This window comes from Streptomyces sp. NPDC029466, assembly GCF_055574515.1.
Map to the genome: position 1 here is coordinate 1 of NZ_JBVHZH010000031.1, position 108,801 is coordinate 108,801.

Genomic DNA, 108,801 nt, shown 5'->3' on the forward strand with positions numbered 1-108,801 from the left:
GGCCGGACGAACTCCCACTCGGCATCCGACAGTTCATGGCGACGTATCACCCGACCATGATCCACCACCCGAGATCATTTGAAGACACTGCCTAGGGGAGGGGTGGCGGTCCTGGCCACCCCTTCACCTCTCAGCAAATTCGCAGCAAACGTGCATTTCTCACGGGTTCTTCGTGACAGTCATGACTGTTTCCCGGCCCCCGCGGCATGACAGCGTCAGCCCTGTCACCAGCCGAGGGAGTGCGATGAACAAGGGTTACGCCGTCTTTTGCGACGCCGACCGACAGTTCTACGACGCTCCCCACCGGCTGCCCGCGAGCAGCACGGGCCGCGGTGCCCAGTACGCGACGCTGAGCCGGGAGCTGCCCGAGGGCTGGCAGCGCCACCGCTCCGGCGACTGGCTGGCGTTCCGCCCGCTGGACCGCGAACTGCCCAGCCAGGGCTGGAAGATCCATGTCTCGGCCTGTCTGGACAACGCCGAACGTGTCCTGGCCAAGGTCTGGGACTACTGCGTCCCGCGCTCGATCGCCTTCAAGTGCATGCCGACCCGGTACCTGCTCCACATCCGCAACGCCAAATACGCCGACCGCGGCGCCAGTGGAAAGTTCCTCACGGTCTACCCCGCCGACGAGGAGCAGTGCGGCCGCATCGCCAAGGAGCTGAACGAGCTGCTCGCCGGCGAGCCGGGCCCGTACATCCTCAGCGATCTGCGCTGGGGCGCCGGTCCGGTGTATGTGCGCTACGGCAGCTTCACCGAACGGCACTGCTACGACGACAAGGGCGAACTCCGCCCCGCGATCGAGGACGGCCAGGGGCAGTTGGTCCCCGACCGCCGCGAGCCCGCGTTCCGCGTCCCCGAGTGGGTCACCCTCCCGGAGTTCCTCCAGCCGCATCTGACCGCCCGCTCCGCCACCACCGTCACCGACCTGCCGTACAAGATCGAGCAGGCACTGCACTTCTCCAACGGCGGCGGCGTCTACGTCGGCCGGGACCTGCGGACCGACCAGCGGGTGGTGCTGAAGGAGGCACGGCCGTACGCCGGACTGGCCGCCGATGAAGCGGACGCCGTGGCCCGGCTGGAGCGGGAGCGGGACGCGCTGAAGAGACTCTCCGGACTCGGCTGCGCCCCCGAGGTGCACGACTGGTTCACCCTCGGCGAGCACACCTTCCTGGTGCTGGAGTTCATCGAAGGCCGGCCGCTGAACAGCTTCTTCGCGCACCGTCACCCGCTGATCGAGGCCGATCCGAGCCCCGAGCGGCTCGCGGAGTACACCGAGTGGGCCATCCGCGTCCACGGCCTGGTGGCCGACGCGGTCAAGGCGATCCACTCCCGCGGCGTGGTCTTCAACGATCTGCACCTCTTCAACATCATGATGTCCGAGGACGAATCCTCCGTGGTGCTGCTGGACTTCGAGGCCGCATCCGTCGACGACGAGTCCAGCCGCCAGGTGATCGCCAACCCGGGCTTCGTCGCTCCCGCGGACCGCCGGGGCTTCGATGTCGACCGCTACGCCCTGGCCTGTCTGCGACTTGCGCTGTTCCTCCCGCTCACCAGCCTCTTCGCGGTGGACCGCAACAAGGCGGCACATCTCGCGGAGATCGCCGCCGCACAGTTCCCGGTGCCCCGCGACTACCTCGACGAAGCCGTGGCGGAGATCCTGCGGGGGTACCAGCCCGCGCACGCCCCCGTCCGCACGGGCCGGACCGGGGGAGCGGACTACCTCCCCGTGGCCCTCGGCGACTGGCCGCACAGCCGCGACTCCATGGTCCGGGCCGTGCTCGCCTCGGCCACCCCGGACCGGGAGGACCGCTACTTCCCCGGCGACATCGCCCAGTTCTCCACCACGGGCGGGGGCACCTGCTTCGCCTACGGGGCGGCCGGAGTGCTGTACGCCCTGGCGGAAACCGGCGCGGACCGCTGCCCGGAGGCGGAGGAGTGGCTGCTGCGGAGGACGAAGACCCCCGCGTCCGGCAGCCCGCTCGGCTTCTATGACGGGCTCTCCGGCGTCGCCTGGGTCCTGGACCGGCTCGGACACCGGGACCGGGCCCTGGACCTCATCGACACCGTCGCCACCCAGCGTTGGCAGGACATCGCACCCGATCTGCACAGTGGCCTGGCGGGCCTCGGCCTGGCCCTCGACTCCCTGGCCGGCACCACCGGCGAAACCGCCCTCGGCGAGCAGGCCCTGCACTGCGCCCAGCTCGTGGCCGACAAGCTCCGGACCGCCGCGCCAACCACCGAGGGCGGCGCGACGCCCCGCGCCGGGCTGCTGCACGGAGACAGCGGAGCGGCCCTGCTCTTCCTGCGTCTGTACGAGCGCACCGACGACCCCGCGCTGCTCGATCTGGCCGCTGACGCCCTGCGCCGGGACCTGTCCCGCTGCGTCCGCGGCGCCGGGGGCGCCCTCCAGGTCAACGAGGGCTGGCGGACCATGCCCTACCTCGGCGCCGGCAGCGTCGGCATCGGCATGGTGCTCGACGACTTCCTCGCCCATCGCCCGGACGAGGAGTTCGCACGGGCGCGGAGCGAGATCGTGCAGGCCGCCCAGGCCAAGTTCTATGCCCAGCCCGGCCTGTTCCGCGGCGCGGCGGGCATGGTGCTGCACCTCGCCCGCACCACGGCCGGCGGCCCCGGCACCCATGCCGCCGACCTCCGCCGCCAGATCGACTCCCTTGCCTGGGGCGCCGTGCCCTACCAAGGCCATCTTGCCTTCGCCGGGGAGCAGATGATGCGGCTCTCCATGGACCTGAGCACCGGCACCGCCGGATGTCTGCTCGCGCTGGGCAGCGCACTGCACGACACACCCGTGCACCTGCCCTTCCTCCCGCCGCCCAGGCGGCCCTGAAGCCGGCCCCGTCCGGGGCCGATCGAGAAAACCCGTCCCCATCAGAGAGGAACCACCATGTCCCTTCTTGACCTGCAGACGCTGGAGACCCCCAAGGCCGAGGCCACGGAGGAGCTGCACACCGGCAGCCGCGCGAGCCTGCTGCTCTGCGGTGACAGCAGCCTGAGCGTCACCACCTGTAACTGACTTCTCGCCGCTACGGGACCTCGGTCCCCATAGCGCGTAAGTCACGGCGAGCCCCGGGTGGCCACACCGCCCGGGGCCTGCCGCTGCCGCCCGTACCCGTCCCTTGGAGGCGAGGTCCGCACCCGCATGCCCCGCACCCCCGGGCCCTCCTCGCCGCCGCCCCCGCCGGCCGCCCGGCGCGGACCGGACCCCGGCGCCCGCTCCGTCCTGACCGGTGCCTTCCGGCACAGCCCCGTACGCACCCTCGCCGTCTGCCTCTTCAGCGTGGCGTCCGCGGGTGCCGCCATCGCGCTGCCCGCCGTACTCGGCCACACCCTCGACCTCGTGCTCGGCGCCCGTCCGGGCTTCCACGGGGCCCTGGTGCTCTGCGCCGTGCTGCTGAGCGCCGAAGTGCTGCTGGACGCGCTGGTGGCGCTGACCGGCGGCGTCACCACCGCCCGCAGCACCGCCTGGCTCCGGCGGACCGGTATCGACCATCTGCTCTCCCTCGCCCCGCACCGGGTCGCCGACCGCTTCACCCCTGGTGACCTGGTGACCCGTCTCACCGGGAACGCCGCGGACGCCGGGACCGCGCCCACCGCCGCGGCCACCGGTCTCGCCGCCGTCCTCACCCCGGTCGGTGCCCTGATCGCCCTGGCGCTCACCGACATCTGGCTGGCCGCCGTGTTCCTCGCCGGGCTGCCGCTGCTGACCCGGCTGCTGCGCCGCTTCGCCCGTGGCTCCTCCGACAGCGTCCGCCGCTATCAGCGCGTCCAGGCGGATCTCGCGACCCGGCTCGTCGAGGCGCTCGGCGGCGCCCGGACCATCGCCGCGGCGGGAACGGCGGGGCGCGAACGGGCCCGGGTCCTCGCACCGCTTCCCGAACTGGGCGCGCAGGGACGGCACATGTGGCAGGTCTACGGCCGCGCCGTGGTCAGCAGCAGCATCCTGGTACCCCTGCTGACCACCGCCGTCCTCGCCGTCGGCGGCCTCCGGCTGGCGTACGGCAGCCTCTCCGTCGGTGAGCTGCTGGCGGCCTCCCGGTACGCCGCGCTCACCGCCGGGCTGGGTGGCGTCGTCGGGCAGCTCAACGCCCTGGTGCGCAGCCGTGCCGCGGCCCACCGCACCGGCGAACTCCTCACCCTGCCCACACCGCCGCAGGGGTCCCGGCCGCTGCCCGCCGACGGCCCCGGCCGGCTCGAACTGCGCGCGGTCACCGTCCTCCGCGGTGGCACCCCCGCGCTGCGCGAGGTCGACCTGGTGGTGCCCGGCGGCACCACCATGGCGGTCGTCGGGCACTCGGGGGCCGGCAAGTCGCTGCTCGCCGCCGTCGCGGGCCGGCTCACCGATCCCGACAGCGGGCAGGTGCTGCTGGACGGGATACCCCTCGACGAGGCCGACCCCGCGCAGCTGCGCCGCGAGATCGGCTACGCCTTCGAACGGCCCGCCCTGTTCGGCGCCACCGTAGGAGCCGCCATCGGCTTCGGCCCCTACGAGCCCCCGGAGCGGACGATCGAGGCCGCCTCCCGCGCGGCCGGTGCGGACTCGTTCGTCCGCCTCCTCCCCGGGGGATACGCCGCGCCGCTCACCGACGCCCCGCTGTCCGGCGGCGAGGTCCAACGCCTCGGCCTGGCACGGGCGTTCGCCCATGCCGGCCGACTGCTCGTGCTCGACGACGCCACCTCCAGCCTGGACAGCGTCACCGAACTCCATGTCCGCCGCGCCCTGGTCCATGACGTACGGACCGGCAGCAGACTGCTGATCGCCCATCGCGTCTCCTCCGCCGCCCGCGCCGATCTGGTCGCATGGCTGGAGAACGGACGGCTCCGTGCCGTCGCCCCGCACGACCGGCTCTGGACGGACGCCGACTACCGCGCGGTGTTCGCCCACACCGAGGACGAGGACACCCGGACCGCCTCATGACGACCGCGACCGCACGACTGCTGCCCCGGGCGAGGCGCTTTCTCCGCCGCCGGACCCGCGTACTGCTGCTGCTGGCCGGCTGGTCACTGCTGGAGTCCGCCCACACCTTCCTCGGCGGCTACGGCCTGGCAAAGGCCCTGGACCAGGGCTTTCTGGCCGGCCGGACCGGAGTCGGGCTGGTCTGGCTGGGCGTCACCGCACTGGCCGTCATCGTCGGCGGGCTGGCCGGCCGGGGAGTCTTCCGCGGGCTGGCCGACCTCGTCGAGCCGCTGCGCGACGGCCTGGTCCGTCAGGTGGTGTCGCGTTCGCTGACCCAGGCGGTGGCGCAGCCGGCCCGGGCGGCGGGCAGTGCCGTGGTCTCCCGGCTGACCAACCAGACCGAGATCGCTCGGGACAGCTTCGCCGGACTGGTCCTGGTCGCCCGCTCCTTCGTGTTCACCGCGGCCGGAGCGGTGCTCGGACTCCTCTCCCTGGCGCCCCAGTTGCTGCTGATCGTGGTGCCTCCGCTCGCGGCCGGGCTGCTGCTCTTCCTGGCCACCCTCCGGCCGATGGCGGCCCGCCAGCGCGCCTTCCTCCAGGCGGACGAGGACCTGGCCACACAGTTCGGCGCCGTCGCCGAGGGGCTGCGTGACGTGGTGGCCTGCGGTGCGCAGCAGCGGACCGCGGACCGGGCGTACGGCGTCATCGAGGACGAGGCCCGCGCGGCACGGCAGTTGGCGCGCTGGGCCGCCGTCCGCTGTCTCGCGCTCGGCCTGGCCGGCCAACTGCCCGTCCTGTTGCTGCTGGTCACCGCGCCCTGGCTGCTGCGGCAAGGGCTCACCCCCGGCGCCGTGCTGGGCGCGCTGGCCTATCTGACCCAGTCCCTGCTGCCCGCCCTGCACACCCTGATGAACGCGCTGGGCTCGGCCGGCACCCGACTGCTCGTGGTCCTCGACCGCCTCACCACCGGCCCCGCTCCGGAGCCCTCCAGCGCTCCGGAGCCCCCCACCGCGCCGCCGCCCACCACCACGCTGGAGCCCGCGCCCCACGTCCCCGCCCCGCCCGACGGCCCCCGCGTCGAACTGCGCGCGGTGACCTTCGCCTACGGGCCCGCCGCCCAGCCCGTGCTGCACGACCTCGACCTGACCGTCGAACCGGGCGAACACCTCGTCGTGGTGGGACCGAGCGGCATCGGAAAGTCGACCCTGACCGCGCTCGTCGCCGGACTGCTCGCCCCCGGCCGGGGCAAGATACGGGTGGCCGGCCGGCCGGTCCGCGCCCCCTTGGGAACCGATCCGTTGGGCACCGATCCGTCCCTGCTGCGCGTGCTCATCCCGCAACAGGCCTACGTCTTCTCGGGCACCCTGCGCGAGAACCTGCTCTACCTCCGCCCGGACGGCGCCTCCACCGCCGCCCTGGAGGCGGCGTCGGATGCCGTGGGCCTGGACACGCTGGTGCGCCGGCTGGGCGGATTCGACGCACCGCTCGACCCGGGCGCCCTGTCCCAGGGGGAACGCCAGCTGATCGCACTGGGCCGGGCCCATCTGTCACCCGCCCCCCTCGTCCTCCTCGACGAGGCGACCTGCCATCTCGACCCGGCGGCGGAAATGCGGGCCGAGCGCGCCTTCGCGGAGCGCCCCGGAACGCTGATCGTCGTGGCCCACCGGATCACCTCGGCCCGCCGGGCCGACCGCATCCTGGTACTCGACGGCCACCGGGCCACCTGCGGTACCCATGAGGAGCTGCTCGAACGCTCGCCCCTCTACCGGGACCTGGCGGGAAGCTGGCAGCCGGACGCACCGGAGCGCGCGGAGAATTTCGCCGTGAAGTCCCGCTTTCTCGGCTGATCACGGGACTTCGCGGACTCTCCGGACAGGTGTCAGGGGTTGTCCGCCCTAGACCCAGCCCGCCCCCTGCGATATCCGTATCGCGTCCACCCGGTTCCGTGCGCCGGTTTTGCGATTGATGGCCGCCATGTAATTGCGTACCGTGCCGCTGCTCAGATGCAGTTCACGGGCGATCTCGGGGACCGAAGCGCCGCCCGCGGCGAGTGACAGCACGCTTAACTCACGCGGGGTCAGCGGCATGTCGGCGGCCTCCAGGAAATCCGGGCTCAGTGAATGGTCGACATAGCGCTTCCCGGCGGCGACCAGGTTTATCGCGTGCAACAGCCGGGCCGGTGGCGCGTCCTTGTCCACGAACCCCCGCGCTCGGGCGGCGATCGCCCGGCGCAGCGTGCCGGGCCGGCAGGCGCTGGCCAGGACCAGCAGGGCACATCCCGGGCCGCCGGGGTGGTCCGCCGAGGCCACCGAACCCGCACAGTCGCCATCGACGACGCACACCTGCGGCCGGAAGGAACGGGCTCGCCCGGGGGCACTTCTCCAGCAGGCGGCGACCGCGTCGATACCCTCCTCGTCGCGCAACAGCGCGGTGAGCGCCGAGCGCAGCAGCCGCGTTTCGTGCACCACCAAGACCCGGATCACGTTCGTCCCTTCGTTTCTGCTTCTGCGGTCTGCCCCCGTCGTCGGACAGCCACCCGGGGAACAACCGGCGATGTGGCGACAGTTACCCCACGAGTCTCTGCCGCAGCACACACTTTCAGCCCCGCACGCTGCCTTGCAGAATTGTTACGGCTGTCATTCCCGCCAGATGCATTTTCGCTGGAGATGACTGGAAACCGCGTCATCGAGCCCGGGTGCGGCCTCGTTCATTACCGCTCGGGATGGCAGGACTCCACAATGCGCGGGGCGGTCGGTGGGTGCTGGTGTCCCCGCAGGCCGGTGCGCGGGCGGAGCTGCCGCGGCGGAGCGGCGGGCGCCCGGTGGCCGCCGGTGTTCGTAGGAACTTCACACACCAAGGGGGCGGATTCCGGAAAGCGTCCAGGGCGTCAGGCGCAAAATTCCCGCCAACCTCGTGATGACCGCTTAGCGGGTTGTTTCCTGCACTTGTTACGGGTGTGACGGACGTGCCGGGTGATTTCGATTGGGGGGCGCGCGGAAATTCCGCGCGCCCCCCATAGGGGGTGTCTCAGGGCAGCAGGGTGTCGAGGAACGCATTGGAGAACACCCGTGCCGGGTCATAGGAGTTGAGGATGTCCCGGGCGGTGCGCCACTCGTCGAACGCGGCCGGCACGGTGCCGCCCAGCGTGCCGGAATCGCGCCAGGGCCCGCTGTCCGTATAGGCCCAGCCCTTGGACCACTCGGGACGTACGGTCGCATACGACCCGGTGTAGGTCTGCCAGATCCACTGCTCCAGCTCACGGAAGAAGGGGGCGGCGCCCGGCGTACCGGGATAGGTGGCGAAGTCGAGCCACACCACGGTGTCCCACTCGGGACGGTCCCGACGGGCCCGGGCCGGGGAGAGCAGGGGACCGTCGAGCGGGTCCGTCCCGGTGATCCGCAGTTCGATCGGCCCGTTGACGGGATAGGAGCCGCGGCCCTGATGAGCCGTGAGCACCTGCTGATAGCGGGAGTAGAAGTCACTCACCACCCGCTGCACATTCGCCCGGGAGGTGAGCACCGCCCACCCCGCCTCGACGATCCGCAGGGTGGTCGGTTCGACGTACAGCAGGCTGTTCTTCGACCAGCCCCAGACATCCCAGGTGCCGGTGACGATCAGCCCGGAGCCGACGATGGACATCGCCAGCTTGGTGAAGACGGGCGTCTTGTCGCCCCCGCCCGCGGCGATCTCCCCGAGCAGCCGCGACATCTCCTCGGTGACCCGGTTGGCGAAGGTGTAGGCGTACGGGGTGTCGATCTGCCGGGAGAGCAGCGGCTTGTTGGGCGCCACGCTCCACACCTTCAGCCACGGCACATCGGTGAACGGGAACCAGATCGCCTCGATGCGCCCGGTGCGGTCCAGGTAGGAGCCGATCGTGCGGCCGCCCGTACCGGGCGGGCCGAAGACGGTGCCCACGTTCACGTCGTACCAATTCTGGCAGCGCAGCCGGGTGTTGGCCGCGGCCGTCAGCGTCACCTCGGTGACGAAGGCACGGCCCAGGTGGACGAGGAAGGCCCGGATGTCCGGGTCGGAGCGGGAGAACGTCTTGAGCACATAACGACCCTCCGCGGCGCTCCAGACCACGGCGGTGAGCGAGGTGACCAGCGAGCTCAGGGTGCCGAAGCCGGAGCCCGCCGGCGGGTTCTCGGTGGCGGTGGGCACCCCGGTGCCGTGACCGCCGATGGCCAGCACCCCGCCGATGGTCAGATCACCGGGCGCCGTAGTGGTGGCGAGACCGAGCCCCGACTCCTCCAGGCGGGCGAGGATCCGGTCCAGGGTCGCCCCCGCCTGCGCGGTGACGCTCCCCGGATTGCCGCCCCGCACACTGACCGCGGTGAGGTGGGAGGTGGTGTCGACGATGACCGTACGGTTGGTGTCGGCCCCGGCGGGCACCACCAGCGGCGACCAGGTGTGGCCCTTGCCCCGCGCCCGGAGCCGGTAGCCGTGCTGATGAGCCCAGTTGGCGAGGGTGACCACATCGTCGGGCGTACGGGCCGAAGCCGTCCAGACCCCCTCGACGACGATCTCCAGCGACCAGTTCCGGAAGGCCTGTTGGGACAGGGGGATGCCCGCGGGGAAGTCGGGCGGAGGGGTGAGAGTGGCCGCTGCACTGCCCGCGGGGATGCGATGCGCGGGCTGTAGCCCGGCCGCCGCGGCAAGCCCCGCGGCGGCGGCCCCGCTCAGTAACGTACGGCGGGTGAGGGAGGGTCTGCGAGCGCTGTCGTCGGACATGGCTGTCCTTCCGGCACGCGGCGCGCCGGCCCCGTTGCACCGCGCACGGATCGTAGGGGTGAGACCGTACGAGCGCCCCGGTGCGGTGGGGGTGTGCCGGAAGGGTAGGGTGACGGGCCGTCAGTTGCAATGCCCGTGCGGCGTACGGCGGAAGCGGCCGGCCGGGGACCGCGGATCAGATGGCGTCGTCACGCGGCAGCAGAGACCCCAGGGGACCGAGATCGAGATTGAGGTCCCGCATCGTGAGGCCGTAGCGCTCACAGAGTTCCGCCATCCGGTCCTGGAGAATCATCAGCGTCAGCCCGACCCGCTCTTCCTGCTCCTCGCTCAGGTCTCCCTGGTCGACACGGTGCAAGGCGGTCCGCTCCATCAGCTGCCGCAGGAGCTCCACGATGGTCAGCACCAGCTTGATGAGATCGCGCTCCACCGTCTCCGGATCGGTCCGCAGCCGCTGGGCGAGAGCGCTGTCCCGCCCCGGCGGCGGCCCGTCGGACGGGGCCGGCACCAGCTCGAAGGCCCGGGCCGCGGCCTGCGCCACCTCCGCGAAGGCGGGCTCCACGGGGGCGGCCGGTTCATTCGTCATGGATCTCCCTCGTCATGGGCGCTGCTCGTCGGGAAGGCGGGCGCACGCTCTCTCACCACGGCGCCGGACCGTCGGGCGTGATCGAGCGAATGACCGCCCGCAGATTGATGTGCACCAGGTCCACATCGGCGATCGACAGCACCACATCTCCGGTGAGCACCGCGCCGCCGTTCAGCAGACGGTCCAGGAGATCGATGAGCGCGATCTGCCGGCCGGCCAGAGACTCTTCCGGGGTGAGGTCCGCCGGGGCCGAGACCTCGGCGGACGAGACCTCGGCGCCCGCGGCCTCGGGAAGATCACCCGCCATCACGCACTCCGGGTGTCCGCGGGCGGGGTCGCGAAGGAGTACGGGGCCCATGGCCCGGTGACCTCGATACGTACACCGGGGACACCGTCGGCCAGGCCCGCCACCGCCTGGTGGAACTCCCGGAGCCGGTCCGTGGGCACCAGATAGGCCTCATTCGCGATGTTCTCCCCCGCACCGGCGGCCAGTTCACCCTGCTGGGGGCGGTGGGCGACCCGGTCCCGGGCAAAGGCGGCCGCCCGGCCCCGGACCTCTTCGGCCACGGCGCCCGCCGCCCGGAAGGCATCACGCTGCGTCCGGCGCTGGGCCCGGCGCTGTTGCAAGTAGGCCCGGCCGGGGCTGACCGGGGGAACAGCGGACTCCGGGCCGTCGGAAGCGGGAGCCGGGTCGGCGGCCGCGGCGCGGGGATCCGCGTACACCTTCACCCCCAGCTCGGCATGGCCTTCGAGCCGGGAGAGCAGCGCGTCGAACTCCGCGCCGCGCTCCCGCAGCATCGACCGCACCCGGGCGTCATCCAGATATACGGTGGCCAGCCGCATGGGGAGCACCATCGTGCCGGTGTGGGCGGCCTCGACGACGCCGTGGTGGGTACGGGCGATCTCCTCCAGCTCCGTCAGATTCTCCAGCTGCGCCTTCATGCCCTCCTCGCTGAAGGCGTCGGCCGGGACGGAGGAGACGAGCGCCGTGAGGCCGTCGGCGGACGCCGTCCGCACCCGCCCGTCCCGCAGCCCGGTGAGCCGGGGAGCCGTCGTGTCGAGACCGGCGCCCGCCCGGCCGATGGCGTAGACGTACGAGCTGGACGGGGGAGCGGACTCCCGCTGCTCGGGGGCGAGACCGAGCGGCTGCCGCGGGGCTGCGGCCGACGCCTCGTTTCCTTGCGGGTGGCTGGTCACTGCTCCTCCTCGTGGTGCGTCCGGTGCCCGTCGGAGCCCTGGGACGGGCCGATGGCCGCCCGCAGCTCGGCGAGCTCGGCGCGCAGCTGCCGGTTCTCCTCGGCCAGCGGATCGCGGCCGGTCTCCGGCGGTTGCCCGGCGGACACCTGCTGCGGCGGGCGGGCACGGGACGAGAGTGAGGGATCGTGCTCCCACCAGTCGATGCCCATCTCCTTGGCCTTGTCGACGGAGGCGACGAGCAGCCGGAGCTTGATGGTCAGCAGCTCGATGTCGAGCAGATTGATCTGGATGTCGCCCGCGATCACGACGCCCTTGTCGAGCACGCGTTCCAGGATGTCGGCCAGGTTGGCGGAGGACCCCTGCCGGCCGTACGGGGACGGACCGGAGCCCGGCCCCATACGGCCGGCCAGTGAATCGGACATGATCAGCCTCGTCTGTGCGGTCGGGACGGGTCAGCGGGCGGCGGCGGTACGGCGGCCCCGGGAGGGCGGCGCCGGCTCGTCCTCGTACGCGTCCCGCTCGTCCTCGTAGGCATCCGGCTCGTCCGGAGGGACGTCGTCGCCCTCGTCGAGGGGCTCGTCGAGGTCGTCGTCCGCATCACGCGGCTCGTCGAGGTCCTCGTCCTCGTCGACCGGATCGTCGAGGTCGCCGTCCTCCGCCGCGGTCCCGTCCTCGTCGGCCAGGTCCTCGTCGGCCAGGTCCTCGTCGGCCGGGTCCTCGTCGGCCGGGTCCTCGGGCTCGATGTCCGGGTCGTCGGCTTCCGCGTCCTCCCCGGCCTTGTCTGCCGCCTCCGCGTCGGGGCGTCCGTCGTCGTCGGAGCCGGGCCCGGCGTTCTCCTCCTCCTGCTCCGCCTCGACGGCGTCGGCGTGCTCGACCACCACCTCGCCGTCCTGGATCTCGCCCCGCCAGCCGTCGGTGGCTTCACCGCGCAGCATGATGAATTTGCGGTAGAGCTTGAGGTCCAGCCGGGCCCGGCGGCCCTGGGCGCGCCAGATGTTGCCGGTCTTCTCGAACAGCCCCTTGGGGAAGTACTCCAGAACCAGCAGCACCCGCGTCAGGTTGTCGGTGAGGCGATGAAAGGTCACCACGCCCTTGACCGTGCCCTTCGCGCCCTCGGTGGTCCAGGTGATGCGCTCGTCGGGGACCTGCTCGGTGACGTTCGCGCGCCAGCTGCGGGTGGACTTGGCGACCTTCACCTTCCAGTTGCTGGTGGTGTCGTCGGATTTCTCGACACTGACGACCCCCTTGGCGAAGGTGCTGAACTCCTGGAACTGCGTCCACTGGTCGTACGCCTCGCGCACGGGCACGCCCACATCGATGTCCTCGACGATGGTCACGCTCTTGGACTTGCCGCCGCCGCCCTTGCGGCCCTTGCCGAACAGCCCCTTGACCTTGTCCTTGACGGTGTCCTTGAGGTGCGAGGCGCCGGCGGTCAGGGCCGCCTGCTGCGGCGACTTGCCCTTGCCGAGCGCCGCACCGCCCTTCGCCAGGCTGTTCACCAGGCCCCCGGCGCCCCGGCCGGGTTCGGCGAGCTTGCTGACGCTCTCGCCCAGCTTGTGGCCGAGGCTGGTGACGGCGTGCTCCGCCCGTGCCTGGAGGTAGTGCTGCAACTCCTCCTTGAGCTGGTCGGCCGCCGGGCTCTTGGTCACCTCGTGCTTCACCTTGCGGAAAGTGGACTCAGCCATTGCGGCCTCCACGGTCGGCGGCCGTGCGGGCCGCACCGGACGCCTTCTTACGGGCCCCCGCGGCGGACTTCCGCGCCGAGGAGTTGGCGGGGCGCCCGCGGGACGCACCACCGGCGTTCTTGCCCGATGACTTCGAGGTCCCCGAGGCGCTTGACGACGAGCGGCGCGCGGTGGACCGGGCGGCGCCGCCCGACTTCTTCGCCGAGGCGGCGGCGGACTTCGTGGCCGTCTTCGCGGACGCGGCGGCAGGCGCCTTGCGGCTCGGCGCACCCTTCTCCGCGGCTTCCGCCGCGCCCCCGGCGTCCTCGGCGTCGCCCCGTGTGCCGTCCTCGGGCGGCTGCTCCTCGTCGTCCGCCGCGGCAGGCTCGCCGTCCGCGGTCCGCTCGGTCCCGCCGCTCACGTCCCGGCCTTCTTCGAGGGCCAGGGTCCGCTCGTGCAGGGAGTCGGCGAGGCCGGACATCCGCTGGGTGAGCGCGGTGCCGGCCGCCGCCTTCGTGGCGTCCACCAGTTCCTTGCGCACCTGGTCGTTGAGGGGGCCCAGCACCGGCGAGTTGGCGACCAGCGTGCCCAGCTGCTTCGGATCCAGATTCAGCTTCTTGCCGGCCAGGAACAGGCCCAGGCCGAGGGCCATCTTGGCTTTCTTCGTGCGCCCCAGGAGGTAGCCCCCGACGAGGGCCACTCCTATCTTGGCGTTGGTCATCATCTGTCGTACACCTCAATCTCCCCTGATCAGGAGTCGGTACGGAGTCGTTGTCGGTGGGCCTCCAGCCACTCCAGCCGGTCCAGGAGCTCGTCCTCGCGGGAGTCGAACTCGTCGGGCCCGATGCTGCCGTCCAGCAACTGCTGTTCCAGCGCGGCCAGTTCCTCACGGACCGGCGCCGGGTCGTAGTACTCGCGCTCGGCGGTGAGCAGCACCTGGTCCAGGACCCAGACCGTGCCCCGCACCGGGGCCAGCGGCAGGGTCAGAAGCTGTGTGAGCAGGCCCATGGCCGATCTCCTCTCGGAGGTCAGACGAAGCTGTACGGCGGCAGCGGGCCGTGCAGGCTGAAGGTGTAGCTGTCACCGCGCTGCCCGGCCTCCTCATGGACCGCCTCCGAGAAGGCCGCGGCCTTCTCCCGCTCGACGAGGAAGGACACATTGAGGAAGTGCTGCTTGGTCGGTTCGACGTCCGCGGTGCGCACGGCCGCCGGAGCGAGCCGGGCCACGATGTCCGCGCGGGCCCGCTCCTGACGGGCCTGCACCTCCTGCGAGATCAGCTCGCCGAGCGCCACCTTGTCGTCGTACGCGCCGGGGTTCTGGCGGGTCCGCTCGTTGAGCCGCTGTACCTCGGCGGAGTCCCGCATGATCTCCCGCAGCAGGTCGTCCTCGTCGCGCTCCACCTTGAGGTGGTACTCACGGCGGCCGTCGACCTCCGAGAGCCGCTGGAGGTAACTGTCGCGATCCTGCTCCAGCACGGCGGCCACCTGGGCGTCGTCGGTGCCGACCAGCCCGAAGCGCATCGGCAGCGCGGCGCCGTCGGCCAGCAGTCGTTCCTGAACTCCCTGATGGGCCGCCACGTCGCGGCGCTTGGCCCGGAGTTCCTGCGGTGCGTCGCTGACCACCGCGCACAGATCCTTCGTGGTGACGGTGCGCAGCTCGGCCGCGGGGTCGCCGACCCCGTTGAGGCCGGACAGCCGCAAGGGGTGGCCGGCCGCGGTGATGGCGTAGAGGTACGTTCCCATGGCTCACTCCTCCCGGCGGCGTGCGGTGCGACGGTTGCTTGCCGCGGAAGATTTGCGGGCCGGGCGCTCATCCTCTTCCGCGGAGTCCTCCTGGCCCTTTTGCAGGGATTCGCTGAAGGCCTCGACCGCGCCGGTCAGCGCGCCTTTTGACTTTCCTTTGGCGCCGCTCTCGGTCGCCTCACCGACCAGATCGGTGAGCTGGCTCGGCGCCTTGCGGCCGGATTCCAGATCGAGTCGGTTGCATGCCTCGGCGAAGCGCAGATAGGTGTCCACACTCGCGACGACGACACGCACATCAATCTTGAGGATTTCGATGCCGACGAGGGAGACCCGCACAAAGGCATCGATTACCAGCCCGCGGTCGAGGATCAGCTCAAGAACATCGTAGAGATTTCCCGAACCGCTCCCACTGGTGGGCGCGTTGGATTGCTGAATGGCAGTCATGATGGATCGTCCCTTCCAGTTGACTGGAGCGGGTCATGCGGCCGTGTGAGGCCGTGGTGGGTGCCGGGCGACGGCCGGACTACCTGTCGATCTGGCCCCGCCCGTAGCGGCGGGTCCGCTCATATCCCACGAGTTGGCCCTGTTCATCGAGGTGGACGCGGTAGGAAGCCATGACGCTCGCGGTGTCCGGCACCCTTTCGATCTCCACCACTTCCACATTCGCCAGCCAACCGTCATCGGTGGGCTTGAGTGCCGACACCGAAGCGGGCTCGCATTGCAGCATTTGGGCAAGTTGCCCGGCGGCGTGGCGCATAGCCGTGGGAGCGGAGATCCGCTCCGGTCGCTTGTCGTGTGCTTTCCCGCGTTCCGTGTTTTCCTCGGTTGCCATGATCCCGCCCGTCGTGCGTCGTAGGGCTTTCTGTCGAAGTACGGAGGCCGTTGCTGGCGGTAGAGGATCGGGTGCCCCTGGGAGTCGAACGTATGCGTAATCGCGTACAGGGGGCGGCAATTCCATTGCGCCGAGGACCGCCGTCGCCCGGCAGTGCGGGGCGTGATGTGCAGGTACACGCGCAGGTCGGCGCGCGGGTCGACGTACAGGTCACCGCACGAAGCGGAAGGCGGTCACCGGGCCGACGGGTGGATCGACGCAGGCATGCGCTCACCGTCGTTCATCGCGAGCAGTGTATGACGACAGGCGCAGCAGGAGCAGGCAGCTCAACTCCGAGCCGTTGAAAGGTAGTTCAGGGGCAGGGTGTTACGCGTCGGCCGGTGGTTCGCCCGCGACGGCCACCTGGGCGGGGCGCAGCAGCTGGTCGCCGACCCGGTAGCCCAGGCGGAGCACCTCGGTGCAGGTGGCCTGTTCCAGCCGGTCGGTGGGGGTGAAGGTGATGGCCTCGTGGATCAGCGGGTCGAACGGGTCACCCACCGCGCCGAGGGCCTGGAGGCCCAGCGCCCCGAGCTCGGTGTGCAGTTCCTCGGCGATGCGCGCGAAACCACCGGTCACCTCGCCCCGCGCGGTGGCCTCGGCGAGCGAGTCGAGCACGGGCAGCAGCCGGCTCAGTACATTCGCCACCGCGATCTCGCCGACCGCCAGCCGGTCGCGGTGGACCCGCTTCCGGTAGTTGTCGTACTCGGCCTTCAGCCGCTGGAGATCGGCCGTCCGCTCCCGGAGTTCGGCGTGCAGCACCGCCTCCGGGGGCGCGGGCCGCCCGGCGGACTCGTCCTGGCCGGACGGCCGGCCGGTCCGCTGCCCGGTCCGGTCCTCCGGGGGGCCGGTGGCGTCGGGCGGGCCCGGTTCGGGGCTCTTCGGCGGCCCGTGTCCCACGAGGGCCGGCGGCGGGTGGGGCAGGCCGTGGACATCGGTCGGGCGGTTCATCGTCCGCTGCCCTCCTGCTTGTCGTCGTCGACGATCTCCGCGTCGACGACATCGTCCTGCTCGCCGGCGGCGGCATCCGCGCCGCCCTCACCGGCAGCCGCGCCCTGGGCACCCGAGGCGGCCTGCGCGCCCTGGGTGTCGGCGTACATGGCCTGGCCCATCTTCTGGGAGACGGCCGCGAGCTTCTCGGAGGCGGTACGGATCTCCGCGGTGTTGTCGCCCTCGGCGGACCCGCCCTTGAGCTTCTCCTTCAGCTCGGTGACGGCTTCCTGGACCTCGGTCCTGACCTCACCGGGGACCTTCTCCTCGTTGTCCTTGAGGAACTTCTCGGTCTGGTAGACGAGCTGCTCGGCCTGGTTGCGGGTCTCCGCGGTCTCCCGCTTGCGGCGGTCCTCCTCGGCGTGGTGCTCGGCGTCGCGGACCATCCGGTCGATGTCGTCCTTGGGCAGTGAGGAGCCGCCGGTGACGGTCATCTTCTGCTCCTTGCCGGTGCCCAGGTCCTTGGCCGTGACGTGCATGATGCCGTTGGCGTCGATGTCGAAGGAGACCTCGATCTGCGGGACGCCGCGCGGGGCCGGCGGCAGACCGGTCAGCTGGAACATCCCGAGCTTCTTGTTGTACGCCGCGATCTCGCGCTCGCCCTGGTAGACCTGGATCTGCACGGACGGCTGGTTGTCCTCGGCCGTCGTGAAGATCTCGGAGCGCTTGGTCGGGATCGTGGTGTTGCGTTCCAGGAGCTTGGTCATGATGCCGCCCTTGGTCTCGATACCGAGGGACAGCGGGGTGACGTCCAGCAGGAGGACGTCCTTGACCTCACCCTTGAGCACACCGGCCTGGAGCGCGGCACCCACGGCGACGACCTCGTCCGGGTTGACGCCCTTGTGCGGGTCCTTGCCGGTCAGCTCCTTGACCAGCTCGGTCACCGCGGGCATCCGGGTCGAACCGCCGACCATGATCACATGGTTGATGTCGGCGACCTTGATCCCGGCGTCGTCCACCGCGTTGTGGAACGGGGTCTTGCAGCGCTCCAGCAGGTCGGCGGTCAGCTGCTCGAACTGGGAGCGGGTGAGCTTCTCGTCCATGTGCAGCGGCCCGTCGGCGGACGCGCTCAGATAGGGCAGATTGATCGTGGTCTCGGTCGCCGCCGACAGTTCGATCTTCGCCTTCTCGGCGGCCTCCCGCAGCCGCTGGGTGGCCATCTTGTCCTGGGACAGATCGATGCCGTACGCGTTCTTGAACTGCTTGGTCAGATGATCGACGATCCGCTGGTCCCAGTCGTCGCCGCCCAGGTGGGTGTCGCCATTGGTGGCCTTCACCTCGACGACGCCGTCACCGATCTCCAGCAGCGAGACATCGAAGGTGCCGCCGCCCAGGTCGAAGACCAGGATGGTCTGGTCGTTCTCCTTGTCGAGGCCGTAGGCCAGCGCCGCCGCGGTCGGCTCGTTGACGATCCGCAGCACCTTCAGGCCCGCGATCTCGCCGGCCTCCTTGGTCGCGGTGCGCTGGGCGTCATTGAAGTACGCCGGAACGGTGACCACGGCATCCGTGACGTCCTCGCCCAGGTATTCCTCGGCGTCACGCTTGAGCTTCTGGAGCACCCGCGCGGAGATCTCCTGAGCGGTGTACTGCTTACCGTCGATGTCGCCGCTTTCCGGGAAGCGCCACTGCGCCTCGCCCATGTGGCGCTTGACCGACCGCGCGGTGCGGTCGACGTTGGTCACGGCCTGCCGCTTGGCGACCTCGCCCACCAGCACATCTCCGCCCTTGGCGAAGCCGACCACCGACGGGGTGGTCCGGGCGCCCTCGGCATTGGTGATCACCGTGGGCTCGCCGCCCTCCAGCACACTGACCACCGAGTTCGTCGTACCAAGGTCAATACCCACTGCACGCGCCATGGTCTTCTCCTCACCTTGCGGCCCGTCCGTGGAACGGCCCGCGTGGGCCTCCTCACCTGCTGATATGGGGAGCAAGCCGCCTACTCATCTGCATAAAACGCACTGTCCCGCATGTCAAGATATTCCTATTCAAGGCAAAAGTTCGGTATGCGCCAACCGCTGCCCGGCGCCTTCCGACGGCCGCTCCCAGGTGATCCTCCCCCCGGCATCCGGCCGCACCGCGGCTCTTCCCGGGGCAGCACGGTCCCGGCGCCTCCCGCGCGGCCGCACCGACGCGAGCCCGATCGCTACCCCAGGGGAGTGAGCCGTCGCGGTAGCGCGCCGCACGCGCACATGCGCGGTGCGCCCGGCGGATCACCGTCCGGGCGCACCGCGCATGTGCGCTCATGCCGCGGCAGGGGTCGAGGCCCAGGTGCCCAGGGCCATCTCGGCGGTGATGCCGGGACCGAATCCCGCCAGCAGGCCGCGCTGGCCGTCGACGGCCGACGCCTCGTCGAACATCCTCGCCAGCGCGTCGAGCACCACACCGCTGGCGATATTGCCGTACTCGGTCAGCGTCGCGCGGCTGAAGCGGAACGCCTCGGGCGGCACCTCCAGGAAGTGGCACAGGTCGTCCAGAATGCGCGGACCGCCCGCGTGGACGATGTAGAAGTCCAGTTCGCCCGCGTCCCATTGGTGCTCCTGCGCGATGGCGCGCAGGGCCGGGGCGAGCGGCTCCATGGTGCCGGGCACGCGCTTGTCCAACTGGAAGTGGAAGCCGGTGGACCGCACCGCGTAAGAGATCCAGTCCTCGGTGTGCGGGATCAGATAGGAGCTGTTGCGCTCCAGCCGGACGCCGGTGCCGCCCGTCCCCCGGACCACCGCCGCGGCGACCGCGTCGCCGAACAGACCGTTGGACAGCAGCGATCCCACGCCCAGATCGGTGGGCTGGTAGCACAGCGAGCAGAACTCACACGCCACGATGAGGACGTTGGAGTCGGGGTACGCCGTGCAGAAGTCGTGGGCCCGGTTGATCGCCGCGCCGCCCGCGGCACAGCCGAGCTGGGCGATCGGCATCTGCCGGGTCTCCGAGCGGAAGCCCAGGGTGTTGATGAGCCATGCCGTCAGGGACGGCATCATGAAGCCGGTACAGGAGACGTAGACGATCAAGTCGATCTGCGCCGGCTCCAGTTCGGCCCGGTCGAGCGCCTCGCGCACCACGGCGGGGACCCGGGCCTTGGACTCCTCCTCGTAGACCGCGCTGCGGGCGTCGAGCCCGGGATGCTTGAGTACCTTGTCGATCGGCTGGATCAAATGCCGTTTGCGTACACCGGTGTGCTCGATCAGGCGGAGCACCAGCCGCAGCTGCGAATGATCCTTGTGCATCCGCCGCGCGAGTTCGAGGGTGTCTTCTTGGGTGAGGATGTATTCAGGGACCGCGATTGCAGGTTTGCACAGAACCGCCATGGGATGGGCTCCTTGCAGACTTGTGGGCCGCTCAGGGAATTCCCGGTATCCATTTCGGTCGCAGTCGCCGGTGGGCCCGCCACGGCAACCTGCCCGAGCTGACGGGCAAGTTGACATGGGCGGAATCGGCGGACTGAAGTGGCACGACCTGGAGAGAACTATGGGCGGACCATCCGTCGAAGAATGAACTCTCCCCGTGCTGGTGGATCTTCTTTCCGACTAGTAACCGTACGCCAGCGAGGTGAGTTCTGCATTCGCGGCACCGGGGCCCCTTACCAGGCGACCGGCAGCTCCAGCGGATAGCGCCAGATCGAGTTCGTGTTCCAGCGCACGTCCTCGGCCGGCTGGGCCAGCCTGAGCTCGGGGAAGCGCTCCAGAAGGGCACCGAGGGCGACTTCCAGCTCCGTGAAGGCGAGCGGGGCACCCAGGCAGTGGTGGCCGCCCCAGCCGAAGGTCATGTGGGACGGGCGGTCCTCCCGCTCAAGGTCCAGCTCGTCGGGCCGGTCGAACTTGCGGCCGTCCCGGTTTGCGGTCAGGTAGGAGACGTGCACGATGTCCCCGGCCCGGATCGTCACCCCGCTCAGCTCCACGTCCTCAGTGGCGACCCGGGGAATGCCGACGCCCTTACGGAACGGGATGAACCGCAGCAGTTCCTCCATCGCCTGCGGGAGCATCTCGGGGCGGGCCCGCACCATGGCGAGCTCCTTGGGCCGGGTGAGCAGGGTGTAGGCGAGATTGCCGATCTCGTAGGTGGTGGTGTCCTGGCCGGTGATGAGCAGCACCATGGCCAGCACCGTCAGCTCCTGGTCGTTGAGCAGCTCATCGCCGTCACGAGCCGTCGCCAGCGCGCTGATCAGGTCGTCTCCCGGGTGCTGGCGCCGCTTCGCGGTGAGCGTCTTGAAGTACGCCCGCATATCGGCCTTGGCGCGGACGGCGCGGTCCCGGTTCTCGACGGTGACGTTCATCATCGTCCGTGCGTGCCCGCGCAGTTGGGCGCGGTCTGCCTCGGGGATGTCGAGGACCTCACAGATCGTGGTCAGCGGCAGCGGGGACGCCAGGCTCTCCATCAGGTCCGCCGGCGAGCCCTGCGCGGTCATCCGGTCCAGCAGGTCGTCCACGACCCGCTGGGTACGGGCCCGCATACGTTCGACCTGACGCGGGGCGAACGCCTTGGAGACCAGGCTCCGCAGCCGGCTGCTGGCGGGCGGGTCCATCACGTTGATCGCCTCGTCCTGCACGATCGGCTCAGGAGTCATCCGCGGGAAGTCCCGGCCGATGATGGCACTACGGCTGAAGCGCCGGTCGGTCGTCACCGTGCGCACATCCTCGTACCGGGTCACCAGCCAGGCTTCGCCCTCCCCGTAGGGCAGCTTGATACGGGCAACCGGTTCCTCGGTCAGCAGACGCTTCAGCGTCGGATCGAATTCCAGTGCCTCGGCATAGTCGAACGGGCAGTTCCACACGGTAGCGCCGGATTCCATCATGAGCTCCCGAAGTCAGAGGTGACGAGCGGATTCACCGCCTGTGCAGGCAGGAAAGAAGGCGCACGTACGTGTACGTACCAGGCCGTCAGCCAGAAACGCGCCAATTCATCCCGGATATCGTAAACACCGGGCTGCGGGGGCGGCTCAACTGACCGATCACGCAGGGGAATGACGGATGCCGTGGTCCGCCATTCCCCGGTGAATTACGCCGGAGTGCGGGTGTCCGGGGCGTTGCGCCATAAGGGTGATATCCCCGGGATCCCCGAGATCCTGTACCGGCCGCGGCAAATTGACAAACGTGATTGCCGGTACGGCAAAGAGTGGGGCTCGCCGGCCTCCGCACGGTGCCTGGGTGTGCGGCACCCAGGCAGCAGCCGTCCTGGTCGCGGTGCGCTCGGCCGTGGAGGCTCGCCGGTGAAACAACTGGCAAAAGGAGCAGCCCATGACGGAGCACGAGAAGGTCGTCCTGATCACCGGCGCGAGCAGCGGCATCGGCGAGGCGACCGCCCGCCGCCTGGCCGCCGATGGGCACCGCGTCTTCCTCGGTGCCCGCCGCACCGAACGACTGGAAACGCTGTGCCAGGACATCAACGGGGCCGGCGGCACCGCGGCCTTCCGGCGGCTGGACGTCACCTCCGCCGAGAACATGCGGTCCTTCGTCGCGGCCGCGCACGAGACATTCGGCCGGGTCGACGTTCTGGTCAACAACGCGGGGGTGATGCCGCTGTCGCCGCTGGAGGCGCTGCGGGTGGCGGAATGGGACCGGATGCTCGACGTGAATGTGCGCGGCGTCCTTTACGGGATCGCCGCCGCGCTGCCCGTGATGCGGGCCCAGGGCGCCGGACACCTCATCAATATCGCGTCCGTCGGGGCGTATGAGGTGGTGCCCACCGCCGCGGTCTACTGCGCCACCAAATTCGCCGTACGCGCCCTCTCCGAAGGGCTGCGCCAGGAGGCGGCGGCCGGTATCCGGGTCACCTTGGTCTCACCGGGCGTCACGGAATCCGAACTCCCGGACAGCATCACCGATCCGACGGCCCGGGAGGCGATGGCGGCCTACCGCGCGGTGGCCCTGCCGGCCGCCGCGGTCGCGGACACCATCGCCTTCGCCGTCAGCCGGCCACCGGAGGTCGAGGTGAACGAACTGGTCGTGCGCCCCGCGGCCCGTACCTGAGAGCAGGGCGCCCCTCGCGGCACCGGGAGCGCCACCGGCACCGGTGGCACTCCCGGCCGCTGCACCCGCCGGGCTCGGCTCAGTTCGCCTGTCCCAGGGCGTGGCCCTCGCTCGCGGCGAGCACGAAGGGGTGGCCCGCGGGATCCGCATAGCGACGGGCGTCATAAGGCCCGCGGTTCTCCCGGGTCTGCAACGGCCGCGCGCCCAGGCTGACCGCCTCGCGCTCCACCTCGTCCATGTTGTCCTGCGGGACGAGGAAGTGCAGATGCGCCTGTTGTGAGTCGTCCGGGCGGGGCCAACTCGGCGGCGCCGCACCCCGGTCCCGTCGAATCGCGAGGTGTACCTTGTCGCTCTCGACGACCTCGATGTAGTCCGGGCTGGACCCGATCCGCACTTCTCCGCCGAGGAATTGTGCGTAGAAGTCCGCCAGTGCCGCGGGCTCCGCGCAATCCAGTACCAGGACGCTGGTCTTGGCGATGGCCATCCCGCCCCCTTCCTGTCGACGGGCCCCCGCCCGCCTCTTCCGACCGCTACCCCGAGACGGCCCCGGCACTCCGCGGACCGGAAAGCCGGCGCACCCGACGCGGCGTACCGGCCGTTGGGAAGGGGGCGCGCGCTGCGGGTGTGGTGCCGAGGGGCGGTCGCGGCAGTAGAGTCTGCTCCCATGTCGAAGCCCGACGAGCTGCTTGTCGACATCGCCGCCATGGTGGAGTCGGAGCAGAGCAATCAGATGTCTCTCACAGTGGTTGTCCAGGGCGCTGTGATCACCGGACGGTTGGCGCCCGAGAGCGTGTGGCGGCAACGCGTGGCCGAGGTCCTGGAACAGTCGGAGCGGCTGGGACCGTTCTCCGCCCTCTTCTCCTCAGCCGGCGCGGACACCCGCCCGCCGCAACGGAAAGGGCCGCCCACCCACCTGTATTTCCATGTGGCGAGGATTCTCCAGGGCAGCATCGGCCTGCCCGAGACCGGCGGGATGTACCGGGTCGAGATCAAGGACGTGAGCGCCTGGACGGTGGGCGACTTCAGCTACTCCGACCACTGAGTCCGCGGTACCGCCCCGCCAAGGAATCGCCCCCCGTACAAAGCTGGGCTCCGACCGGTGCGGTCGGAGCCCACTTCGTTGTCCGGTGGTGTCCGGTCTCAGCTCGCCGGGTCACCATCGGGCGTCGACGGAGCCTGGAGCAGGGCCGAAGCCTCCTCAAGAGGGGTGCGGACGGCGGGAGCCGAGGAGCTACAGGTGAAGCCGAGGCGGGTCAGCGCCCGGCTCACCTCGCCGGCGGTGAAGTCGCGGCGGTCCTGCCGGGTGATGACCTCGCCGACCTGCTTGACGGGGTAGTGGCGGCCATTGATGAGTACCGAGTCACCCGTGATGGGTTCGGGCTCGACACCCTTCATCGAGTCCTGCACCTCGGTCTTGATCAGGTCGAAGGGGAAGCGGGCGATGACGCAGCGCATAGTGCCTCTACAGGGTCGAAGCGAACCGGAATCGGACTGACGGCGGAGCGGGAAAAGCGCGGTGTACGAACCGTACGGCTTCCGTGCTACGAGGTCTTGCCGGCCGAGCGCCGACGCTGCGGCGTCCCGGACGTGGTCCGGGGCGTTCCCGTACCGGAGGACCGACGGGCCTGGGCGGAGCGGCTGCGCCGGCCGCGGGTCGAGGACCCGCTGCGCTTCGGGCGTTCGACGACCGGCGCCGCGATGGTGACGGGAATACCGGAGGGAGCCTGCGCACCCGTGATACGGCTCAGCTCGGCCTCGCCGGAGCGCACCTGGGTGGACTGCGGTGTGATCCCCGCGTCGGCCATCAGCCGGTCCATCTCGCGGCGCTGGTTGGGCAGGACGAGGGTGACCACGCTGCCGGACTCCCCGGCGCGGGCGGTGCGGCCGCCGCGGTGCAGGTAGTCCTTGTGGTCGGTGGGCGGGTCGACATTGACGACGAGGTCGAGATTGTCGACGTGGATGCCACGGGCCGCGACGTTGGTGGCCACCAGCACGGTGACCTGGCCGGTCTTGAACTGGGCCAGGGTCCGGGTGCGCTGGGGCTGGGACTTGCCACCGTGCAGGGCCGCGGCCCGCACCCCGCTGTTCAGCAGGTGTTTGGTGAGCTTGTCCACCGCGCGCTTGGTGTCCAGGAACATGATCGACCGGCCTTCGCGGGCGGCGATCTCGGTCGTGGTGGCGTGCTTGTCGGCGTCGCGGACGTGCAGCAGGTGGTGTTCCATCGTGGTGACGGCGCCCGCCGACGGGTCGACGGAGTGGACCACCGGATCCGTCAGATAGCGCCGGACCAGCAGGTCGACATTGCGGTCCAAGGTGGCCGAGAAGAGCATCCGCTGCCCCTCGGGACGCACCTGGTCGAGCAGCGCGGTCACCTGCGGCATGAAGCCCATGTCGGCCATCTGGTCGGCCTCGTCCAGCACCGTGATGCCGACCTGGTCCAGACGGCAGTCACCGCGGCCGATGAGGTCCTTGAGCCGTCCGGGAGTCGCGACGACGACCTCGGCGCCACCGCGAAGGGCGCTCGCCTGGCGGCCGATCGACATTCCGCCGACGACGGTGGCCAGCCGCAGCGACAGCGCCCGGGCGTAGGGGGTGAGCGCATCGGTGACCTGCTGGGCCAGCTCCCGGGTGGGGACCAGGACCAGGGCCAGCGGCTTGGTCGGCTCGGCGCGCTGCCCGGCGGTACGGGCCAGCAGGGCCAGCCCGAAGGCGAGGGTCTTGCCCGAGCCGGTGCGGCCACGGCCCAGTACGTCCCGCCCGGCCAGCGAATTCGGCAGCGTGGCGGCCTGGATCGGGAAGGGGTTCGTCACCCCTTCCGCGGTCAGCGACGTCAATAGCGCGGCCGGCATGTCGAGTTCGGCGAACGACTCGGCCGGCGGCAGCGCGGGCGTATGGGTGACGGGCAGGGCGAACTCCCCCTGCGGCGCGGGCCGGCGCCGCTTGCCACCGCCACCGGAGCGGTGGGACGCCTGCGAGCGGTAGCCGCCCCGGCCGGAGCCGGCGGAGCGGGTACGGGAGGAACGGTCGTTCGGACGAGATGCGCGGTTCATGGAGAACCTTCCTCGATGCGGTACGTCGAGGAATTCCCGGCAGCTGTCAGCCGCACACAGGAGAATCGCAAAACGGACCGGAGAAAACAGATGGAGCGCGGCGGGGCGGAATCGACCGCCGGCGCGGGAAATGACTTCGCCGGAAAGCGGCGAATGTGTTGCCGGATCGGGGAGCCGGGCGGGGCGGCGTGCTGTCGCAGCGGGCCGCGTGGTCCGGTACCGGGCGGGTTGCTCCGTGTGGTCGACGCGGCCGTGACGGCACCCGCGGCGTCTTCCGGGCAACGAGCTGGGGCCCGCACCCAAGGTGCGGGCCCCAGCTGCGATGTGCGCGTCGGCGTCAGGCAGGGAGAATGTTCTCGGCCTGCGGGCCCTTCTGGCCCTGGGTGACGTCGAAGGTGACCTTCTGGCCTTCCTGGAGCTCACGGAAGCCCTGGGTGGCGATGTTCGAGTAGTGGGCGAAGACGTCAGCGCCGCCGCCGTCCTGCTCGATGAAGCCGAAACCCTTTTCCGAGTTGAACCACTTCACGGTACCGGTAGCCATTTTTATCTCCTTCGGGGGCAGAGCCGGGGCCGCACTGTGCGGACCCCGCGTCGCCGCGATGATTGCCCCGTCCGGAAAACCGGAAATACAAAAGCGCTCCCGCCGGCCTGGAATGGCGGCGGGGGTGCGAGAAGTCTTTGGGAACCACAACCACAACTGCAACTGAGATCGACAGTAGCACGGCACGAGCAGCCGTGCGCAGCTGTTGCTCCGCCATTTCCGGGCGCGGAAACCCTGCTGACCTGGCGAATTTCCGGTGGTTCGGCCAGCCCGGGTCGCGGGACGGCAATACGGGGAGCGGCCGGCGCCCGATGGCCGTCCGGCGTCGGACAGGGACCGTACGGCCCCTGTGCGGCAGGCGCGGCACCTTCCAGGCTGGAGGTGTCACGGGCCGGGGGACATCGGTCCGGTACCGAGGAGGCATCATGCAGAACACTCCGCACCTCGTCAGCGATGTGATGACACGGACCGTGGCCGCGGTCGACCGGGAGGCGCGGTTCAAGGAGATCGTCGAGACCATGGAGAAGTGGCAGGTCAGTGCGCTGCCGGTGCTGGCGGGGGAGGGCCGGGTGGTCGGTGTGGTCTCGGAGGCCGATCTGCTGCCCAAGGAAGAGTTCCGGGAGTCCGACCCCGACCGCCTGGAGCAGCTGCGGCGGCTCGACGATGTGCGCCGGGCGGGCGCGCTGACCGCGGGGGAGCTGATGACCGGTCCCGCGCTCACCGTGCGGGCCAATGCCACGCTGTCCCAGGCGGCCCGGACCATGGCGCGCGGCTCCGTCAAACGGCTGCCGGTGGTGGACGCGCACGGGGTGCTCCAGGGCATCGTCAGCCGGGCCGACCTGCTGAAGGTCTTCCTGCGTTCGGACGACGAGCTCGCGGAGGAAGTCCGCTACGTCGTGGGGGAGCTGTTCACGACGCCCGTCAGGGATCTGCGGGTCACGGTCGTCGACGGGGTGGTCACGCTCAGCGGCCGGGTCCGGGACACCTCGCTCATCCCGGTGGCCGCACGCCTGGTGCGCGCGGTGGAGGGGGTCGTGGACGTGCAATTCGATGTCAACGCCCCGGCCGCCGCCCGGGCCCGGACGCCGATGGCGGGCCCGCAGCGCTGACGGGACCGTTCGCCGGTTCGCACGGGCGGGCGCCGCGAGCACCGGAGGGCCGGGAGCGGGCGCGAGAGCGCGCCGTACCGAGGAGGCGTCATGGCGCACAGCCCCTACACCGTCAGCGATGTGATGACCCGGGCCGTGGTGGCGATCGGCCAGGAGGCGCGGTTCAAGGAGATCGTCGAGACCATGGAGAAGTGGCAGGTCAGTGCGCTGCCGGTGTTGGCCGGGGAGGGCCGGGTGGTCGGTGTGGTTTCCGAGGCCGATCTGCTGCCCAAGGAAGAGTTCCGGGCGGCGCAGCCGAGCCGGCTGGAGCAGGTGCAGCGGCTGGACGACGTACGCAAGGCCGGCGGGCTGACGGCGGGGGATCTGATGACCGCGCCCGCGCTGACGGTGCACGCCGGTGACACCCTGGCGCAGGCGGCGCGGACGATGGCGTTCAAGTCGGTGAAGCGGCTGCCCGTGGTCGACGGCCAGGGACTGCTCCAGGGCATCGTCAGCCGGGCCGACCTGCTGAAGGTCTTCCTGCGACCGGACGAGGACCTGGCTGCGGAAGTACGTACGGAGATCATCGGCCGGCTGTGCCCCGCGGCCCCCGACCAGCTGTCGGTCAGCGTCACCGACGGGGTGGTCACCCTCAGCGGCACGCTCCGCGACCCGTCGCTGCTTCCCGTCACCGCCCGTCTGGTGCAGGCGGTCGAGGGCGTCGTGGACGTGCGGTTCGATGTCACGGGACCGGTGCCCGCCGGGCAGGGGCGCCGGGCGGGACCCGGTTGACGCGTACTTCCGGCCGTGCCCGCCGCGGGACCGTTTCGGCCTGGCAGGCCCCTGCGAGAGGGGTCACGATGGGGACAGTGAGACGGACGTCGTGGCAGCCGGAGGGCGTCATGAGCGAAGCGGAGGCATTCTCACCGCACCGGCCGATCCGGGTGTTCCTGCTCGACGACCACGAGGTCGTCCGGCGCGGGGTGGCGGATCTGCTCGATGCCGAGCCCGATATGGAGGTGGTCGGCGATGCCGGGACGGCCGCCCAGGCGCTCGCGCGCGGACCGGCGCTCCGGCCCGATGTCGCGGTGCTGGATGTGCGGCTGCCGGACGGCGACGGGGTCTCCGTGTGCCGGGAGCTGCGCTCGCGGATGCCGGGCCTGGCCTGTCTGATGCTCACCTCGTTCGACGATGACGAGGCGCTGCTCGACGCGATCATGGCCGGCGCGGCCGGCTATGTGCTCAAGGAGATCAAGGGGGCGGAGCTCGTCGCCGCGGTGCGCACGGTCGCCTCCGGCAGCTCGATGCTCGATCCCGCGACGACGGCACGGCTGATGAGCAGTCTGCGCGGCGGCGACTCCGAAGCGCCGCCCGAGGAGGCGGCGCTCTCCGGGCTGTCCCCGCGGGAGCGGGAGATCCTCGGCCTGATCGGGGCCGGCTTGACGAATCGTCAGATAGGTAAGCGGCTCTACCTCTCCGAGAAGACCATCAAGAACCACATCTCCCGCCTGCTGGCCAAACTCGGTGTGGAGCGGCGCATCCAGGCGGCCGTCCTCGCCACCCAGGCCGCCTCGGCCCCCGGCGCGGGACCGGGCCCGCACGGGACCTGAAGCGGGAGCAACGGTGCTTCCCCCCTCGTACGGCCCCGGAGCCCAGCGCCCCTCCGGCCCGTTCCTCCGATCCCGAAAGGAGCACCGTCATGGAGCCGGACATCATCACCGTGGGGCTCGACGGTTCGCCGGAGAGCCTGGCCGCCGCGCAGTGGGCCGCTGACGAGGCGGACCGGCGCCAGGCGGTGCTGCGACTGCTCCACGCCTGGATACTGCTGGCCGCCGAGGCGGCGGACACGGCGGCTGAACGCGACCAGAACGCCGCCGCCCGGCAGATCATGCGCCAGGCCCTGGAGGAGGTCCGGGAACGCCGGCCGCATCTCCAGATCATCGAGGACCTGGTGGGGTCCGAGGCGGAACCGGCGCTGGTGCGTGCGGCCGGAGAATCCCTGATGGTCGTGCTCGGGTCGCGGGCTCTGGGGACCTGGGAAAGCTATGTGCTCGGCGACGTGAGCCTGAATGTCGTGGGCGGGGCCAAGGGGCCGGTCGTCCTGGTCCGGGCGCCCGGGCGGGCGAAGACACCGCGCCACCCCTCCGGGCACGGCACGCCACCCGCGCCTCAGCCCCGGGTCGTCGTCGGTGTCAGCCTCAACGGCCCCAGCGACCGGATGCTGACGTTCGCCTTCGACGCGGCGGCGAGCCGCGGCCTTCCGCTCCAGGCCGTCCACGGGCGCCCGCTGCCCGTGCAGGCGTACACCCCGTGGGGCATCGACCCCGATGCCGCGAAGGAACTCACCAAAGAGGCGGACATCGAGCTGCGGGACGCCCTGCGCCCCTGGTGCGAGCGCTTCCCCGGAGTGCTGGTCCAGGAGACCGTGCTGCCGGAGAGCCCGACCCGGGCCCTGGTACAGACCGTCTTCGGGGCCGAACTCCTGGTGGTCGGCCGCCGGCTGCACCGTCCCCTGCTCGCGCCCCGGGTCGGCCCGGTCGCCCACGCCGCCATCCACCATGTGACCTGCCCGGTCGCCGTGATCCCGCACGACTGAGCACCTGCCGAGCGCACTCCCCGCCCCATGGGGCCGACGACATCCGGCCCGGCACACCCGGAGGGACTGGCCAGAGATGAGGCACCGCACCGTGGCAGACCTGATGACGCCCGAGGCCGTCGTCGTCCAACGGGGCACCCCGTTCAAGGAGATCGCGCGGCTGCTCGACGAGTACGACATCACCGCCGTACCCGTGCTCGACGAGGACGACCAGCCGGTGGGGGTGGTCTCCGAGGCCGATCTGCTGCGCCGGCAGATCGCGAAGCTCGGGGCGACCACCGCCGAGGCGCTCATGACCAGCCCCGCCGTGGTGGCACACCCCGGGTGGAGTGTCGTCGAAGCCGCCAAGACGATGGAGAAGAAGAAGGTCAAGCGGCTGCCCGTGGTCGACGACTCCGGACGGCTCATCGGGGTGATCAGCCGCAGCGACCTCGTGCAGCTGTTCCTGCGCCGGGACCGGGCCATCCAGGAGGAGGTGCTGGAGGAGGTACTGACGCGCACGCTCGGGGTGGCACCGTCCGCGGTCACGGTCGAGGTCGCCGACGGCCATGTGACCCTCACCGGCTCCCTGGAGCGCAAAAGCCTGGTCCCCATTGCCGTGCGGCTGTGTGAAAGCGTCGACGGGGTGGTCGAGGTGGTCGACCGGCTCAGCTATCTGCGGGACGACACCGCCACGCACGGGCAGGACGCACCGGAGTAGCGCGCACGGGACGTGGCCCGGCGTCCGGGAGATGCTCGCGGCACCCGGAACTCAGCCCTGCGGCACGACCGAGACGGGACAGTTGGCATGGTGCAGGGCCGCATGAACCACGGGCCCGAGCAGCATCGGTGACCGCCGGCTGCGGCGCCCGACGACCAGCAGGCCCGCATCACAGCAGGCCGCCAGCAGCACGGCGGCGGCCCGGCCGTTCGCCACCTGCGGGACCACCTCGACGGCGGGGAACTTCGCCCGCCAGGGCAGCAACGCCTCGGCGAGCGACTCCTGCTCCGCGGCATCGGCCGCCGTCCCGTTCAGCGGGTGGCCCGGGCCGGCGCGCACCGGGTCCACGGTCGCCGCCGGGCCCCACGCCCGTACGGCGCGCATCCGCGTGTGATGGGCGTCGGCGGCCGTGAAGGCGAATTCCAGCAGGGCTTCGTCCTCCGGCCCCGCATGCTGCACGCCCACCACGATCTCGCGCTGCGGAAACGCCGCGTCCTCGCGCACCGTGACGACCGGACACACCGCCTGTCCCAGCACCTGGAGACTGACCGAGCCGAGCAGGAAACCAGCGATCGCGCCGTGCCCGCGCGACCCCAGAATCAGCATCGTGGCCTGTGCGCCCCGCTCCAGCAAGGCGTCCGCGGGCCGCTCCGCGACCTGCTCGGTGGTCACCGGAATCCCCGGGTGCCCGGTGTACGCCAGGTCCACCGCGCCACGGAGCAGCTCGGCCCCACGGCGCTCCCGGCCGGCCACCTCAAGAGCAGCCGGCGGGACGCTCGCCGACGGGGGTCCCCAGGAATGCAGCAGATGGAGCGGCAGACCCCGGGCCGCGGCCTCCTCGGCGCCCCAGAGCACGGCCGGCACGCTGTTCCCCGTGCCGTCCAGTCCTACGACCACCGGGCCGGCCATGACACACCTCCGCGCACTCGGAACCCGCACGGGCGCCGGCGCCTCGCCCCTGCCTCTCCAGCGTGGCCGCAGCGGCACCGCCCCCGGCATGAGCCACTCGGCCCCATCGGCCGGCCGGCAGGCCCGGAGGGACTCGCTTCCGGTCCCCGGCCGGAGCACCCTGGAAACAAGACCGTGTAGCCGTGACCGAGCTGTGAGGTGCCTGATGAGCACTCTCGAAGAACACATCGACGTGGACGCTCCCCTCGATACCGCGTGGGACTGCCTGCACCGGGCGGAGGCCTATCCGCGCTTCCTGGACGGGGTACGCGAGGCCCGGCAGGAGGGCGAACACCGGACGCATCTGGACATCGACGCGGGCGGCCGGCCACAGGAGTGCGTGGTCGAGATCACCGACCGCAGCGTGGAAAACGTCATGAGGTGGCAGACCACCAGCGGCCCCGAGCTGGCGGGCACCTTCTCGCTGCTGCCCCTCGACGAGCAGCACACCCGGGTCCAGGCCCGGTTCGAGTACGACCCGGGAACCATCAAGGAGACGTTCGGCGGCCCCCAGGGCTTCGCCCAGGCCACCGCGATCGAACGCGGCCTCCGCAGCGACCTGGAGCAACTGAAGCAACTGGTGGAACGGGAGCGCTGAGCCCGGGGACGCCGGCAGTTCCGGCCACCTGCCCGAACTACAGCCGGATGACGACGAGGGCGATGTCGTCGCGGGCGCCGGCGCTGACGCCGAGGCGGGTCAGCAGGGCGTCGGCGAGGCGTTCGGGGCTGAATGTGCTGTAGCGGGTGAGGGCGTCGGTGAGCCGGGTGAGGCCGGTGTCGATGTCCTCGTCGCGGCGTTCGATGAGGCCGTCGGTGTAGAGGACGAGGGTGTCGCCCGGCACGTACGGAAGGTGGGCCTGGGGGCGCGGCACCTGTTCGGGGTGGGCGCCCAGGGGCGGGTCGGTGGCGCGGTCCAGGAGTTCGTGGGTGCCGTCGGCGTGCAGCAGGACGGGCGGGGGATGGCCGGCGCTGCTGTAGGTGACCTGGTGGCCGGCGGTGTCGATCAGTACCTGGACGGCGGTGGTGGCCAGCGCCTGGTCGACGGAGCGGGCGTACAGGCCGAGGACTTTCAGTGCCTGGGCGGGACCCTCGACGGAGCGGGCGGCGGCGCTGAGGGCGCTGCGGAGCATGCCCATGACGGCGGCGGCATCCAGCCCGTGGCCGACGACATCGCCGACCGCGACGGCGAAACCGTCCCCGGGCAGGTCGACGATGTCGTACCAGTCGCCGCAGACGTTCAGGGAGCCGATGGCGGGCAGGTAGCGCACCGCGATGTCACGGTGCCCGGCGAGGTCGGGGGAGTGGAGCATGGCCTCCTGGAGGGTGAGGGCGACCTGGCGTTCGCGGGCGTGGGCCCGGCGCAGTTCCTCGTTGAGGTGCTGGAGCGCGCGGGCCCGGACGTACAGCTCGGCCTCCATCGCCTCCTCGCGTTCGCTCAGCCGCCCGCCGGGCATCGGGCGGGCCCGGCGGGAGTGGACAAAGGCCGTCACGTCCTCGACCCGGTGGATGATCCACGCCACCCTGCCGTCCGGCCCGGGGACGGGGGTGTTGATCGTCGACCACCAGCGCTCCTCGAACTCCCCGGGCCGCTCCGTCACGGGGATGTCGTACCGCTGCACCGCCATCGTGTCCGGCTCCCCGGTGGACAGCACGCGGCGCAGTGAGGGGTGCAGGTTCTGCACCCCTTCGGCGTCGGGGTCCGCGGGGTTGTCGGGGAAGGCGTCGAAGACGTACTGGCCGAGCAGCTCGTCGCGGGTACGCAGGGTCGCCTGGAGGTACGCCTGGTTGACGTCCACGATGACCAGCTCCGGATCGAGGACCAGGCATGCGCTCGGGGTCGCGGCGAACAGCGCCGCATGATCGAGCTCCGGTCTCCTCACGCTCCCTGCCCATCCTCCCGCGGCCCGGTGCCGCCGGCCCTCGTCCGGCCCGCCGTCCACAGCCGCCGCGTGGCCCGCGTCCGCCGTCGGCCTCGCGCACCGCGCCGCGGGTCCGTCCGTCCCGGGCAGCGGCGGATCACGCCCCCGGCGGGCGGAAGCTGACCGACTTCTTGGTGGCCTCGTCGATCTCCTCGACGGTCAGCAGCGGAATCGTCTTGGAGTGCAGGGCTCCGCTGGCGCGGACGGTCATGGCGATGGCGGCCATCGACACATGGTCGGGGAAGTCGAGGACGCAGTAGAAGTCGGCGTCCCCGTAGGCGAAGTAGAGCGTCTCCAGCGTGCCGCCGCACGAGCTGACCACCTGCTCGACGGCCGCCTTGCGTCCGGTGCCGCCCTCGGCGAGCAGACCCTTCATGCCCTCGGCGGTATAGCTGGCCTGCACCAGGTACTTCGGCATCCGGCTCTCCCATGCTTCGGCCCATGCGACAGCGGACCGCGATACGGCGGTCACACGGCCACCCTCGCCCGTGGGGCGCGGACCGGCCAGCGGGCGGACGCCGGATGGATGAGCCGTCGGACGCGGTCGGACTCCGGTGGCGGGCCGCCGGGTCCCGAGGCCGCCCGGTGAAGTCCGGGCGTGGCACCGAAGGGGCGCGGCGAGTTCTCTCGCCCGCAGGCTGCCGGGAACCAGGCGCCGGGACCGTACGACTGACTGGAACGGGGCCCGGAGGAGGGCCGGAGCTGTGGGGAGGGCGCGTGCTGGTGAAACGTGGCAGGGAACCGGAGGCCGCCGGGCCGGACGGTGGCGTCGCACGGGCGCCGGGCGGCCGGTCGCTGACCGTGCTGCTCACGGCGGCGATGGCGTTCTCCATGCTCCAGCTGTTCGTGATCGGGGCGCTCGGGCCGCGGCTGGTCGGGGAGTTGGGGATCTCGCGCACGGTGCTGGGCCTGACCACCACGGCGGGCTTCGGCGCTGCGGCCGTGCTGTCGCCGTTGGCGGGCCGGCTGGTGGACCGGGTGGGCCCGCGCCGCTGTCTGATCGCCCTGCTGCTGCTCACCGCCGCCTCGCTCACGCTCATCGGTGCCGTGCCGGGGGCCGGCGTGCTGCTGCTGGCCGTCGCTCTCGGCGGCGTGCCGCAGGCGCTGGCCAATCCCGCCACCAACAAGGTGATTCTCGCGGCCGTTCCGGCCGAACGCCGGGCCGCCGTCACCGGCTGGAAGCAGTCCGGGGTGCAGTGCGGGGCGTTCGTGGCGGGGCTGCCGCTGTCGCTGCTGGCGGCGGGGGTGGGCTGGCGCGGCGCGGTCTGGGCGGCGGCGGCCGCGGCGGCACTGGCCGCGCTCTGGGCGGCCCGGGCGCTGCCGGCCGACCGGCCTCCGGCCGCCGCGGGCCCGCCTGCCGCGGCCTCGTCCCCCCGCGACACCTGGCGGCTGGCCGCCTTCTCCCTGCTGCTCGGCTGTGGCATCGCCTCGGTCAACACCTACCTGGCGCTGTTCGGCTCGCAACGCCTCGGGCTGACCCCGACCACGGCGGCGGCACTGGTGGCCGTCCTGGGAGTGGCCGGTATCGGCGGACGGGTCGGCTGGGCACGGGCGGCGGGGCGGCCGGGCTGGGCCGAGGCGCTGCCGGCGCTGCTGGCGGCCGGTGCGGTGGGTGCCGCACTGCTGCTTGTCGCCGCGCTCCGGGTGCATCCGCTGGTGTGGCCGGCCGCCGTCGCGGTGGGTTCCTTCGCGGTGTCGGCGAATGCCGTCTCCATGGTGCTGGTGCTGCGGAAGGCGGCGCCCGGCCGGGCCGGGAAGGACTCCGCGCTGGTGTCGGCGGGGTTCTTCGCGGGGTTCGCGGTGGGGCCGCCGCTGTTCGGCGCACTGGTCTCCGCGACCGGGTACGGGCCGGGCTGGCTCCTGGCGGCGGCCGAGTTCGCGGCGGCGTCGGCGATCGCCGTTCCCCTGATGCTGCGTCGTGCCGGAGGATCCGATGCATGAGAGGGCGCAGGAGAGCGCGCACGGGACCGCCCGTGGGACCACTCGTGGGACCGCCCGTGAGAAGGGCCCTGAGCAGCGTCAGGAGACGACCGGCCACGTGCCATGGGCCGACCGGGCCTGGACGGCGGTGCTGGAGCGGACCGGGCGGACGGCGGCCGAAGTGGGGCCGCGCTTCCCGCTGTACGCCGACCCGGAGAGCGGCACCTGGAAGACCACCTCCCGGGGTTCCTGGACGGGCGGCTTCTGGGCCGGACTGCTCTGGCTGCGCGCCCTCACGTCGGGCGCTCCCCAGGACCGGGCGGCCGCGTCCGAGTGCACCCGGAGACTGGCCCACTGGACCGACCAGGACACCGCCACCCGCGGGCTGATCTTCTGGTACGGCACCGCGCTCGCCGCGGGGCCCGGGGGTGACGGCCTGGCGGCCGGGCTGCGGGAGAGCGCGGCCCGGTCCTGTCTGGCGGCGTACGACCCGGAGCGGGAACTGGTGCCCTGGGGCGCGGCGTTCGGCGGCCCCCGGATGCTGGCACGGGTGGACGCGGTGCCGGGGCTGGTGCCGCTGCTCGCGGGCCTGGGCACGGCGGGAGAGCGTGCGGCGTACGGCCACTTGACCCGGCATCTGACGCTGAGCCGCAGCGAGCACCCACCGCGCCCGGCATGGCAGGCCGGACCCGAGGACGGCTGGACGCCCTGCGCCGAACCCGCACCCGGATGGAGCCGCACCACGCCCTGGCTGCTGCTCGGCCTCGCGGACGGACTCCACTGCCTCACCGACGGGCTCAACTCCCGTGCGGCCGGGGCCCTGTGGGAGGCGGCGGACCGGCTCACGGCGCCGCGGCTCGCCCCGACCGCACCGCTCACCGCATCGCGCCTCGCCCCGGCCGCCCCGCTCGTCCCGCCGGCACAGGAGGGGCAACCGTCCGGCCCGCTCGACACCTCCGCGGCCGCCATCGAGTCGGTGGCCCTGCTGAAGCTGGCCGCACTGGCGCGGGCGGCGGACCGCGGCGAGGAGGCCGACCGGTTGACCACGCGGGCCCGGCAGATCCTGCACCGCCTGTGCACCGGCCATCTCTCGGCCCGTGGGGCGCTGACGGACGGGTGCTACGACGCCGCCCGCGCCCTCGCCCCGCGCCATGAGCTGATCTGGGGCGACTTCTTCCTGGCGACGGGACTGGCGCTGCTCACCGGCCGGATGGCGCCGTTCACGACGTGACGGGGTAACCGCGCAGCACCCGGCGGGCCACGGCCGTGATGTGCAGCTCGTCGGGGCCGTCCAGCAGCCTGGCCGTGCGGCCGGTGCGGAACAGTCCCGGCAGCGCGGTGTCCGGGCCGAGCCCGGCCGCGCCGTGCACCTGGATCGCGGCGTCGGCCACCTGCTGAAGCATGCGGGCCGCCGCCACCTTGGCCAGACCGGTCTCCAGCCGGGCATCAGCGCCCGCGGCCAGCCGGGCCGCCGCCTCATGGACCAGGGGCCGGGTGGAACGGATGGCCAGCAGCGAATCGAAGACCATCTGCTGGACGAGCTGACGGTCCGCCAGCGGTCCGGCCGACTGGCTCCGCGACCGGGCCCGCGAACACATCAGATCGAAGGCCCGCTCGGCCTGGCCGAGCCAGCGCAGACACCGCAGCACCCGGCCGAGCACCAGCCGCTCCCCGGCGATCCGCAGCGCCTGGCCGGGTGCGCCCACCACCTGCTCGGGCGGCACCGCGACACCGTCGAGCTCGATCTCCCACTGGCCGCCGGCGCCCAGTACCGGCAGCTCCCGCACCACCGTGAACCCCGGGGCCGACACGGGCACCAGAAACAGCGACAGGCCGTCCGTACCGGGCCCTTCGTCATCCACCCGCGCCAGCACGGTGACCAGATCGGCGTCGCCCGCGCCCGAGGTGAACCACTTGCGGCCGTGCAGGACCCAACCGCCCGTGGCGTCCGAGACGGCCCGGGTCGCGGTCAGCCCCGGGTCGGTACCGGGGGTTTCGGGCTCGGTCATCGCATAGCAGGTCCGCACCTCGCCGTCGGCGATGCGCCGCAGATACCGGTCCCGCACGGTGTCGTCGGCATGCCGGGCGAGCATCAGCACATCGAGGAGGGGCGCCGAACCGAGTGCGGCGGGGCCGTGGTCGCTGGCCCCTTCGGCCTCCGCGACATGGAAGTAGAGCGGCAGGCCGAGCCCCTGGCCGCCGTACTCCTCCGGCAGCGGCAGGGCCCACAGGCCCGCCCGCTTCGCCTCCGACTGGAGTCCGCGCAACGCGGTGCGCGCCGTGTCGCCACCCGCGTCCAGCACCGGCTCGCACGGCATCACCCGCTCCCGTACGAAGGCCCTGACCCGCTCGCGCAGGGCCTCGGCCTCGGGCGGGCAGCCGGGCTGCCCGAGTCCGGCGGCCCCGAGGGGCGGGTCCGTCGCCGATAGGTGCTGCTCAGGGTTCATGGCGTGCACGGCCTCCTCCACATTCACCGGGAACTCGGTGAACCGACAGTCCGACTTACTGGCCGTGGAGTTGGTCGGCGCGGGAGGCCGTCCGGTTCCCGTGTCTGTGTGTGAACCAGGCGGCGGTCCGCCGCCGGAGAGGAGTGCCGTGGGACACCCTGCCGTCATCCGCGCGTCCCGACCGCTGGAAGAGGTGACCGTCCGGGTCGCGGGCCCGTCGGCGCTCACCGCGCCGGCGGCCGGCCATCTGCGGGCGCTCGGCGCGACCCTGACACCGCAGACGCCCGGGGCGCCCACCGGGCCGGCGACCTTCGAGGTCACGGGCGCGCCGGGCGCGGCCACCGCGTACACCTCCTGGGCCGATGTCCTGCCGGCCGCGGACGCCGTCGACGAGGCCACCGTCCAGGCGGCCACCGGCATGATGCAGGTGCACGGCAGACGCGACGGCCGGCCGCGTGGTCTCGCCGTCGACTACGCCGCCACCTGTGCCTCCGTGCTCACCGTGCAGGGCCTGCTGGCCGCCCTGCTCGGCCGGGCGCGCGGCGGCGCGCACCCCGCGCAGGTCACCACCGGCGCCGACCGGGCCGCGCTGCTCACCCTCGGCCAGTACCTCGCGGCGGCGAACGCCCCGGAGGCCGAGGCCGTACCGCTGGCGCCGGGAGGGCCGCCGTTCACCGCCCGATGCGGCACCCGGTTCGAACTGGAGGCGCTGGACCCCGCCCCCTGGGCCCGGTTCTGGCGGGAGCTGGGCGCGCCGGAGGAGGCGATCCGCACCGGCTGGCAGCCCTTCCAGTTCCGGTACGCCACCGCCTGCGCCCCGATACCCGAGGCCCTGCACCGGGCGGCCGGTGCCGTGCCCTGGGCGCGGGTGCAGCAGGCGGCCGCCGCCTCGGGGGCAGAGGTGTGTGCCCTGCACGCCCCGGCCGCGCTGCCCGGAACGACGGCCACTACGGCGCCCTGGACCCTGACCCCCCGGACCGCGGGCCGGCCCCTGCCGGCCACCGGCACCGCCTCGCACGCCGCGCTTCCCCTCTCCGGGCTGACGGTCCTGGAAGCGGGCCGCCGCATCCAGGCCCCGCTCGCCGCCCATCTGCTCCGTCAGCTCGGGGCGGAGGTCCTGCGGATCGAGCCCCCCGGCGGTGACCCGCTGCGCGGTATGCCGCCCTGCTGCGAGGACGTGTCGGCCCGCTGGCTCGCGCTCAACCGGGGCAAGGACGCCGTAGAGATCGACATCAAGTCCCCCGTCGGCCAGGCCGAGTTGCGGGAGCTGGCCTCCGGCGCCGATGTCTTCCTGCACAACTGGGCGCCGGGCAAGGCCGAACAGCTCGGCCTGGACGCCGACCGGCTGGCGGCCGTCAACCCGGGGCTGGTGTACGCCTACACCAGCGGCTGGGCCGGGCGGCTGCCCGAGGCCCCGATGGGCACCGACTTCATGGTCCAGGCACGCATGGGCATCGGCGCGCTGGCCCGCCCCGCCGATGAACCGCCCGCGCCGTCCCTGATGACCCTCATCGACGTGCTCGGCGGACTGCTCGGCGCGGAAGCCGTGATCGCCGGGCTGCTGCTGCGCGAACGCGGCGGCAGCGGCGTACGGGTGGAGTCCTCGCTGCTGGGCGCCGCGGAAGCGCTCACCGCACCGGCGCTGCACCGGGCGGCGGCCGGCGGGGAACTCCGCCGTCCCGCGGGTTTCCGCCGTCCGCTGCCGACCGCCGACGGCTGGATCGCCCCCGCCGACGACTCCGCTCCCGCCGCCCGGGCCCGCGCGGCCCGTTGGACGGAGCTGACCTCCGAGCAGGCGCTGGCCGAGCTGCGGGCCGACGGGCCGGCCGCGACCGCCGTGACCACCGACCTCAGTGCGCTCCCGCAGGACCGGCGCCTCAGCGGTGCCTTCGCCCGTGACCCGCACGGCTCCCTCGTCGTCCCCACGCCCTGGAGATTCGTATGACCCCGCGGATACCCGACCTGGTCCCCGGCCCGCTCCGCCGCGCCTGGGCGGCGGAGGGACACTGCCCCGATCTCGACCTGTACGCGCTGTTCCGGGCACACCGGATGCGTCACCCGCGCCGGACCGCCGTGATCGACGCACAGGGCGAGACCACCTACGCCGAGCTGGACACCGAGGTCCGATGTCTGGCCGCCGGTCTCGCCGAGGCCGGTATCCGTCCGGGCGATGTGGTGGGCGTCCAACTGCCCAACAGCAGAGCGGCGGTGGCCGCCGACCTCGCGCTGGCCGCCATGGGCGCGATCGCCCTGCCCTTCCCCGTCGGGCGCGGCGGCCGCGAAGCCGTGTCGCTGCTCGGCCGCTCCGGGGCACGCGCGGTGGTCGCGGCCACCACCTACCGGGGGAGCGAGCACGCCAGGGAACTGGCGGAACGGGCCGACGCCCTGCCCGCCCTGCACACCGTGATCGCCACCGGTCCGGGCCCGGTCCCCGCCGGCTGCCGGTCGTTGGCCGAACTGACCGGCGATGAGCGGGCCTTCACCCCCGAACGGCCCGCCCCCGACTCCGCGGCCCGCATCCTGGTCTCCTCCGGCTCCGAGGCGGAGCCGAAGATGGTGGCCTATTCGCACAACGCGCTCGCCGGCGGCCGGGGCAATTTCCTCGCCTCGCTGCTGACGGACGGCACACCGCCCCGGTGTCTCTTCCTCGTCCCGCTCGCCTCGGCGTTCGGCAGCAGCGGCACCGCGGTGACCCTCGCCCGGCACGGCGGCACCCTGGTACTGCTCGACCGCTTCACGCCGGAGGCCGCGCTGGCGGCCCTGCGCGCCCATCGGCCCACCCATGTGCTGGGCGTGCCCACGATGGTGCGCATGATGGTGGAACGCTGCGCCACGCAGGGCCGTACGGCGGACGGGCCGACGGCGCTGGTCCTGGGCGGCTCCGCGCTCGATGCGGCCACCCACGACGAGGCGGCCCGGGTCTTCGGCTGCCCGGTGGTCAACCTCTACGGATCGGCCGACGGGGTCAACTGCCATACCGGCTTGACGCAGCGGCGCCCGCTCCCGGACGACGGCCCGGGGATCGTGGTGGGCCGGCCCGACCCCGCCGTCTGCGAGATCCGGATCGCGCCGCCGCCCGGCGCGGCCTCGGACGGGACCGGGGAGATCCTCGCGCGCGGCCCGATGACCCCCCTCTGCTATGTCGGCGCCCCCGAGCTGAACATGCGCTACCGCACGGCGGACGGCTGGGTACGCACCGGTGACCTGGGGACGCTCGCCGCCGACGGCACCCTGCGGGTCGTCGGCCGCCTCAAGGACATCGTGATCCGCGGTGGCGCGAACATCAGCCCCGCGGAGGTCGAGGGCGAGCTCTCCTCGCACCCGGACGTACGGGACGTGATCTGCGTGGGCGTGCCCGACCCGCTGATGGGGGAGCGGCTCGCGGCCTGTGTGGTGCCGCGGGCCGGCCGGGAGCTCACCCTCCAGAGCCTGTGCGCCCACCTCGATACGCGGGGTGTGGAGCGCCGCAAACACCCCGAGCATCTGTTGCCGGTGACCGGCGCGCTGCCGCTCACCCCCGCGGGCAAGCCCGACCGCACCGCCCTGCGGAACCGGATCGCCGCCGGGCTCCCGGCCGAGCCCGCCCGGACGGGGTGACCGGTCGGCGGTGGTGGGCGTGCGCGCCAACGGCCCACCACCGCCCGCCGATTCACCGAGCGGTCAGGACCCGGCGAACGCCTTCTCCATCTGCTGCGCGGCCTTGCGGTACACCGCCAGCAGATCGAGGTCCTGCCCCGGGTAGTTGGCGATGTTCAGCTGCTTGGCGCCCGAGCCGGGCAGCACCGTTCCGGTCGACATGTTCTCGTTGTCGAGCACGAACTCCGGCTTCTTCGCGGACAGCTCGGACAGCTGCGCCGGCGTCACCGCCTCGGGTCCGTAGGTGCCCACCAGCTGCGCCCCGGCGAGCTTGGCCGCCCAGCTGGTGAACATCTGCGCCGTCACCGCCGGGGCCTTCCCGCCGGGCCAGGCGCCCCGCACCTTCTTGTTCAGCGACTCCCACTCCTTGCCGAACGTGGCGTTCCACCGCGCGGCCGCCTTCTGCGTACCGAAAGCCTTGCCCAGACGGGTCACATTGGCCGTCGTCTTCGACGGGGTGTTGTCCAGGTTCAGCTCGATCATCTTGGCGTCGGAGCCCGCCGCCTCCTTGATCCGGCCGGCGAAGGGCTCGAAGGAGGAGTAGAGGACGTAGTCGGCTTCCGCCACCTTGGCCAGATCGGACGGCTTGACGTCGTAATCGGGCGCATGCCGGATCGAGGCGGGGACGATGGAGGTCACCTGCTTCGCCCCGGCGGCCTTCGCCAGTGCCGCCTCCCAGACCGTGGTGGCGACCACCACGGGTCCGGAGGAAGCCTTGTCCGAGCCGGCCGCGGTCTTCTCCGGAGCGGAGCCGCAGCCGGAGATCAGCAGCAGGCCCGCGCTCAGTGCGGTGAGGGGACGGACGAGGCCGCGGGTTCGCGCCATGAGGGAGTTCTCCGTTCAGGGATGAGATGAGCTGCGAGGGCGACCGCACCCGCAGCGAGGACGAGGACCGGCCCGGGCGGCAGGTCCCAGGCCAACGAGGCAAGAAATCCGACGACGTTCACCACCAGCCCGATGCCGATCGCCCAGAGCGTGATCGAGACCAGCGAGCGGCCGAGCCGTCGGGCGGCGAGGGCGGGCAGCAGGGTGAGCGCGTCCACCAGCAGGGCCCCGGTCAGCCGGATGGCACCGGCCACCGCGACCGCCACCAGGACCAGGAGCAGCACGGTCAGCCGCTGCACCGCCACCCCGGAACACAGCGCCAGCTCCCGGTCGTGCAGCAGCAACGACAGCTCCCGGCGCCGCCAGACGAAGAGCGCGGGAAGGGCCACCGCCAGCGCGCCCAGCACCGCGAGATCGGCGGGCCGCACCGCCAGGATCGATCCCCACAGCAGCGCGAAGGCGCCGTTCGCGTTCACCCCGGACAGCGCCAGCATCAGCAGCGCGGCGGCGATGGCCAGGCTCATCAGCAGCCCCATCGCCCCCGACAGCCCGTCCGCCGTACGCGCCAGCGGCGCCACCCCGGCACCGGCCAGCGCACACGCGACGAGCGCACACAACACCGGGTCCAGGCCCAGCAGTTGCCCCGCCGCGATCCCCAGCAGCGCCACATGCATCATCGCGAAGCGCACCGGCATGATGTCCAGCCCGACGATCACCACGCCTACGATCGGCAGCCCCAGAGCGGACAGCAGCAGACCGGCCCCGGCACGCTGTACCGGTACGAGCTGGAGCAGGTCACCGACCTGCCCGAGCGCGCTCACCGGACCTCCCGCAGACGTCCGGCGGCCATCTCCAGCGTCCGGTCGCAGCGCGCGGCCATCGCCCGGTCATGGGTGACCACGAGCACCGTCACCGGCAGCGTGGTGAGCACCTCGGCGGCCTCCTCCTGCCCCGCGAAGTCCAGTGCCGCCGTCGGCTCGTCGGCGAGCAGCACGCCCGCCCCCGCGGCCACACACCCCACCGCCCGCGCCAGATGCATCCGCTGCAGCTGCCCACCGGACAGACTGCTCAACGGACGGTCCCCGAGCGCACCCACCCCGAGGCGCACGGCGGCGCTCGCCGCCTCGTCCGGGGCGCCGCTGCTCGCCAGCAACTCCTTCGCCAGCAGCGGGAAGCGCCCGGCCGCCGGGCGCTGCGGTATCCATGCGCAGGCCCGTCTGCGCCAGGCCCACTCCGCCGCGCTGCGACAGCCCCGCCGCCCGACGAGGATCTCCCCGTCGACCTGCCGGTGCAGCCCCAGCACCGCCCGCAGCAGCGTGGTCTTGCCCGAACCGTTCGTACCGGTCAGCGCGATCCGTTCACCGGCGGCCACGTCCAGATCGACCCCGCTCACGGCCTCCAGGCGGCCATGCCGGCACACCACGCCGTGCATCCGTACGCCGAGACCGGACGCCCTGCTCTCCTGCCGTGCCGCTGGGGACTCCGGCTGCTCATTGCTGCGCTCCACAGCCCACTAGTCGGCCCGGCCGGGCGTCGAGTTCCCGGCCGGGCGGGATTCTCTGTGTCCGGGGTGGCATGGGCCCGGTGCCCGTAGAACACGGCTGGCCGAGGCGCGCGGCCGCTGCTACCGGCATCAGCGCGCCCCGGCCTTCCCCTTCAGCCTCCGCATCCGGCCGCCGCTCCCGGGCCCCGGCCGCCGCGGCTACCGCCTCACGCCGAGGCCGTCGAAGCGGACACCCGCCACGCCGCGCCGAAGCCGGCCGGCGCCGCTTCCCGCTCCGCGCCGTCCGGCCGCCGCACGGTGCTGCCTTCCGCCGAGTTCACCAGCGCGATCAGCGTCTCCCGGGCCCGTGCCACCCGGGACCGGACGGTGCCCACCGGACACCTCGCTACCGAGGCGGCCTGCGCATAGGGCAGCCCGAGCAGTTGCGTGAGCACGAACGCCTCCCGCCGCGCGGGCGCGAGAGCGCACAGCAGATCGGCCAGCACGATGCCCTCGTCGAATCCCGGCAGGATCTCCGGCTGCGCCTGTTCGGCCATGGTCTGCCAGTCGTCGAGCGCGGCGATTCGGGGCCTGGCCCGGTTGGCGCGGATCCGGTCGGCGACCGTGCGCCGGGCGATCGTCAGCAGCCAGGTACGGGCGGAGGACCGGCCCTCGAAGGAGGGGAGGCCCCGGAGGGCCCGCAGATAGGTGTCCTGCACCAAGTCGTCCGCCGCCTGGAAGTCACCGCTCAAATGCGTGACATAGCGCAGCACATCGCGCCGGGTGGCCCGTACGAACCGCTCGACGGCGGCCTCGTCACCGCTACGGCCCGCCAGCGCCCACTGGGTCACCTGGGCGTCCTCAGCCGCACGCATGCGATGCCTCCTCTCCCTCACACAGGTCCATGGGCAGGGATATGTGCGATACCGGCATCTGGGCAGGCGTCATCATCGATAGTCCTTCGCTGGATCCGGCCCGGCGAACGGCGCGGGTACCGGAGAAGTCGGGGCGGGCGCGGCCGGCGCGGCACACCCGCGCTGTCCGTCCGCTGCCCGGAGGGCGCTCTGCTGTCAGTGGACAGCCGGCACCGGCGGTGGTCCCCGACGCGAGACGACATGGACCAGGAGCCGGCCCCGCAAGGCCCGATGCGGTGTCCGCTCCGGTTCCCGGGGCTCCGGGGGGAGGGTCGGCAGCGCCGTGTGCCGTACGAGGCGGAGCCGTGGCACCAGGGCGAGGGACACCGCCCGTACCAGCCGGAATACCGCGCGCTCGCCGCCCCACATCCACCACACGCTCAGCGTCGCGATCAGCAGATGCGCCGCGAGCATCACACCGACGCCCCCCGGCGCCCCCGGATGCGGAACGTGCCCCATGACGGCCATCTGGCCGGACATCGACAGACCGCCGAAGTGCCCGCCATCTGCCATCTCCTGCACCGGCGAACCGTCCACCAGGGCCGCACGCACACCACTTGGCACCCGCAGCGGATGAAACGGCACCCCACCACCACACCGCAGCGATTCCCACCACAGCCTGGCCCAGGAGAGTTTGCTGTGCCCGGCGTGGTCCAGTGCCTGCCCCAGGGCGAAGGCGGAGTGCAGCGTCGCTTGGGTACCCACCGTCAGGGCCGCCACCGTCAACGGACCGCGTTCCCGCCCGGCGAAGCACCACGCGCCTCCCGCGGCCCCTACCGCGGCCGTGAGCAGCACCCGCCACGGCAGCACCGCCCCGGACGTCAGCACATGTCCGACCGCCGTGAGCAGCACACAGACCACCGCGAACGCGATGGCCCGCAATCCTCTGAGTACGTTTCCGGCTTCCATGGCGAGAACAGCTTGCCCCTCCCGTGCTCCGTCAGACAGAAGAGACCTAAAGATGCTCACTTCCGGAGCGAAAATGACTGCCGGAACGGATGGCGGACTACGGCACATCGAGGGTCGGACGAGCCGCCCAAAGACGTACGGGACACCCGCCACCGAGCAAGAGCCGAATCCGCGGCACATCCGACGGTACGGCGATATCGGCCCCGTTCACCGCCCCTTTCCGGCCCTTCGGCAACGCCCCTGCGACAACGGCCCGTTGCCAACGAATCTTTGACAACGACCTTCGGCCTCCCGTGGCCCCCGCGGACGCGCCCGGGACGAACCCCCACCACCAGCCCCACCCCCTCACCCCAACCAGTAGCGTCGGGCGCATGCGTGCCTTCATCGTCGATGCGTTCACCGACCGGCCCTTCGCCGGGAATCCCGCCGGGGTGTGTCTGCTGGACAAGCCGGCCGACGCCGCCTGGATGCAGCGGGTGGCCGCCGAATTCAACCTCTCCGAAACCGCCTTTGTGCACCCGACCGCGGAAAACACTTACGGACTGCGGTGGTTCACACCGACCGTGGAGGTCGATCTGTGCGGCCACGCCACGCTGGCCACCGCCCACGTGCTCCACACGACCCGCTCCGCCACTCCTGACGCGCCGCTGCACTTCACCACCCTCAGCGGAGTTCTGACCGCCCATCAGCACAGCATGGGTGCGATATCCCTGGACTTCCCGACGGATGCGCCGACCGCGACCCCCGTACCGCCGCGCCTCGCCGAGGCTCTGGGTGCCGAACCGCAGTGGACCGGCCGGGCCAGGCACGATCTGCTCGTGGAACTGCCGGATGCGGCAACGGTGCGCGACCTGAACCCGGATATCGCCGCGCTGGCCGGCTTCAGCGGCCGAGCCGTCATCGTGACCGCGAGCGCCCCGGACGACGCCGACCACGACTTCGTCTCCCGCGTCTTCGCCCCCGCCGCCGGCATCCCCGAGGACCCCGTCACCGGCGCCGCCCACTGCGTCCTCGCACCCCACTGGGCCGAACGCCTCGGCCGCACCGCACTGAACGGCAGGCAACTCTCCCCACGCGGCGGCCGGGTGGGCGTCGACCTGCGCGACGACCGAGTCACCCTGCTCGGCCACGCGGTAACGGTCTTCACCGGCGAACTGACACCTTGAAGCCGACGCAGTGGCGCCGCGGCCCGCCCGCGGCCCGCTGCGCGGTCGTGGCGTGGGAGCTGGTTGGCCGGCTTGAGAACCCCAGGGAACCGGCGGCCTGGCGGTCACTGAAGGGCCTGCCGGCACCCCGAGGAAGCGCCGGCCCGGGGCACTGAATCGTTGGACCGGGTGAAGGAGACATGGGGGGGACGTTGCCGTGGTGTTCTCGGACGCTGATGCTGCCGCGCTGTATGACCTGGTGAATCCCTGGGATCCCGAGCAGTGGCCCAGCGACGGCTTCTATGACGAGCTGGTGAGGGCCGCGGGCTCGGTCCTGGACGTCGGTTGTGGCACCGGTGCCATGCTGCGCCTCGCTCGCGAACACGGCCACCGGGGCCAGCTCGTCGGACTCGACCCGGACTCAGCCGCGCTCGCCCGGGCCCGGCGGTGCGCCGATATCGAGTGGGTCGAGGGCACCGCGGCGGCCGCGCGGTGGGACGCCGCATTCGACCTCGCGACCATGACCGGCCATGCGTTCCAGTGCCTGGTCACCGACGCGGAGTTGGGTGCGTCGCTCGCGGCGGTCCACCGGGCGCTGCACCGCGGCGGCCGTTTCGCGTTCGAGACGCGGCACCCGCAGGCGCGTGCCTGGGAGGGCTGGAATCCGTCGGCGGCATCCGACCTCGTCGACGCGGCCGGGCGGGCCCTGCGCTGCTGGCACGAGACCGAGTCCGTCATCGGTGACGTGGTCACCTTCACCGGGACGACGGCCACGGCCGACGGCACCGTGCTCCGCGTCGACCGGACGCGCCTGCGCTTTCTCGACGAGGCGGTGCTCGACGCGTTCCTCGCCGACGCGGGCTTCCTCATCGAGGCCCGGTACGGGGACTGGGACGGCGGGCCGGTCACCGGTACGAGCCGGGAGATCATCACCATCGCCCGCCGCCGATAGGCCCCCGCCCCCTGTAAAGGCACTTGATGGGGTGTCAAGTGAGCGACATCACAAGGCTCTGATATTCGGTAATGCGCCGCACTGTCCAATTTTGGCCGGTGGTTTCGTGATACCTTCCTCCCGCTTCAAATATTCTGTCATTGCATCCATGGGGGGCCGCGGATGTGTTGTCACTCATCCCGGAAGGATCACCGGTCGACGTCTGACTGACCGGCGGGGTGCACACCGAAAGGCGGCTCTTCGCAGGGCGGAAAGCGCCCGCGAAGCTATCGCGATCCGGTCATTTCTTCAGGACAGCGCAGCCGGCGAATTGGGCGCCGTAAGCGGCGAAGCAGGAATCGCCCCGCTGATCCGGAAGAGATCTGCCGGAAAGCGCGCGAGAACCAATGAATTCCCGGGCCGGGAACGCGCCTTCGCGGCCCGGCTCCTTCAGCTGAACCCGGTCGCTTCGACCCTTCAACGGACAGGCTCATGAAACGAATACCTTGGGTGCGCGCCGCTGCCGTCGGTGCCTGCGCCTCGCTCGCGCTCGCCGTACCGGCCGTCGCCGCGCACCAAGCGACACCGGACACCCCGAACGTCCCCGCCGCCACGACGACTCCGGCGACGGCCGGCCCGGCGACACCGTCCCCCGGCCCCGCGACGCCGTCCCCCGGCCCGGTGAAGCGTTCCAAGGGCGTGACACAGGAAGACATGCGCAGGGCGCAGGAACTGGAGCGTTACTGGACGCCGGAGCGCATCCGGAGCGCCGTCCCGGTGGACGCGGTGCGGGCCGGGGAGACGGCGCAGCTCCCGCTGCGTGCTCCGCACGCGGCGGGCCGGAGTGCGCTGTTCGCGCCGAGCCACCCGGTCGCCTCGGGGGTCCCCACGGTCGGTGTGTTCCTGATCCGCAGCGAGGACGGCTCGGCGACGCCCAACCAGTTCTGCAGCGCCGGGGCCGTCACCTCGCCGACCAAGAGTCTGGTGCTCACCGCGGCCCACTGCCTGAAGGGCGGCAAGCCGTACCGCAACGTCGCCTTCGTGCCCGGCTACCGCGGCGGGGCCTCGCAGGCCGGCGAGCCCGGGGAGCGGCCCTATGGCCTCTTCCCGATGGAGCTGGGCAAGGTGTGGATCGACGAGCGGTATCTGTCCTCGTCACCCAGCGACGATGTGGACTTCGCCGTCCTGCGCGTCGGACCGAACTCCCAGGGGCAGCTCCTGGAAGACGCCATCGGCCGTGGCAACACCCTCACGACGGTCCCTGCCGCCGGTCTGGCCCGCCGCGAGGTGACGCTCACCGGCTACCCCGGGGGCCAGAAGACCCCGCTCCAGTGCACGAACGCGACCCGGGCGTTCCAGGGCCGGTTCATGGAGATCGGCTGCGACGGCTTCCGTACGGGGGTCAGCGGTGGTCCGTTCCTGGAAGGCTTCGACGGCAGCCGTGGCAACCTCGTCGGTGCCATCGGCGGCTACAAGACCGGCGGCCTCCAGGACAACATCTCCTACAGCTCGCAGTTCGACAACGACGTCCTCCGTCTGTACGACCAGGCGGTCGCGGACGCGGCGCCGGACACCGTCAATCCGCTCGGTGACGCCACTACTTGGCAGCACGCCACCAGCTTCCTCACCGGCCGGTTCCACTCCGACTCGGTGCGCAACGGCAGCGGCGACCTCATCGTGCGCTGGTCCGACGGTGAAGTCTCCCTCTACCCCGGCAACCGCGCCTACGGCCTGGGCAAGGACATCCGGCTCGTCAAGGACAAGGCATGGAAGCAGGCGAAGGTCCTCACCGCGGGCGAATTCACCGGCAACAGCACCGACGACCTCCTCGTCCGCTGGGCCGACGGCAAACTGATCCTCTACAAGGACGTCAACGAAACCAACAAGCTGAACAACTCGGTCCAGCTCAAGGGCCCCAACGGCACCTGGACGCATGCCGTGGGCCTCACCGCCGGCCGGTTCGGCGGCGGTAATACACGCCGCGATGACCTCGTGGTGCGCTGGTCCGACGCCGAGATGACCCTCTACACCAATGTGGACGGCCGGGGTCTGCACGCCGAGAAGCAGCTCGCCAAACGCAAGAACACGACCTGGTCACACGCCCGCGACAGCGTCGCCGGGAACTTCGCGGCGGCCGCCGGCGACCAGGATCTGTTCGTCCGCTGGTCCGACGGTGAAGTGACGGTGTACGAGAACCCCGGAGCCAAGGGCTTCAAGGGCGAACACCAGCTCCGTCCCGCGAAGTCGGCATGGCGCTACGGCAGCCTGGTCACCGCCGGTGCCTTCGGCGGCGGTACCCGACAGGACGACCTTCTCGCGCTCTGGCCCGGCGGCAAGCTCGTCATGTACGGCGACACCACGGCCAAGGCCCTGGGCCGCGAACGCCTGCTCGTTCCCGCGCGGATCAGCTGAACCCGTACGTCACGCCCAGGAACGCCGTCCGGTCCCGCCCTGGAACCGGACGGCGCGTCCTGTCGTTGACGTCCCCGTGACGCCGGCCGCAGGTCAGGCCGGTGCCGGCAGGCCGCGGATCAGATCCGCCGCCTTCTCCGCGATCATGATCGTGGGAGCGTTGGTGTTGCCCCGCACCACCGTCGGCATCACCGACGCGTCCACCACGCGCAGGCCGCTGACACCGTGCACCTGAAGCCGGGAGTCCACCACGGGGCCGATCGCGCAGGTGCTCGCGGGGTGGTAGAGGGTATGGAGCTCGCGCCGGGCGAACTCCAGCAGCCCGGCGTCGTCCGTGGAGCGGGGGACGCGGAAGTCGGCGCGCCGGTGCTTGCGCAGGCTGGGCTGCTCGGCGATGTCCAGCAGCAGCCGCAGCGCCCGTACCGCCGTGGCCCGGTCCTCCTCCGTCGCCAGGTAGTTGTGCAGGATGTGCGGTTTGGCGCTGGGGATCGCTGACCGCAGCGAGACCTTGCCCCGGCTGGTGGGGGCGAGCAGGGCCGCGCCGAACATGAAGGCATGATCCGTGACCGGGCTGATGCCCTCCTCATGGAACATCACCGGAGTGGCGTGTACCTGGACATCGGGAGCGTCCAGGCCCTCGCGGGTGCGGTGGAAGCCCCCGACCTCACCGACGTTGGAGCTCAGCGGGCCCCGGCCCTCGGTCTCCAGCATCCGCACATTGTCCGGTGTCTGCGCGGTCAGCAGGGATTCGGTGTCGGTCAGGTACAAGAGGCCGATGTGCGCGTGGTCCTGAAGGTTTTCCCCCACCGGGAGCTCCACCCGGGGCGTGATGCCGTGCGCCATCAGCTCATCGCCCACACCGATACCCGACAGCATCAGCAGCTGCGGGGAGTTGTACGCCCCGGCCGCCAGCACCACCTCCCGCTCGGCGTGCCGCTGGAGCAGTTCACCGCCCCGTTCCAGCTCGACCCCGGTCGCGCGGTCACCGTCGAACAGCACCCGGGTGCACTGGGCGCCGGTGAGCACGTCGAGGTTCGGCCGGTCCAGGGCCGGCCGCAGATAGGCGACGGCCGTGCTGCACCGCATCCCGTCGCGCTGCGTCAGGTGGTAGTGGCCGACGCCGTCCTGTTCCGGACCGTTGAAATCCGCGGTGTACGGGTGGCCGGCCTCCTGGGCGGCCGCCACGTAGGCAGTCATCAGCGGATGCTGGGAGCGGCCTTCGCTGACGGTCAGCGGGCCGCCGGTGCCGTGCCACGGCGAGGATTCCCCGCGGAAGTCCTCGGCGCGCAGGAAGTACGGGAGGACGTCGTCCCAGCCCCACTGCTCCGCGCCGGCGGCGGCCCAGGCATCGTAGTCCCGGCGGTTGCCCCGGATGTAGATCATCGCGTTCATCGACGAGGAGCCACCGAGCATCCGGCCGCGGGGCAGGAACCGGCGCCGGCCGTCCAGCCCCGGTTCGCAGTCGCTGAGGTAGCTCCAGTCGTACTTCGTCTGGAACAGCTTGCTGAAGGCGGCCGGCACATGGATTTCCTGCGCGTCATCCGCCGGCCCGGCCTCGATGAGGAGCACCCGGGTGTGCTCGTCCTCGGTGAGCCGGGCTGCCAGCACACATCCGGCCGACCCGGCCCCCACGATGATGTAGTCGTACACCCGTACCCCTCACGCAGCGCTGTCGCGGACCCCTCCAGCCAAGCCGCACCGGCAGGCCCGCTCACACCGGGAAACCAGCCAAAGTGTGCGGTCGGCGGGCGGGCCGCCGCGCTCCCGGGCGGCGCGCTCACCCCCGGAACCACGGCGGCACGGCGGCCACGGTGCCGCCCGCCCCGGGGCCGGTGCCACGCCGAGTGTCCGCACCTGAGGGACGGGCGCAGAATGAAGACAGCCGCTCTGGCGCCCGGAGGGCGGACGGGCCACCGCGCGCGGCGGGTGGAAGGACAAGCCGGTGCCATCAGATCGGCCGAGCGACCAGCAGGCTCGCGGTCCACTCTGGTCCGAGCCCGGCTCGCTGCTGGAGCATGTCGCCGTCGCCGTGTTCGGCATCGATGACGCCAACCACCTCTGCTACTGGGGCCCCGGCGCCGAGCAGCTCTTCGGCTACCGGGCCGCGGAGGCGCTGGCGAAGCCCGGCGCCCTTCTCTTCCCCGCCGCACCCGATGAGGGCCCCGACGCCTGCGCCCGCCTGGCCGATCGCGGCCGGACCGAGGGCTACTGGCGTGGGCGGCTGCTCGCCGTGCACCGGGACGGTTCGGTCTTCGACTGCGGCTTCCGGGTCTTCCCGGTGGCCGGGGAGGCCGGGCATTCGGTGGTCATGGCCCTGGCCAGCCGCGGCGACGAACTGGACCGGGTGAAGACCAATCTCGCCTTCCTCGACGCGCTCTTCGAGACCTGCCCCATCGGCCTGGTCATGCTCGACGAGCAGCTGCGCTACGCCCACCTCAACCAGGGCCTGGCCGACATCAACGGGCTGCCCATCGAGGACCACCTGGGACGGCACATCACCGAGATCATGATCACCGCGGACGGCGGGGAGTACGAGCGGATGCTGCGCGGCGTCGCCGAGGAGGGCAAGCCGATCGCGGGAGTGCGGGTCGGGATGCGCACCCGGGGCCACCCGGACCGGGACAAGGTGCTGTCGGTGAGCTTCTTCCCGCTTTCCCGGGCCGGCGGCACCCGCCCGGGAGTGGGCGGCCTGCTGGTGGATGTGACCGACCGGGAGCAGGCCATCGTGGAGGCGACCGCCACCCGTCAGCGGCTGGCGCTGCTGGACCAGGCGTCCACCCGGATCGGCACCACCCTGGACGTGAAGGTCACCGCCCAGGAGCTGGTCGATGCCGTGGTTCCGGTCTTCGCCGACGCGGCCGTCGTGGAGCTCGTGGAAGGGCTGGACGAGCGCGAGTCGTTCGACCCGGCGCTGCCGGTGATCACCCGCCGTCTCGCGCACGGCACCGTGCTGCCCCCTCCCGCGACGGAACTCGTCGGCGGGGTGGCCGGAGTGCACTACCCGCCGGGCTCCGCCATCCACCGGATGCTGCGCACCGGCCGTCCGATCGCGGTGCCGGTGAACGAGGAGTTCATGCTGCGGACCATGCTCGACGAAGCGCGCGCCCGGCTGCTGGCCGACAGCGGTCTGACCTGTCTCCTCCTCGCCCCGCTCATCGCCCGGGGCACGGTGCAGGGCATCGCCGTCTTCGGCCGGTCAGCGGCTCGTGCGACCTTCACCGAGCAGGACCTCAGCCTGGCCGCGGAGCTGGCCTCCCGGGCCGCGCTCTGCCTGGACAACGCCCGGCTCTACAGCCGCGAGCGGAACATCGCGCTCACCTTCCAACGCGCGCTGCTGCCCAGCTCCCTGGGCTCCTGCCCCTTCCTGCACCTCGCCCACCGCTATCTGCCCGGCAGCCACGTCACCGAGGTCGGCGGCGACTGGTACGACATGGTCGACCTGCCCGACCAGCGAGTCGCGCTGGTCGTCGGCGACGTCATGGGACACGGCGTCGCGGCCGCCGCGGCGATGGGCAGGCTGCGTATCACCGCCAAGGCGCTGGCCCGCCACGACCAGGAACCGGAAGAGCTGCTCGCCGAGCTCGACCAGTGCGCCCAGGAGGCGGGCATCGAACTCGCCACCTGCCTCTACATCCGCTACGACCCCGTCACCGGACGCACCCGGATCGCCAGCGCAGGCCATCCGCCGCCGCTCCTCCGCTACCCCGACGGACGGACCGAGGTCGTCGACGAGGTGCTGGGGGTGCCCCTCGGCGTCGGCGGCTGTCCCTTCGGCTCGACGGATCTCGACCTGCCCGACGACACCACCCTCGTCCTCTACACCGACGGTCTCATCGAGGCCCGGGACCACGACATCGACGAGGGGCTGACGGCGCTGCGCAGCGAACTGCACCGGCTCCCCGACTCATTGGAAGCCGCCGCGGACCACATCCTCGCCCGCCTCGTCCCGAGTTCCCCGGCCGATGACACCGTCCTGCTGCTCGCCCGGGTCCACCGCGTACGGCTGTGAGGACGCGACCGCGTCGGCCGGCACCGACGGGCCGGCTTCCCTCAGGGGCATCCCGGCGCGGCGACGCGCGCGGAGACGCACGGGTCCTCGTTGCGGTACCCGAGGCGGGTGTAGAGCCGTTCGGCGGGGGAGTTGTCGGCGAGCTGCCACAGCGTGCAGAACCCGTGCCGGCGTACGGCGTACCGGGTCAGCCACGAGGTCAGCGCCGCGCCGAGCCCCTGGCCGCGCAGCCGCGCGTCCGTCGCGACCGACGCCATCAGCGGGGCCCCGCTGTCCCGCAGGCTGCTCAGCGCGCCGCAGGCCACCAGCCGTCCGTCGGGGTCGCGGATACCGGTCCACAGGCTGACGCCGGAGGAGCCGGGGCCGGTCGAATGGGCGGGGCTGTGCTCGTTGAGGAAGGCGAGCAGCTCCTCGTGGTGCGTCTCGTCCAGCTCGATCACCCGCTCCTCGGCCCGTTGGAGGGGCGGTTCCTCCAGCGTCCACCGGAAGACCCACTCGACGACATCGGCCACCGGCAGGTGCCGGCCGACCAGCGCATCGGTTCCCCGGGGACCGGTGAACTCCCTTATGCCGTCGGGGAGTTCATGCGCGGCACGGAGGATGAGCCCGGCGGCGGGAACCGCTTCGCCGACGCTCCACAGGTGTCCGCGCGCGTCGTCGAGCCAGGCGGCGGCACCGTTGCCGGACCAGCTGATCCGGCCGGACGGGCGTCGTCGGGCAGCGCCGAAACGCAGCAGGGCGGCGCCGGCCTGGCGCTCCAGACCCTGCTGGAACAGGTCTGCGCTCCGGGGAGGAAGAGTCGTTGCCTGCATCGCTCTCTCGGGAAGGACGTAACGGGAGGGCGACGGCCCGGACACGCACAGGGCGCAGCCGGAACCGACCGTCTGGGGGGTGGGGGAGTCCCGGCAGGGGCTGCGCAGGCGGCGCGCCCGGCTGACCGGGAGGCCCACTGTTGCACACCGCCCCTGGCCCGAGGCAAATCAGGGGCCCGGGCGGCGAATGCGTACCGGAAATTGCGGCGGCGGACACCGCGGACTGTCCCCGCCGACCTGCCCCGTTCACCCATGGACCGGCCCGTGGAGCGTGCCCGCGATCGCCTGCTCCACGGGGCGCGACCAGCGCGGACGCCGCTTTCCGGGCGCACGCTCTCGACCCGCCGGGACGCCGCCGCAGGGGTGGTGTTGATCACGATGCGGGCCGGTGCGATGCCTGCCCGCGGCCTCGGCGGCCCGTGACGCGGCGGGCGCGGACCGGAGCGACTGCGCGGCCCCCCTGATCCGGGGAACATGGAAGCACTGCGAGGTGTAGTGGGCACGGGCCGCAGCCCGAAGCCGGCGGGACCGCATGCCGCGCTCACAGGCGGAGGAGGTGCCCGGGATGAGTACAGCAGGCCCCTTCGGCCCGGCGGGCGACCAGCCGCTTCCCGGGGTGCCGCAGCGGAGCGGGCTGCTGGATCTGCTCAGCGTCGCGGCGGTGCTGCTCGACGGCGAGGGCCGGATCGTGCTGTGGAGCCCGCAGGCCGAGAAGCTGTTCGGCTACACCGCGCAGGAGGCGCTGGGCCGGTTCGCGGGGCGGCTGCTGGTCCATGAGCAGCACCTGGACCTGGTGGTCAGGCTGTTCACCGAGGTGATGGCGACGGGCGAGAGCTGGGCCGGCGCTTTCCCCGTCCGGCGCAAGGACGGCAGCTCCCGGCTCGTGGAGTTCCGCAATATGCGGCTGCTGGACGACCGGGGTGACTTCTACGCCCTGGGCATCGCCACCGACGAGGAGATCCTGCGCCAGGTGGAACGCGATGTGGCGCTGTCCACGCGGCTGGTCTCGCAGTCCCCGATCGGGCTGGCCGTCCTGGACACCGAGCTGCGCTACCTCGCCGTGAACCCGGCGCTGGAGCGGATGAACGGGGTGCCCGCCGAGGAGCACATCGGCCGGTCGGTACGGGAGGTGCTGCCGTTCCTGGAGACCGACGCCATCGAGGCCGCCCTGCAGCAGGTCCTGGCGTCCGGCACGCCGCTGGTCGACGAGTACACCGTGGGCCGTACCCCCGCCGACCCCGACAACGATCACGCCTGGTCGGTCTCCTACTACCGGCTGGAGGACCCGGGCGGGCGGGTGCTCGGGGTGGCCGGGCTCTTGGTGGATGTCACCGACCGGCACCGCGCGGCCACCGAGGCGGCCCGCGCCCGCCGCCGCCTCGCCATGATCGCCGACGGTACCGCCCGGATCGGCACCACTCTGGAGGTGGAGCAGACCGCCCGCGAGCTGGCCGAGGTCGCCGTGCCCGAGCTCGCCGACGTAGCGGCGGTGGACATCCTGGATTCCGTCCTGGAAGGCCGCCCGCCCCAGACGTCCGACGCCCGCCATGCGCTCTTCCGGGCCCTCGCGGTCAAGGCCGCCTACCCCACGGAGGCGGTCCGCGCCGCCGACCCGCCCGGCCACCTCGCCAGCTACGGGCCGGACCGTATGGCCACCCGGTGTGTGCGCACCGGCCGCCCCATCCTGCTCCCGCACGTCGGCGAACGGGACCTGGCCCGTATCGCCCGTGACCCCGAGGCCGCCGCCCTGCTGGCCCGGGCCGGTATCCACACGTATCTCACGATGCCGCTGATCGCCCGCGGTGAGGTGCTCGGCGCCCTGGGCCTCACCCGCGCCCGCAACCCGCTGCCGTTCGACGAGGACGACCTCGCGCTGGCCGCCGAACTGGCCGAGCGCGCCGCGGTGTGCATCGACAATGCCCGCCTTTACCAGGGCGAGCGCAACGCCGCCATCACCCTCCAGCGGAGCCTGCTCCCCGACCGGCCGCCGCACCGCAAGGGCCTGGAGATCGTCACCCGCTACCAGCCCGCCGGCACGATCAGCGAAGTCGGCGGCGACTGGTTCGACGTGGTCCCCCTCGGGGCGGACAAGACCGCGCTCGTCGTGGGCGATGTGATGGGCAGCGGCATCGACGCCGCGACCACCATGGGACGCCTGCGGACCGCCACCTCCACCCTGGCCGACCTCGACATCCCGCCGACCGAGGTGCTGCGGCACATCGACAAGATCACCGCAGATCTGGACCAGTACGCCACCTGCGCCTACGCCGTCTACGACCCGCACCACGCGGTCTGCCACATCGCCGTCGCCGGGCATCTGCCGCCGGTACTGATGCGCACCGGCCGGCCGCCGGAGCTGCTCGACCTGCCCATCGGCGTGCCCCTGGGGGTCGGCGGAGTGCCCTTCGAGGAAGCCACCTTCCCCCTGCGCCCCGGCGACCGGCTGGTCCTCTACACCGACGGTCTGGTCGAGACCCGCCACGACCCCATCGACGAGCGCCTGGCGCTCCTGCTCCGCCTTCTCGACCGCCCGGACCGCACACTGGAGGACACCTGCGACCGCCTCCTCGACGCACTGCGCGACCCGGACGACCCGGACGACGTCGCCCTCCTCATCGCGCGGGCCGAAGGCCAGGGAGGGGGCACGCAAGGGCCGGCAGGAGAGGCGCCCTAGATGCGGCGGATGCGGCTAGCCAGCGCGTGCCCGATGCACACATAGACGACGGCGGGCAGCCCGTAATTCAGCACGGTCCGCAACCAGTCGGCATCCATGGTGAACAGATCGTGCGACCACCCGGCGAGCCAGCCGGCCGCCGCATGGACAAAGCCGACCAGGTCGTTGGCGCGGTTCGCGTCGACGAGGGCGAACAGGATCCACAGACCGAGGATCAGCGCCGTCACATCCGCGAGGACGACGACGACCTTCGCTGCTTCGTTGTTGCGGTAACGAGCGCGGGTGGACATGCACAACGCGTTGCCGCTTTCGGCCGCTTGAAACGCGGCCGTGAGACCTCCCGCCGCAAGCAGTCCTGTCGGATCAGGGCGGAGGGGCCCGCGAGTCGGTGACCGGTCCGGCCGGTCACCAGGTCACTCGGACGGCTCCTGGCCGGTGCGCGACAGGCTCGCGATATGGGCGCGGTAGGCGGCGACTTCGGCCTCGGTGAGGGCCAGGCGGCCGGGGCCGGGCTGGTCGGCCGGGAGCGCGGTCGACTGGACCGCGGCCCGGTACATGGGGCCGGGCAGGTTCAGCAACAGCTGGCCCTGCTCGGCGGTTTCGATCACCAGCCAGGAGTCGGCGTTGTCGTCGTGGACATCGGTGACTCCGATGGTGCTGATGGCGGTCACGGTCAGAACCGGAGGGATTTCGCTCATGTCACCTCCCTATCAGCCGCCGCCGGACACGGCGAATCGCCACGGGGGTGGGCTCCCCAAGAGGAGAACCCACCCCCGCAGCACAGCAGGGAGCCGGCCGCACCCGGTCACCGACCGTGGCGCCCGGCCTGGCCCGTCCTAGCGCAGGAGGTCGGCCAGGGCCCCGCCGCCGGTGTGCACACCGCCGGACGGCCGGTGGTGGTCCCGCTTGTGGTGATCGCGCTTGTGGTGGTTCTTCTTGCGGTGGTCCTTCTTGTGATGGTCCCGCTTGTGGCGTCCGTGCTTGCACCTGTCGTGGTCGTGGTCGGAGCTGCTCGACGCGACATGGTCCGTCGTGTGGCCCTCGACCGCGGACGCGGCGGACGCGGCGGGAGCGGTGATCGCGAACATCGCGGTGATGACGGCTGAGGCGAACAGAGTGCGGGCAGTGCGCATGGACATGTTCCTTTCGGCCTGCTGCGAAGGGCGACACCCTGTCGGCCTTCTGCGGCGCAGTAGTGATATGACACACAGCCAGTTGCATTGTCACGGCGCACCACTTGAGAGCACCGGATCCGGGCGAATAATTGAGCCTCCCGGGTGGCCCGGGCGCTCCGCCGTTGCCGGCGGTCTGACCAGCGAGGGCATGAGCATGACGGCCGCGCCCGCCCCGGGGCTCCCCATTCACCGGCCGCCGGTGGAGTCATCGAATCACGCCGTATCGGAATTCGGCTGCGCAATTAATCCGTCGACGCATAGGAATTCGCTCAATAAATCCGCGTATTCGGTCAATGGGGCTTTGCGGCGGGATGAATGCTCCGCGCTCCGAGAAAACCACATGCACCGCGGCACGAAACCGGGGACGCTGGTACGCCGTACTCCGAGGATCAAGGAGAAGGCATGGACCCCTGCGCAGAGTGCGGTGCGCCGATGGACCCGCGATCTTGTGACGAGCTGTTCCAGATATTGCTCGCGCTGGACCATGCGCGGCAGGCACCGTGGGGGCCGCTGCACGGCGTATCGGTCTCTTGCTACCTGCTCCAACACCCCAGTCAGCTGCCCGCTGACGACGGCGCGATGGCCCGGGCGCTCCTGCACGCCTATCTCGAAGGCGGCCTCGACGAAGTGAACCAGCTCGTCGGCCGGGCTCGTCGCGGTAATTCCCACCGCGGGAAGGGCAGGCCCGCACCCGACGTCCGGGCCACGGCCCTGCCGCACCGGAACGCGCCGCCCTCCCGCTTCTCCGTCACGATCCATGACGTCGCCGTCGACGGTTCGTTCCCCTCCGCGGAGTTCACGGAACGCGTCAGGGCGTGGGCCGCCGCGACGGTCGACGCGTGGAGCTAAGGGCTGTCCCCGTCAGGGATCACGGGAGGAGCCCTTAGGGCGGGCCCGGGCGGGTCCGGGGGACGACGGGACGGTGCGGACACGCCTAGGGCGTCCGCGGCGGGAACCGCTCGGTGCCCGCGATCAGCAGAGCGACGTCATCCGGGTCGTCGGGGCGCCGTAGTTCGCGGAGGAGGCGGTCGCAGGTTTCTTCCAGGGAGCGGTCGGGGGCGTCCAGCAGGCGGAGCAGGGTGTCGAGGCGTTCGTCGAGGGAGTGATGGCGGGTTTCCACCAAGCCGTCGGTGTAGAGGACCAGTTGGTCGCCGGGGTCGAGGGCGAAAGTGATGGTCTCGAAGGGGACGCCGCCGACCCCTAGGGGCACGCCGATGGGCAGGTCGAGGAACTCGGGGTGCTTGCCGCGGCGTACGAGGGCGGGCGGCAAATGGCCGGCGGTGGCGATATGGAACACCGCGCGGTGGGGGTCGTAGGTGGCGTAGACGCAGGTGGCGATGTAGTGCTCCAGCCCCGAGGTGATCTTGTCGAGGTGCTGGAGGACCTGGGCGGGGTCGAGGTCGAGATCGGCGAACGCGCAGGTCGCGGTGCGCAGCCGGCCCATGGTGGCGGCGGCGTCGATGCCGCTGCCCATGACATCGCCCACGACGAGACCGGTCTTGTCGCCGTCGAGCGGAAGGACGTCGTACCAGTCGCCGCCGATCTCGTAGGTGGCCTGCGCGGGCCGGTACCGGGAGGCGAGCTGTAGACCGGGACGATGCGGCGGGTGGTCGGGGAGCAGACTGCGCTGAAGGGTCTCGGCGGCGTTGCGCACGCTCTGGTGCGAGCGGGCGTTGTCGATGCACACGGCGGCACGGGAGGCCAGTTCGGAGGCGAGGGCGAGGTCGTCCTCGTCGAAGGGGGGCGAGTTGCGTGCGCGGATGAGGCCCAGGACGCCGAGGATGTGGCCGCGGGCGGTGAGCGGGGCCAGCAGATAGGAGTGCACCCCGGCACGGGCCAGCAGGGTGGCGGCGTGGTCGTCGCGGGCGATGCGCGCCAGGTCGCCGGCATCGGCGTGCGGGACGAGGATCGGGCGGCCGGTGCGCACGCACCGGGTGGCCAGGCGGTCGGTGTCGTACGCGGCGATTGCGCCGGGTGGATCCGCAGCCTGGACGGCTTCGGTGGGGTAGGCGGCCTTCACCGCGAGGGCGCGGAAGAGCGCCGTGCCGTCCTCGGGGGTGGGACGGTGCTCGTCCAGGACGGAGTCGAGGACATCGACCGTCACCACGTCGGCGAGCTCGGGCACGGTGACCTCGGCCAGCTCCCGGGCGGTCTGGCCCACCTCCAGCGTCGTGCCGATCCGGGCGGATCCGTCGGCGATCAGGGCCAGCCGCTGCCGGGCCTCGGCGGCCTCCCTGGCTGCCTGATACCGGTCGGTGACGTCCACCACCAGGTCGGCCACTCCGAGCACCCGCCCATGGGGGTCCTCCAGCCGGTACAGCGAGATCGACCAGGCGTGTTCGTGGTCCGGGTCGGAGGGGGTACGGCCGACGACCGTGGTCTGGTCGACCATGGGCGTCCCGGTCTTCAGGACCTCCCGCATCGCGGCCTCGGGCACCTCGAACTTCGCGGCGGTCATGATCTCGCGGTAGTGCCGCCCGAGGTGATCTTTCGCGGGTATGCCGTGCATCCGCTCCAGGGCCGGGTTGACGGCCACGTACCGCAGTTCGGTGTCCAGCATCGCCAGCCCGATGGGGGACTGGGAGATCAGCCGGGTGGACAGGGCGACATCCCGCTCCACCTCGCGGAGCGTCGAGGAGTCGGTGGCCAGCCCGAGGGCGTAGAAGTCGCCGCGGTCGTCCATCAGCCGCATGTTGCGCAGCTCCACCAGCCGTACGGTGCCGTCCTTGTGCCGGACGGGGAAGGTGCCGCTCCAGCTGCGGCCGGTCTCCATGACCCCGGCGAACCTATCGATCACCAGGTCCCAGTGCTCTTGGTGGACGAGCAGGGGCGCCGCGTACCGCCCGAGCGCCTCCTCGGCGGTGTAGCCGTACAGGCCCTCGGCCTGCGGGCTCCACAGGACGATCCGCCCATCGGCGTCCAGCAGGACCGCGGCCACACCGAGGAGGTCCAGCAGCCCGCTCGGCTGTGGCAGTGCTCCCTCCGGCTGCCCGGCCTCGGCCGGACGCCCGTCGGCTGCGCTCACCCGGGCACTCCTTCCACCCGACGGACCACGTGGCCGGCCCTCGTTCCGGTCCGTGGCCTGTCCACCTCGCTGGCTGTGGCCCTCCCCTTCGCTGGTGAGTGCTGTGGCTTCCATGGTCCACCAGGACCGGCCGCCCGCACACTCCGTCCCGCAGGGGCCCCGGCGCCACTTGGCCGGAAGCAACCTGACAGCACTTACATAAGCGCTGTTACGATCCGCGGATGGCCGAGGACCCCACGTTCGATCCCACCGAGCAGACCCTGTGGCAGCCGCTGCGACTGCTCCAGGCAGCGATGGACGCGGACATCGCCCGGCTCTACACCGAGGAACGGATCACCGGGCTCAAGCCGAGCTTCGTCCTGGAGCTGCTCCGGCTCCACGCCCGCGGGCCGATGACCATCACCGCACTGGCCGAGTCGGTCGGCCGGACGCACTCCGCGCTCAGCCAGAAGGTGGCCGCGATGCGCGCGGCCGGCTGGGTGGAGACCACGGCGGGCGACGACGCGCGCAGCAAGACGGTGACGCTCACGGACCGGGCCCGCGGCATCGTCGGACGGCTGGCCGCGGAGTGGCGCGCCACCGAGGCGGCCGTTGCCGAGATCGAGGCCGAGCTCCCCTATCCGCTGACCCGGGTCGTCGCCGATATCGAGCGGCTTCTCGCGCACAAGAGCTTCCACGACCGGATCGCCGAGAAGCTCGCCGAGGACCCCGCATGGGAGTGAAGCACGCGCTGCTCGATGTGACCCCGCTGCGGCAATCGGCACCGTTCCGGCGGCTGTGGCTCGGCCAGGCGCTCTCCCGGCTCGGCGGCCACATGACCCTGGTCACCGTGATGTTCCAGGTCTGGCAGACGACCCACAGCACCGTCTGGACCGGGGCCGTCGGCCTGGCCCAGGCCGTCCCGCTCATCGTGCTCGGCCTCTTCATCGGGTCGGTCGTCGACCGCGTGGACCGGCGGAAGTTCTACCTGATCATGACCACCGGCCAGGCCGGGTGCGTGCTCCTGCTCGCCCTGCAAGGGATCGTCGGGCAGTTCCCGACGCCGGTGGTGCTGTTACTGGTCGCGGTGGAGTCCTGCTTCACGGCCGGCAGCGGACCGGTGTCCCGCACCTTCATTCCGCGGCTGCTGCCGGAGCAACAGCTCACAGCCGGGCTGGCATTGAACCGGATCTCCTTCCAGGGCGCCATGCTGACGGGCCCGGCACTGGGCGGGCTGATCCTGGGCCGGCTGGGCGTCGGCGGCTGCTATCTGATCGACGCCCTCACCTTCGCCGCCGCGTTCTACGGGGCGTACGGCCTGCCGCGGATGAGCCCCGGCGACGAGCCCGCGCGGCCCGGTCTGCGCGGTGTGGCGGACGGCCTGGCCTTCCTGGTCCGCACCCCCGTCATCCGCGGCGCGCTCCTCACGGACCTGGCCACCACCGTGCTGTCGATGCCGATCAGCCTGTTCCCCCAGGTCAACGCGGAACGCTTCGGCGGCAACCCCCGCACGCTCGGCCTCTTCCTGACCGCCGTGGCCGCCGGCGGGGGCGTCGCCTCCCTCTTCGCCGGGAGCTTCACCCGCCGCTCCCGCCCCGGCCTCGTCATGCTCGCCGGCTCGGCCACCTGGGGCGCGGCCCTCGCCCTGTTCGGCCTGGCGGCCGACCCCTGGTTCGGCCTGGCCTTCCTGGCCCTGGCGGGCGCCGCCGACACCGTTTCCGTCGTCTCCCGAAGCGCCCTCGTGCAGCTGCACACCCCCGACGAACTGCTCGGCCGGGTCAGCGCCGCAGAACAAATCGTCGGCCAGGCAGGACCGGACCTCGGCAACCAGCGCGGCGGCCTCGTCGCGAACGCCACGTCCGGCACGACGGCCCTGGTCAGCGGCGGTTTGCTGTGCATCGGCGCGGTGGTCCTGGTCGGCGCGACGACACCGGGACTGCGCTGGTTCGCCGCGGCGTCCGCGCGGGGGGCGGCGGCCGGTTAGGAGGCGCCAGGCGCCACGAGCCGGGCCGGGCGGGGCGCGCCGCTCATGGGAGACGACGCGCCTTCCGGAGTCCGGTCACACCGGCGGGAGCGGGTGCGTAACGAGCACAACCAGCCCACAAGGCGTATATGTGAAGCCATCGGAATGACGCACCTGGCGGTGCGGCACACCGTCCGCCGGTCGCCGCGTCGCGGGCGCGGTCCGGCGGCAGGAGATGCGCTGTGAATGGCCTGCAACCCACGCTGGCGAAGGTGCCCTGGATACTCGCGGCGCTGGCCCTCCTGGTCGGCGTTCTGCTGAACCTTTTCGCGCCCGAGCCGTATATGGGGCTCCCGCTGCTGGCCGCCGCACCGCTCGTCGCCGGGGCCACGCTCACGTTCCGCTCCGCGCTCGCGGTCGTGTGCGTCACCTGTGTGGTCTCGGTGGCTCTGGACATCGTGCGGGAGCGTCCGGCGACGCCGCTGTTGGTCGATCTGGCGGTGGTCGGCCTGATCGGCGTGCTGGCGCTCGGGGTGAACCGGCTCATTGTGCGGCAGGGCCGCGATCTGGCGCTGGCCAGGGATGTCGCGGAGGCGGTCCAGCGGGCGGTGCTCCCGGACCCGCCGAAGGAGGCCGGGCCGCTGGCCGTGGCCGCCGGGTACACCGCGGCGCAGGCCGAGGCGCGGATCGGCGGTGACTTCTACGCGGTGCAGGAGACGCCGTTCGGGGTACGGATGATCATCGGCGATGTGCGGGGCAAAGGCATCAAGGCCGTCGCCGCGGTGTCGGTGGCGCTCGGCGCGTTCCGTCAGGAGGCCGAATACGCTCCCAGCCTGAACACGCTGGGGCAGCGGCTGGACGAGGCGCTGGCCAGGGCGGCGGCCCGGAGCGGGCCGGTGATCTCCAGTGAGGGCTTCACCACCGCCGTGCTGGCCGAGGTCTCCGCCGACGGCGAGATGCTGAGCCTGGTGAACCGCGGGCATCCACCCCCGTATCTGGTGCACGGCGGTCAGCTCGTCCGGCTCGACCCGACCATCCCTCAGCTGCCCCTCGGCGTCGGGCTGGGCGACCTCACACCGGCGGCCTCCGTACCGGTCGACGGGGTGCGACTGCCCCCGGGGGCCTCGCTGCTGCTGATCACGGACGGGGTCACCGAGGCGCGGGACAAGCGGGGCACCTTCTACGACCCGGTGTGCTCGGGGCGCCTGGGCCGGCGGTTCACCGAACCCGAGGCGCTGGTGGAGGCCGTGACCAAGGATGTCGGCCGCTGGACCGAGGGGGACCACGAGGACGACATGGCCATCCTGGCCGTCACCCGGCGCCACCTTTCCCACGACGCCTGATCAGATTGGGCCCGCTCAGGATGCGCGGGGCGGGGAGGCGATGAGACTTGGGGTATGGCAGAGCAATCCCGCACGCGGGTGCGGTCGTCCACGGCTGCCCGTAAACGGAAATCAACGCCGGAGAACACTCCGGCGGAGGTGGCGCAGCGCGCCGCCGAATTGCTGCAGAGCGTGATCAGCCACCCGACCGAAGGGGTTTCGGCGGTCCGGCGGACCGATGACGGCTGGTGTGTCGTGGTGGATGTGCTGGAACTGGCGCGGATCCCGGACACCACGAGCCTTCTCGCGACGTACGAGGTAAGGCTCGACAACGAGGGCGAACTGCGCGAGTACTACCGGACCCACCGCTATCGACGAGGTGCGGCCGATCAGTGAGCGCCGTCCCGACCAGCTGAAAGGGCACCCCAGATGAGCATGACGACCTATACCGGCCTGTCCGGCGAGGTAATTCCCTGTCCGCCCAGGGCCGGCACGTTGTACGACGTGATGGAGCTCATCCTGGACCGCGGGATGGTCATCGATGTGTTCATACGGGTGTCCCTGGTCGGGATCGAGATTCTGAAGATTGATGCCCGCATCGTGGTCGCCAGCGTGGATACCTATCTGCGTTTCGCGGAGGCGTGCAACCGGCTGGATCTGGAGCGGGATTCGGGAAGTGTCACCGTTCCCGAACTCTTCAGCGGTCAGGCCGCCAAAGGCATCGGAAAGCGCAAGGTGAAAGACGCCGCCAAATCCGTGGGCGAAACCGTCCGTTCGGCGGTGGGCCAGGGCGATGACGAGGATGACGATGCGGACGAGGAAGCGCAGCCGCAGCGGCGGCGGCGCAGTCCCGCCCGGTCCGGAGCCGCTTCCCGCCGGCGGCGCGCAGAGGAGGAATGACCCGTGACGGATGACGGTATCTACGTTTACGGCATCATCCGGACCGATCGCCCGTTGCCCTCGGACGTGGGCGGAGTCGGCGATCCCCCGGGCGTCGTGGAGAAGATCGAGGAGGGGCGGGTCGCCGCGGTCGTGAGCCAGGCGCCCCCGAAGCTGCGGGCCCGCCGTCGCGACCTGCTGGCGCATCAGGAGCTGCTGCTGGCCCTGTCCGAACGCGGGCCCGTCCTGCCGATGCGCTTCGGCATGGTGGCGCCGGACGAGACGGTGATCCGCCGTCAGCTCGCCGACGACGAGGAACGCCATCTGGCGGCGCTGGAGAGCCTCGCGGGCCGGGTCGAGATCAATGTCAAGGCGATGCCGGCCGACGACTCGCTCGCCGCGCTCGTCAAAGGGGACGCCACCATCCGCGGGCTGCGCGAAGAGGTGCACCGGCGGCCGAGCTACGAGGCCAATATGCGGCTGGGAGAAGCGGTGGCGACCGCGCTGTCCCGCCGGGCCGCCGAAGCGGGCCAGGAAATCGTGCGCGAGCTGAAGCCCTGGGCTCATGCGGTCCGCCCCGGGCCGGAGGTATCCGGCTGCCAGATCAATATGTCGTTCCTGGTGGACCGGAGTGACAGTGCCGAATTCGCCGCGGAGGCGGAGCGCCTCGCCCAGGACCGGCGCGAGCGCGTCGCCCTGCGGGTGGCGGGACCGTTGCCCTGCTACAGCTTCCTGGAACCGCAGGTGCTCGCGGGAAGGGCCGGCGGCTGACATGGGGCTGATCACCGGAGTGCTCACACTGCCGCTCGCCCCGGTGCGGGGAGTGGTCTGGGTGGCCGACCAACTCGCCCGGGCGGCCGACCGCGAGCTGCACGACCCGGTCATCATCCGCGCCCGGCTCGCCGCGCTGAACCAGGAGTACGAAGCCGGGCACCTCAGCAAGGCGGCGTTCGAGCAGGAAGAGGAGCAGCTGCTCGACCTGCTGTACGAGAGCTGACCGGCGCTCCGGAGCCACCCCCGCCCCGTACGCGACGAAGAGGAAGGAGTGACCACATGACCGATGTCGACTACCGACCGGCCGCTCCTCCTGCCAACGGTCCCAGCACCGCGAACCTCGCCGACATCCTCGAACGCGTCCTCGACAAGGGCATTGTCATCGCCGGGGACATCAAAATCGATCTGCTGGACATCGAGCTGCTCACCATCAGGCTGCGGCTGTTCGTCGCCTCGGTGGAGACGGCCAGGAAGGCCGGGATCGACTGGTGGGAGACCGATCCGGCGCTCAGCTCCAAGGCGGCGCGGAGTGAACTGCGCGAGGAGAACGCCCGGTTGCGCGAGCGGCTGGAAGCACTGGAGCCGGCCGACGACGGCGAAGCGTCCTCCTCCCGGACGAAGGACAAGGCGGGGTCATGACGAGGGAGCAGCCCGGCGCCCCGGAGACCGAGACCGCGACCGCGACCTATGTCTATGCGGTGTGCCGCCGGCTGGACCCGGCTGCCCTCAGCGGGCTCGCGGGCCTCGCCGCGGGCTTCCCCGTGCGCACCCTGCCGCTCGGTCCGCTCACCGCGGTCGTCCAGCACGTACCGGCCGACGGCTTCACCGAGGACGCCTGGCAGCAGCGGCTGGCGGACCGTGCCGAACTGGAGCGCTGCGCCCGCGCGCACCACGAGGTGGTGACCGCGGCCGCCGCCTGCGGGCCGACGGTGCCGCTGGCGCTCGCCACCCTCTACCGCGGCGACGAGCGGGCACAACAGGCCCTCGGCGCGGACCGGGACCGCTTCGCCGCGGCGCTCGCCCGTATCGAGGGCCACGCCGAATGGGGCGTGAAGGTCAGTCTCCCGGCGACCGTGTCCGAGGGTCCACGGAGCGCGCCGTCCGCAGCTTCCCGGAACGGCGGCGGGGCGGGCCGTGCCTACCTGGAGCGGAAGCGCGGGCTGCACCAGGCGCGCGAGCAGCACCACGACCGGGCGCTGCGGACCGCCGAGGACATCGATGCCGCCCTGAGCCGCCTGGCCACCGCCACCCGCCGGCTCCGCCCGCACACCCAGGAGATGACGGGGGAGCCGCACCGGCTGCAAGTGCTCAACGCCGCCTACCTGGTGACCACCGTGCGCGAGAAGGAGCTCCTCGACGCGGTGGAGCTCCTGCGGCGTCGTACCGGCGCGGAGGTCGAGGTCTCCGGCCCCTGGGCGCCGTACTCCTTCGCCGGGGAGGTGTGAGCGGTGACCGTTCACGAGCCCGTCCCCTGGGACACCCCGGGTCCACTCGCCGGGCCGATCGGGGTGCCGCTGGTCGACCTCCTGGACCGCGTCCTGTCCACCGGGGTCGTGGTCAGCGGCGACCTGGTCATCGCCATCGCCGAGGTACCGCTGGTCCGGCTCTCCCTGCACGCACTGCTGTCCTCGGTCAACGAACGCGTCCCCGCGCCGTGGTCGGACGGAGGCCCGCTGTGACCGGAGGCCCCGCGGTGACCGGAGGAACGCCGGGGACGCCGGAGAGCAGATTCGACCTCGACCGTGAGCGAATGGGCCGCGATCTGGTCTCTCTGGTACTCACCGTGGTGGAGCTGCTACGGCAGTTGATGGAGCGTCAGGCCATCCGCCGCGTGGAGCAGGGCGATCTGAGCGAGGAGCAGGTGGAACACATCGGGGAGACCCTGATGCATCTCGAAGCGCGGATGACCGAGCTGTGCGAGCAGCACGACCTGCGCCTTGAGGACCTCAACCTCGACCTGGGGCCGCTGGGGTCCCTCCTGCCCCGCAACTGAGAACGCCGGTCGTCTTCGTCCACTCCCGCCCGGTCAGCCGATGCGGCAGAGGGCCGGCGCGTGCCAGGTGCGCTCCAGGACTTCGGGCCGGGGCCAGAACATGCGCAGCATGACGTTGAAGGAGCCCTCCGGTGCCGGAAGCCAGTTGGACTCCAGGCGCTCGCCCGGCGAGGCGTGCTGGATCAGCAGCGTCAGTGACCCGTCGGAGTGGAACTCCAGCGCGTCACGGTCGCCGATGGCATAGCGGTTGATCGCGTTGTCGACGAAGAACTGCCGGTCGTTGTACATGGTCAGCGACCAGAAGGCGTTCACCGGCGGCAGGTTGCCGGCCTCGAAGGGCAGCTGGTAGCGGTTGCTGCCGTGCAGGGGCCGGTCGTCGGCGTCGGTCCGGCACATCGAGTAGACGGCGTCCTGGGGGAGGTTCGCGCCCAGACCCACCGCGGTGATCGCGGCCCGCTGAAGGTAGTCCGTGCCATAGCTGCCGAGGTCGTACGGGGTCATCCAGCCGTCACGCACCTCCGCACGCGGCGTGCGGCTCGCGGACCGCACCCGGGCCAGGCCCTCGGCGGTGCCTTCGGTGATGGCCCGCTGCGCCTGGGGGCTCAGCGCGTCCCAGTCGAACGGCCGGCCAGGGACCACGCCGAGCGGCGCCATTCGCTCGACGACCGGAGCGTCCTCCGGCTTGGCCGGGTTGTCCGCCATGAGATGGGCGGTCATCGCGAAGAAGGTGGCGGCGTCGAGCGCGGCGGCCTGGTCGACCGGAGCGGTCACCAGATCCACCGGGCCGGGGCCTGCGACCGTGGGGGCGGGGGCGTCCGTCAGCGGCGTCAGCCGGTAACCGGCCTGGACGCGGTGCACGGCCGGATAGTCCTGCACACCGTTGACCTGAGTACGGCCGACGATCGCCGTCAGGGAGGTCGGGGCGTCGATCCGCTCCATCGCCTCGGGCAGTTCGCCCTGCCAGCCGGGGCCGACCAGCGCGAACTCGCGGGCGCCGCTGCCCGTGGTCCGGGTGCCCGGGCAGGCGAAGACGTTGGTCCAGGCGTCGTAGAGCGGCAGCAGGAAGTACCGCCCCGGCGTCGCGGCCATGGACAGCTGCACCGGCCCGGCCGAGAGATCCAGCCAGGCCATCGAGTACAGGGTGTCCGCGTTCGGGCTGACCACACCCTCGAACGAGGCGTCCGGGGTGAACGGCATGTGCGCGAAACTGTTCAGCGGCGCGTGGCCGAGGACGGACGAGCCCGGAGTGGTCATCTGACGCCTGGTCAGCTCCATGGTGACCAGAGGGTAGGCGAAGACGTACGCCTCGGCGGCCGGGGCGGTCAACTCGGTGGCCTGGGTCTCGGTCGTGGTCACGCGATGCCTCCTCGATGCTCGGATACGGAACGCCCGGTCGCGCCGGAGGCGAACGAGGAAGGGTTCCTGCCACGGCGGGCACCGGACGTTCGGACGAGGACGCTATCTCGCCGCCGGGGAACGCGCTTTTCGGATCACGACACCTGGCTTAGCCTTTCACGACAGTCGGCCGGCGTTGGGGAGGTCGCTTGCTGTGCACCCGCTCGCCCGCACCACGGTTCTGGCCAACTACCCCGATCTGGTGCGCTCCTTCGGAGGGGATCCGTCGGCCCTGATGCGAGCCGTGGGGCTCGACCCGGCCGCGTTGGCGGACCCTGACCAGTGGCTCCCGGTGGCCGCGGGCATCGAGCTTCTGGAACACACCGCTGCCGCCACTGGCTGCCCCGACCTCGGCCTCCGGCTCGCGGAGCTCAGCCGGTTCTCCAACCTCGGCCCGATCGGCCTCGTCGCCCGCGAGGAGCTGACCGTACGGAGCGTCCTCGACCTGCTGATCCAACAGTTCCGCCGCTACAACGAGGCACTTCGGGCACAGATCGTCGTCAGCGACGGGCTGGCCGGCCTCTGGGTGGACCTGGCACTGGACTCGCCGGCCGACCATCGCCACCAGGGAACGGACATGCTGGTCGGCGTCTGCCACCGACTCGTCGGCAGACTCCTCGGGCCCGGCCGGCAGCCGGTCGGCGTCACCTTCACCCGGACCGCCCCGGACGATCCCTCCCCCTACCACCGTGTGCTGGGCCCCGCTGTCACCTTCCATCAGCCGCGTTCCGGTGTTCTCCTCTGCGACTCGGACCTTGAGGCACCCAACACCCTCGCCGATCCGAGACTGCGGCCCTATACCCGGCAGTTCCTCAAGAACATCCCCGCGGCGCCCGGCGGTGTCCTCGTCGACCGCGCTCGCCGCCTCGTCGAGGAACTTCTGCCCACCGGGCGATGCTCACTCGAACGACTGGCACGCGACTTCGACCTCGACCCCAGAACCCTCCAACGTCGCCTCGCCGAACGCGGGGAGGGCTACTCCTCGATGCTCGACTCGGTTCGTAGCCGCCTGGCGCGCCGGTACGTCGCAGACTCCGGGCGCCCCCTCACGGAGATCGCCGGTCTGCTCGGATTCTCCTGCCCGGGAACCTTCTCGCGCTGGTTCCGCGACCACTTCGGCATCAGTCCGAGCGCCTGGCGCACACAGCATGCGCGGCCCGGGTCCCGTGCCCGGCCAGGGCACTGACGGCCATCCCCCGAGGGAAGCGGGCAGGAGAACGCCGCATCGGCGGAGGTGTCACCACTCGACGGCGTCGTCCAACGACTGCTGCCAGTACGTGACCTTGAGGGAGTCGTCGATGTACACACCCTTGGCGGGCAGTGCGGGGTGGGCACTTGTGCCGACGCTCTCATTGCCGGAGGGGCCGTGGAAGTAGACGGCCAGGGACTTCTCCGTGCGGCCGTGGGAGCCGCTGCCGTCGGTCGCGGACAGATTCACCGAGGCGTAGCCGGACTCGCCCGGCTTGAGGGTGACGACGGCCTGCGGGCGGGAGGCCTCGATGGCCGGCGGCACCGACTGGGCCTCACCGAAGCGGACGGCTGGGTAGGTGTAGAGGTAGCAGGTGCTGCGGCCGGTGTTGGTGACCGTGAGCAGCATGTGGTTCACGGGGCGGTTCAGGGGGGTCGCGACCGTCTTGCTGTTGGAGCCCTGGCAGGTGACGGCCTTGCCGCCGGTCCCGGTCCTGCCGTTCCCCGACGCCGCGAGGGTCTTCGTCACGTGCGTGCTCGTGGCCGGCCGCGATCCGGCGAGCGCGGGCTTCGCATCGTGGCGGGAGGAGCCGGCGCCGGGTGCCGTGAAGGCGGAGGCCGACACGGTGGCGGCGGCGTCCGTGGCCGCGCCCTCGCTGCGGACGTCCGAGCCGTTGCTGCATGCCGTCACGGAAAGGACGGCGAGTGCGCCGGTCGCGGCGGCGGCCAGTAGGCGGGTGCGGGAGTTCCGGACGGTGGCCATCTGGTGAGCTCCTTCGATGCTGCGGTGGGTGTGGTGCTTGGCTGAACGGAGATTGCGGGGTGATTCGTCCCAGCCGCCACGAATATTGGGCAGTTGGGGATGCTGGAACACAGAACGGACTTCGGCCAGCGGACATCTAAGGGCCTGGAACGCGGAAATGGGACGCGCCGGGTCAGGCGGGGAAGGGGAACAACGATGTCTGGGGCGATGGGGGAGGCCGGGGACGCGGACGCGTTCGCGGAGTTCTTACGCGAGTTGAAGGAACGCTCGGGGCTGAGCTACGGGACGCTCGCCAAGCGGCTGCACATGAGCACCTCGACGCTGCACCGCTACTGCCGCGGCAGCGCGGTGCCGACCGCATACGCGCCGGCCGAGCGGCTCGCGCGGGTGTGCCGGGCCACCCCCGAGGAACTGATCGAGCTGCACCGGCGGTGGATTCTGGCGGATGCGGCGCGGGGCCGCCAGCGGCCGGGGCCGGGAGGGGCGGTGGTGCGCGGTGCCGGGGCCGACGAGCCCGAGGCCCACGAGCCCAGTGAGGCTGATGAGGCTGGCAATCCCGGTGAGGCCGGTGAGACCAGCGAGACCAGTGATCCCCGTGAGGCCGGCGGAAGTGAGGAACCGGCTGTCGGCGGTGCTGCCCGGTCCGCTCCCGTGCCGCCCCGTCGGCGCCGCTTCACGCTCCTCGCCTCCGTCGCCGCGGCAGCCGCTCTGGGAGCCGTCGTACTGGCCGTGAATCTGCCGTCCTCCGGAGGCGATGGCAGCGGGCAGAAGTCCGCCGGGACCGACCGAGCCGGCACCGGCACTCCCCGCAGCACCGGTTCCGCCCGTGCACACGACAAGGGGCGGTCCCCGTCGGCCACTCCTTCTCCGTCGCACAGCGCGAAGACCGGCAGACCCTCCGCCTCGGCGTCAGAGTCCCCCGCCCCCAAAGGCGAGAGCGGCGGCGAGCCCGCAGACGGCGTACGGGTCAACGTCGCCACCCGCCCGTATGTCTACGACACCCCGTGCAGTCAGCACTTCCTGGTCGACAGGGAGCCCGAACACGTCGGCCCGCCCGCTGCCGAGCGGGACGCGCCCCGTTGGGCCGCCGCGTACGGAGCGGCCTCCTCGGGGGAGCAGCGGGTCGCGTTCACCGTGCAGGGCACCGGGAAAGAGACCGTTGTCCTGGAAGCCCTGCATGTACGCGTCGTCGCGAAGGGCGCCCCGCTTGCCTGGAACGACTACTCGATGGGCGTCGGATGCGGCGGCAACGTCGAGACCAAGTCATTCGACATCGACCTCGACAACGGCAGCCCCTCCATCACCGTCAAGAACGGCCAGCGCGACTTCCCGTACAAGATCAGCGAGTCCGACCCGGAAGTCTTCTACGTCACCGCCCACACCAAGGCGCACGACGTCCGCTGGGACCTCGCCCTGGACTGGTCCAGCGGGAACCGCCGCGGCACCGTGCACATCGACAACCGCGGCACCCCGTTCCACACCAGTGCCGACGCCGGCCGCCCCGGCTACGACTACCCATTGGGCGGCAGCGAGTGGATCAAGCGGGAGGAGGAGTAGCCATCGACGTCATACGAAACTGCCCCTTGCTCTCGCGCCGGGGGGCCGATGCCCACCCTCGGGTGTCAAAGAGTCCAGTGAGCTGTTGACCGACACGTTGACCGACACCAGGTGCCCTTGACGGTAGTGGTGGGGAAGTCGGCCGGCCACGGGACGCCGTTGGAGCCGCTCATGCCGATGCCGGCCACGCCAGGAGGACGTGGCCGGCATCAGTGAGCCGGGTGCGGGCGGATTCACGCGGCGGAAATGCCGGCGCCCGTCCGGGAAGTGGCGATATCCAGGAATGGACACCCAGTGGCAAACGGCCATCCCGGGCCCATGCCGCCCCGTCGACTCATCGTTGACTCGTCACAGGATTTCGATGTCGTTGACCTTCGGCGGGCGGTTCGGGAAGGAGATCTCGTGCCACCGTTCGATCTTCACCGAATCGCCGTTCGCGTCGTAGTAGATTAAGTCGTTGTTCCCCGTGGAGATCTTGTCGACCCACCACCCGCCGAAGGAAATCTTCCCCGCGTTCGCGTAGCAGTCCACGCTCTGCTGCCCGTCGCTGTGCGACCAGATCTTGAGGAAGTTCTCCCCACCGCGGCAGGGGACCTTGTCGATGGCGAAGGCGTTGCCGGTCGGGACGGTCACGGTGAACGCGGCGGCTGCGGCGAAGGCCACGGCCGCGGACCGCGCTACCTTCTTCGTTTTTGAGATCACAAGTTCTCCTTGCTCGAATGTCGAACCCGGAGCGCAATCCGCGCCACCGGGGTGGCGTCGATGTGGTGCTCCGGTGATCCGAGCCTGTGGGGTGATCCGTCCCAGCCGCAACGAGAGCCGGGCGGTTCGGGACACCGGAACGCAGAAAGGGGTCACGACCAGGGGATACGCAAGCCGCCTGGGACACGGGAGCGGGACGCACCAGTGGATCAGGCCCGGGGAGGTCTTCCAGCAACTCTCTTACTTGCCCCAGATATTCAGATACGCCGCACGGTAGCCGGGCGGGTCCCAGGTGATGGCCCCACCGGTGTTGGCGGCCGTGGAGATATGCACGGGAGCGACATATCCACTGGGGGGTTCGCCGGAGAAGGCGCGGTTGAATTCGTCGAGGATCTGCCAGCCCTGCTGGGAGAGCGGCTCGGGAACGGTGGCGGCCTGGAACTGCCGGCTGTTGATGCGCTGGAAGGCGGAGGGATCGCCATCACCCGCGCCGATGTTGAAGGGGGCACCGGCACCTTTCTTACCCGCTGCCCGCAAGGCCGGGGCGGCGTCGGCGAAATACACATCGTTGATGGCGACGGAGTAGGTCCACCGGTCCCGGAAGCGGGAGAGGAGCGAGGAAACCTGCTGGGGAGTCCGGCTGCTGCTGTCCGGGATGGGGATGTTCTCCTCCGCCAGCAGCCGTACACCGTCGCAGGTGGCCAGCCCTTTCTTGATCAGCTCGGATTTGTTTCTGGCGAAGGGGATCGAGGCGTCCGTGAACACGACGGCTCCGGCGTGGCCGTGGGAATGCGCGATGACCCAGTCCGCGCTGATCTGCGCGACATTTTTTACCCTGGTGGTGATGTTGCTGAACAGCTCGGGGTCCTTGCTCGGGCCGGGGGAGTCGACGGCATGCCAGCCGACGAGCGGAATGTGCCGGGCGTTGGCCTTGGCGACCTGCTGCGATGTCAGCTTGGGGTCGAAGCCGCCGATCACGATGCCCGAGGGCCGCAGGGCGAGGGCCTGGCTGAAGGCCGCCTGGATCCCGGCGGGAGTGCCCTGGCCATCGATCACCCGGACGTTCCAGCCGAGCGCCTTCGCGGCCTCCCGTACCCCCTTGGCCGCACCGGCGACACCGGGGTTGGTCATGGTCTGGGCGACATAGACGATGCTTTTGCCGGGCACCGCCCGGGGGCCACGGGTAGGGCCGTGCCATGCGGGGTTGGTCTTCATGGCCCGTTGCACCGCCGCCTGGGCACCGGCCAGTACGGCGGGGCAGCCGGGCGTCGTCGGCCCCGGGGCGGAGGGCCCGCCACCGGTCGAGGCGCCGCGCTCACAGCCGGCGAGGGCAGCGGCCACCACCGCCACGGCGACGGTGAGGCCGAGGGCGGTCGTGTGGTTCGGGTGCACAGGCGCTCCTCGCCGAGGGACGACACGGTGATGGGCAGTCACGAGGTGACTTTGCGCGGGTCCTGGCGGGCTCGGGGCGGCTCCGCCCGTCGGTGGCGCAACTGTCGGCGCGCGGCGTAACCGGCCATACCGACGGCGAGGAGCAGCGTGGCGCCGTTGAACAGCGGCGTGACCCAGAACTGGGCGCCGAACTGGCCGATGCCGGCCAGGCCGATGGCGAGGATGACGACCGCGACCAGCGTCCCCAGCGCGTTCGGGCGACCGGGTTTGATCGCGGTCGAGCCGAGCAGCGCACCGACGAACGCGGGCAGCAGATAGTCCAGGCCGACGCTGGGATTGCCGATGCGCTGCTGCGCGGCGAGCAGGACCCCGGCGATACCGACGACCAGGCCCGATCCGGCGAACGCGTAGATGACGTAGCGCCGGGAGGGGATGCCCAGCAGGTCGGCGGCGCGGGGGTTGGAGCCGATGACGTACAGATACCGGCCGAGGGGCAGCCTTTCCAGGAGCAGCCACAGCACGGCGGTGAGGGCGAGGACGTAGAAGGCGCAGACCGGCAGGCCGAGGAACCTGGAGTCGTAGAGGTCGGTGAAGGCGGCCGGCAGTCCTTGTGGGCCGGGGATGATGCGGGCCCCGTTGGTGATCCAGCCGGTGAGGGCGTACAGGATGCTGCCGGTGCCGAGGGTGGCGATAAAAGAGTTGATCTTCGCGAATTCGACCACGATGCCGTTGAAGGTGCCGACGACCGCCCCGCCGGCCACCACCACGAGGCAGGCGAGCGGCCAGGGCCACGCCGCATGCGCGAGCAGCTGCATCGTCATCACATGCGCGAGGCCGAGCCCATAGCCGATGGACAGGTCGAAATTGCCGGTGACGATGGGGATCATCGCACCGAGCGCGAGGAGGGCGGGGATCGACTGGTTGGACAGGATCTCGGAGATGTTGTCCAGGGTGGGGAAAGTATCCGGCAGGGCGAGGGAGAAGGCCAGGAACAGCAGGGCGGTGAGCGCCAGGAGGCCGTAGGCGCCGACGAGGTGCCCCAGCCTGCGGACCGCTGGGGAATGCGGGGAGGGCGTCATGATCAGCTCGTCTCCCCGGTGAGCGCGGCCATGGCCGACGAGGCGCGGGCCAGCTCGGTCACCGTGAGGGCCTTGCCGCTCAGCTCCTCCGTCACCGCCCCGCGGACGAACACCAGGGCGCGGTGGCACACATCGGCGACCTCCTCGAAGTCGGTGGAGAGGAGCAGCACGGCGAGCCCGTCGGCCAGCGCGTCCTGGAGCAGCCGGTAGACCGCCGTTTTGGCGCCGACGTCCACCCCGGCGGTCGGCTCTTCGAGGATCAGCAGACCGCGCGGCATCCGCAGCCACCGGCCGACCATGACCTTCTGCTGGTTGCCGCCGGACAGGGTGGCGATCGGCGCCTCGCTGTCCCGGGGGTAGACCGAGAACCGCTCGGCCAGGGCGGTGGCCTCGGCCCGCTCGTGCCGGGGGCTGATCCAGTGCCAGGCCGTCAGCCCGCCGGCCCGCGGGTTGGCCAGGAAGTTCTCCCGTACGGTCAGTTCCGCGGCACAGCCCTCTTCCTGACGGTTGCTGGTCACGAAGCCGACTCCGGCGGCGACGGCGTCGGTGACCGAGCCCGGGGCGTACGGCCGGCCGTGGAGTCGGGCCCGGCCGTCGACGACCGGCCGGGCGCCGGCCAGGGCGCGGCCCAGTTCCATGTGGCCGGCGCCGGTGAGGCCCACCATGCCGAGGATCTCCCCGCCGCGCAGTTCCAGGCTGACCGGTGCGGTGTTCTCGGTCCGTACGCCGTCGAGGCTCAGGACGGCCGGCCCCGCGGCGGGGGCGAAGTCGTAGCCGAGCGGTTCCTGGCCCACGATGTCGTGCACCAGCCGGGCAGGGCTGTGGCCGGCGAGCGGACCCTGGCTGATGAGGCGGCCGTCGCGGAGGACGGCGAAGACATCCGCGGCCTTGTACACCTCGTCGAGCCGGTGGGTGACGAAGACGAGGGCGTGGCCCTGGTCGCGCAGGGTGTGCAGCACCTCGAAGAGCCGGGTGCAGTCCGCTGCCGGGAGGCTGGCGGTCGGCTCGTCGAGGACGATCAGCTCGGCCCGGGTGGCCAGTGCGCGGGCGATGGCCACCAAGGAGCGTTCGGCGCGCGGGAGGTCGGCGAGGACGGTGTCGGGATCGAGGTGCGCGGCGACGAGCTGCAGGGCCTCGGCGCACCGTGCGCGGGTCCGCCGCCAGGACAGCAGCCCGGCGCGCCGTGGGTAGCCGGTGCCCAGGGCGATGTTCTCGGCGACCGTCATCCACTCGACCAGCCCCAGGTCCTGGTGGATGAAGGACATGGTGCGGGAGGCGGCCTCGGTGCCGAGCGGGTGCCCGGCCACGGTCACCTCGCCCTCGTCCGCGTGGTGGACGCCCGCGAGCACCTTGATGAGGGTGGACTTCCCGGCACCGTTGGGGCCGAGCAGGGCGAGGATGCTGCCGGAATGGATGTCGAGGTCGACCGCGTCCAGCGCGAGGGTGCCGCCGAAGTGCTTGCACAGGCCGCGTATGCGGACGAGAGGCTCCGGGCCGTGGCGCGGGGGCGGGGTGCGGTCAGGAGCGTCGTGCACGGACTTCTCCGGGGTCGGCCTCGTGGTTCTTCCCGACGGAAAGGACACTGCTGCGGGGCGCTTCGCGGTGGTGCGGGCGCCGGGCGCGCGGTCCTGACGGTGCTTTACCGGCCCGGTCACCACATTTCGGTCATGCTACGGCCCGCTTCGGCCCGGATGCCGGATGGGCTGTCAGATGGCGGGAATGTCGTCGAAGCAGACCCCGGCGGTGGCGGGCTTCCCGCCGGGAGCCTCCAGGGCGCACTCGGCCCAGATGATTTTGCCGTCGGCCGTGTAGCGGGTGCCCCAGGACTGGGTGAGCTGCGCGACGAGGAACAGACCGCGGCCGCCCTCGTCGGTGGTGGCCGCCCGGCGCAGATGCGGGGCGGTGCTGCTGGCGTCGGAGACCTCGCAGATCAGCGTGCGGTCGTGGAGCAGGCGTACCTGGATGGGCTCGGTGCCGTAACGGATGGCGTTGGTGACCAGCTCGCTGAGCAGGAGTTCGGTGGCGAAGACGACCTCGTCCAGCCCCCATTCGGCCAGCCGGCGGGTCACGGCCGCGCGGATGCCGGAGACGCGCGCGGGGTCGGCGGGCACGTCCCAGGTGGCGATCCGCTGGGGGTCCAGGGCGCGGGTGCGGGCGACGAGCAGGGCGATGTCGTCGGTGGGGTGCGGGGGCACCACGGTCCGGAGTACGGCCTCGCAGGTGTCCTCGGGCGAGCGGTCGGGGTGCGCCACGGCTTGCCGCAGCCGGTCGAGTGCCGCGTCGATGTCACGGTGGCGGTCCTGGAGGAGTCCGTCGGTGTAGAGGACGAGCTGACTGCCCTCGGGGAGGTGGTACGCGGCGGTCTCGAACGGGAGCCCGCCCAGGCCCAGTGGCGGGCCCGCGGGCAGGTCGGGGAACGTCACCGAGCCGTCGGGGTGGACGATCGCGGGCGGGGGGTGGCCGGACCGGGCCATCACACACTGCTGGGAGGTGGGGTCATAGATGGCGTACAGACAGGTGGCGCCGATGATGCCGGGGCCGGCGGTGGCGGCCTCCGCGGTGTCCTCGTCCCGGTCGAGGCGGCCCACGAGCTTGTCGAGGTGGGTGAGGACCTCGTCCGGGCCCAGGTCCAGTTCGGCGAAGTTGCGCGCGGCGATCCGCAGTCGGCCCATGGTGGCGGCGGCGTGCATCCCATGACCGACGACATCCCCGACGATCAGGGCGGTACGGGTGCCGGACAGCGGAATGACATCGAACCAGTCTCCGCCGACCCCGGACGCGGCGGGCAGATAGCGGTGGGCGATCTCGACGGCGTTCTGTTCGGGGAAGCTGTGCGGCAGCAGGCTGCGCTGCAACGCGAGGACCATGGTGTGTTCGCGGGTGTAACGGCGGGCGTTGTCAATGCAGATGGCCGCGCGCGTGGCGAGTTCCTGGGCCAGCGAACGGTCGTCGTCGCCGAAGGGGGCCGGATCGGTCGAGCGGTAGAAGCTCGCCACGCCCAGGGCGATGCCACGGGCGAGGAGGGGGACGGCGATGAGCGAGTGGACGTGGTGGTCCAGGAGCCGCTGGGCGTGCCCGGGATCCTGCCCGATCCACCCGGTGGCGGCCCGTAGATCGGGCTCCAGGACCGGCTCCCCGGCGGCCAGACAGCGGAGCTGGGGCGTCGTCGGGCGAAGCGCTACCGGCTCGCCGGCGGGGTAGAAGGGGCAGTCGTCGCGAATTCCGTGGACGACCGTGCGGTGCAGGCCGGAGCGCGGGTCGGCCGGTTCCTCGCCGCGCAGCACCGCCTCGGGCAGGTCGATGGTGACGAAGTCGGCCAGCCGCGGTACGGCCATCTCGGCGAGCTCCCGGGCGGTCCGGCTCACGTCCAGGGTGGTGCCGATGCGGGTGCTGGCCTCCGACAGCAGCTCCAGGCGGCGCCGGGCCGCCACGGCGTACTTCCCCACCTCCGGCTCACCCAGCAGCACCAGCCCACTGGTCGCCGTGTCGGGCGCGGTGTGACCGGCGGCGCCGGGGAGGCCGGGCGCATGGGGCGTGCCGGGACTGCGGGCCCTCACCACCGCCGGGCCGGATCCGGCGTCGGGAAGCTGCTCGGGCAGCGGCATGGCGGGTGTGAGGGCCTGCTCCGCCGGGGTGGCGGAGGGTGTTCCGGCGCCGGCGGGTACGGCAAAGCGCTGGTGGGTCGACGGGAGGACCGCTTCGATGGCGATCCCCTCCACCCCGGAGGCGCTCGTCACGGGACGGCTCAGCAAGGTGACCCGCCGGCCGCCGGGCAGCGACACCTCGACGGCGGCCCGCTGGGCCGAGGTGATCAGTTCGGTGGCCTTCTCCTTCAGGATCATCTGGTCCCGCCAGTCCAGCCCGCTCTCGGCGAGCTCGCCCAGCTGCCCGTTGCCGCTGGTATCGCCGCTCGGCGCACGGCGCCTGGCTTCGAGGTACGCCTCCAGCAACGCCCGCTCCCGCGTCGAACTCTGCTCCAGCAGCCGCCGTTCGATGGCGCCGGCGGCCTTGCGGATCACGGTGTTCAGCGCGGCGTCCGCGTCGGTGAGCGGGTAGCCGAAGCAGAGCACTCCTTCAATACGGCCACTGAGCAGGTCCCGTACGGGAATTGCGGCACAGGCGTTGGACTGTGAGCGTTCGGCGAAGTGCTCGGCCCCGTAGACAGTGATCAGCTGCCGTTCCGCGAGCGCCAGCCCGATCCCGTTCGTGCCGCCGAACCGCTCGGCGAACACGAAGCCCGGGACGCTCTGGATCGCGGCCAGGTGCCGCACCAGGGAGGGTTCGCCGAAGCGGCGTTGCAGCACCGCACCGCGGCCGTCGGCGAGCGACACATTCATGTTCCGGCCCGCGAACCGACTCTGCAGCCGGTCCAGTACGGGCACCGCGGCGCGGACGAGCCGGCCGTCCAGATCGAGGTCCGCGCTGTAGGGAAGTTCGCAGCCGTCCGGGGTGAGCCCCAGTGACCGGGAGCGCTGCCACGAATCCAGGATCGGGCTCCGGACCGCTCCCTCGACCGGCCCACCACGAAGGAATTGCTCACGGGCGCGTGCGGGACCGTGGTCCTCTCCCGCCAGCCCCATCCCCATCACTTCCCATAGGGGTGCATGCCGCGATGGCCACCCGTACGTCGGAGCAGCTCATCCCCTTTGATCCAATTGTAGAGCTTTGTACATATGGCGGCGCCGATCACGGCCCGGAAGAGAGCCGTCGCCGCGGGTGCATGCCGGGACACGGTCACACGGTCCGACGTGCGGAGATCAGGGCCGGGACAGCGCGGTGATCATGGCCGTGAACCGTACTCCAGCCGGTCGCCCGGGACGTGGCCCGGCACCCGCCGGCCGTCACAGGACCGCGACCGGACTGACCGGCGAGCCGGTGCCGCCGGGGATGTTCAGGGGAGCTACCAGGAGTAGGAACTCGTAACGGCCCGTCCCGGCGCTCGCCGCGGAGAGCGCCTCCAGGTCGAGGTTGTCCAGGAGCGGCACGCCCATCGCGGCGACCGCGAGCGCATGCACCGGGGAGTGCAGACCGTCGACCGGCGAGGGGCGTACGTCGCTGTCGCCGTCGCCGCCGAGCAGCGCGATGCCGCGCTCAGCCAGCAGGGGCATCGCGTCCACATGCAGGCCCGCACTCGCCGCGCCGGTGTTCCAGGCACCCCGTTCCTGACGGCGGCGGAGGCTGCCGGACCGGAGCAGCACCGCGTCACCCTCGCCGATCGTCACCTCCAGTGCCTGCTCCGCGGCGACGAGGTCCGCCGCGTGCACCGCCCGTCCGGGCTCCAGCCAGGGGACTCCGAACACGGTGGGCAGATCGAGCAGCACGCCCCTGGTCACCAGCGGCCCCAGCGCCGACACGGCACCGAACCGCGCCCCTCCGGCATCGATGCACTCCTGCGCCGCGCGGCCCTCGTAGAGCTGCCCGCGATAGGCGACATGGGACAGCGCGTCCAGATGACTGACGGCCTTGCCGTGGTAGTCGACGGCGATGAAGTCCTTGTGTGTGGCGGGTTCCGGGGGCTCGACATCACCGAGGTCGGACATGTAGTGCAGGGCGGGCTTGTTGTTGTCCGGGCCGGGTGCCGTGTCCCAGGGGCGCGCCATCGGGACGAGGGTGCCGGACCGGACCAGCGCGGCCGCCCGTCGTACCTGCTCCGGCGTCACCCGGTTCCAGGCCCCGCGGTCGGCGGCGGCCCAGCGGCCCCAGGTGCGGACCGCCGCGAACAGCGCGTCGAACTCCTGGCGGGACACGGCGCCCTCGCCGGCGGTGGCCGGCGGGGGAGTCGGTGCGTCATCAGGGTTGCTGCTCACGCCCGGGTGACCGCTTGCGGGAAGTCGAAGACCTTGTCCGGGTCGTACTCGTACGCGACCGAGCGCAGCCGCGCCAGATTGGGGCCGTAGTAGGCCGTGCCCCAGTCGGGGAGGGCCGGGTCGATGTAGTTCACGTAACCGTCCTTGATGCCCAGGTCGGCGAGGCCCGCCACGACCTGGCCGACGCTGCTCGTCACCGCGGCTTCGGACGCCGCCGTCGCGTTGGCGTAGATCTGCGCGGTGGCGAAGGCCTTGCGATGCGGGAAGGCGGTCTGCTGGACGTCGACATCGGCCACCGCACCACCGAGTGCGTCGAGGATCAGCGCCATCCCGGGGCGGTTCTTGAGCAGGGTCTCGACGCCGCCCGGGTTGGCGGTGTGCGTGGCGAGGATCCGCGACGAGGCGACGAACGATTGCCGGTCGGGACTGCCGGAGAAGAAGCGCATGGCCTTGAAGTAGTCGCGGTCCTCGACCCTTCGCTGGGTGGGCCGCACCGTGGCGCGCGCGATCAGGTCGTTCAGCAGGGTATTGCAGGCGCTGCTGGGCCCGACGAAGCAGCCGGCCACCTTGCAGCCCGGTTTGGTCCCGCCCGACACATTGAGGTTGGCCCACATCTCGCGCGGCGCGGCCGTGATCCACGGCTGCCATCCGGCCAGCACCTTCTTCACGTTCCCCGCCCCGAAGTCCAACACGAACACCGTCAGCGCCGGAGCCGGGTCGGTCGCGAAGGTGAACTGCGTGACCACTCCGAAGTTGCCTCCGCCACCGCCGCGCAGGGCCCAGAACAGATTCGGCTCCTGGGTGGCCGAGGCGGTCAGCGTCCTGCCGTCCGCGGTGACGACCTCGGCGGACACCAGATGGTCACAGGTGAGCCCGAACTTGCGCTGCAGCACACCGATTCCGCCACCCAGGGCCACCCCGGAGATGCCGACGGTGAAACAAGAGCCGCCGGGCATACAGCGGTTGGCCTTTCCGAGTGCGGTGTAGATGGCCCCCAAGGTGGCCCCGGCGCCGATGGTGGCGGTGCCGTCCGGCCGGACCTGCACGGCCGACAGACGCCGGAGGTCAATGGTCAGACCGCCGGGCGGTGCTGAGTAGCCGACGTACGAGTGCCCCCCGCTGCGGGCCGCCAGCGGGACCCGGTGCGCGGCCGCCAGCACCGCCTCGCGGACATCGGCCACCGACGCACACTGCGCCACCGCCGCGGGCACCCGGTCGTCATTGAGCGGATTGAACAGCTTCCTGGCGCTCTCGAACCCGGCATCGCCCGGCCGCAGCAGCACTCCCTCCATCCGCCGGCGAAGGCCGTCCCAGTCCACGTTGTTTCTGACGGTGGCCGTCCGTCCACCGGTCCCTGGGGAACTCCCCGCGCTTCCATGGGCCCCGGTGCCGGTCCCGGATGCGTGGAACAGAGGATCCCGCGCCATGGTCACCATCTCCCTCTGGAGAGGCCAGGAAAGCGGGCAATAGTCCGTTTGGTACGGATATCTTCACGCTAACACGGTGCCATGGCCCCCTCCAGTTGACGGCCTGCGCCTCGGGGCCGCCGGGCAGGGCCGGTTGAAGCGTTGACGATCCCGGGGAACGGGAGGGACGCGTCAGAGCCGGCGACCGAAGAGCTCCAGCAGATTGCGCCAATGGCGCTGGTCCGCCTCGGAGTTGTACGCGGCGGTGTCGGTCTGGGTGTAGCCGTGCCGGGCGCCTTCGTACAGCTCGCTGCGGTAGGTCACGCCGTCGGCGTCCAGGGCCCGCTCCAAGCGCGCGATCTGGTCGGCCGGCATCGAGTGATCGTGGTCGGCGTGGCCGAAGTACAGCTCCGCCGTGCAGCGGCCGGCGAGCCGGTGCGGGCTGTCCTCGGCATCGGTGACCAGGTGGCCGGCGTGGAACGAGGCCGCGGCGCCGATGCGGTCGGGGTAGGCCGCGGCGGTGCGGATCCCGAGCACACCGCCCATGCAGTAGCCGGTCGTGCCCACCGGGCCGTCGGTGACCAGGGGCGAGGCGGCCAGCCAGTCGAGATAGGCACCGGCGTCCCGCATCGCCCGCTCGGGGGTGAGCTCCCGCATGATCGGGGAGAGCCGCTCGAAGACCTCCGGCGCCTCCGAGGGGCCGATGAAGTCCGGCAGGTCGACCACGGGTGCCCGCCCGGCGCGGTACATGACGTTGGGCACCAGCGCCGTGTAGCCGTGCCCGGCCAGCCGCCTGGCCAGCTCCTTCAGCGTGGGGCGCAGTCCGAAGGCGTCCATGTACAGCAGCACACCGGGATGCGGTGTGCCGTCGTCGGGGTGAGCGAGATAGCCGTCGGCGACGCCGTCCGGGGTGGGGATGTCCAGGGGGCCACCGTGCACGCTCGTCATGTCCGCACCTTTCCTCGGGCTCCGGGCGGCAGCGACGCGCCGGTCGGCCACCCGTCCGCCGGTGACACACCGGCGGATCCCCACCGTAGCCACCCGGGGGCCGACCGCACGGGAACCCGAAGCGCCCATCAGAGAGGCGGCCCCGCCCCCGCCCCGGCTGATCTGTCGAGAGCCCACCACGGGCGCCCCGCAAGTCTGTGCATGCTCGCACAAGTCCCTTGAGTTTCCGCTGTGTTGGAATCCAGTCATGGCCACTTCCGCTGCCGGACCACCCGCGTCCCCCTCCTGGAACGAGCCCTCCGGTCGGCTGCGCGCCGAGGTGGAGCGGTTATGTGCGGAAGCGCTGCGGCAGAAGGACCTCGCGCATCGCAGAGCAGATTTCTGGGCCAAGACCGATATCGCGCTCGGGTTCCCGGCGGCGCTCCTCGCCGGTGTCTCCGGAGCGGCGGGTCTGGCCTCGGTGGACGCCCGCATTCCCGCGGCATTGGTGGCGCTGACCGCCGCGGGGTGCGCGGCCGGCGCCGGCTTCCTCCGGGCGGACAACCGGCGGGTGGCCAACAAGCGTGCCCGGCAGGCATGGGCCTCGGTCGAGGCCAAGGCCCGGATGAAACTGGCGAAGGAACGGCTGGAACCCGAGGACCTCGGCGAGGTGCTGGAGAGGCGCCATATCGCGCTGGCGGCGTACGAAGGGGAGGACTTCCCGCCCGAGGGGCCACCGGCGGTGCCGGGCCGATAGCCGCATGCGATCGACTGCCGCATGCGGTCGACGGGCCTGGGCGGCGCCCGCCCGTTCGGCCGGCTTCTTGAGGGTCAGCAGGCTGCGGCCGGTCGCCGGACGTCAGTTGTGGCCGAACTTCCGCTGCGCCTTATGCGCCACATGCTTCGACATCGACTGCTCCGGCTCCTGCGGGGCCGAGGACTTCGTCTTCCCCTTCGCCTCCGAGACGGTGCTGTGTTCATGGCCGCCGGTGCGGGCGCCGCGATTCTGCCGGCTCTGTTTCTTGCCCACGATCGTGCCTCCTGGCGGATCTCGAACGATGAGCCGGTACCAGACTTGCATGCGTGCACGGGGAGTGCATGTCGGCGGATCGTGAAGGTCAGCCGACAGATCATGAAGGCCGGCACGGTCATCGGTCTGTCCCCGGAAGCTGCGCCTGACCAGGTGTCATGGGGGAGCTACGAGCGCCGTCATGGCCGCGAAGGCCGCCGGCTTCCCGCTCAGGATGCGCGCAGGCAGCACCCCGCGGACAATGGAAGAGGCGGGGATTCCGTAGCGGCGCGCACGCAGCCGCAGCCGCCACCCGCCTTGCACGCCCCACGAACACGGGGCCTTGTTTCGGGGCACCGCGGAGCCCCGTTCCGGGGGCGCGCTCTCTTTTGGAGGCGCCGAGATGCCCGTGCTGCTCTTCGATATCGGTGAAACGCTCGCGGATGCGAGCATCGGGGCCGACGAGTCCCTCACTCTCCACCCGCGACCCCGCGTCTTCGAGGTTCTCGATGCGGTGGCGGGTCTGCGGAGAGGCATTATCTCGAACCCGGGCCCCGGGGAGGCCGCACGTGCCCGCCTGGCAGCGGCCTTGCAGACGGCCTTCCCGGGACGCTTCACGGACGAGAGTCTCCTGCACTGGGGCCCGAAGACCGCTCGCGGGATCTTCGACGATGCGGTGGCGAGTGCGGGCGTCCCGGCCGATGACTGCGTATTCGTCGGCGAAGCCCCGGAGGAGCGTGCGTTCGCCCGCGAAGCCGGAATGCGGGCTGCCGCCCACCCGGTTTTCGCGCTCGCCGCCGTCGAGGGCCGCCCGGTGTTCTGGGCGAGGATCGAGGTGCCGGCCGACCGGAGCCTGGCCGACCTGGAGACGATCGCGAATGCCGCCGAAGTCGTTCCGGTCCATGTGGCCTCCCCCCACCTCGTCCTCGTCATGGCGAGTGCGCGCGGGGTGAACGCGCTGGAGCAGGGCGGCTTCCCGGCCGACCTCCGGGGACAGGTGGCGGAGACCACGGCCTTTCTGATGCGCGACGACCGCCCGGTCTCGCTCCCGGAGGCGTTCACGGAGGTCTCGGCGGACGCCAAGGCGACGGCGGAGGCCACCATGCGCGCTGCGGCGGCCTTCGACTTCCTCGCGAGCGCACTCGACGAGCCGGAACGGTCCATCGTCCCGCTCGGCCCGGCCCCGGGCGGCGTCTATATCGCCGCCGCGGCCGGCACCCCCGTCGAAGACCTGCACCCCGCAGGGGCGAAACCCGGCCACACCGAGCGGCTGCTTCCCGACCCGGCTCTGCTCTCCCGGCCGGGGGAGGTCCAAGTCCGGGGATTCGGCGAGGAGTTCACGAACGGGGTGCCCTCCCCGGAGACCATTGCCGCGGTCCGCGCGGCCATCACCCCCGCGGCCCTGAGCGGCCACGTCGCCCGTATCTCCGGTGTGGACCCGCTCGTGGAGGGCGAACCGCTGACGGTACGCAGCCGCGACGCGTCGAGTCCGGACAACCCCCTCGTCGTCAGCGCGCTCGCCCGCCGGTTCCATGACCTCGGCCTCACGGTCCGACGGCATGAGTTCTCGTGGCACGGGCGCCGGCTCTCCAACGTCGAGGCGGAGTTCCCCGTCGCGGGAGCGGACTCCGCCGTACTCGTCACCGCACATCTCGACTCGACCGCGGCCCGCGGCGAGTTCTTCGACAGCAGCGGCCGGCCGCGCCCCTATGACCCCGCCCGCGACCCGGCACCCGGAGCCGACGACGACGGGAGCGGTACGGCGGCGGTCCTGGCCGCGGCCGAGTGCCTGAGCGCGATGATCGCCGACGGCAGGGCCCCGGCGCGGACGCTGCGCTTCGTCCTCTTCAACGCCGAGGAACAGGGCATGGTCGGCAGCAAGGCCTATGCGCGCGCGGCGGCCGCGGCCGGAGACCGGATCGCCGGCGTGCTCCAGATGGACATGATCGCGGGCTTCCGCGGCGGTACCCGCACGATGGAGATCCACACCGGCTCGTCGGTCCCCGGCCCGGTCGTGGGCGCCTCCGACGCGCTCGGAGGACTCGTCGCCCAAGCCGCCCCGGCGCTCGCAGCCGACTTCTCGCTCCAGTCCCTCGCGGGCGCCGGCGATCCGGCCGCCGGGCGGAGCGATCACGCGAGCTTCCATGAACGCGGTTGGGCAGCCGCCGCCGTCTGCGAGAACTTCTTCGACGACACGGCCCCCGCGACCGGCACCCGGCAGTACCACATGCCGGGCGACACCCTCCTCGACGAGGACCACGACACGGACTACGCCGCCGGGATCGCCCGCACGGTCGCGGCGGCGGCACTCACGCTCGCGGGCCTCTGAACCCGCACAAGGAGCACGCCATGAGCGTACTGATCGACAAGCGGAACAAGACCTACGACCGCTTGGCCAATGTCGCCGAAGCCGACGCCTTCCTCGCCCACACCGAACGAGTGGCGGCGGAGGTCGACCACACCCTTGAGGCGGACCGCAGCAAGGTGAACCGCTTCACCGGCCATCTGACGGAGCTACGGGTGACCGGTGCGCCTGCTTTCACCGGCCTGGACGAGTCGGTGCCGATGCCCGACACCGGCTATATCGCCCAGGCCAAGCAGTACGTCACCTCGGTCGCCGAGGCGATCGGCTTCGCGGCCGGTGAGCCGGCGGAGTTCGAGGCCGACCCGAATGTGGTGACGACGAGCGAGGGCCTGCGCGTCGTGAGCCTCCAGCAGGTGCTCAACGGCATCGAGGTGTGGGCCATGGCGCCGAAGGTGTGGCTGCACAAGGACGGCACGGTCGACCGGGTCATCGGCGACACGGTGAGCGCACCGGCGGACCTGCCGTCCAGGCCGACCGTCCCGGCCGAGGTGGCGCTGCGGGTGGCGGCCGCGAAGGCCGCCGAGCCGACCACGCTCCGCGGAGTCTTCGGCGACGACGAACTCCCGCGGCTCGACATATCGGCCGGCTTCGAGCGCCTCTCGCACCAGGCACGGAACGACCAGCCGATGACGTTCAGCAAGGGGCCGTTCGAGGAAGCCGTCCCGGCCCGGCTCGTCTACCTGTACATGGGCGACGATGCCCGCCTCACCTGGATGTTCACCATCTCCCGGGAGAAACTGGCCGCCCAGTACCACGCCTTCGTCGAGGCCGACGACCGGACGCAGAACCCGGACGAGCCCGAGATCCTCTACTTCTACGACACGGTCCGGCACGCGGTCGCCGGACGGGTCTTCCGGCGCAACCCGGCCGAGAGCACCTTCGACACCGTCCCGTTCCCGCTGCCGACGGACGACTATCCGACCGCGGTACCCAGCGGACTGCCCGCCGGCTTCCCGCTGCCCTGGGCGAAGTCGCACCAGGGGAAGGTCTCGACCGAGGGCAACAACGTCCGCGCGCTCAACGGGACGACCCACCGCCCCGTCGAGGTCATCGTCGATGACGAGGGCAACAGCCTCTTCGACCCCGCACAGGACAGTCCCGAGCAATTCGTCACCAACATCTTCTACTTCTGCAATTTCGCCCACGACCTCTTCATGATGCTCGGCTTCACGGAGGACCAGGGCAACTTCCAGACCACGAACGTGACGGGCCTGGGGAAGGGAGCAGACCCGGTCCAGGCACTCGCACACCCCGGAGCGGTGTTCGGGACGGCCAACATGGCCACCCGGGCGGACGGCCTGGAAGCCGTGATGAACATGGGCCTGGTCACCGGCACCGGCCGCCACACGGCCGACGACTTCGACGTCGTCCTCCACGAGTTCTGCCACGGGGTGTCGAACCGTCTCGTCGGGGGCCTGTTCGACGCGAACGGACTGGAGGAGGACCAGTCGGTCGCGATGGGCGAGGGCTGGGGCGACTACTTCGCCCTCAGCACCAGGAACTTCTCGAACCCCCAAGAGCGCGCCGTACTGGGCAACTGGGTCGTCAACCGGTCGCAGGGCATCCGGCAGCGGCCCTACGACTCGCAGTACCCCGGCGCCTTCGGAGACATCGGCAAGGGGCCGGGAGAGGTCGCGGGCGCCGGCAACAGCGACCTGAGCTACCAGGAAGTCCATGACGTCGGTGAGATCTGGTGCGCGGCACTCATGGAACTGACCCGCAAGGTCACCACCGCGCTCAACGACAAGGAGCGGGGCTACCAGGTGACATGGCAGGCGGTCGTCGACGGCATGAAGCTCACGCCGAAGAACCCCTCCTTCCTCGTCGCCCGCGACGCCATCCTGCGCGCCTTCAAGGCGATGAAGGGTGGCCTGCTGACCAGCGCCGAATACACCTCGGTCCGGACGGCGGCCTGGGAAGCCTTCGCCCGCTTCGAGATGGGCTTCGACGCCTTCTGCCCGAACGCCACCTTCACCGGCTGCCGGGGCGGCACCGCGATGCCGCCGGCCGGTCATGAGGACTAGCGCGACGCACCTGGGGCGGTGAACGCACCTGCGGTGACCGCACGTCGACAGGGGTGCGGTGGGGTCAGCAGGCCGCCAGCCGGACGATCTCGCGCGGGCGTGATTCGCGCTCGTCGAAGGCGAGGTCCAGTCCTGCCGACATGACGGCGGCGAACGACGTGGCGGAGGCTTCCTCGGACTCCCACTGCACGATCGAAACGACCGCGTCGGCGGACTCCCAGCAGTCCGCCGACAGACACCCGGGAGTCCCCCGGAACACCTCGGCGACCTGACGGACGCGTGCGATGAACTCCGCACGGTGAGCAGCGTGCGGATAGTGGTGCGCGACCATGGCTACCTTCATCATTCTCTCCTTGGTGTTGATCGGTGTTGCTTGGTGGTGGGTCTGGTACCGGGGCGCCGACGGGAACCGGAGTCCAGGGCGCGGGCCCTGGCTCCACGCGGTCATCCCGCCCGCTGGTCCTCGGCCCGGTTCTGGTTCTGGTCCTGGTATTGGTTCTGGTCCTGGTTCTGGTTCTGCCAGGCACGCCCGATCATCCGCATCAGCGCCGGATCCACGATCAGATGCCGCAGTGGCCGGATCGCGGCCATGTAGGCCCTCCCGAACAGCCCGTTCGGCTTCACCAGGACAGCCATCTGACCGCGGTGGCCGCCGGATTCGTCCGGGACCCAGCCGATGTGCATCACCGCATGCACGGTCCGGTTGGCCACCTCCGCCGCCCACTCGTTGTCCGTCAGATAGACGGGGGTGAGCGGGAGCGCGCGGAAGCCGGGTCCGGGCGGGGCGGCACGGAGATCCGTCGGCAATCTGTCGCGCAGCGTCGGCACCCGTGCGCCGAGGCCGGAGCCGGGCCGGTCCCAGCCGAGCAGCGACCCCAGCTTCCAGCGCAGCGCGAAGAGTGCGCGGGTGGCGCCGGAGAATCGCCCGCTGCCGGAGGCCATTTGCCGCACCAGCCGGGTGAGGTCGTCAGGCCCACCGGGCGTCGGCAGCGCCCATACGTCCTCCAGTCGGAAGTCGGAGGTCAGGGCGTGGATCCGCCAGGGACGGGAGAGATGGGCGGAGTTCGGGATTCTCATCGGTGGACCGCTTTCCGTGGGGCCGGGGACTGCCGGCGCCGGTCCCATTCGGCCATCAGGCCGAACAGGGCGAATCTGTCGAGTACGGGCTGGTCGGCGTGGATCTCGCGGTAGCGCCGGTAGATGTTGACCACGACGCGTTCGGCGTCCAGCCAGTCGGCGTACTCGGCCAGATCGACCCCGAAGGCCGCCTCCTGGAAGTCGAGGCCCCTGGCGTAGGCGGCGTCGGCCCGTTCGACGATATGGCCGAAGTAGTCGCGGACGGCGCGGATCCCGTCGGCGTCCGTCACCGGGCCGTGCCCCGGCACCACCGTCGACGCGCCGAGGCCGAGCATCGCGTCGCAGGCGGCGATCCAGTTGGCGAGCGGGCCGCACCATACGATCGGGGTGCACCCGGTGAACAGCAGATCGCCCGCGAAGAGCACCCCCGCGTCAGGAAGGTGCACCACCGTGTCGGCCTCGGTGTGGGCGGGCCCGAGATTGAGCAGCCGTACCTCGCGACCGCCCACGTCGACGGTGAGCCGCCGTGCGAAGGTCCGGTCGGGAGTGCGCAGCCGGATGCCGCCGAAGTCGAACCGACCGAAGCGGTCGCGCAGATACGGCGTGAGCGTCGGCCCGAGATCCATGACCTGGAGGGCCGTGGTCAGTTCGGGCGCCATCTCGGTGCGCATCTCGTGTGCCGTTCCCTCGGCGGCGATGACGCACGCCGAGTCGGGAAGCAGCTGGCCGCCGTGGGTGTGGTCGCCGTTGGCATGGGTGAGCACGGCATGGCTCAGCGGGTGTTGATCCGTCACCGGCCGCATGCCCGAGAGCATCTCGGCGGTGAGCGGCAGGTCGTAGAGCGTATCGACCAGCAGGGAGGCGCCATCGCCCGCGATGAGCCCGGCGTTGCTCCAGCCGTACCCGCCGTCGGGCAGCAGCCACGCCCAGACACCGTCACCGACCTGATGCAGGCCCTTGGTGTACGGCAGGACGGAGACAGCCGGGTTGACCCGCGGCCGTCGGGGCGGCGCTGTCGGATCGGGCCGGGCGGCGAGCGGATGGGGAGGCGCGCCGGCCCGCACGGTCTGCCGCACCTCGCCCAGCCCCTCGGCGCGCAGCGACACCACATCGCCGTCCTTGAGCCAGCCGCGGAACGCCGTGAGGTCGCCGAAGTCGAGGTGTTCCAGCAGACAGCAGCCGGGAACGGTGCCGGAGCCGAAGACATCTCCCGGCTGGAGCCCGACTCCCCGGGAGGCGTAGGAGATGACTTCGCCGAAGGACCAGTCCATGGCATCGGTACGGCCCGCACCGACCGGCTCGCCGTTGACCTCGGCCCGCACCTGGAGCGCAAGTCTGCCGTCCGGACCGAAGGGCAGCTCGTCCGGCGTGACCAGCCACGGCCCGAGCGTGGTCGCACCGTCCTTGCCCTTTGCCTGGCCGATCTTGAGCTGGCCCTCCAGAGCCTGGAGGTCGCGGGCGCTCCAGTCACAGAGGAGGGTGTAGCCGGCGATATGGCCTTCGGCCTGTGCGGGCGTCAGATCGCGGCCCGCGGTGCCGATCACGGCACCGATCTCCAGCTCGAAGTCGAACCAGGCGCTGCCGGGCGAGATGGGCACCTCGTCGTACGGACCGAGGACGGTGGCGGGGTTGGCGAAGTAGAAGGCGGGGATCTGGTACCAGGCCCGTTCCAGCGCTTCCGGGGCGCCGACGGCCTTGCGGCAGGCGCGCAGGTGGTCGAGGAAGCAGAGGCAGTCCCGGAGGGACGGGGGTCTGGGGAGCGGGGCTTTGAGTGTGACGTCGGCGAGCGCGACGACCTCGGTGGGCTCGGTGAGGGCGCGCTCGCCGGTCTGCCGCAGCGTGGGGCCGAGCAGTTCGACGAGGGAGGTGCCTTCCGGTAACGCATGGATCAGGTCGCCGTTGAGGACGCCGGCCCGGTCGCCGTCCGCTGTGGCGTAGGTGACGAAACGCAACATGACCTCCCTGTGTTGGCCAGCATAGAATATTATTGCTAGCACAGAGGAGGTGTCGTGACAACGCGACGAGAGCAGACCAGTCACGAGAGCAGCGAGCTGATCCTCAGGGCGGCGGCGGAGCTGTTCGCGGCGAAGGGCTACCGGCAGACCACGTTCGCCGACGTCGCCGAGCGGTCCGGCATCAGCCGGGGATCGATCCCCTGGCACTTCGGCAGCAAAGAAGGTCTCCTGCTGGCCGTCCTCGAACGCTCGGTGGACCTGATCCGGGCAGACCTCGCCGAGGAGCCGGCGGAGGGGGCGGCGCCGGAAGAAGTGGCGGCGGACTTCGACCGTCTGATGGGCGGCGCCGGCGCCCTGTTCGCCCAGCCCACCACCAAACTCTTCGTCACACTCCTGGTGGAGGCGCTGGAACCGGGCTCCCCGATCCACGGCCGCTATGTCGAGATCCACCACACCCTGCGCGACCACTGCCGGCGCTGGCTGGAACGGCTGCCGCTGCCACCCGGGCTGTCCGCCGAGACGCTGGCCGTCACGATCATCGGCGCCGGCATCGGCATCCACCAGCAGTGGCTGCTCGCGCCCGAACGGGTCGACCCCGCACAGGCGTTGGCCGCACTGCGCACACTGGTGGCCGGGGCGGTGCTGTCGGCAGGGAAGTGAGTGGAGACGCGGGCGTGAGTTCCGGCCCGGGGGCAGCGGGCCCCGCCGCCGTCCGCGCGACTGGGCCGCCGTCCCCACAGCTGGCCGCCGCCCCCGCTCCGCGCCTCCCTGACAGGTGTTCACGAAAACTCCACGCAGATGTACAACCATTCACATCTGTCCCGGGTCTGGTCTGCGGAGTCACCGGACTCCAGACCGATTCGGGTCCCGTCGACAGCGTTTGACGCCGAGGGGCCCCTTCCCTTCCGAGGAATACATGCGCACTCGAGCCACTGTTGCCGCACTGTCCGGCGCCCTGGCCCTCTCCGCCCTCACCGTCCCGGCCGCACAGGCCGTGGACGCCCCGGGCGCCCGCGCCGCCAAGGCGCAGCTCTCGCCGTTCATCGCGCAGTCTCCCGCCAAGACCATGGCGGACGACGCGCAGGGCGACACCAAGATCACAAACGTCACCGTCAACGGCGGCAAGGACATCGTCGTCGGCACCAGCCTGAAGAAGACGTACACCGTCTCGGTGACCGCCACCGACCCGGCCGGCATCTACGACGGCTACGCGTTCCTGTGGCACGGCACCGACCTCAAGGACGGTGTCGACGGCGCCATGACCCCGGGCGTCGACCACGGCACCTGCAAGACGGTCAACGCCACGACCGCCACCTGCTCGGTCACCCTCGTCGCCGACCCGAAGTCCACCGTCTACGGCAACATACTCGCCGGCCGGTGGCATGTGTTCGCGTCCGCCGTGGGCAAGGACGGCGACTACGTCACCAAGGACACCTACAAGTCCTCCTGGGTCAAGCGGGCCTCCCGGCTGACCACCAACGCCTCGCCCGAGCCCGTGGCGAAGGGCAAGACCGTCACGGTCACCGGCGCCCTGACCCGCGCCAACTGGGACACCGACACGTACGCGGGCTACACCCAGCAGCCCGTACAGCTCCAGTTCCGCAAGACGGGTGCCAGCAGCTACAGCACGGTCAAGACGGTGACCTCGGACAGCCGTGGCAACCTGAAGACGACCGTGAAGGCGTCCGCCGACGGCACCTGGCGCTACACCTTCGCCGGCACCTCGACGACCCCGTCGGTGACCTCCACGGGTGACTTCCTCGACGTGAAGTAAGGCGCGCGAGAGGGGAGTTGGTCCCCCCCGACGCGGCTCGCAACGACCGCCCGGAACAGACGAGCAACCGGTCCGTTCCGGGCGGCCGGGACCGCGGAGGCCGGGAGCGCGGCTGATGACACCGCGGCTGATGACACCGCGGCGGAGGGGAGCGCGCCGAGGCCCGCTCTGCCTGCCCCCGGTGCGTGTCCCGTTCCATGCCGGGTACCCGCCCCGCATGGAGAATCTGCTGAGGGAAGCCACGCATCCGTACGCACATCTGGCCGCTCCGCACGGCACGAGCGGCGTCCTGTTCACGCTCGTGGGCGTCCTCGTCGTCGCCCTGCTGATCGCGGCCTTCGCATGGGGACGGCGCATCAGGTCCCGCGAACCGGGCCCACCCCACCCTGAGTCACAGCCCCGGCTGCCGGACGGCCAACCGGTCGGCGATTCCATGGAGAGCCGCGAGCCCGAGGAACTGCCCCGGACGGGCCACCGGCGCAAGCCCCACGAGCTGAAGGGCAACGGCATCGACTCGCGGCGCCGCGGCTGAGGGGCGCACCTCCGCCACGATCGCCGGGCGGGCCGCCGGCGCGGCGGCACCCGTCGCAGTTCGAGTGAAGCGTCGCTGTTCAAGTGAAGCGCCGCTGTTCAAGGTGAAGGGTCGCTGTTCAAGTGAAAAACGGCGGTGCCTTCGGCATGGCGTGGTACGCCGTTGCCGCCGCGTGAGTATCCAGGTGCCATGACCCTTCGTCACCCCGTGGAAAGGGGCGGAAGTCAACGGGGGCGGTTCGCCGAACTGGCCCGGAAATCCTCACATTTCACCAGCTCTCCCGCCTTCTTCGTGGTCTGCCTCGCTCTGATCGCGCTCTTTCTGGCCGTCCATTTCGCGGGTCTGTCGCTGGGATGGCAGCTGCTGGTGGGGGATTTGATAACGGCGGTGACGCTGCTCCTCCTCGCCTTGCTGAAGAATTCCGAGCTCCGCGCGGAACATGCGATCCAGCGGAAGCTCGACGCCTTGGCAGCCGCCCTGCTGGAGTCCCGGGAAGGCCAGGGGGGCGAGGCGGCGGAGGATCTCAAGAAGGTGATTCGCATGGAGGACGAGACATAGCGCCGGGCGAACGGACAGACGGGTTTCTACGGGCGCCTGGCCGGCTGCGCGGCCGGTGAGAGAAGCAGGGCGATGACAGCGAAGACGGAACGCGACGCCGAAACGGCCGGCCAGGATTACGACGCCACCCCGTATCTGCCCCGACGAGGTGGTCTGCCCGCGCATCGGCGTGCCGCGGCGGACTGCCAGGGGTGCCCGCTGTTTCTGGATGCCTCCGGCACCGTCTTCGGCTCGGGGAGTGCCTCAGCGCGCCTCATGCTCGTCGGCGAGCAACCCGGTGATCAGGAGGACCGGGCGGGGGAGCCGTTCGTCGGGCCGGCCGGGCATCTCCTGAGAAAGGCCATGCGAGAAGCCGGTCTCGACGAACGGCAGGCGTATTTCACCAATGCGGTCAAGCATTTCAAATTCACCCTGGCCGAGCGGGGCAAGCGCCGCATCCACAAGCCGCCGTCGCTCCGGGAACTCACCGCCTGCCGCCCCTGGCTGACCGCCGAACTGCAGCTCGTCGACCCCGAGGTTGTCGTCGCGCTCGGTGCGACGGCGGGCAAGGCGCTCCTCGGGCAGTCGTTCCGGGTGACGAAGGACCGCGGCACCCTCATCCCGCTGCCGGCGGGGGACCGGCCCGCCTCACGAAGCGCGGCCGACGGCGGCAACGGGCTGGTCGTGGCCACGCTCCATCCCGCGGCGATCCTGCGGTCCACGGAGCGCGAGGCCGCGTACGCCGGGCTCGTCTCGGACCTCGGGGTGGCGGCTGAAGCGTTGCGCTGACGCGCATGTCGCGGTCTGCCGGAGCGCCGCCACCGCCTCCAGGCAGGCCCGAGGCGGCCCCCTGGCAACGTCCGCCGCCTCGGGCCGGTACCGGCGGGTGCGGCGGACGCCGTTCTCTCGCGAGGTCTACGGATGCAGGACGACCTTGGTGTACCCCTCGATCCGCTTGTCGAACTTGTCGTACGCCGAGGGGGCCTGGTCCAGGGGCAGGTCGTGCGAGACCACGAAGCTCGGCTTCGCCCGGCCCTCGATGATCATGTCGCGCAGGAACCGGTTGTAGCGCTTCACATTGCACTGCCCCGTACCCATCCGCAGGCCCTTCTCGAAGAGCTTGCCGATCGACACCAGCAGCATGCCCCGCTTCGCCTGCTCGTCCGGGCCGCCCGGATCCGCCGGCACGTACAGGCCGGGTACGCCCAGGGCTCCGGTGGCGCGGACCGTGTCGACGAGCGAGTTCAGCACGGTTGCCGGCTCCTCGCGTGCCGCGCCGTGCGCCATCGCCTGGTAGCCGACGGCGTCCACGCCCTTGTCCGTGCCGACGCCCTCGGTCTGATCCTTGATCTGCTGCACAGGGTCACCCTCGGCGAAGTTGATCGGCACCGCGCCGATCTCCTCGGCCTTTGCCAGCCGCTCGGGCACCCGGTCCACGACGAAGACCTTGCTCGCGCCGCGCAGCAGCGCCGAGTAGGCGGCCATCAGCCCGACCGGTCCGCCGCCGTACACCGCGACGTTCTCCCCGGGGCGTACCTGGGCGAGTTCGCAGCCGTGGTAGCCGGTGGGGAAGATGTCGGCGAGCAGGATGAAGTCGGTTTCGTGCTCGTTTCCCGGTGGCAGCTTCAGGCAATTGAAGTCGGCGTAGGGCACGCGCAGGTATTCGGCCTGGCCGCCCGACCAGGGGCCCATGGCGACATAGCCGTAAGCGCCGCCCGCAAATCCGGGATTGACGGTCTGACAGAATCCCGTGAATCCCTCGACGCAATTGTCGCAGAATCCACAGGCGACATTGAAGGGCATGACCACCCGGTCTCCCTCCTTGAGGGAGGTGACGCCCTGGCCGAGCTCCTCGATGATTCCCATGTTCTCGTGCCCGAAGACGATGCCCGGCTCGGCTGCCGTACGCCCTTCGTACATATGCAGGTCCGAGCCGCAGATCGCGGTGGAGGTGACCCGTACGATCGCCTCGTTGGGATGCTGGATGCCGGGCTTGTCGACATTCTCGACCGCTACTTCGAACGGTCCTTTGTAGACGACGGCTTTCATTGCTGCCACCTCCCGCTCAGCGAAGAGTGCGCATGGATTCCCCACCCCTTTGACGTGAGCTATCACTCATGATTCTCCGGTCTGCTGGGCGGGGCAAGCCGCTAATGTAAGAGGGAATATCCACTTTCTGGCATCGCAATGTCGCACCGAGCAGTGAATGAGGAGGGTGACACGTGGCAGCACAGCGCCTCGGGACTTTGCTCGTCCCGGTGCCCGGCCTGTCCGGCACCACCTACCCGCCTGGTACCACGGTTACGGTCCGTGGTCGTGGTGCGACTGTCGATGCCTTCGTGAACGGCGACTGGCTCCCCCTTTCGTGGTGGGAGTTCTCCGACGGCCTCCGTGAGGACATCGCCGACCGCTGACCCACCCCCACCTGCGGCTTCACCATGCGCCGCCGCGCGGCCCACGGCGGGCGGCCGTCACAACCGGGTGATGATCAAGGCGATGTCGTCCCGGGCACCACCGGTGAGACCGAGGTGGGCGAGCAGCGCGTCGGCCAGGCGTTCCGGGCTCAGGGCCCGGAAGCTGCTGAGCGCCTCGGTCAGCCGGGAGAGCCCGGCGTCGATGTCCTCGTCACGGCGTTCGATCAGCCCATCGGTGTACAGCACGAGGGTGTCCCCGGGGAAGTAGGCCAGACCGGCCTGAGGGCGGGGCACGTGCTGGGGCCGGGCGCCCAAGGGCGGGTCGGTGGCCTGGTCCAGCAGGTCATAGCTGCCGTCCGCATGCACCAGGATCGGGGGCGGATGCCCCGCGTTGCTGTAGATGATCAGGCGGCTGCGGGGATCCACCAGCGCTTTGACGGCGGTGGTGTTCAGCGCGCCCTCGACCGATCGGGCATACAGCCCCAGCACCTCCAGCGCCTGGGCCGGCCGCTCCAGGGCGCGGATCGCGGCGCTCAGGGCACTGCGCAGCATGCCCATCGCCGCGGCGGCCTCCAGACCGTGCCCGACGACGTCGCCGACCGCCACCGCGAAGCGCCCGTCGGGCAGGTCGACCATGTCGTACCAGTCGCCGCACACATTCAGCGATCCGGCGGCGGGCAGATAGCGCACCGCGACCTCCCGGTGCCGGGCCAGATCCGGTGACTGGAGCATGGCCTCCTGGAGGGTGACGGCCACCTGACGCTCACGGGTGTGGGCCTGGCGCAGCTCCTCGTTCAGCCGCTGGAGCTCGCGCGCCCTGGCGTACAGCTCGGCCTCCAGGGCCTCACGCTCGGTGAGCTGCCCGGTCGGCGGCCGGTCGCCGCCGGCCCGGGCCTGGACGAACGCGGTCACATCCTCGACCCGGTGAATGATCCACGCCACCGCGCCGTCCGGCCCGAGGATCGGCGTATTCACCGGGGACCACCAGCGCTCCTCGAACGCCCCGGGCCTGCCCATGAGCGGGATGTCGTACTTCTGGAGGGCCATCGTGTCGGGCTCACGCGAGGTCAGGACCCGGTGCAGCGAGGCATTCAGGTTCTTTACGCCGTCGGCCTCGGGATCGGCGGGGTTGTCCGGGAAGGCGTCGAAAACATGCCGCCCGATCAGGTCGTCCCTGGTGCGCCGGGTCGCGTCCAGGTAGGCCTGGTTGACTTCCACGATCACCAGGTCCTGCCCCAGCACCAGGTAGGGGCTCGGCGTGGCGGCGAACAGTGCCGCGTAATTGATCCCTGACATCGCCGCCGTCTCCCTGCCCTTCTCCGCGCCGCCGGCTCCGCCCCCTCACGCTACGGTCCGACCGCCTCACCCGCCCGCCCAGCGGCCGCCGGCGCCCCGCGCAGGCCCGGCCGGAATCCGCTGGTGGCGCCCGCACCGCCGGGCAAGGGCGTCAGGCCCCTCCGCCGCATCGCTCCACCATCTGGCTGCGCGGACGCTGCCTGGTCGGCTCTCCCATGTCGCGCACCGCGCCCGTTGGCAGTGGAGTGGTAGATGCACGGCCACCGCCGGTGGACGCGCCCGGCTGTGGGTAGGCGACCTTCGGCACAGGCAAACGCCCCATTCGACAAGGAGCGGCACCATGCCGGCAGGTTCGGACAAGAAGCGTGAGCGGCAGTACGAGCACATCAAGGAGAACGCGCTGGAGCACGGCGTCTCGGAGAAGCGCGCCAAGGAGATCGCGGCACGCACCGTGAACAAGGAACGCGCCCGCTCCGGTGAGGCGCAGTCCGCCGGCAAGGTCTCCACCCGCGACCCCAAATCCGCCTCCCGGCGCGGCGGCGAACGCTCCCGCAGCGGGCCTCAGGGCCCGACGAAGGACCAGCTGTACGAGGAGGCCAAGAAGAAGCACATCGACGGCCGCTCCCACATGACCAAGGAAGAGCTCCGCAGGGCCCTCGGCCGCTAGGACTCGGCTCGCCTGCGCCGGACCCGACCCCCGCGTCGAGGCCCGAAAAGAGATGTCGTTCCCGTGGACCGTGCCCTAAAGTGCCGTCCGCGCCGAACCCTTGAAAGCGTGGTGGCTCTCGGTGTTTCCAGCGGGAAACACCGCCACCCGACGGGGCGCCGGATTCCGCCCGGCAGGTGCTGCGGACAAAGGAAGGAGGGGGTCGCGGTGACATTCCGAACCTGGCCGCCCGCCCGGAAAGTCCGGGAGCACGGGCGGCGGTTCCGGAAGGAACGAGATGTCCCGTACGGACAAGACGAAGCCGCTGTGGGTGCGCCATGCGGAACACCACCCCCGGCCGGTCCACGATCACCGTTACGGTGCCTGTGATCTGCCGCCGCACCCGACGCAGGAGGACAGCGGCACCCGCTGCCGGTGGGAAGACCCCAGCATGCTGCTGTTCGGCCACACCTGCTGTGCGGGGTGCAATGTCCGCGCCTGCATCAAGGAACGGCAGCAGATGGTGAAGGCCGACAACCGCAAGGAACGCTACGCGGGCCGGCGTACGGCACGTCGTTCCGTCGCCGGAGTGGACAGCGACTGATCCGGCTCGTGCCGGCAGCAAGTCGCTGATGAGCGGGTCGACCTGACGGTTGATGAAGGCGGTCTGCCCGTGCTCTCCGCTCGTCCACCGTTATGCCAGGGGATAACGGTGGACGGGCGGCAGATCGGGCAGCAGTCCGGGCCAGACGACATCCAGGACATGGGCGCTGGGCGTGAACAGTTCGGCGGCGAGAGTCGGGAGGTCGGCGATGTCGTGCCACTCCCAGCGGCTGATGAGATCCGGCTCCCGCACGGCCGGCTTGCCGCGGAAGTCGACGACGCGCACCGCGGCGGTCACCCGTGGCATGCCGTGTACGGAGTCCATCAGGATCGCCAACACCTGTGCATCGGCTGCCCCGGCCGTCAGCCCGGTCTCCTCTTCCAGCTCGCGTACGGCGGCCTCCGCGAACGATTCGCCGTCGTCGTTCTTGCCGCCGGGCAGCTCCCACGCTCCCTTCCGAGACCTGCCCAGCAGCACATGACCCGCTTCATCGGTCACCACGACGCCCGCGCCGGTCAACGCGTGCGGGGACGGGCGTCCCTTGCCCCGGTAGGTCAGCGGGCCCGAGGCGGGGTCGCGCAGCACGAGGAACGCCAGCCCCGCGGCGTCATGTTGTTCGGCCGTGTGCCAGTCGGCGGACAGCAGGGCGATCTCCTCCTCGTCGAGCGCGATGTCGCGGCGGTCGGCAGGCACCGCTGCTGCGACGGGGGTGATGACCACGACCGCGCCGCCGGGGCTGAGCCGTTCGCGCAGTCGGCGCATGACACGGGTGCGGTCGCCGATGAAGGCGTAGCTGAGCCGGAAGGCGATCAGGTCGTACGAGGAGTGCAGGCCGTCGAGGGAGTCCCGCTCGATGTCGCACCGTACGAACCGCACCGTGCCGGGTGCCGGTGGCGTCTGTTCGGCGATGTCGAGGGCAGCGGGGGCGTGGTCGAGGGCGTCGACGGTGTAGCCGGCGGTCGCGAGGTGCCGGGCGAGTTCGCCCAGGCCACAGCCCACGTCCAGGGCATGGCCGCCGCCGGGCGGGGCCGGGACCAGTTCACGGAGCAGGGTGACTTCGGCGTCGTCGAGCGGCCGGAAGGAACGCCCTTCTCCGTAATGGGCGTCCCATGAGTCCTGCGTGACGTATCCCATCGTGAACTGCCTTTCAGGGGGTTGGTGGAGCCGGTCATGCGGCCGGGTCCAGGGGATGCTCCCACCTCTCACCTTGCGGCACCCCCGGACCCCGGAACCAGGACCTCGTGTCCCGTGCCCCGGACCCCGGACCCTGGCCCCCCGAGCCCCGGATCTTCAGCCAATTCCGTTGTCAGTGCTCGCCCTTACAGTGTCCGCATGACCGCTGAGACACAGTCGGAGAACTCCCCGCCGCATCTCCTCCAGAGGTGGCTCGACGAACTGCCGTATCAGCTCCTGCTCCTGGAGAAAGTGCTCCTTCCCGAGGACTTCCCCTTCGACTACGGTCCCCTGTCGATGGACGCGCTGGAGGCTCAACTGCTGGCGCAGGACAACTCCGGCCAGGAGAGCGAGAAGCGGGCCGAGTTCGTGGAGAGTGCGACGGCCTACCTCGGTGAAGTCCTGCTCGGCGTCGCGGGTGGCGCGTGGGGCTGGAACACCCGGCCGGTCGAGGGCCGCCCCGGGCAGCCGGTCATCTGCCCGGACCCGGAACTGGAACTCTCGCCCGTCGCACCGATGTTGCTGATCGCCTACGCGCTCCGCGTCCGTACGGGGACCGCCTTCGCTGAGGAGATAGCGCGGCTGCGGCAGGCCGTGACGGCGCGGCAGCAGGAGATACCCGGATGGCAGCCCGTCAAGGAGCACACGCCGCTGGTGGACCCCAGGGAGGCGCGGCCGGAGGGTCCGGTGCTGTCGGCGTGGCTGGCCGAGCGGAGCGAGGCACTCTCGGCCTGGGTCAAGGACGCCTTCGACGGAGCATGGCGGTGGAATTACCACCCCGGCACCCTGGACTGGCTGGAGGCGGTCGTGAAGCAGCGGTTCGCCACGGTGGCGGAGTTCGACGCCGCGCGGGACGAGCCGTTCGTGCAGGGTGCTTGCTGGTATCTGGGCGAGGTGATCCGGCGCAACAAGGGGGCGGTGTGGCAGTACATACCCTTCGATCCTGACGCCGAGCCCGGGGCCCCGGGCTCGCGTGAGAACGTGTGGACCGAGGTGCCGTTCGTGGACCAGCCGGACAAGCGGCTCGGGGGCGCGGCGATTCCGCTGGAGTGCCTGCGTGAGCTGCTCCCGGTGGGGGACGGGGGCGCGGAGCCGAACGAGCGGCAGCGCCGGCTGACGGACGAGCTGTTCTGGTTCAGGGCGTCGTCGTACGCACACGTGGGGGCGCTCCTGGCGCGGTTGGGCATGGTGTCCCGGGAGAAGGTCGACAGCGTGCTCACGGACTACTCGCGCTTCGCACACAATGAGCTGACACCCCACGAAGTGCCCGGCGCGCTCGAATCGTTCGGTGTGGCGGTCTCGGCCCACGCGGACGATGTCGACGACCTGGAGGGGAGTTACGCGAGCCTGCTGCAAGAGGCCGCGGCACTCACCGACGGCGCGGTCACCATCACCGACGTCAGACTGCACGGCGGCGAGTACGGCGAAATCCTGGAGTTCGCCCGCAACGGTGTCCTGGTGACCCAGGACACCGAGCACCATTCGTTCGACTACCTCGACCATCTGGCCATCTCGGAGTTCATGGGCCACGTCGATCCCGACCCCGCCGACGACACCCGCCGGTTCTACCTGGCCGACTTCGTGCACCTCAGGGAAGCCACTTACGAGAGCTACTACGTCTTCGCCACTCCGGAACAGGCCACCGTGCTGGAGAAGGAACTCGGCCTGGACCTGCGCTGAGCGAGCCGGGCGACCGGCGAACCGAGCCGCCCGGACTGGCACCATGAACGCCCATGGATGATCAAGCAGCCCCGACCGCCCAAGCTCTTCGCATGATCGCGAGCCGCTACCCGCAGGCCCTGGGAGCGATACTCGGCGGCTCAGCCGCGCAAGGCCGTGCCACTCCGACCAGCGACCTGGACGTGGCCATCCTGCTTCCGGACTCGGACACCAGCCGCCGCGAAGTGATCCGCCACGACGGCCGCCTGGCCGAACTCTTCTTACACACCGTTGCGGACCTCCCCGGGTTCTTCGAATGGGACAGAGCGCGCCGCCGGGGCACCGTTCTCTTCATCTACGACCAGGGCCTCACCCTGATGGATCCGCACGGCCAAGTGGCCCGTGCACGCGCCCAGGCCCGCGCGGTGCTCGCGTCCGGCCCTCCGCCCCTCACCCCCACCGAGTGGGAACGAGGCCGCTACGTCCTCACCTGTTTCATGGACGATCTGATCGACACTCAGCCGGCCGACCGGTACGAACAGCTCTCCCTCGCGGACTTCACCCTGCGCGAGGCCGCACACCTGCTCACCGCCCACCACCGCGCCTGGACGGGCATCGGCAAATGGCTGCCCCGAAGGCTCCTCAGCGCCGACCCGGTACGAGGCAGGGCACTGCTGGACGGCCACCGGGCAGTGGCCGAACACGGCGACGCCGCCCCCTTGTCAGCCGCAGTCAGGGAACTGCTCGATCTGCTCGGCGGCCCGCTGCGAGAGGGGTACACACAACGCTGGGGCGAATGACTCGCGACGGCGTCTTGGGGAGCCCAACTCGACCACGGCCCGGCCGCGTTCCAGCGAATCTCCCCATGGCTCGCACCGCCCCTTCGCGTCGGCCAGGGCACAGACCCGCAGGCCCAGGGCCTCCACCGACCCTTTGCCGGTGCGCGTCGCCCTCCCCGCGCTTTCGAATCTGATCGAATTCGGTGTACCTGCTGTGCGACAAGTGCTTGAATCAATCCGGCTCCGACACCGGGCAGCGCCCGGGGGAGGGGGCATTCCATGACCGGGAAGGCCCCGCCCACGTCGGTAACACCGTTGATGCAAGGGGGAGATGAGCAGATGAAGCGCAACATCATGCGGACGGTGAGCGCGGCGGCGCTGAGCACGGTGGGACTGATCGGGATCGGCGCGGCCACCGCGGACGCCACCACCGCCACTCCGGCCGTGCCGCACGCAGCTGCAGCTGACTCCGCGGCCCGGGCCGAGGTGGGCATGGCCGCTGCCAAGTTCTATTTCTTCAAGGACGACGACCGGCACGGTGGCTACGCCTATGTCACGGGTTCCGACCGCGACCTGCGCAACAACCGCTGGCTGAGCGGACCGCACAAGGGCCGCACGATCGACAACGGCACCAGCTCGGTCAACAACACCACGTCTCACTTCGTGGTGCTGAGCGACCACCCCGGCAGCTGCGTCGGGCCGCACTACTACGCCAACGCACACAGCGCCGACAACGACCTGTCCAACAACGGGTTCGACAACAAGGCCAGCTGCGTGACGTTCCGGTAGCAGAGCAGTGCGGTGGGGCGTCCGGCAGCGGTCGTCCCGCCGCGCCGCAGTGCGTAGTGAGGCCACCTTGCAATTCCGTCATACCGTCGCCGTTCTGGCCCTGTTGGCGCTGGCCGCCGGATGTTCATCCGGGGTAGCGCCCTCCCCGCCGCGCCGCAGTGCGCCGCCCCCGGCCGTGCCGCCCGCTTCCAAGGAAGTACGCCGCCTGGTCCTGCCGTTCGACGCCTATGCGCTCTCCGACCCCGATGTCCACACCATCGAATCGGCCGAAGACGTGCTGATCCGCGGCTGCATGCGCGCCGAGGGGGAGGGATGGACCGCGCTTCCCCAGCCGAGCGCCCTCGACCCGGACCCGCCGCAACGCCGCCGCTACGGGGTCATCGAGCCGGACATCGCGGGCCGGTTCGGTTACCACCAGCCGCCGGCCCCGCCCGAAACCGCTCGGCGGGACGAGATCTGGCGCGCCCGGGAGAAAATGCCACGCGCCGCGCAGCTCGCCGCGTACGGGAAGGACGGCGTCAGCGGGTGCTGGAAGAAGGCGCACCTCCGCCTGCTCCGAGACGTCCCGAAGAGCAGCACGTCCCTGTTCAACCGCCGAATCCGTGCGGAGTTCACGGCCTCCCGGAAGGATCGGGCGGTGAGCGCCGTCGTCCGCTCCTGGAGCGCTTGCATGAAGCGGTACGGATATCGCTATCCGGATCCGCTGGCCGCTGCCGGCGATGACCGCTGGGCGAAATCGCCCCAACCTTCCCGTCATGAGATCGCGGTGGCGCAGACGGATGTGCGGTGCAAGCGAGAGACCCGTCTCGTATCGGTCTGGAGCGAGGCGGAGACCCGGTTGCAGCACGGTGCGGTGCGCCGTCACGCCGCGGAATTCCGGAAGCTTGCCGCCCAGAAAGCCGGCTGGCTCAAGGCCGCCCGCAAGGTCCTCCGCGACGGCGCCTGAGGTGCTGCGCAAAAGCCGAGGGTGGGCGGGCCGCGGGTCACCCGATTGCCGGGCGGTGCGGTAGCCGATTTCCGCGAGCGGGCAGAGGTCAGTCCCAGGACGGAGCTGACCGGCGACCCGAGCAGGAGCGTGGCCGTGGCACGGCTGATGGTGGACGGCGACGAGCTGGTGACGGTGCTCGCGTGGTGGGAGAAGCTTGTCGCCCGGCACGGAGACGTACGGGTGCCGCTGGCCGCCGTGGAGCAGGTGAGCATCCAGCCGGACTGGTGGCGAGCGCTGCGGGGCATCCGCGTCCGCACCCGTGCACTGGCGGTTCCGGGCGGCCTGTGCTTGGGGGTGTGGCGGCACGGTGACGGCCAGGACTTCCTCGCCTTGCGCCGCCCACGCCGGTCGCCGACGGTCGTGGTGGACCTCCGTACCGCGGCCCCATACGCGCGGGTCGCGGTGTCCTGTCCACCGGGGTCACAGATGGTGTCGACCATCAACACAGCCCTGCACCGTCAGCGACGTGCGGAGGCCGGTGAGGATGCCTGAGGGCCTTCCGATACCGCCCCTCGGACCGCTCGCTCCGCGACGGCCCGCTCCCGCGGCGGGCATCCTTTCCCCCGGCCGTCGACACTCGAACTCGGCGCGATGCCGGTTCACCCGACCGGCCCTTCCGCGATGGCCCAGGGGAGTGCCCTCGTGTTCCATGAACAACGGATGGAACCGGACCCACGGCACTGGCGGCGGCTAGTTCCCTGCCGTCCAGTCCCCCACCAGCACCAGGGAGAGGCCCATGTACGAGATGCGCGCCGGCCCCTCGACGACCGGCAGCTCAGGACAGGTGTGGCACGTCATGGCCAAGCACGACGCCCGTGCCACCTTGTGCGGCCGCAAGCTGGCATCCCATGGCCCCAGGCCATCGGACCAGGAAGACGACCCCACCGCCCGCTATTGCTCACCGTGCATGACCGCTTTCCGCGAGATTCTGGACATCAATTCCGCCCCGGCGCACGAACACCGGCCGGCCTGATCATCCTGACCGAGCCCGGGGGAGTGCTCAACGAGCCCCCCGGGCTCGACGCGGACGGGTATCAGGGGGTCCCGGCAGCCGGAGAAGTCGGCCTGCTCGGGTGGTAGCCCTCAGCGTCCGGATAGACGTCCCGGTATATGGCGCGGGAGACGGTCTCTATCGTTTCGATCCCGTAGTCCCACCCTTCGTTCGCGGGGTGTCCTTCGGGGACCCGGTTGTTCTCGGTGAGGACGACCAGCCCGGAGTCGTACCCGTTCTCCGTGAGGGCTGCCATGCTGTTCACCTTCCAGTCACCCCTGTCGAAAGCGTCGACGTCGGGGTTCTGGCTGCGCTGTAGCCAGCCGTTCTTCACATGGATGACGGAGTCGAGCGGAGCGCCGGCGGTGGCCCCCCAGCGCTGCATGCTCTGCACCTGATTCATGAGCTCACGTGCATAGGACCGGCTCTTGCTCCCGAGGACCGAGTCGTCGTCACCCGTGAAGAGGCGCAGGAGCTTGGCCTGGTCGTCCGCGGTGACCTGGGTGAGGCCCCAGGAGCCTTCCTTGTCGAGGACGGTGTTGCGCATTCCGGCCTGGTCCAGGAATTCCTGGATTCTGACAGGGTCCGGCTTCTTGGGATCCTTCAGATCGGACAGCTGCTTCCACAGCGTGGTCGCGGCGGCGTTGTCCGAATCGATGATCATCTTGCGTGCGAGAGCATCTTCCGCCTCGGTGAGGGTGCCGCCCTTCTGGTACAGCAGGGCCCCGAGAATGATCGTCTTCGCCACGCTGGCCGCGTCGTATTTCTTGGCGGCGTCGGAGGTGCAACTGGTGCCGGTGGGCCGGTCGAAGAAGGCAAGCGACGCCATGCTCTTCCGGCTCGCCAGCGCCTCGGCCATATCCGCCTCCAGCTTCTTGGCCAGCTGGTGATGGTTGGACGTGCAGTGCACCGTCGAGGTAACTGCCGTGGCCCGCTGGGGTGCTGCGACGGAAGGCGTAGCCGCCACGACGGGTCCGGCGACCGCGCCGGCTCCCATAGCGGCCGCGGTCAGGGTGGAAGCCCATCTCATATCTGGTCACTGTCCTATCTGGGGGGCGGGACAATTGGCTGGTGGGATGTGGGAATTGACGCTGCTCCGGCTCGTGGGGCAGCGCACAGCGGGGGTGTGCTGGGGGGAGGGGGGGTGGGGGGGGGGGGGGGGGGGCCCCCCCCCCCCCCCCCCCCCCCCCCCGCCAACCCCCCCCCCCCCCCCAGCAGACCAGAGAAGTGAGGCGACGTGGGGTCGTGGGTGAGGTG

105 protein-coding genes are annotated in these 108,801 nt (G+C 71.2%); 52 read left to right on the forward strand and 53 right to left on the reverse strand.

Annotation, left to right across the window (positions count from 1 at the left end; all coding sequences use genetic code 11):
- Nucleotides 1–244: 244 nt before the first annotated feature.
- The 4 genes from lanKC (at nucleotide 245) to ACZ4XD_RS22900 (ending at nucleotide 6,759) form a co-directional block, all read left to right on the forward strand.
- Nucleotides 245–2,845, forward strand: coding sequence for a class III lanthionine synthetase LanKC (gene lanKC / locus ACZ4XD_RS22885; RefSeq protein ID WP_468044794.1), 2,601 nt, complete (start codon nucleotides 245–247; stop codon nucleotides 2,843–2,845).
- Nucleotides 2,846–2,902: 57 nt separating this feature from the next.
- Complete coding sequence (locus tag ACZ4XD_RS22890) at nucleotides 2,903–3,031, forward strand: SapB/AmfS family lanthipeptide (protein WP_042152795.1); 129 nt, start codon at nucleotides 2,903–2,905, stop codon at nucleotides 3,029–3,031.
- Nucleotides 3,032–3,157: 126 nt separating this feature from the next.
- Nucleotides 3,158–4,933, forward strand: a complete 1,776-nt coding sequence (locus tag ACZ4XD_RS22895) for an ABC transporter ATP-binding protein (protein ID WP_468044797.1) — start codon at nucleotides 3,158–3,160, stop codon at nucleotides 4,931–4,933.
- Nucleotides 4,930–6,759, forward strand: coding sequence for an ATP-binding cassette domain-containing protein (locus ACZ4XD_RS22900; RefSeq protein ID WP_468044799.1), 1,830 nt, complete (start codon nucleotides 4,930–4,932; stop codon nucleotides 6,757–6,759). The genes ACZ4XD_RS22895 and ACZ4XD_RS22900 overlap by 4 nt, the downstream gene beginning before the upstream one ends.
- Before the next feature lie 48 nt (nucleotides 6,760–6,807).
- Here the strand turns inward: ACZ4XD_RS22900 and ACZ4XD_RS22905 are convergent, their stop codons facing one another.
- The 16 genes from ACZ4XD_RS22905 to ACZ4XD_RS22980 all read right to left on the reverse strand — a co-directional run bounded on the left by ACZ4XD_RS22905 (nucleotide 6,808) and on the right by ACZ4XD_RS22980 (nucleotide 21,470).
- Complete coding sequence (locus ACZ4XD_RS22905) at nucleotides 6,808–7,395, reverse strand: LuxR C-terminal-related transcriptional regulator (RefSeq protein ID WP_468044801.1); 588 nt, start codon at nucleotides 7,393–7,395, stop codon at nucleotides 6,808–6,810.
- A gap of 544 nt (nucleotides 7,396–7,939) precedes the next feature.
- A complete protein-coding gene (locus ACZ4XD_RS22910) occupies nucleotides 7,940–9,643 on the reverse strand; it encodes a cholesterol oxidase substrate-binding domain-containing protein (protein WP_468044803.1) in 1,704 nt (567 codons plus the stop codon).
- A gap of 175 nt (nucleotides 9,644–9,818) precedes the next feature.
- Nucleotides 9,819–10,226 (reverse strand): gas vesicle protein K, encoded by a 408-nt coding sequence (locus ACZ4XD_RS22915; RefSeq protein WP_468044805.1) that lies wholly within the window; start codon nucleotides 10,224–10,226, stop codon nucleotides 9,819–9,821.
- 52 nt (nucleotides 10,227–10,278) lie between these two features.
- Nucleotides 10,279–10,533: a gas vesicle protein gene (locus ACZ4XD_RS22920; RefSeq protein ID WP_468044807.1), complete on the reverse strand. Its 255-nt coding sequence runs from the start codon at nucleotides 10,531–10,533 to the stop codon at nucleotides 10,279–10,281.
- Entirely contained in the window at nucleotides 10,533–11,423 is an 891-nt protein-coding gene (locus tag ACZ4XD_RS22925) for a GvpL/GvpF family gas vesicle protein (protein WP_468044809.1), read from the reverse strand. The genes ACZ4XD_RS22920 and ACZ4XD_RS22925 overlap by 1 nt, the downstream gene beginning before the upstream one ends.
- Complete coding sequence (locus tag ACZ4XD_RS22930) at nucleotides 11,420–11,845, reverse strand: gas vesicle protein (RefSeq protein ID WP_468044811.1); 426 nt, start codon at nucleotides 11,843–11,845, stop codon at nucleotides 11,420–11,422. Before ACZ4XD_RS22930 ends, ACZ4XD_RS22925 begins: the two co-directional genes overlap by 4 nt.
- Before the next feature lie 30 nt (nucleotides 11,846–11,875).
- The gene (locus tag ACZ4XD_RS22935; RefSeq protein WP_468044813.1) at nucleotides 11,876–13,108 is read right to left on the reverse strand and encodes an SRPBCC family protein; all 1,233 of its coding nucleotides are present in this window, start codon (nucleotides 13,106–13,108) and stop codon (nucleotides 11,876–11,878) included.
- Entirely contained in the window at nucleotides 13,101–13,811 is a 711-nt protein-coding gene (locus ACZ4XD_RS22940) for a hypothetical protein (protein WP_468044815.1), read from the reverse strand. The genes ACZ4XD_RS22935 and ACZ4XD_RS22940 overlap by 8 nt, the downstream gene beginning before the upstream one ends.
- 26 nt (nucleotides 13,812–13,837) lie before the next feature.
- The gene (locus tag ACZ4XD_RS22945; RefSeq protein ID WP_042152811.1) at nucleotides 13,838–14,095 is read right to left on the reverse strand and encodes a gas vesicle protein GvpG; all 258 of its coding nucleotides are present in this window, start codon (nucleotides 14,093–14,095) and stop codon (nucleotides 13,838–13,840) included.
- Between the two features lie 20 nt (nucleotides 14,096–14,115).
- Nucleotides 14,116–14,829, reverse strand: a complete 714-nt coding sequence (locus ACZ4XD_RS22950) for a GvpL/GvpF family gas vesicle protein (protein WP_468044817.1) — start codon at nucleotides 14,827–14,829, stop codon at nucleotides 14,116–14,118.
- Nucleotides 14,830–14,832: 3 nt separating this feature from the next.
- Nucleotides 14,833–15,273, reverse strand: a complete 441-nt coding sequence (locus tag ACZ4XD_RS22955) for a gas vesicle structural protein GvpA (RefSeq protein ID WP_468044819.1) — start codon at nucleotides 15,271–15,273, stop codon at nucleotides 14,833–14,835.
- 79 nt (nucleotides 15,274–15,352) lie between these two features.
- A complete protein-coding gene (locus ACZ4XD_RS22960) occupies nucleotides 15,353–15,661 on the reverse strand; it encodes a gas vesicle protein GvpO (RefSeq protein WP_468044821.1) in 309 nt (102 codons plus the stop codon).
- Nucleotides 15,662–16,027: 366 nt separating this feature from the next.
- The gene (gene grpE, locus ACZ4XD_RS22965) at nucleotides 16,028–16,648 is read right to left on the reverse strand and encodes a nucleotide exchange factor GrpE (protein ID WP_468044823.1); all 621 of its coding nucleotides are present in this window, start codon (nucleotides 16,646–16,648) and stop codon (nucleotides 16,028–16,030) included.
- Nucleotides 16,645–18,543, reverse strand: a complete 1,899-nt coding sequence (dnaK, locus tag ACZ4XD_RS22970) for a molecular chaperone DnaK (RefSeq protein WP_468044825.1) — start codon at nucleotides 18,541–18,543, stop codon at nucleotides 16,645–16,647. Before dnaK ends, grpE begins: the two co-directional genes overlap by 4 nt.
- 384 nt (nucleotides 18,544–18,927) lie before the next feature.
- Nucleotides 18,928–19,989 carry a type III polyketide synthase gene (locus tag ACZ4XD_RS22975; RefSeq protein ID WP_468044827.1) on the reverse strand — a complete coding sequence of 354 codons (1,062 nt, stop codon included), beginning with the start codon at nucleotides 19,987–19,989 and terminating at the stop codon, nucleotides 18,928–18,930.
- A gap of 272 nt (nucleotides 19,990–20,261) precedes the next feature.
- Entirely contained in the window at nucleotides 20,262–21,470 is a 1,209-nt protein-coding gene (locus ACZ4XD_RS22980; protein WP_190141237.1) for a cytochrome P450, read from the reverse strand.
- 445 nt (nucleotides 21,471–21,915) lie between these two features.
- Here ACZ4XD_RS22980 and ACZ4XD_RS22985 point away from each other — a divergent pair, with 445 nt between their 5' ends.
- Complete coding sequence (locus ACZ4XD_RS22985) at nucleotides 21,916–22,647, forward strand: SDR family oxidoreductase (protein WP_468044830.1); 732 nt, start codon at nucleotides 21,916–21,918, stop codon at nucleotides 22,645–22,647.
- A gap of 79 nt (nucleotides 22,648–22,726) precedes the next feature.
- On the opposite strand, the gene ACZ4XD_RS22990 is transcribed toward ACZ4XD_RS22985, so the two are convergent.
- Nucleotides 22,727–23,131: a VOC family protein gene (locus tag ACZ4XD_RS22990; protein WP_468044832.1), complete on the reverse strand. Its 405-nt coding sequence runs from the start codon at nucleotides 23,129–23,131 to the stop codon at nucleotides 22,727–22,729.
- 180 nt (nucleotides 23,132–23,311) lie between these two features.
- On the opposite strand from ACZ4XD_RS22990, the gene ACZ4XD_RS22995 reads away from it, so the two are divergent.
- Nucleotides 23,312–23,689, forward strand: coding sequence for a hypothetical protein (locus ACZ4XD_RS22995; RefSeq protein ID WP_468044834.1), 378 nt, complete (start codon nucleotides 23,312–23,314; stop codon nucleotides 23,687–23,689).
- A gap of 98 nt (nucleotides 23,690–23,787) precedes the next feature.
- Here the strand turns inward: ACZ4XD_RS22995 and ACZ4XD_RS23000 are convergent, their stop codons facing one another.
- From ACZ4XD_RS23000 to ACZ4XD_RS23010, 3 genes are all read right to left on the reverse strand, one after another.
- A complete protein-coding gene (locus ACZ4XD_RS23000; protein ID WP_468044836.1) occupies nucleotides 23,788–24,102 on the reverse strand; it encodes an SCO5918 family protein in 315 nt (104 codons plus the stop codon).
- A gap of 86 nt (nucleotides 24,103–24,188) precedes the next feature.
- Nucleotides 24,189–25,697 (reverse strand): DEAD/DEAH box helicase, encoded by a 1,509-nt coding sequence (locus ACZ4XD_RS23005; RefSeq protein WP_468044838.1) that lies wholly within the window; start codon nucleotides 25,695–25,697, stop codon nucleotides 24,189–24,191.
- Nucleotides 25,698–26,034: 337 nt separating this feature from the next.
- Complete coding sequence (locus tag ACZ4XD_RS23010; protein WP_042152846.1) at nucleotides 26,035–26,238, reverse strand: cold-shock protein; 204 nt, start codon at nucleotides 26,236–26,238, stop codon at nucleotides 26,035–26,037.
- A 425-nt stretch (nucleotides 26,239–26,663) separates the two neighbouring features.
- Between ACZ4XD_RS23010 and ACZ4XD_RS23015 the strand changes: the two genes are divergently transcribed.
- The 5 genes from ACZ4XD_RS23015 (at nucleotide 26,664) to ACZ4XD_RS23035 (ending at nucleotide 30,622) form a co-directional block, all read left to right on the forward strand.
- On the forward strand, nucleotides 26,664–27,347 hold the full coding sequence (locus ACZ4XD_RS23015) for a CBS domain-containing protein (RefSeq protein WP_468044840.1): 684 nt from the start codon (nucleotides 26,664–26,666) through the stop codon (nucleotides 27,345–27,347).
- A gap of 90 nt (nucleotides 27,348–27,437) precedes the next feature.
- Nucleotides 27,438–28,118, forward strand: coding sequence for a CBS domain-containing protein (locus tag ACZ4XD_RS23020; RefSeq protein WP_468044842.1), 681 nt, complete (start codon nucleotides 27,438–27,440; stop codon nucleotides 28,116–28,118).
- A gap of 110 nt (nucleotides 28,119–28,228) precedes the next feature.
- Nucleotides 28,229–28,936 carry a response regulator gene (locus tag ACZ4XD_RS23025; protein WP_468044844.1) on the forward strand — a complete coding sequence of 236 codons (708 nt, stop codon included), beginning with the start codon at nucleotides 28,229–28,231 and terminating at the stop codon, nucleotides 28,934–28,936.
- A gap of 89 nt (nucleotides 28,937–29,025) precedes the next feature.
- Nucleotides 29,026–29,922, forward strand: a complete 897-nt coding sequence (locus ACZ4XD_RS23030) for a universal stress protein (protein ID WP_042152853.1) — start codon at nucleotides 29,026–29,028, stop codon at nucleotides 29,920–29,922.
- 76 nt (nucleotides 29,923–29,998) lie between these two features.
- Nucleotides 29,999–30,622 (forward strand): CBS domain-containing protein, encoded by a 624-nt coding sequence (locus ACZ4XD_RS23035; RefSeq protein ID WP_468044847.1) that lies wholly within the window; start codon nucleotides 29,999–30,001, stop codon nucleotides 30,620–30,622.
- A gap of 51 nt (nucleotides 30,623–30,673) precedes the next feature.
- Here ACZ4XD_RS23035 and ACZ4XD_RS23040 read toward each other — a convergent pair whose 3' ends face one another.
- Entirely contained in the window at nucleotides 30,674–31,531 is an 858-nt protein-coding gene (locus ACZ4XD_RS23040; protein WP_468044849.1) for a universal stress protein, read from the reverse strand.
- 205 nt (nucleotides 31,532–31,736) lie between these two features.
- On the opposite strand from ACZ4XD_RS23040, the gene ACZ4XD_RS23045 reads away from it, so the two are divergent.
- Complete coding sequence (locus ACZ4XD_RS23045; RefSeq protein WP_468044851.1) at nucleotides 31,737–32,168, forward strand: SRPBCC family protein; 432 nt, start codon at nucleotides 31,737–31,739, stop codon at nucleotides 32,166–32,168.
- A 37-nt stretch (nucleotides 32,169–32,205) separates the two neighbouring features.
- Here ACZ4XD_RS23045 and ACZ4XD_RS23050 read toward each other — a convergent pair whose 3' ends face one another.
- On the reverse strand, nucleotides 32,206–33,450 hold the full coding sequence (locus ACZ4XD_RS23050; RefSeq protein ID WP_468044853.1) for a PP2C family protein-serine/threonine phosphatase: 1,245 nt from the start codon (nucleotides 33,448–33,450) through the stop codon (nucleotides 32,206–32,208).
- 136 nt (nucleotides 33,451–33,586) lie between these two features.
- Nucleotides 33,587–33,907: a GYD domain-containing protein gene (locus ACZ4XD_RS23055; RefSeq protein WP_468044855.1), complete on the reverse strand. Its 321-nt coding sequence runs from the start codon at nucleotides 33,905–33,907 to the stop codon at nucleotides 33,587–33,589.
- A 401-nt stretch (nucleotides 33,908–34,308) separates the two neighbouring features.
- Here ACZ4XD_RS23055 and ACZ4XD_RS23060 point away from each other — a divergent pair, with 401 nt between their 5' ends.
- Nucleotides 34,309–35,430, forward strand: coding sequence for an MFS transporter (locus ACZ4XD_RS23060; protein WP_468044974.1), 1,122 nt, complete (start codon nucleotides 34,309–34,311; stop codon nucleotides 35,428–35,430).
- Nucleotides 35,431–35,527: 97 nt separating this feature from the next.
- Nucleotides 35,528–36,640, forward strand: a complete 1,113-nt coding sequence (locus tag ACZ4XD_RS23065; RefSeq protein ID WP_468044857.1) for a sugar ABC transporter permease — start codon at nucleotides 35,528–35,530, stop codon at nucleotides 36,638–36,640.
- Here the strand turns inward: ACZ4XD_RS23065 and ACZ4XD_RS23070 are convergent.
- On the reverse strand, nucleotides 36,630–37,856 hold the full coding sequence (locus tag ACZ4XD_RS23070) for an acyl-CoA dehydrogenase family protein (protein ID WP_468044859.1): 1,227 nt from the start codon (nucleotides 37,854–37,856) through the stop codon (nucleotides 36,630–36,632). The genes ACZ4XD_RS23065 and ACZ4XD_RS23070 overlap by 11 nt on opposite strands.
- Nucleotides 37,857–38,004: 148 nt before the next feature.
- Between ACZ4XD_RS23070 and ACZ4XD_RS23075 the strand changes: the two genes are divergently transcribed.
- Entirely contained in the window at nucleotides 38,005–39,801 is a 1,797-nt protein-coding gene (locus ACZ4XD_RS23075; RefSeq protein ID WP_468044861.1) for a CoA transferase, read from the forward strand.
- Nucleotides 39,798–41,453 (forward strand): class I adenylate-forming enzyme family protein, encoded by a 1,656-nt coding sequence (locus ACZ4XD_RS23080; protein WP_468044863.1) that lies wholly within the window; start codon nucleotides 39,798–39,800, stop codon nucleotides 41,451–41,453. Before ACZ4XD_RS23075 ends, ACZ4XD_RS23080 begins: the two co-directional genes overlap by 4 nt.
- A gap of 63 nt (nucleotides 41,454–41,516) precedes the next feature.
- On the opposite strand, the gene ACZ4XD_RS23085 is transcribed toward ACZ4XD_RS23080, so the two are convergent.
- The 5 genes from ACZ4XD_RS23085 to ACZ4XD_RS23105 form a co-directional block, all read right to left on the reverse strand.
- On the reverse strand, nucleotides 41,517–42,317 hold the full coding sequence (locus tag ACZ4XD_RS23085; protein WP_468044865.1) for an ABC transporter substrate-binding protein: 801 nt from the start codon (nucleotides 42,315–42,317) through the stop codon (nucleotides 41,517–41,519).
- Entirely contained in the window at nucleotides 42,275–43,138 is an 864-nt protein-coding gene (locus tag ACZ4XD_RS23090; RefSeq protein ID WP_467162716.1) for a metal ABC transporter permease, read from the reverse strand. The genes ACZ4XD_RS23085 and ACZ4XD_RS23090 overlap by 43 nt, the downstream gene beginning before the upstream one ends.
- Nucleotides 43,135–43,749, reverse strand: coding sequence for an ATP-binding cassette domain-containing protein (locus ACZ4XD_RS23095; RefSeq protein ID WP_468044976.1), 615 nt, complete (start codon nucleotides 43,747–43,749; stop codon nucleotides 43,135–43,137). The genes ACZ4XD_RS23090 and ACZ4XD_RS23095 overlap by 4 nt, the downstream gene beginning before the upstream one ends.
- 278 nt (nucleotides 43,750–44,027) lie before the next feature.
- Complete coding sequence (locus ACZ4XD_RS23100; protein WP_468044867.1) at nucleotides 44,028–44,675, reverse strand: sigma-70 family RNA polymerase sigma factor; 648 nt, start codon at nucleotides 44,673–44,675, stop codon at nucleotides 44,028–44,030.
- A 195-nt stretch (nucleotides 44,676–44,870) separates the two neighbouring features.
- Nucleotides 44,871–45,623: a PE-PGRS family protein gene (locus ACZ4XD_RS23105; RefSeq protein ID WP_468044869.1), complete on the reverse strand. Its 753-nt coding sequence runs from the start codon at nucleotides 45,621–45,623 to the stop codon at nucleotides 44,871–44,873.
- A gap of 371 nt (nucleotides 45,624–45,994) precedes the next feature.
- Here ACZ4XD_RS23105 and ACZ4XD_RS23110 point away from each other — a divergent pair, with 371 nt between their 5' ends.
- From ACZ4XD_RS23110 to ACZ4XD_RS23120, 3 genes are all read left to right on the forward strand, one after another.
- A complete protein-coding gene (locus ACZ4XD_RS23110) occupies nucleotides 45,995–46,789 on the forward strand; it encodes a PhzF family phenazine biosynthesis protein (protein ID WP_468044871.1) in 795 nt (264 codons plus the stop codon).
- A 199-nt stretch (nucleotides 46,790–46,988) separates the two neighbouring features.
- A complete protein-coding gene (locus ACZ4XD_RS23115) occupies nucleotides 46,989–47,720 on the forward strand; it encodes a class I SAM-dependent methyltransferase (RefSeq protein WP_468044978.1) in 732 nt (243 codons plus the stop codon).
- A 471-nt stretch (nucleotides 47,721–48,191) separates the two neighbouring features.
- Nucleotides 48,192–50,111 (forward strand): trypsin-like serine peptidase, encoded by a 1,920-nt coding sequence (locus tag ACZ4XD_RS23120; RefSeq protein ID WP_468044872.1) that lies wholly within the window; start codon nucleotides 48,192–48,194, stop codon nucleotides 50,109–50,111.
- Nucleotides 50,112–50,204: 93 nt separating this feature from the next.
- On the opposite strand, the gene ACZ4XD_RS23125 is transcribed toward ACZ4XD_RS23120, so the two are convergent.
- Nucleotides 50,205–51,761 carry a GMC family oxidoreductase gene (locus tag ACZ4XD_RS23125; RefSeq protein ID WP_468044874.1) on the reverse strand — a complete coding sequence of 519 codons (1,557 nt, stop codon included), beginning with the start codon at nucleotides 51,759–51,761 and terminating at the stop codon, nucleotides 50,205–50,207.
- A 292-nt stretch (nucleotides 51,762–52,053) separates the two neighbouring features.
- Between ACZ4XD_RS23125 and ACZ4XD_RS23130 the strand changes: the two genes are divergently transcribed.
- Nucleotides 52,054–54,120 carry a SpoIIE family protein phosphatase gene (locus ACZ4XD_RS23130; protein WP_468044876.1) on the forward strand — a complete coding sequence of 689 codons (2,067 nt, stop codon included), beginning with the start codon at nucleotides 52,054–52,056 and terminating at the stop codon, nucleotides 54,118–54,120.
- A 41-nt stretch (nucleotides 54,121–54,161) separates the two neighbouring features.
- On the opposite strand, the gene ACZ4XD_RS23135 is transcribed toward ACZ4XD_RS23130, so the two are convergent.
- A complete protein-coding gene (locus ACZ4XD_RS23135; RefSeq protein WP_468044878.1) occupies nucleotides 54,162–54,932 on the reverse strand; it encodes a GNAT family N-acetyltransferase in 771 nt (256 codons plus the stop codon).
- A gap of 565 nt (nucleotides 54,933–55,497) precedes the next feature.
- Between ACZ4XD_RS23135 and ACZ4XD_RS23140 the strand changes: the two genes are divergently transcribed.
- A complete protein-coding gene (locus ACZ4XD_RS23140; protein ID WP_468044880.1) occupies nucleotides 55,498–57,606 on the forward strand; it encodes a SpoIIE family protein phosphatase in 2,109 nt (702 codons plus the stop codon).
- Here the strand turns inward: ACZ4XD_RS23140 and ACZ4XD_RS23145 are convergent.
- From ACZ4XD_RS23145 to ACZ4XD_RS23155, 3 genes are all read right to left on the reverse strand, one after another.
- Nucleotides 57,603–57,896 (reverse strand): hypothetical protein, encoded by a 294-nt coding sequence (locus ACZ4XD_RS23145; RefSeq protein ID WP_468044882.1) that lies wholly within the window; start codon nucleotides 57,894–57,896, stop codon nucleotides 57,603–57,605. The two genes, ACZ4XD_RS23140 and ACZ4XD_RS23145, sit on opposite strands and share 4 nt — an antisense overlap.
- Before the next feature lie 123 nt (nucleotides 57,897–58,019).
- Nucleotides 58,020–58,304 (reverse strand): hypothetical protein, encoded by a 285-nt coding sequence (locus ACZ4XD_RS23150; protein WP_468044884.1) that lies wholly within the window; start codon nucleotides 58,302–58,304, stop codon nucleotides 58,020–58,022.
- Between the two features lie 138 nt (nucleotides 58,305–58,442).
- Nucleotides 58,443–58,739, reverse strand: a complete 297-nt coding sequence (locus tag ACZ4XD_RS23155) for a hypothetical protein (protein WP_468044886.1) — start codon at nucleotides 58,737–58,739, stop codon at nucleotides 58,443–58,445.
- A 444-nt stretch (nucleotides 58,740–59,183) separates the two neighbouring features.
- On the opposite strand from ACZ4XD_RS23155, the gene ACZ4XD_RS23160 reads away from it, so the two are divergent.
- Nucleotides 59,184–59,630 carry a DUF5946 family protein gene (locus ACZ4XD_RS23160; protein ID WP_468044888.1) on the forward strand — a complete coding sequence of 149 codons (447 nt, stop codon included), beginning with the start codon at nucleotides 59,184–59,186 and terminating at the stop codon, nucleotides 59,628–59,630.
- 85 nt (nucleotides 59,631–59,715) lie between these two features.
- Here ACZ4XD_RS23160 and ACZ4XD_RS23165 read toward each other — a convergent pair whose 3' ends face one another.
- Nucleotides 59,716–61,806 carry a SpoIIE family protein phosphatase gene (locus tag ACZ4XD_RS23165; protein ID WP_468044890.1) on the reverse strand — a complete coding sequence of 697 codons (2,091 nt, stop codon included), beginning with the start codon at nucleotides 61,804–61,806 and terminating at the stop codon, nucleotides 59,716–59,718.
- Between the two features lie 221 nt (nucleotides 61,807–62,027).
- On the opposite strand from ACZ4XD_RS23165, the gene ACZ4XD_RS23170 reads away from it, so the two are divergent.
- The 11 genes from ACZ4XD_RS23170 to ACZ4XD_RS23220 all read left to right on the forward strand — a co-directional run bounded on the left by ACZ4XD_RS23170 (nucleotide 62,028) and on the right by ACZ4XD_RS23220 (nucleotide 68,716).
- Entirely contained in the window at nucleotides 62,028–62,528 is a 501-nt protein-coding gene (locus ACZ4XD_RS23170; protein ID WP_468044892.1) for a MarR family winged helix-turn-helix transcriptional regulator, read from the forward strand.
- Complete coding sequence (locus ACZ4XD_RS23175) at nucleotides 62,519–63,769, forward strand: MFS transporter (RefSeq protein WP_468044894.1); 1,251 nt, start codon at nucleotides 62,519–62,521, stop codon at nucleotides 63,767–63,769. Before ACZ4XD_RS23170 ends, ACZ4XD_RS23175 begins: the two co-directional genes overlap by 10 nt.
- 221 nt (nucleotides 63,770–63,990) lie before the next feature.
- Nucleotides 63,991–65,091, forward strand: a complete 1,101-nt coding sequence (locus ACZ4XD_RS23180; protein WP_468044896.1) for a PP2C family protein-serine/threonine phosphatase — start codon at nucleotides 63,991–63,993, stop codon at nucleotides 65,089–65,091.
- 54 nt (nucleotides 65,092–65,145) lie between these two features.
- Nucleotides 65,146–65,466 carry a gas vesicle protein GvpO gene (locus ACZ4XD_RS23185; protein WP_468044898.1) on the forward strand — a complete coding sequence of 107 codons (321 nt, stop codon included), beginning with the start codon at nucleotides 65,146–65,148 and terminating at the stop codon, nucleotides 65,464–65,466.
- A gap of 33 nt (nucleotides 65,467–65,499) precedes the next feature.
- Nucleotides 65,500–65,970, forward strand: a complete 471-nt coding sequence (locus ACZ4XD_RS23190; RefSeq protein WP_468044900.1) for a gas vesicle structural protein GvpA — start codon at nucleotides 65,500–65,502, stop codon at nucleotides 65,968–65,970.
- Nucleotides 65,971–65,973: 3 nt separating this feature from the next.
- Entirely contained in the window at nucleotides 65,974–66,720 is a 747-nt protein-coding gene (locus ACZ4XD_RS23195) for a GvpL/GvpF family gas vesicle protein (protein ID WP_468044902.1), read from the forward strand.
- Between the two features lies 1 nt (nucleotide 66,721).
- Nucleotides 66,722–66,946, forward strand: coding sequence for a gas vesicle protein GvpG (locus tag ACZ4XD_RS23200; protein ID WP_468044904.1), 225 nt, complete (start codon nucleotides 66,722–66,724; stop codon nucleotides 66,944–66,946).
- 56 nt (nucleotides 66,947–67,002) lie between these two features.
- On the forward strand, nucleotides 67,003–67,362 hold the full coding sequence (locus ACZ4XD_RS23205) for a gas vesicle protein (RefSeq protein WP_251085591.1): 360 nt from the start codon (nucleotides 67,003–67,005) through the stop codon (nucleotides 67,360–67,362).
- Entirely contained in the window at nucleotides 67,359–68,168 is an 810-nt protein-coding gene (locus ACZ4XD_RS23210) for a GvpL/GvpF family gas vesicle protein (RefSeq protein WP_468044906.1), read from the forward strand. Before ACZ4XD_RS23205 ends, ACZ4XD_RS23210 begins: the two co-directional genes overlap by 4 nt.
- Nucleotides 68,169–68,171: 3 nt before the next feature.
- The gene (locus ACZ4XD_RS23215; RefSeq protein ID WP_468044908.1) at nucleotides 68,172–68,402 is read left to right on the forward strand and encodes a gas vesicle protein; all 231 of its coding nucleotides are present in this window, start codon (nucleotides 68,172–68,174) and stop codon (nucleotides 68,400–68,402) included.
- On the forward strand, nucleotides 68,399–68,716 hold the full coding sequence (locus tag ACZ4XD_RS23220) for a gas vesicle protein K (RefSeq protein ID WP_468044910.1): 318 nt from the start codon (nucleotides 68,399–68,401) through the stop codon (nucleotides 68,714–68,716). Before ACZ4XD_RS23215 ends, ACZ4XD_RS23220 begins: the two co-directional genes overlap by 4 nt.
- Before the next feature lie 33 nt (nucleotides 68,717–68,749).
- Here the strand turns inward: ACZ4XD_RS23220 and ACZ4XD_RS23225 are convergent, their stop codons facing one another.
- Entirely contained in the window at nucleotides 68,750–70,072 is a 1,323-nt protein-coding gene (locus ACZ4XD_RS23225) for a DUF1254 domain-containing protein (RefSeq protein ID WP_468044912.1), read from the reverse strand.
- A 193-nt stretch (nucleotides 70,073–70,265) separates the two neighbouring features.
- Here ACZ4XD_RS23225 and ACZ4XD_RS23230 point away from each other — a divergent pair, with 193 nt between their 5' ends.
- Nucleotides 70,266–71,297 (forward strand): AraC family transcriptional regulator, encoded by a 1,032-nt coding sequence (locus ACZ4XD_RS23230; RefSeq protein ID WP_468044914.1) that lies wholly within the window; start codon nucleotides 70,266–70,268, stop codon nucleotides 71,295–71,297.
- Between the two features lie 51 nt (nucleotides 71,298–71,348).
- On the opposite strand, the gene ACZ4XD_RS23235 is transcribed toward ACZ4XD_RS23230, so the two are convergent.
- A complete protein-coding gene (locus ACZ4XD_RS23235; RefSeq protein ID WP_468044916.1) occupies nucleotides 71,349–72,062 on the reverse strand; it encodes a DUF4232 domain-containing protein in 714 nt (237 codons plus the stop codon).
- A 195-nt stretch (nucleotides 72,063–72,257) separates the two neighbouring features.
- Between ACZ4XD_RS23235 and ACZ4XD_RS23240 the strand changes: the two genes are divergently transcribed.
- A complete protein-coding gene (locus ACZ4XD_RS23240; protein WP_468044918.1) occupies nucleotides 72,258–73,619 on the forward strand; it encodes a helix-turn-helix domain-containing protein in 1,362 nt (453 codons plus the stop codon).
- 348 nt (nucleotides 73,620–73,967) lie between these two features.
- Here ACZ4XD_RS23240 and ACZ4XD_RS23245 read toward each other — a convergent pair whose 3' ends face one another.
- The 8 genes from ACZ4XD_RS23245 to ACZ4XD_RS23280 all read right to left on the reverse strand — a co-directional run bounded on the left by ACZ4XD_RS23245 (nucleotide 73,968) and on the right by ACZ4XD_RS23280 (nucleotide 84,953).
- The gene (locus ACZ4XD_RS23245) at nucleotides 73,968–74,321 is read right to left on the reverse strand and encodes a beta/gamma crystallin domain-containing protein (RefSeq protein ID WP_468044920.1); all 354 of its coding nucleotides are present in this window, start codon (nucleotides 74,319–74,321) and stop codon (nucleotides 73,968–73,970) included.
- A gap of 240 nt (nucleotides 74,322–74,561) precedes the next feature.
- On the reverse strand, nucleotides 74,562–75,713 hold the full coding sequence (locus ACZ4XD_RS23250; protein ID WP_468044922.1) for a substrate-binding domain-containing protein: 1,152 nt from the start codon (nucleotides 75,711–75,713) through the stop codon (nucleotides 74,562–74,564).
- Nucleotides 75,714–75,751: 38 nt separating this feature from the next.
- The gene (locus ACZ4XD_RS23255) at nucleotides 75,752–76,792 is read right to left on the reverse strand and encodes an ABC transporter permease (protein ID WP_468044924.1); all 1,041 of its coding nucleotides are present in this window, start codon (nucleotides 76,790–76,792) and stop codon (nucleotides 75,752–75,754) included.
- A gap of 2 nt (nucleotides 76,793–76,794) precedes the next feature.
- Nucleotides 76,795–78,327, reverse strand: a complete 1,533-nt coding sequence (locus ACZ4XD_RS23260) for a sugar ABC transporter ATP-binding protein (protein ID WP_468044926.1) — start codon at nucleotides 78,325–78,327, stop codon at nucleotides 76,795–76,797.
- 171 nt (nucleotides 78,328–78,498) lie between these two features.
- Nucleotides 78,499–81,372, reverse strand: a complete 2,874-nt coding sequence (locus tag ACZ4XD_RS23265) for a SpoIIE family protein phosphatase (RefSeq protein ID WP_468044928.1) — start codon at nucleotides 81,370–81,372, stop codon at nucleotides 78,499–78,501.
- Nucleotides 81,373–81,633: 261 nt separating this feature from the next.
- Complete coding sequence (locus ACZ4XD_RS23270; RefSeq protein WP_468044930.1) at nucleotides 81,634–82,599, reverse strand: cyclase family protein; 966 nt, start codon at nucleotides 82,597–82,599, stop codon at nucleotides 81,634–81,636.
- Complete coding sequence (locus tag ACZ4XD_RS23275; RefSeq protein WP_468044932.1) at nucleotides 82,596–83,918, reverse strand: FAD-binding oxidoreductase; 1,323 nt, start codon at nucleotides 83,916–83,918, stop codon at nucleotides 82,596–82,598. The genes ACZ4XD_RS23270 and ACZ4XD_RS23275 overlap by 4 nt, the downstream gene beginning before the upstream one ends.
- A gap of 279 nt (nucleotides 83,919–84,197) precedes the next feature.
- Nucleotides 84,198–84,953, reverse strand: a complete 756-nt coding sequence (locus ACZ4XD_RS23280; protein WP_468044934.1) for a dienelactone hydrolase family protein — start codon at nucleotides 84,951–84,953, stop codon at nucleotides 84,198–84,200.
- Between the two features lie 247 nt (nucleotides 84,954–85,200).
- Between ACZ4XD_RS23280 and ACZ4XD_RS23285 the strand changes: the two genes are divergently transcribed.
- Nucleotides 85,201–85,689 (forward strand): hypothetical protein, encoded by a 489-nt coding sequence (locus ACZ4XD_RS23285; protein WP_468044936.1) that lies wholly within the window; start codon nucleotides 85,201–85,203, stop codon nucleotides 85,687–85,689.
- A 102-nt stretch (nucleotides 85,690–85,791) separates the two neighbouring features.
- Here ACZ4XD_RS23285 and ACZ4XD_RS23290 read toward each other — a convergent pair whose 3' ends face one another.
- The gene (locus ACZ4XD_RS23290) at nucleotides 85,792–85,962 is read right to left on the reverse strand and encodes a hypothetical protein (RefSeq protein WP_468044938.1); all 171 of its coding nucleotides are present in this window, start codon (nucleotides 85,960–85,962) and stop codon (nucleotides 85,792–85,794) included.
- A 382-nt stretch (nucleotides 85,963–86,344) separates the two neighbouring features.
- Between ACZ4XD_RS23290 and ACZ4XD_RS23295 the strand changes: the two genes are divergently transcribed.
- Together ACZ4XD_RS23295 and ACZ4XD_RS23300 are read left to right on the forward strand one after the other, a co-directional pair.
- Nucleotides 86,345–88,270, forward strand: coding sequence for a M20/M25/M40 family metallo-hydrolase (locus ACZ4XD_RS23295; RefSeq protein ID WP_468044940.1), 1,926 nt, complete (start codon nucleotides 86,345–86,347; stop codon nucleotides 88,268–88,270).
- Between the two features lie 20 nt (nucleotides 88,271–88,290).
- Nucleotides 88,291–90,330, forward strand: coding sequence for a M36 family metallopeptidase (locus tag ACZ4XD_RS23300; RefSeq protein WP_468044942.1), 2,040 nt, complete (start codon nucleotides 88,291–88,293; stop codon nucleotides 90,328–90,330).
- 64 nt (nucleotides 90,331–90,394) lie between these two features.
- Here the strand turns inward: ACZ4XD_RS23300 and ACZ4XD_RS23305 are convergent, their stop codons facing one another.
- The 3 genes from ACZ4XD_RS23305 to ACZ4XD_RS23315 all read right to left on the reverse strand — a co-directional run bounded on the left by ACZ4XD_RS23305 (nucleotide 90,395) and on the right by ACZ4XD_RS23315 (nucleotide 93,362).
- Complete coding sequence (locus tag ACZ4XD_RS23305; protein WP_468044944.1) at nucleotides 90,395–90,673, reverse strand: antibiotic biosynthesis monooxygenase family protein; 279 nt, start codon at nucleotides 90,671–90,673, stop codon at nucleotides 90,395–90,397.
- 101 nt (nucleotides 90,674–90,774) lie between these two features.
- Complete coding sequence (locus ACZ4XD_RS23310; RefSeq protein ID WP_468044945.1) at nucleotides 90,775–91,407, reverse strand: DUF2867 domain-containing protein; 633 nt, start codon at nucleotides 91,405–91,407, stop codon at nucleotides 90,775–90,777.
- Entirely contained in the window at nucleotides 91,404–93,362 is a 1,959-nt protein-coding gene (locus ACZ4XD_RS23315; protein WP_468044946.1) for a fumarylacetoacetate hydrolase family protein, read from the reverse strand. The genes ACZ4XD_RS23310 and ACZ4XD_RS23315 overlap by 4 nt, the downstream gene beginning before the upstream one ends.
- A gap of 54 nt (nucleotides 93,363–93,416) precedes the next feature.
- Between ACZ4XD_RS23315 and ACZ4XD_RS23320 the strand changes: the two genes are divergently transcribed.
- From ACZ4XD_RS23320 to ACZ4XD_RS23340, 5 genes are all read left to right on the forward strand, one after another.
- Nucleotides 93,417–94,022 carry a TetR/AcrR family transcriptional regulator gene (locus tag ACZ4XD_RS23320; protein WP_468044947.1) on the forward strand — a complete coding sequence of 202 codons (606 nt, stop codon included), beginning with the start codon at nucleotides 93,417–93,419 and terminating at the stop codon, nucleotides 94,020–94,022.
- Nucleotides 94,023–94,278: 256 nt separating this feature from the next.
- A complete protein-coding gene (locus ACZ4XD_RS23325; RefSeq protein ID WP_468044948.1) occupies nucleotides 94,279–95,136 on the forward strand; it encodes a calcium-binding protein in 858 nt (285 codons plus the stop codon).
- 217 nt (nucleotides 95,137–95,353) lie between these two features.
- Nucleotides 95,354–95,668, forward strand: a complete 315-nt coding sequence (locus ACZ4XD_RS23330) for a DUF6479 family protein (protein ID WP_468044949.1) — start codon at nucleotides 95,354–95,356, stop codon at nucleotides 95,666–95,668.
- 189 nt (nucleotides 95,669–95,857) lie between these two features.
- Nucleotides 95,858–96,226, forward strand: coding sequence for a low affinity iron permease family protein (locus tag ACZ4XD_RS23335; protein WP_468044950.1), 369 nt, complete (start codon nucleotides 95,858–95,860; stop codon nucleotides 96,224–96,226).
- 72 nt (nucleotides 96,227–96,298) lie between these two features.
- Nucleotides 96,299–96,994, forward strand: coding sequence for a UdgX family uracil-DNA binding protein (locus ACZ4XD_RS23340; RefSeq protein WP_468044951.1), 696 nt, complete (start codon nucleotides 96,299–96,301; stop codon nucleotides 96,992–96,994).
- Nucleotides 96,995–97,120: 126 nt separating this feature from the next.
- Here ACZ4XD_RS23340 and ACZ4XD_RS23345 read toward each other — a convergent pair whose 3' ends face one another.
- A complete protein-coding gene (locus tag ACZ4XD_RS23345; protein WP_468044952.1) occupies nucleotides 97,121–98,254 on the reverse strand; it encodes a glutathione-independent formaldehyde dehydrogenase in 1,134 nt (377 codons plus the stop codon).
- A 173-nt stretch (nucleotides 98,255–98,427) separates the two neighbouring features.
- Between ACZ4XD_RS23345 and ACZ4XD_RS23350 the strand changes: the two genes are divergently transcribed.
- Nucleotides 98,428–98,619, forward strand: coding sequence for a hypothetical protein (locus tag ACZ4XD_RS23350; RefSeq protein ID WP_030931808.1), 192 nt, complete (start codon nucleotides 98,428–98,430; stop codon nucleotides 98,617–98,619).
- Between the two features lie 57 nt (nucleotides 98,620–98,676).
- Here ACZ4XD_RS23350 and ACZ4XD_RS23355 read toward each other — a convergent pair whose 3' ends face one another.
- Complete coding sequence (locus ACZ4XD_RS23355) at nucleotides 98,677–99,915, reverse strand: PP2C family protein-serine/threonine phosphatase (protein ID WP_468044954.1); 1,239 nt, start codon at nucleotides 99,913–99,915, stop codon at nucleotides 98,677–98,679.
- A gap of 340 nt (nucleotides 99,916–100,255) precedes the next feature.
- On the opposite strand from ACZ4XD_RS23355, the gene ACZ4XD_RS23360 reads away from it, so the two are divergent.
- Both ACZ4XD_RS23360 and ACZ4XD_RS23365 read left to right on the forward strand, forming a co-directional pair.
- Nucleotides 100,256–100,582 carry a plasmid stabilization protein gene (locus ACZ4XD_RS23360; RefSeq protein WP_468044956.1) on the forward strand — a complete coding sequence of 109 codons (327 nt, stop codon included), beginning with the start codon at nucleotides 100,256–100,258 and terminating at the stop codon, nucleotides 100,580–100,582.
- 277 nt (nucleotides 100,583–100,859) lie between these two features.
- Nucleotides 100,860–101,165, forward strand: a complete 306-nt coding sequence (locus ACZ4XD_RS23365; RefSeq protein ID WP_468044958.1) for a hypothetical protein — start codon at nucleotides 100,860–100,862, stop codon at nucleotides 101,163–101,165.
- Between the two features lie 90 nt (nucleotides 101,166–101,255).
- Here ACZ4XD_RS23365 and ACZ4XD_RS23370 read toward each other — a convergent pair whose 3' ends face one another.
- Nucleotides 101,256–102,299, reverse strand: coding sequence for a bifunctional class I SAM-dependent methyltransferase/NUDIX hydrolase (locus ACZ4XD_RS23370; protein WP_468044960.1), 1,044 nt, complete (start codon nucleotides 102,297–102,299; stop codon nucleotides 101,256–101,258).
- Between the two features lie 198 nt (nucleotides 102,300–102,497).
- On the opposite strand from ACZ4XD_RS23370, the gene ACZ4XD_RS23375 reads away from it, so the two are divergent.
- The 6 genes from ACZ4XD_RS23375 to ACZ4XD_RS23400 all read left to right on the forward strand — a co-directional run bounded on the left by ACZ4XD_RS23375 (nucleotide 102,498) and on the right by ACZ4XD_RS23400 (nucleotide 107,526).
- The gene (locus ACZ4XD_RS23375; protein WP_468044962.1) at nucleotides 102,498–104,018 is read left to right on the forward strand and encodes a hypothetical protein; all 1,521 of its coding nucleotides are present in this window, start codon (nucleotides 102,498–102,500) and stop codon (nucleotides 104,016–104,018) included.
- Between the two features lie 53 nt (nucleotides 104,019–104,071).
- Nucleotides 104,072–104,797 (forward strand): nucleotidyltransferase domain-containing protein, encoded by a 726-nt coding sequence (locus ACZ4XD_RS23380; RefSeq protein WP_468044964.1) that lies wholly within the window; start codon nucleotides 104,072–104,074, stop codon nucleotides 104,795–104,797.
- A 318-nt stretch (nucleotides 104,798–105,115) separates the two neighbouring features.
- Nucleotides 105,116–105,565: a hypothetical protein gene (locus tag ACZ4XD_RS23385; RefSeq protein ID WP_468044966.1), complete on the forward strand. Its 450-nt coding sequence runs from the start codon at nucleotides 105,116–105,118 to the stop codon at nucleotides 105,563–105,565.
- A gap of 67 nt (nucleotides 105,566–105,632) precedes the next feature.
- Nucleotides 105,633–106,511, forward strand: coding sequence for a hypothetical protein (locus ACZ4XD_RS23390; protein WP_468044968.1), 879 nt, complete (start codon nucleotides 105,633–105,635; stop codon nucleotides 106,509–106,511).
- Between the two features lie 135 nt (nucleotides 106,512–106,646).
- Entirely contained in the window at nucleotides 106,647–107,045 is a 399-nt protein-coding gene (locus ACZ4XD_RS23395) for a hypothetical protein (protein WP_468044970.1), read from the forward strand.
- Between the two features lie 244 nt (nucleotides 107,046–107,289).
- Nucleotides 107,290–107,526 (forward strand): hypothetical protein, encoded by a 237-nt coding sequence (locus ACZ4XD_RS23400; RefSeq protein ID WP_398823324.1) that lies wholly within the window; start codon nucleotides 107,290–107,292, stop codon nucleotides 107,524–107,526.
- Nucleotides 107,527–107,587: 61 nt separating this feature from the next.
- Here the strand turns inward: ACZ4XD_RS23400 and ACZ4XD_RS23405 are convergent, their stop codons facing one another.
- On the reverse strand, nucleotides 107,588–108,574 hold the full coding sequence (locus ACZ4XD_RS23405) for a serine hydrolase (RefSeq protein ID WP_468044972.1): 987 nt from the start codon (nucleotides 108,572–108,574) through the stop codon (nucleotides 107,588–107,590).
- Nucleotides 108,575–108,801 lie beyond the last annotated feature (227 nt).

Bases quoted from the DNA above. Each gene is read 5' to 3' on its own strand.
- ACZ4XD_RS23335 (WP_468044950.1), top strand. From the start codon at position 95,858: ATGACCCTTCGTCACCCCGTGGAAAGGGGCGGAAGTCAACGGGGGCGG.
- ACZ4XD_RS23405 (WP_468044972.1), bottom strand. From the start codon at position 108,574: ATGAGATGGGCTTCCACCCTGACCGCGGCCGCTATGGGAGCCGGCGCG.
- ACZ4XD_RS23305 (WP_468044944.1), bottom strand. From the start codon at position 90,673: ATGAAGGTAGCCATGGTCGCGCACCACTATCCGCACGCTGCTCACCGT.
- ACZ4XD_RS23265 (WP_468044928.1), bottom strand. From the start codon at position 81,372: ATGGGGCTGGCGGGAGAGGACCACGGTCCCGCACGCGCCCGTGAGCAA.
- ACZ4XD_RS23145 (WP_468044882.1), bottom strand. From the start codon at position 57,896: ATGTCCACCCGCGCTCGTTACCGCAACAACGAAGCAGCGAAGGTCGTC.
- ACZ4XD_RS23235 (WP_468044916.1), bottom strand. From the start codon at position 72,062: ATGGCCACCGTCCGGAACTCCCGCACCCGCCTACTGGCCGCCGCCGCG.
- ACZ4XD_RS22990 (WP_468044832.1), bottom strand. From the start codon at position 23,131: ATGGCCATCGCCAAGACCAGCGTCCTGGTACTGGATTGCGCGGAGCCC.
- ACZ4XD_RS23205 (WP_251085591.1), top strand. From the start codon at position 67,003: ATGACCGATGTCGACTACCGACCGGCCGCTCCTCCTGCCAACGGTCCC.
- ACZ4XD_RS23030 (WP_042152853.1), top strand. From the start codon at position 29,026: ATGGAGCCGGACATCATCACCGTGGGGCTCGACGGTTCGCCGGAGAGC.
- ACZ4XD_RS22975 (WP_468044827.1), bottom strand. From the start codon at position 19,989: ATGGCGGTTCTGTGCAAACCTGCAATCGCGGTCCCTGAATACATCCTC.
- ACZ4XD_RS23120 (WP_468044872.1), top strand. From the start codon at position 48,192: ATGAAACGAATACCTTGGGTGCGCGCCGCTGCCGTCGGTGCCTGCGCC.
- ACZ4XD_RS22940 (WP_468044815.1), bottom strand. From the start codon at position 13,811: ATGATGACCAACGCCAAGATAGGAGTGGCCCTCGTCGGGGGCTACCTC.
- ACZ4XD_RS22895 (WP_468044797.1), top strand. From the start codon at position 3,158: ATGCCCCGCACCCCCGGGCCCTCCTCGCCGCCGCCCCCGCCGGCCGCC.
- ACZ4XD_RS23310 (WP_468044945.1), bottom strand. From the start codon at position 91,407: ATGAGAATCCCGAACTCCGCCCATCTCTCCCGTCCCTGGCGGATCCAC.
- ACZ4XD_RS23200 (WP_468044904.1), top strand. From the start codon at position 66,722: ATGGGGCTGATCACCGGAGTGCTCACACTGCCGCTCGCCCCGGTGCGG.
- ACZ4XD_RS23085 (WP_468044865.1), bottom strand. From the start codon at position 42,317: ATGGCGCGAACCCGCGGCCTCGTCCGTCCCCTCACCGCACTGAGCGCG.
- ACZ4XD_RS22900 (WP_468044799.1), top strand. From the start codon at position 4,930: ATGACGACCGCGACCGCACGACTGCTGCCCCGGGCGAGGCGCTTTCTC.
- ACZ4XD_RS23170 (WP_468044892.1), top strand. From the start codon at position 62,028: ATGGCCGAGGACCCCACGTTCGATCCCACCGAGCAGACCCTGTGGCAG.
- ACZ4XD_RS23100 (WP_468044867.1), bottom strand. From the start codon at position 44,675: ATGCGTGCGGCTGAGGACGCCCAGGTGACCCAGTGGGCGCTGGCGGGC.
- ACZ4XD_RS23190 (WP_468044900.1), top strand. From the start codon at position 65,500: ATGAGCATGACGACCTATACCGGCCTGTCCGGCGAGGTAATTCCCTGT.
- ACZ4XD_RS22915 (WP_468044805.1), bottom strand. From the start codon at position 10,226: ATGACGAATGAACCGGCCGCCCCCGTGGAGCCCGCCTTCGCGGAGGTG.
- ACZ4XD_RS23175 (WP_468044894.1), top strand. From the start codon at position 62,519: ATGGGAGTGAAGCACGCGCTGCTCGATGTGACCCCGCTGCGGCAATCG.
- ACZ4XD_RS23355 (WP_468044954.1), bottom strand. From the start codon at position 99,915: ATGTCAGGGATCAATTACGCGGCACTGTTCGCCGCCACGCCGAGCCCC.
- ACZ4XD_RS23365 (WP_468044958.1), top strand. From the start codon at position 100,860: ATGTCCCGTACGGACAAGACGAAGCCGCTGTGGGTGCGCCATGCGGAA.
- ACZ4XD_RS22945 (WP_042152811.1), bottom strand. From the start codon at position 14,095: ATGGGCCTGCTCACACAGCTTCTGACCCTGCCGCTGGCCCCGGTGCGG.
- ACZ4XD_RS23070 (WP_468044859.1), bottom strand. From the start codon at position 37,856: ATGAACCCTGAGCAGCACCTATCGGCGACGGACCCGCCCCTCGGGGCC.
- ACZ4XD_RS23020 (WP_468044842.1), top strand. From the start codon at position 27,438: ATGGCGCACAGCCCCTACACCGTCAGCGATGTGATGACCCGGGCCGTG.
- ACZ4XD_RS23240 (WP_468044918.1), top strand. From the start codon at position 72,258: ATGTCTGGGGCGATGGGGGAGGCCGGGGACGCGGACGCGTTCGCGGAG.
- ACZ4XD_RS22955 (WP_468044819.1), bottom strand. From the start codon at position 15,273: ATGACTGCCATTCAGCAATCCAACGCGCCCACCAGTGGGAGCGGTTCG.
- ACZ4XD_RS23005 (WP_468044838.1), bottom strand. From the start codon at position 25,697: ATGAACCGCGCATCTCGTCCGAACGACCGTTCCTCCCGTACCCGCTCC.
- ACZ4XD_RS23135 (WP_468044878.1), bottom strand. From the start codon at position 54,932: ATGCAGGCAACGACTCTTCCTCCCCGGAGCGCAGACCTGTTCCAGCAG.
- ACZ4XD_RS22910 (WP_468044803.1), bottom strand. From the start codon at position 9,643: ATGTCCGACGACAGCGCTCGCAGACCCTCCCTCACCCGCCGTACGTTA.
- ACZ4XD_RS22920 (WP_468044807.1), bottom strand. From the start codon at position 10,533: ATGGCGGGTGATCTTCCCGAGGCCGCGGGCGCCGAGGTCTCGTCCGCC.
- ACZ4XD_RS23360 (WP_468044956.1), top strand. From the start codon at position 100,256: ATGCCGGCAGGTTCGGACAAGAAGCGTGAGCGGCAGTACGAGCACATC.
- dnaK (WP_468044825.1), bottom strand. From the start codon at position 18,543: ATGGCGCGTGCAGTGGGTATTGACCTTGGTACGACGAACTCGGTGGTC.
- ACZ4XD_RS23330 (WP_468044949.1), top strand. From the start codon at position 95,354: ATGGAGAATCTGCTGAGGGAAGCCACGCATCCGTACGCACATCTGGCC.
- ACZ4XD_RS23300 (WP_468044942.1), top strand. From the start codon at position 88,291: ATGAGCGTACTGATCGACAAGCGGAACAAGACCTACGACCGCTTGGCC.
- ACZ4XD_RS23370 (WP_468044960.1), bottom strand. From the start codon at position 102,299: ATGGGATACGTCACGCAGGACTCATGGGACGCCCATTACGGAGAAGGG.
- ACZ4XD_RS23255 (WP_468044924.1), bottom strand. From the start codon at position 76,792: ATGACGCCCTCCCCGCATTCCCCAGCGGTCCGCAGGCTGGGGCACCTC.
- ACZ4XD_RS23140 (WP_468044880.1), top strand. From the start codon at position 55,498: ATGAGTACAGCAGGCCCCTTCGGCCCGGCGGGCGACCAGCCGCTTCCC.
- ACZ4XD_RS23080 (WP_468044863.1), top strand. From the start codon at position 39,798: ATGACCCCGCGGATACCCGACCTGGTCCCCGGCCCGCTCCGCCGCGCC.
- ACZ4XD_RS23340 (WP_468044951.1), top strand. From the start codon at position 96,299: ATGACAGCGAAGACGGAACGCGACGCCGAAACGGCCGGCCAGGATTAC.
- ACZ4XD_RS23285 (WP_468044936.1), top strand. From the start codon at position 85,201: ATGGCCACTTCCGCTGCCGGACCACCCGCGTCCCCCTCCTGGAACGAG.
- ACZ4XD_RS22985 (WP_468044830.1), top strand. From the start codon at position 21,916: ATGACGGAGCACGAGAAGGTCGTCCTGATCACCGGCGCGAGCAGCGGC.
- ACZ4XD_RS23155 (WP_468044886.1), bottom strand. From the start codon at position 58,739: ATGCGCACTGCCCGCACTCTGTTCGCCTCAGCCGTCATCACCGCGATG.
- ACZ4XD_RS23045 (WP_468044851.1), top strand. From the start codon at position 31,737: ATGAGCACTCTCGAAGAACACATCGACGTGGACGCTCCCCTCGATACC.
- ACZ4XD_RS23110 (WP_468044871.1), top strand. From the start codon at position 45,995: ATGCGTGCCTTCATCGTCGATGCGTTCACCGACCGGCCCTTCGCCGGG.
- ACZ4XD_RS23385 (WP_468044966.1), top strand. From the start codon at position 105,116: ATGAAGCGCAACATCATGCGGACGGTGAGCGCGGCGGCGCTGAGCACG.
- ACZ4XD_RS23025 (WP_468044844.1), top strand. From the start codon at position 28,229: ATGAGCGAAGCGGAGGCATTCTCACCGCACCGGCCGATCCGGGTGTTC.
- ACZ4XD_RS23055 (WP_468044855.1), bottom strand. From the start codon at position 33,907: ATGCCGAAGTACCTGGTGCAGGCCAGCTATACCGCCGAGGGCATGAAG.
- ACZ4XD_RS23015 (WP_468044840.1), top strand. From the start codon at position 26,664: ATGCAGAACACTCCGCACCTCGTCAGCGATGTGATGACACGGACCGTG.
- ACZ4XD_RS22960 (WP_468044821.1), bottom strand. From the start codon at position 15,661: ATGGCAACCGAGGAAAACACGGAACGCGGGAAAGCACACGACAAGCGA.
- ACZ4XD_RS23160 (WP_468044888.1), top strand. From the start codon at position 59,184: ATGGACCCCTGCGCAGAGTGCGGTGCGCCGATGGACCCGCGATCTTGT.
- ACZ4XD_RS23105 (WP_468044869.1), bottom strand. From the start codon at position 45,623: ATGGAAGCCGGAAACGTACTCAGAGGATTGCGGGCCATCGCGTTCGCG.
- ACZ4XD_RS23150 (WP_468044884.1), bottom strand. From the start codon at position 58,304: ATGAGCGAAATCCCTCCGGTTCTGACCGTGACCGCCATCAGCACCATC.
- ACZ4XD_RS23000 (WP_468044836.1), bottom strand. From the start codon at position 24,102: ATGCGCTGCGTCATCGCCCGCTTCCCCTTCGACCTGATCAAGACCGAG.
- ACZ4XD_RS23375 (WP_468044962.1), top strand. From the start codon at position 102,498: ATGACCGCTGAGACACAGTCGGAGAACTCCCCGCCGCATCTCCTCCAG.
- ACZ4XD_RS23325 (WP_468044948.1), top strand. From the start codon at position 94,279: ATGCGCACTCGAGCCACTGTTGCCGCACTGTCCGGCGCCCTGGCCCTC.
- ACZ4XD_RS23400 (WP_398823324.1), top strand. From the start codon at position 107,290: ATGTACGAGATGCGCGCCGGCCCCTCGACGACCGGCAGCTCAGGACAG.
- ACZ4XD_RS22890 (WP_042152795.1), top strand. From the start codon at position 2,903: ATGTCCCTTCTTGACCTGCAGACGCTGGAGACCCCCAAGGCCGAGGCC.
- ACZ4XD_RS23315 (WP_468044946.1), bottom strand. From the start codon at position 93,362: ATGTTGCGTTTCGTCACCTACGCCACAGCGGACGGCGACCGGGCCGGC.
- ACZ4XD_RS23095 (WP_468044976.1), bottom strand. From the start codon at position 43,749: ATGCACGGCGTGGTGTGCCGGCATGGCCGCCTGGAGGCCGTGAGCGGG.
- ACZ4XD_RS23380 (WP_468044964.1), top strand. From the start codon at position 104,072: ATGGATGATCAAGCAGCCCCGACCGCCCAAGCTCTTCGCATGATCGCG.
- ACZ4XD_RS22935 (WP_468044813.1), bottom strand. From the start codon at position 13,108: ATGGCTGAGTCCACTTTCCGCAAGGTGAAGCACGAGGTGACCAAGAGC.
- ACZ4XD_RS23185 (WP_468044898.1), top strand. From the start codon at position 65,146: ATGGCAGAGCAATCCCGCACGCGGGTGCGGTCGTCCACGGCTGCCCGT.
- lanKC (WP_468044794.1), top strand. From the start codon at position 245: ATGAACAAGGGTTACGCCGTCTTTTGCGACGCCGACCGACAGTTCTAC.
- ACZ4XD_RS23035 (WP_468044847.1), top strand. From the start codon at position 29,999: ATGAGGCACCGCACCGTGGCAGACCTGATGACGCCCGAGGCCGTCGTC.
- ACZ4XD_RS22995 (WP_468044834.1), top strand. From the start codon at position 23,312: ATGTCGAAGCCCGACGAGCTGCTTGTCGACATCGCCGCCATGGTGGAG.
- ACZ4XD_RS22980 (WP_190141237.1), bottom strand. From the start codon at position 21,470: ATGGAATCCGGCGCTACCGTGTGGAACTGCCCGTTCGACTATGCCGAG.
- ACZ4XD_RS23280 (WP_468044934.1), bottom strand. From the start codon at position 84,953: ATGACGAGCGTGCACGGTGGCCCCCTGGACATCCCCACCCCGGACGGC.
- ACZ4XD_RS23345 (WP_468044952.1), bottom strand. From the start codon at position 98,254: ATGAAAGCCGTCGTCTACAAAGGACCGTTCGAAGTAGCGGTCGAGAAT.
- grpE (WP_468044823.1), bottom strand. From the start codon at position 16,648: ATGAACCGCCCGACCGATGTCCACGGCCTGCCCCACCCGCCGCCGGCC.
- ACZ4XD_RS23010 (WP_042152846.1), bottom strand. From the start codon at position 26,238: ATGGCTACCGGTACCGTGAAGTGGTTCAACTCGGAAAAGGGTTTCGGC.
- ACZ4XD_RS23060 (WP_468044974.1), top strand. From the start codon at position 34,309: ATGGCGTTCTCCATGCTCCAGCTGTTCGTGATCGGGGCGCTCGGGCCG.
- ACZ4XD_RS23295 (WP_468044940.1), top strand. From the start codon at position 86,345: ATGCCCGTGCTGCTCTTCGATATCGGTGAAACGCTCGCGGATGCGAGC.
- ACZ4XD_RS23040 (WP_468044849.1), bottom strand. From the start codon at position 31,531: ATGGCCGGCCCGGTGGTCGTAGGACTGGACGGCACGGGGAACAGCGTG.
- ACZ4XD_RS23210 (WP_468044906.1), top strand. From the start codon at position 67,359: ATGACGAGGGAGCAGCCCGGCGCCCCGGAGACCGAGACCGCGACCGCG.
- ACZ4XD_RS22930 (WP_468044811.1), bottom strand. From the start codon at position 11,845: ATGTCCGATTCACTGGCCGGCCGTATGGGGCCGGGCTCCGGTCCGTCC.
- ACZ4XD_RS22950 (WP_468044817.1), bottom strand. From the start codon at position 14,829: ATGGGAACGTACCTCTACGCCATCACCGCGGCCGGCCACCCCTTGCGG.